Origin of the sequence: Streptomyces sp. NRRL S-378, from assembly GCF_000720645.1 — a bacterium.
Lineage (GTDB): Bacteria > Actinomycetota > Actinomycetes > Streptomycetales > Streptomycetaceae > Streptomyces.
On sequence record NZ_JOBX01000021.1, the window covers coordinates 1 to 99,687 of the forward strand.

At 72.6% G+C, this 99,687-nt stretch carries 77 protein-coding genes, 1 tRNA gene and 1 riboswitch; of the genes, 29 read left to right on the forward strand and 49 right to left on the reverse strand.

Features of this window, described 5'->3' with window-relative positions; all coding sequences use genetic code 11:
- Positions 1–188: 188 nt before the first annotated feature.
- Positions 189–563, reverse strand: coding sequence for a DUF3499 domain-containing protein (locus IH80_RS0117025; RefSeq protein ID WP_030961363.1), 375 nt, complete (start codon positions 561–563; stop codon positions 189–191).
- A gap of 90 nt (positions 564–653) precedes the next feature.
- Here IH80_RS0117025 and IH80_RS0117030 point away from each other — a divergent pair, with 90 nt between their 5' ends.
- Positions 654–1,133, forward strand: a complete 480-nt coding sequence (locus IH80_RS0117030; RefSeq protein ID WP_078906579.1) for a metallopeptidase family protein — start codon at positions 654–656, stop codon at positions 1,131–1,133.
- A gap of 27 nt (positions 1,134–1,160) precedes the next feature.
- Here IH80_RS0117030 and IH80_RS0117035 read toward each other — a convergent pair whose 3' ends face one another.
- The 3 genes from IH80_RS0117035 to IH80_RS0117045 form a co-directional block, all read right to left on the reverse strand.
- Complete coding sequence (locus IH80_RS0117035) at positions 1,161–2,639, reverse strand: DUF5719 family protein (protein ID WP_030961367.1); 1,479 nt, start codon at positions 2,637–2,639, stop codon at positions 1,161–1,163.
- Positions 2,636–6,289 (reverse strand): glycosyltransferase, encoded by a 3,654-nt coding sequence (locus IH80_RS0117040; protein WP_030961368.1) that lies wholly within the window; start codon positions 6,287–6,289, stop codon positions 2,636–2,638. Before IH80_RS0117040 ends, IH80_RS0117035 begins: the two co-directional genes overlap by 4 nt.
- Before the next feature lie 236 nt (positions 6,290–6,525).
- A complete protein-coding gene (locus IH80_RS0117045; RefSeq protein WP_003983763.1) occupies positions 6,526–6,789 on the reverse strand; it encodes a WhiB family transcriptional regulator in 264 nt (87 codons plus the stop codon).
- Positions 6,790–7,416: 627 nt separating this feature from the next.
- On the opposite strand from IH80_RS0117045, the gene IH80_RS0117050 reads away from it, so the two are divergent.
- From IH80_RS0117050 to IH80_RS0117060, 3 genes are read left to right on the forward strand one after another with little or no spacing between them, the layout of a single operon-like run.
- On the forward strand, positions 7,417–7,968 hold the full coding sequence (locus tag IH80_RS0117050; protein ID WP_234432268.1) for a cysteine dioxygenase: 552 nt from the start codon (positions 7,417–7,419) through the stop codon (positions 7,966–7,968).
- Between the two features lie 28 nt (positions 7,969–7,996).
- Entirely contained in the window at positions 7,997–8,956 is a 960-nt protein-coding gene (gene cofD / locus IH80_RS0117055; protein WP_030961374.1) for a 2-phospho-L-lactate transferase, read from the forward strand.
- Positions 8,953–10,251, forward strand: a complete 1,299-nt coding sequence (locus tag IH80_RS0117060; RefSeq protein ID WP_030961376.1) for a coenzyme F420-0:L-glutamate ligase — start codon at positions 8,953–8,955, stop codon at positions 10,249–10,251. The genes cofD and IH80_RS0117060 overlap by 4 nt, the downstream gene beginning before the upstream one ends.
- Positions 10,252–10,302: 51 nt before the next feature.
- On the opposite strand, the gene IH80_RS0117065 is transcribed toward IH80_RS0117060, so the two are convergent.
- Both IH80_RS0117065 and IH80_RS0117070 read right to left on the reverse strand, forming a co-directional pair.
- Positions 10,303–11,301, reverse strand: coding sequence for a DNA-3-methyladenine glycosylase family protein (locus IH80_RS0117065; protein ID WP_030961377.1), 999 nt, complete (start codon positions 11,299–11,301; stop codon positions 10,303–10,305).
- Positions 11,302–11,643: 342 nt separating this feature from the next.
- A complete protein-coding gene (locus IH80_RS0117070; protein WP_030961378.1) occupies positions 11,644–13,029 on the reverse strand; it encodes a peptidoglycan recognition protein in 1,386 nt (461 codons plus the stop codon).
- 139 nt (positions 13,030–13,168) lie between these two features.
- Here IH80_RS0117070 and IH80_RS0117075 point away from each other — a divergent pair, with 139 nt between their 5' ends.
- The 4 genes from IH80_RS0117075 (at position 13,169) to IH80_RS0117090 (ending at position 19,077) form a co-directional block, all read left to right on the forward strand.
- Entirely contained in the window at positions 13,169–13,918 is a 750-nt protein-coding gene (locus tag IH80_RS0117075; RefSeq protein ID WP_030961379.1) for a TIGR03089 family protein, read from the forward strand.
- 174 nt (positions 13,919–14,092) lie between these two features.
- On the forward strand, positions 14,093–15,346 hold the full coding sequence (locus IH80_RS0117080) for an LCP family protein (protein ID WP_030961381.1): 1,254 nt from the start codon (positions 14,093–14,095) through the stop codon (positions 15,344–15,346).
- A gap of 223 nt (positions 15,347–15,569) precedes the next feature.
- Entirely contained in the window at positions 15,570–17,306 is a 1,737-nt protein-coding gene (locus IH80_RS0117085; RefSeq protein WP_030961382.1) for an LCP family protein, read from the forward strand.
- 61 nt (positions 17,307–17,367) lie between these two features.
- The gene (locus tag IH80_RS0117090; protein WP_234432269.1) at positions 17,368–19,077 is read left to right on the forward strand and encodes an LCP family protein; all 1,710 of its coding nucleotides are present in this window, start codon (positions 17,368–17,370) and stop codon (positions 19,075–19,077) included.
- An 85-nt stretch (positions 19,078–19,162) separates the two neighbouring features.
- Here IH80_RS0117090 and IH80_RS0117095 read toward each other — a convergent pair whose 3' ends face one another.
- Positions 19,163–20,188 (reverse strand): glycosyltransferase family 2 protein, encoded by a 1,026-nt coding sequence (locus IH80_RS0117095; protein WP_030961385.1) that lies wholly within the window; start codon positions 20,186–20,188, stop codon positions 19,163–19,165.
- A 303-nt stretch (positions 20,189–20,491) separates the two neighbouring features.
- Between IH80_RS0117095 and IH80_RS0117100 the strand changes: the two genes are divergently transcribed.
- On the forward strand, positions 20,492–21,874 hold the full coding sequence (locus IH80_RS0117100) for an LCP family protein (protein WP_030961387.1): 1,383 nt from the start codon (positions 20,492–20,494) through the stop codon (positions 21,872–21,874).
- Between the two features lie 51 nt (positions 21,875–21,925).
- Here IH80_RS0117100 and IH80_RS0117105 read toward each other — a convergent pair whose 3' ends face one another.
- On the reverse strand, positions 21,926–22,462 hold the full coding sequence (locus tag IH80_RS0117105) for an acyl-CoA thioesterase (RefSeq protein WP_030034027.1): 537 nt from the start codon (positions 22,460–22,462) through the stop codon (positions 21,926–21,928).
- A gap of 106 nt (positions 22,463–22,568) precedes the next feature.
- Between IH80_RS0117105 and IH80_RS0117110 the strand changes: the two genes are divergently transcribed.
- Positions 22,569–23,876, forward strand: a complete 1,308-nt coding sequence (locus IH80_RS0117110; RefSeq protein WP_078906581.1) for an LCP family protein — start codon at positions 22,569–22,571, stop codon at positions 23,874–23,876.
- 37 nt (positions 23,877–23,913) lie between these two features.
- Here the strand turns inward: IH80_RS0117110 and IH80_RS0117115 are convergent, their stop codons facing one another.
- Entirely contained in the window at positions 23,914–24,996 is a 1,083-nt protein-coding gene (locus IH80_RS0117115) for a nucleotidyltransferase family protein (RefSeq protein ID WP_030961391.1), read from the reverse strand.
- 177 nt (positions 24,997–25,173) lie between these two features.
- Positions 25,174–26,331, reverse strand: coding sequence for an acyl-CoA dehydrogenase family protein (locus IH80_RS0117120; protein ID WP_030659849.1), 1,158 nt, complete (start codon positions 26,329–26,331; stop codon positions 25,174–25,176).
- Between the two features lie 201 nt (positions 26,332–26,532).
- Between IH80_RS0117120 and IH80_RS0117125 the strand changes: the two genes are divergently transcribed.
- A complete protein-coding gene (locus IH80_RS0117125) occupies positions 26,533–27,876 on the forward strand; it encodes a UDP-glucose dehydrogenase family protein (protein WP_030961392.1) in 1,344 nt (447 codons plus the stop codon).
- Positions 27,877–27,929: 53 nt separating this feature from the next.
- Here the strand turns inward: IH80_RS0117125 and IH80_RS0117130 are convergent, their stop codons facing one another.
- The 4 genes from IH80_RS0117130 to IH80_RS0117145 form a co-directional block, all read right to left on the reverse strand.
- The gene (locus IH80_RS0117130) at positions 27,930–29,057 is read right to left on the reverse strand and encodes a membrane dipeptidase (RefSeq protein ID WP_030961393.1); all 1,128 of its coding nucleotides are present in this window, start codon (positions 29,055–29,057) and stop codon (positions 27,930–27,932) included.
- Positions 29,058–29,159: 102 nt separating this feature from the next.
- Positions 29,160–30,338, reverse strand: a complete 1,179-nt coding sequence (locus tag IH80_RS0117135; RefSeq protein ID WP_030961395.1) for a dipeptidase — start codon at positions 30,336–30,338, stop codon at positions 29,160–29,162.
- Complete coding sequence (purE, locus tag IH80_RS0117140; protein WP_030961396.1) at positions 30,335–30,871, reverse strand: 5-(carboxyamino)imidazole ribonucleotide mutase; 537 nt, start codon at positions 30,869–30,871, stop codon at positions 30,335–30,337. The genes IH80_RS0117135 and purE overlap by 4 nt, the downstream gene beginning before the upstream one ends.
- Entirely contained in the window at positions 30,868–31,986 is a 1,119-nt protein-coding gene (locus IH80_RS0117145; protein WP_030961398.1) for a 5-(carboxyamino)imidazole ribonucleotide synthase, read from the reverse strand. Before IH80_RS0117145 ends, purE begins: the two co-directional genes overlap by 4 nt.
- 220 nt (positions 31,987–32,206) lie before the next feature.
- Here IH80_RS0117145 and IH80_RS0117150 point away from each other — a divergent pair, with 220 nt between their 5' ends.
- Positions 32,207–32,755 carry a GtrA family protein gene (locus tag IH80_RS0117150; protein ID WP_051809437.1) on the forward strand — a complete coding sequence of 183 codons (549 nt, stop codon included), beginning with the start codon at positions 32,207–32,209 and terminating at the stop codon, positions 32,753–32,755.
- 26 nt (positions 32,756–32,781) lie between these two features.
- Here IH80_RS0117150 and IH80_RS0117155 read toward each other — a convergent pair whose 3' ends face one another.
- Both IH80_RS0117155 and IH80_RS0117160 read right to left on the reverse strand, forming a co-directional pair.
- Entirely contained in the window at positions 32,782–34,047 is a 1,266-nt protein-coding gene (locus IH80_RS0117155) for an ATP-binding protein (protein ID WP_030961401.1), read from the reverse strand.
- Between the two features lie 95 nt (positions 34,048–34,142).
- Positions 34,143–34,820 (reverse strand): response regulator transcription factor, encoded by a 678-nt coding sequence (locus IH80_RS0117160; RefSeq protein ID WP_030961403.1) that lies wholly within the window; start codon positions 34,818–34,820, stop codon positions 34,143–34,145.
- Positions 34,821–35,315: 495 nt separating this feature from the next.
- Here IH80_RS0117160 and IH80_RS0117165 point away from each other — a divergent pair, with 495 nt between their 5' ends.
- On the forward strand, positions 35,316–36,836 hold the full coding sequence (locus IH80_RS0117165) for a peptide MFS transporter (RefSeq protein WP_030961405.1): 1,521 nt from the start codon (positions 35,316–35,318) through the stop codon (positions 36,834–36,836).
- A gap of 63 nt (positions 36,837–36,899) precedes the next feature.
- Here IH80_RS0117165 and IH80_RS44765 read toward each other — a convergent pair whose 3' ends face one another.
- From IH80_RS44765 to hutU, 8 genes are all read right to left on the reverse strand, one after another.
- A complete protein-coding gene (locus IH80_RS44765; RefSeq protein WP_158943502.1) occupies positions 36,900–38,213 on the reverse strand; it encodes a hypothetical protein in 1,314 nt (437 codons plus the stop codon).
- Positions 38,210–39,334, reverse strand: a complete 1,125-nt coding sequence (locus tag IH80_RS0117175) for a hypothetical protein (protein ID WP_030961408.1) — start codon at positions 39,332–39,334, stop codon at positions 38,210–38,212. The genes IH80_RS44765 and IH80_RS0117175 overlap by 4 nt, the downstream gene beginning before the upstream one ends.
- Before the next feature lie 5 nt (positions 39,335–39,339).
- A complete protein-coding gene (locus IH80_RS0117180) occupies positions 39,340–40,377 on the reverse strand; it encodes a hypothetical protein (RefSeq protein ID WP_051809439.1) in 1,038 nt (345 codons plus the stop codon).
- An 18-nt stretch (positions 40,378–40,395) separates the two neighbouring features.
- On the reverse strand, positions 40,396–41,085 hold the full coding sequence (locus tag IH80_RS0117185; RefSeq protein ID WP_030961411.1) for an LPXTG cell wall anchor domain-containing protein: 690 nt from the start codon (positions 41,083–41,085) through the stop codon (positions 40,396–40,398).
- A gap of 113 nt (positions 41,086–41,198) precedes the next feature.
- Positions 41,199–42,377, reverse strand: a complete 1,179-nt coding sequence (hutI, locus tag IH80_RS0117190) for an imidazolonepropionase (protein ID WP_030961413.1) — start codon at positions 42,375–42,377, stop codon at positions 41,199–41,201.
- 180 nt (positions 42,378–42,557) lie between these two features.
- Positions 42,558–43,898 carry a formimidoylglutamate deiminase gene (locus IH80_RS0117195; RefSeq protein ID WP_030961414.1) on the reverse strand — a complete coding sequence of 447 codons (1,341 nt, stop codon included), beginning with the start codon at positions 43,896–43,898 and terminating at the stop codon, positions 42,558–42,560.
- Positions 43,889–45,079 carry an allantoate amidohydrolase gene (locus IH80_RS0117200; RefSeq protein ID WP_030961415.1) on the reverse strand — a complete coding sequence of 397 codons (1,191 nt, stop codon included), beginning with the start codon at positions 45,077–45,079 and terminating at the stop codon, positions 43,889–43,891. Before IH80_RS0117200 ends, IH80_RS0117195 begins: the two co-directional genes overlap by 10 nt.
- A gap of 68 nt (positions 45,080–45,147) precedes the next feature.
- The gene (hutU, locus tag IH80_RS0117205) at positions 45,148–46,812 is read right to left on the reverse strand and encodes a urocanate hydratase (RefSeq protein ID WP_030961416.1); all 1,665 of its coding nucleotides are present in this window, start codon (positions 46,810–46,812) and stop codon (positions 45,148–45,150) included.
- A gap of 95 nt (positions 46,813–46,907) precedes the next feature.
- Between hutU and IH80_RS0117210 the strand changes: the two genes are divergently transcribed.
- Positions 46,908–48,257 carry a hypothetical protein gene (locus tag IH80_RS0117210; protein WP_030961418.1) on the forward strand — a complete coding sequence of 450 codons (1,350 nt, stop codon included), beginning with the start codon at positions 46,908–46,910 and terminating at the stop codon, positions 48,255–48,257.
- A gap of 15 nt (positions 48,258–48,272) precedes the next feature.
- Here IH80_RS0117210 and IH80_RS0117215 read toward each other — a convergent pair whose 3' ends face one another.
- Complete coding sequence (locus IH80_RS0117215) at positions 48,273–48,830, reverse strand: TetR family transcriptional regulator (protein WP_030961420.1); 558 nt, start codon at positions 48,828–48,830, stop codon at positions 48,273–48,275.
- 119 nt (positions 48,831–48,949) lie between these two features.
- Here IH80_RS0117215 and IH80_RS0117220 point away from each other — a divergent pair, with 119 nt between their 5' ends.
- Positions 48,950–50,104, forward strand: coding sequence for an FAD-dependent oxidoreductase (locus IH80_RS0117220; protein WP_030961422.1), 1,155 nt, complete (start codon positions 48,950–48,952; stop codon positions 50,102–50,104).
- A gap of 3 nt (positions 50,105–50,107) precedes the next feature.
- Here IH80_RS0117220 and IH80_RS0117225 read toward each other — a convergent pair whose 3' ends face one another.
- Positions 50,108–50,950, reverse strand: coding sequence for a MurR/RpiR family transcriptional regulator (locus tag IH80_RS0117225; protein WP_030961423.1), 843 nt, complete (start codon positions 50,948–50,950; stop codon positions 50,108–50,110).
- Positions 50,951–51,092: 142 nt separating this feature from the next.
- Here IH80_RS0117225 and IH80_RS0117230 point away from each other — a divergent pair, with 142 nt between their 5' ends.
- Positions 51,093–51,470 (forward strand): hypothetical protein, encoded by a 378-nt coding sequence (locus IH80_RS0117230; RefSeq protein WP_030961424.1) that lies wholly within the window; start codon positions 51,093–51,095, stop codon positions 51,468–51,470.
- 519 nt (positions 51,471–51,989) lie between these two features.
- Here IH80_RS0117230 and IH80_RS0117235 read toward each other — a convergent pair.
- Entirely contained in the window at positions 51,990–53,375 is a 1,386-nt protein-coding gene (locus IH80_RS0117235) for a cystathionine beta-synthase (protein WP_030961425.1), read from the reverse strand.
- 128 nt (positions 53,376–53,503) lie between these two features.
- Here IH80_RS0117235 and IH80_RS0117240 point away from each other — a divergent pair, with 128 nt between their 5' ends.
- The 3 genes from IH80_RS0117240 (at position 53,504) to IH80_RS0117250 (ending at position 57,359) form a co-directional block, all read left to right on the forward strand.
- The gene (locus IH80_RS0117240; protein WP_030961427.1) at positions 53,504–54,520 is read left to right on the forward strand and encodes an SGNH/GDSL hydrolase family protein; all 1,017 of its coding nucleotides are present in this window, start codon (positions 53,504–53,506) and stop codon (positions 54,518–54,520) included.
- 170 nt (positions 54,521–54,690) lie between these two features.
- Positions 54,691–55,911 carry an acetyl-CoA C-acetyltransferase gene (locus IH80_RS0117245; RefSeq protein ID WP_030961428.1) on the forward strand — a complete coding sequence of 407 codons (1,221 nt, stop codon included), beginning with the start codon at positions 54,691–54,693 and terminating at the stop codon, positions 55,909–55,911.
- Positions 55,912–56,543: 632 nt separating this feature from the next.
- On the forward strand, positions 56,544–57,359 hold the full coding sequence (locus tag IH80_RS0117250; protein ID WP_030961430.1) for a hypothetical protein: 816 nt from the start codon (positions 56,544–56,546) through the stop codon (positions 57,357–57,359).
- Here IH80_RS0117250 and IH80_RS0117255 read toward each other — a convergent pair.
- Positions 57,343–57,687, reverse strand: a complete 345-nt coding sequence (locus tag IH80_RS0117255) for a hypothetical protein (RefSeq protein ID WP_051809441.1) — start codon at positions 57,685–57,687, stop codon at positions 57,343–57,345. The two genes, IH80_RS0117250 and IH80_RS0117255, sit on opposite strands and share 17 nt — an antisense overlap.
- A 101-nt stretch (positions 57,688–57,788) precedes the next feature.
- On the opposite strand from IH80_RS0117255, the gene IH80_RS0117260 reads away from it, so the two are divergent.
- The gene (locus IH80_RS0117260) at positions 57,789–58,019 is read left to right on the forward strand and encodes a DUF4287 domain-containing protein (protein ID WP_030716449.1); all 231 of its coding nucleotides are present in this window, start codon (positions 57,789–57,791) and stop codon (positions 58,017–58,019) included.
- Positions 58,020–58,135: 116 nt separating this feature from the next.
- Here IH80_RS0117260 and IH80_RS0117265 read toward each other — a convergent pair whose 3' ends face one another.
- Positions 58,136–58,984 (reverse strand): Bax inhibitor-1/YccA family membrane protein, encoded by an 849-nt coding sequence (locus tag IH80_RS0117265; RefSeq protein WP_030961432.1) that lies wholly within the window; start codon positions 58,982–58,984, stop codon positions 58,136–58,138.
- Between the two features lie 147 nt (positions 58,985–59,131).
- A tRNA-Leu gene (locus IH80_RS0117270) sits at positions 59,132–59,213 on the reverse strand.
- Between the two features lie 401 nt (positions 59,214–59,614).
- On the opposite strand from IH80_RS0117270, the gene IH80_RS0117275 reads away from it, so the two are divergent.
- Both IH80_RS0117275 and IH80_RS0117280 read left to right on the forward strand, forming a co-directional pair.
- Positions 59,615–60,388: an ABC transporter ATP-binding protein gene (locus tag IH80_RS0117275; RefSeq protein WP_030961434.1), complete on the forward strand. Its 774-nt coding sequence runs from the start codon at positions 59,615–59,617 to the stop codon at positions 60,386–60,388.
- Positions 60,389–60,449: 61 nt separating this feature from the next.
- Positions 60,450–63,002, forward strand: a complete 2,553-nt coding sequence (locus tag IH80_RS0117280) for an ABC transporter permease (protein WP_030961438.1) — start codon at positions 60,450–60,452, stop codon at positions 63,000–63,002.
- A gap of 104 nt (positions 63,003–63,106) precedes the next feature.
- Here IH80_RS0117280 and IH80_RS0117285 read toward each other — a convergent pair whose 3' ends face one another.
- From IH80_RS0117285 to IH80_RS0117325, 9 genes are all read right to left on the reverse strand, one after another.
- The gene (locus IH80_RS0117285; RefSeq protein ID WP_030961439.1) at positions 63,107–64,495 is read right to left on the reverse strand and encodes an SAM-dependent methyltransferase; all 1,389 of its coding nucleotides are present in this window, start codon (positions 64,493–64,495) and stop codon (positions 63,107–63,109) included.
- Between the two features lie 146 nt (positions 64,496–64,641).
- Entirely contained in the window at positions 64,642–66,027 is a 1,386-nt protein-coding gene (locus tag IH80_RS0117290; protein ID WP_037880256.1) for an NAD(P)/FAD-dependent oxidoreductase, read from the reverse strand.
- 505 nt (positions 66,028–66,532) lie between these two features.
- Positions 66,533–67,486 (reverse strand): Ppx/GppA phosphatase family protein, encoded by a 954-nt coding sequence (locus IH80_RS0117295; RefSeq protein WP_030961442.1) that lies wholly within the window; start codon positions 67,484–67,486, stop codon positions 66,533–66,535.
- Positions 67,483–68,025, reverse strand: coding sequence for a DUF501 domain-containing protein (locus tag IH80_RS0117300; RefSeq protein WP_030961443.1), 543 nt, complete (start codon positions 68,023–68,025; stop codon positions 67,483–67,485). The genes IH80_RS0117295 and IH80_RS0117300 overlap by 4 nt, the downstream gene beginning before the upstream one ends.
- 44 nt (positions 68,026–68,069) lie before the next feature.
- The gene (locus IH80_RS0117305) at positions 68,070–68,558 is read right to left on the reverse strand and encodes an FtsB family cell division protein (RefSeq protein WP_030961444.1); all 489 of its coding nucleotides are present in this window, start codon (positions 68,556–68,558) and stop codon (positions 68,070–68,072) included.
- A gap of 89 nt (positions 68,559–68,647) precedes the next feature.
- On the reverse strand, positions 68,648–69,934 hold the full coding sequence (gene eno / locus IH80_RS0117310) for a phosphopyruvate hydratase (RefSeq protein ID WP_030028493.1): 1,287 nt from the start codon (positions 69,932–69,934) through the stop codon (positions 68,648–68,650).
- Between the two features lie 285 nt (positions 69,935–70,219).
- Complete coding sequence (locus IH80_RS0117315; protein ID WP_030961446.1) at positions 70,220–70,927, reverse strand: transglycosylase family protein; 708 nt, start codon at positions 70,925–70,927, stop codon at positions 70,220–70,222.
- A 3-nt stretch (positions 70,928–70,930) separates the two neighbouring features.
- Positions 70,931–71,101: riboswitch (cyclic di-AMP (ydaO/yuaA leader) on the reverse strand.
- A gap of 276 nt (positions 71,102–71,377) precedes the next feature.
- Positions 71,378–72,412 carry a transglycosylase family protein gene (locus IH80_RS0117320; protein ID WP_030961447.1) on the reverse strand — a complete coding sequence of 345 codons (1,035 nt, stop codon included), beginning with the start codon at positions 72,410–72,412 and terminating at the stop codon, positions 71,378–71,380.
- Between the two features lie 88 nt (positions 72,413–72,500).
- Positions 72,501–73,778: a cytochrome P450 family protein gene (locus IH80_RS0117325; protein ID WP_037880259.1), complete on the reverse strand. Its 1,278-nt coding sequence runs from the start codon at positions 73,776–73,778 to the stop codon at positions 72,501–72,503.
- Positions 73,779–73,961: 183 nt separating this feature from the next.
- On the opposite strand from IH80_RS0117325, the gene IH80_RS0117330 reads away from it, so the two are divergent.
- Positions 73,962–75,146 (forward strand): globin domain-containing protein, encoded by a 1,185-nt coding sequence (locus tag IH80_RS0117330; RefSeq protein WP_234432270.1) that lies wholly within the window; start codon positions 73,962–73,964, stop codon positions 75,144–75,146.
- Positions 75,147–75,160: 14 nt separating this feature from the next.
- Here the strand turns inward: IH80_RS0117330 and IH80_RS0117335 are convergent, their stop codons facing one another.
- Complete coding sequence (locus tag IH80_RS0117335; protein WP_030961452.1) at positions 75,161–76,198, reverse strand: nucleoside triphosphate pyrophosphohydrolase; 1,038 nt, start codon at positions 76,196–76,198, stop codon at positions 75,161–75,163.
- Positions 76,199–76,226: 28 nt separating this feature from the next.
- Positions 76,227–76,847, reverse strand: coding sequence for a SurA N-terminal domain-containing protein (locus IH80_RS0117340; protein ID WP_030961454.1), 621 nt, complete (start codon positions 76,845–76,847; stop codon positions 76,227–76,229).
- 193 nt (positions 76,848–77,040) lie between these two features.
- Here IH80_RS0117340 and IH80_RS0117345 point away from each other — a divergent pair, with 193 nt between their 5' ends.
- Entirely contained in the window at positions 77,041–79,392 is a 2,352-nt protein-coding gene (locus IH80_RS0117345; protein ID WP_030961455.1) for a YfhO family protein, read from the forward strand.
- A 13-nt stretch (positions 79,393–79,405) separates the two neighbouring features.
- On the opposite strand, the gene IH80_RS0117350 is transcribed toward IH80_RS0117345, so the two are convergent.
- The 3 genes from IH80_RS0117350 to mfd form a co-directional block, all read right to left on the reverse strand.
- Positions 79,406–80,935, reverse strand: coding sequence for a serine/threonine-protein kinase (locus tag IH80_RS0117350; protein ID WP_234432274.1), 1,530 nt, complete (start codon positions 80,933–80,935; stop codon positions 79,406–79,408).
- 56 nt (positions 80,936–80,991) lie between these two features.
- The gene (locus IH80_RS0117355) at positions 80,992–81,621 is read right to left on the reverse strand and encodes a hypothetical protein (protein ID WP_030961458.1); all 630 of its coding nucleotides are present in this window, start codon (positions 81,619–81,621) and stop codon (positions 80,992–80,994) included.
- Positions 81,622–81,791: 170 nt separating this feature from the next.
- Complete coding sequence (gene mfd, locus IH80_RS0117360) at positions 81,792–85,325, reverse strand: transcription-repair coupling factor (protein ID WP_030961460.1); 3,534 nt, start codon at positions 85,323–85,325, stop codon at positions 81,792–81,794.
- Between the two features lie 230 nt (positions 85,326–85,555).
- On the opposite strand from mfd, the gene IH80_RS0117365 reads away from it, so the two are divergent.
- The gene (locus IH80_RS0117365) at positions 85,556–87,007 is read left to right on the forward strand and encodes a DUF2079 domain-containing protein (protein WP_051809444.1); all 1,452 of its coding nucleotides are present in this window, start codon (positions 85,556–85,558) and stop codon (positions 87,005–87,007) included.
- Between the two features lie 92 nt (positions 87,008–87,099).
- On the opposite strand, the gene IH80_RS0117370 is transcribed toward IH80_RS0117365, so the two are convergent.
- The gene (locus IH80_RS0117370; protein WP_030961462.1) at positions 87,100–89,685 is read right to left on the reverse strand and encodes an ABC transporter permease; all 2,586 of its coding nucleotides are present in this window, start codon (positions 89,683–89,685) and stop codon (positions 87,100–87,102) included.
- On the reverse strand, positions 89,682–90,458 hold the full coding sequence (locus IH80_RS0117375) for an ABC transporter ATP-binding protein (RefSeq protein ID WP_386398693.1): 777 nt from the start codon (positions 90,456–90,458) through the stop codon (positions 89,682–89,684). Before IH80_RS0117375 ends, IH80_RS0117370 begins: the two co-directional genes overlap by 4 nt.
- A 337-nt stretch (positions 90,459–90,795) precedes the next feature.
- Between IH80_RS0117375 and IH80_RS0117380 the strand changes: the two genes are divergently transcribed.
- Together IH80_RS0117380 and IH80_RS0117385 are read left to right on the forward strand one after the other, a co-directional pair.
- Positions 90,796–92,403: an MFS transporter gene (locus IH80_RS0117380; RefSeq protein ID WP_234432271.1), complete on the forward strand. Its 1,608-nt coding sequence runs from the start codon at positions 90,796–90,798 to the stop codon at positions 92,401–92,403.
- Between the two features lie 76 nt (positions 92,404–92,479).
- A complete protein-coding gene (locus tag IH80_RS0117385) occupies positions 92,480–93,319 on the forward strand; it encodes a hypothetical protein (RefSeq protein ID WP_234432272.1) in 840 nt (279 codons plus the stop codon).
- A 370-nt stretch (positions 93,320–93,689) separates the two neighbouring features.
- On the opposite strand, the gene IH80_RS0117390 is transcribed toward IH80_RS0117385, so the two are convergent.
- The 3 genes from IH80_RS0117390 to IH80_RS0117400 form a co-directional block, all read right to left on the reverse strand.
- Entirely contained in the window at positions 93,690–94,562 is an 873-nt protein-coding gene (locus tag IH80_RS0117390; RefSeq protein WP_030961468.1) for a hypothetical protein, read from the reverse strand.
- Positions 94,563–94,704: 142 nt separating this feature from the next.
- Positions 94,705–96,987 (reverse strand): SUKH-4 family immunity protein, encoded by a 2,283-nt coding sequence (locus tag IH80_RS0117395; protein ID WP_030961469.1) that lies wholly within the window; start codon positions 96,985–96,987, stop codon positions 94,705–94,707.
- A gap of 7 nt (positions 96,988–96,994) precedes the next feature.
- Positions 96,995–97,990 carry an SMI1/KNR4 family protein gene (locus tag IH80_RS0117400; protein ID WP_078906583.1) on the reverse strand — a complete coding sequence of 332 codons (996 nt, stop codon included), beginning with the start codon at positions 97,988–97,990 and terminating at the stop codon, positions 96,995–96,997.
- 230 nt (positions 97,991–98,220) lie between these two features.
- Between IH80_RS0117400 and IH80_RS0117405 the strand changes: the two genes are divergently transcribed.
- Together IH80_RS0117405 and IH80_RS0117410 are read left to right on the forward strand one after the other, a co-directional pair.
- Positions 98,221–98,781 carry a YwqJ-related putative deaminase gene (locus IH80_RS0117405; protein WP_030961471.1) on the forward strand — a complete coding sequence of 187 codons (561 nt, stop codon included), beginning with the start codon at positions 98,221–98,223 and terminating at the stop codon, positions 98,779–98,781.
- A 2-nt stretch (positions 98,782–98,783) separates the two neighbouring features.
- Entirely contained in the window at positions 98,784–99,302 is a 519-nt protein-coding gene (locus tag IH80_RS0117410) for an SUKH-3 domain-containing protein (protein WP_030961473.1), read from the forward strand.
- Positions 99,303–99,687: the final 385 nt, after the last annotated feature.

A 99,687-nucleotide genomic window follows, 5' to 3' on the forward strand; every position in this document is an offset into this window, starting at 1 on the left:
GACCTCGACGAAAGCAGCACCGAACAGCTCCGCCAGCAACTCGTCCCACTCGTCCGGCACAACGCCACGCACGTCATACGCCTTGACGATGTTCGAAAGATCTGCGGCCACTGCCTGCCCTCCTGAGGTTCTGTGCGGTTCGGCAAAACCTACCCTGAACCCGCAGCGACACCGCAGATGACCCGAGGTCAGGATTCCGGCGATCGGAGGACGCGGAGGTGTCCGCGGCGCGTCTCGCCGGTGGACTGGCCGCCCTTGCCGGATCCGCCGGACCCGGGCGCGCGGCCCGGCGGGCGGGCCGCTTCGCGAACGGCGTTGGCCAGGGCTTCGAGGTCGTCGCCGCTGGGACGCGACGGACCGGACCCGTCCGACAGCCGGACGACCTCCCAGCCCCGCGGGGCTGTCAGGCGTTCCGAGTGCTCGGCGCACAGGTCGTAGCAGTGGGGTTCGGCGTATGTGGCGAGCGGGCCGAGAACTGCGGTCGAATCGGCGTAGACGTACGTCAGTGTCGCGACGGCAGGGCGGCCGCACGCGGTGCGCGAACAGCGACGTACAAGGCTCACGACGTTGGACGGTACCGCACTCTTGACCGGGCCGCGACGACTCCACCGCTGCTCGCTCCCCCGTGTCGTGCTCGGAGCTACCCTGCGGGGGTGACGGACAGCCCTCTGCCCCCTTGCCCCGCCGAGCCCCCCGCGGGGGTCCCCGTCGAACCCAGAACGCGTCGGCGGGACCGGCACGGGCGCGGGATGCGCGGTCCGCTGGCCCCTCCGCAGGTGCCCCTGGCGGCGAGCCGGGCGGAGCTGTTCGGGGATCTCGTACGGGACTCCGTCGAACGGCTGGAGCGGCGCTGGCCGCAGCTGTCGGAGGTGGAGTTCCTGGTCGGTGACGTGCCGGGGCCGCCGGGCGGTGCGGACGGCGGCTGGAACGACGAGGCGGTGCCGCTCGGTGCGGTGTCGGAGTCGCGCCAGGGACGGCCTGCCCGGATCGTGGTCTTCCGGCGGCCTGTGGAGATCCGTACGAAGTCGCGCGACGAGAAGGCGATGCTGGTCCACGAGATCGTGGTGGAGCAGGTGGCGGAGCTGCTCGGCCTCACTCCCGAGACGGTGGACCCCCGCTACGGCCAGGACTGATCCGGACGCGGCGGGGGTTCCGTCCCGTCACCTGGTCAGGACGGAGAGGTCCTGCGCGGCCTTGGGCACCGACACCGTGGAGCGGTCGTCGGAGAGGCCCTGGACGGTGAACATCGCGATCCCGTCTTCCGGGAGGGACAGGGTGCGGGCCGCGTGGACCGGGCCGCCCGAGACGGTCTCGACGGTGAGGGCGTAGGAGCCCTTGCCGCCGGCGGGGGCCAGGGCGAGCGTCTGCGTGGTGCCGGCCTTGACCGTGACCTCCTGGGAGGCCGGCTCGCCGCCGCCGGTGCCCGGCGACGCCGTCACCTTGACCTTGGCGTCGGCGCTCGGGGCGGTCAGCGACAGCAGGGTGGTGTTCTGCTCCGGCCGGTTGTCCGCGACGGTCGCCCGGCTCCCGACCGGCCGGGTGGCCGGGATGAAGCCGAGCTCCTGCTTGACGCCGCTGCCGCGGACCACGCGGACCGCCGCGACCAGCGGGGCGGCCTTCTTGGGGTCCTTCGGGGTCAGCACCAGCGAGCCGGGCTCGCCGCGGGTCAGGTCCTTGAGGTCCATGACCGCCGTCATCCCCGCCTTGACGTGCAGTTGCTCGCTGCCGGCCGGGCTGATGGCGCCGCCCGGTCCGGCGAGGCGCAGCTTGAGGTCCGCGTCCTCCTCGCCGGGCACGAAGGCGACCAGCCGTACGGAGGCGGCGTCCGCCGGGATGCCGGGCAGCACCAGTGAGCCTGCCGGGTCGGTGGAGGCGGGCAGCCAGTCGGCGCCCACGTTCTCCTCACCGACCTGGACGGAGGCGCCCACGCGGCCCGCGCGGGTCGTCACGTGGGCGGTGGCGTCGGCGAGCTGGGTGGCCGGGAGGAGGGAGGAGAGCAGGACCGTCTTGGTGGACTTGGCGTCGACCCGGATGTTCTCGCCGGTGCCCGCGTCGGGCTTGGCCACGCCGTCGGGGCCGAAGAGCGTGATGTCGACGACGGCCGCCGCGTCGTCGGGGTTGGTGAGGTGGACGTAGTCCTCGCGGCCCTTGGCGGTACTGACGCCGGGGAACCAGAAGTCGGTGCCGGGCGCGGTGCAGCCGACGCCGAGTACGCCCCGGGCCCGGCCGACCGTGACCTTGGTGGTCAGCTGTGCCGTCCAGCCGGGGGCCAGGACCCCGTCGGCGCTTCCGGTGAGGGCGGGGGCGTCGGCCCCGTTGGCGGTGGCGCCGACGGGCTTGCCGGGCTCCTTGGGCTCCAGGACGGGTTTGGCGTCCTTGGTGGCGCCGAGCAGCCGGGCCGATCCCTTGGCCTCGCCGGAGGGGGCGCCGGGCGTGAACGACGTGTACGTGGTCTCGGCGATGTCCGAGGAGCTGGGGCCGGGGCACACCAGCAGGGACCGCTCCACCGGCATCCGGGCGGACGTCGCCGCCTTGCCGTCGTGTGCCCCGCCCGCGGGCGCGGTGAGGGCGGCCGCGCCGGTGATGGCGGCCAGTGCCGCGGCCACGGCCGCCAGCGTCAGGGGTGCGCGCTGCTTCACTGCTGGGGGCTCCCGTCGGGACGCGGGTCGTGGGGGTGGGCGTCGTGCGGTGGGTACTGCTCGTGGGGCTCGTACGCGTAGGGGTACTGCTGCGGGTCCTGGCCGTGGACCTGCTGGTGCTGCTGCGGGTACGGGGTCCCGTAGGGGGCGCCGCCCTGCTGCTGGTCGTAGCCGGGGTACTGCTCGTAGGCGTACTGCTCCTGATGCGGCTGCTGGGGCTGCTGGGGCTCGTACGCGTAGCCGTCCTGGTCGCCGTACGCCTGGTACGCGTACGACTCCTCGCCGTAGACCGGCTGCGCGGGGATCTGCGCGTACGGGTCGGCGGCGGTGGCGGTCTCCACGGGGCCGGGGGCGGTGTCCGCTTCCGCCCCGGCGCGGAGCCTGCGGGCGCGGCGGCCCTCGCCGGCCTCGCCGGGACCGGGCCCGGAGGCGGGCGCGGCCTCCTCCTCGGGCAGGTCGTCGTCGAGTTCGGCACGCCGGCCGGGCAGGGCCATGACCAGCAGGACCAGGACGAGCAGGCCCTGGGTCCAGTTCCAGACGGTCCGCAGCAGGGAGCCCTCGTGGACGAGGTCGAGGCGGCCTCCGCCGGCGGGGAGTTCGAATCCCTGTGCCCAGCCGTCGAGGGTCTTGGGCTCGAGCGGTTTGCCGTCGACGGTGGCCTGCCAGCCCGCGTCGGCCCGGTCGGCGATGCGCAGGACGCGGCCCGGCTCGCCGGCGGGGATCTTGGCGTGGACCTCCACGGGACCGGCGGCGACCGGGATCGGGGCCTCGCCCTGCTTGGCGGAGACGATGACGGCGCGCGGCAGCCAGGGTTCGACGCCCCACAGCGCGGTGCCGTCCTGCTGGTGGCGGCGGCTCAGGCCGGGGGTGGCGTCGAGGACGCGGCGGATGTCCTCGGGGCCGCCGGGTCGGAACATCACGAAGCGGATGGCGTAGGCGCTGAGCTGGCTGGACTGGTCGGCGCCGGAGCCGGCGACGAGGTTGGAGACGACCTTGTCGAGGCGGGGGTCGTCGCCGGTCCGGGCGGCGATCTCGGCGTCGCCGATGCGGCCGCCGGGGCCGCGGACGAGGCTGTAGGAGACCGTGGCGGGCCCGTCGACGTCGAGGAGCAGGGTGCGGGTCTGGTTGTCGTCGCCGCCGGCGTCGGCGACGAAGGCCGGTACCTGTACCGGGTCGCGGCGCTGGAGCGGGCCGTCGGCGCCGGCGAGCATCCAGGTGGCCGCGGCGATCAGCGGGCCCGCGGCCGCGGCGAGGGCGATGAGCGCGGCCACCGGCTGGCGCCAGCCGAAGTTGCGGGCGGCGACCCGGTGCTTGGCCCCGTCCGCGCCGACCGTGGCGGCCGCGAGGAGGGCGAGTCCGTACACGAGGGTGGCGGGTCCGGCCCAGGCGGTCCGGTTGGCGAGGACCGCGAGGAGGAGGGCGGCCAGGGCGGTGGCCCAGGCGGCACGGACGGCGAACTGCCGGTCGGCGCGGAGCAGGGCGGCCAGGGCGGCGAGGACGATGCCGACGAGGATCAGGCGGGCGCTGGTGCCGGGACCGCCGGGGCTGATGCCGAGCAGGTCGGGCGCGCCCGCGGAGCCGGCTCCGAAGGGCAGTCCGGCCTCCTGGAGGAAGCGGCCGGGGTGGGTGAGCAGGCCCAGCGACCAGGGGGCGAGGACGAGGAGGGGCACGGCGAGGACGGCGAGCAGCCGCAGCCCGTACGTCTTCCACTGCGCGCGGCGCAGGACGAGCGCGGCGGCGCCGAGGAGGACGGCGAGCGGCCAGAGGACCGGGGTGAAGGCGGTGGCCAGGGTCAGCAGCAGCGTGCACGTCCACACCGCGCGCCAGCCGCCGCGCTGTTCGGTGGTGCTCCCGAGCTCGCCGAGGCCGAAGGCGGCGACGGCGGAGCGGGCGATGAGGGGGAGCACGACGGCGAGGACGGCGGTGCCGAGGCGGCCGCCGGCGAGGGCACCGGTGACCGCGGGGAGGAAGGCGTAGGCGGTGGCGGCCCAGGCGCGCAGCAGCCGGGATTCGACGAGTGGGCGGGAGGCGAAGTAGGCGGTGAGGCCGGCCAGCGGGACGGATCCGACGAGCAGGAGGGTCAGGGCGGCCTGGGTGGAGCCGAACAGCAGGGTGGAGAGGGCGCCGAGGGCGGCCAGGTAGGGCGGTGCGGCGGCGGTGGAGCCGGTGCCGACGGGGTGCCAGCTGTCGGTGTGGACGCTCCAGAGGTCGAGGCCGCCGGCGGGGGCGGGCAGCAGGGCGCCGCCCATGAGGGAGCCGCCGCCGATCAGGGCGCGGCAGGCGGCGAGGGAGACCAGAAGGAGGAGTCCGAAGAGGAAGGGTGCGGGGTTGCGCGCGATCCGCTTGAGGCGTGCGAAGCGCTCGGTCTCCTGGTAGTCGCCGTCCTCGGCGGGTGCGGTCAGGATGCTGCCTCCGCCGTGCCGGCCGGCGGGGGCGGAGTCGGTGTGGCGGTCGCCGCCGAAGTAGCCGGCGAGCTGGTCGGCGTTGGCCCGCAGGGAGGCTCCCGGCGGGGGGAAGAGCCGGCGCAGTTCGGAGGCGGGGACGGCGGGGCGGCGGCGGGCCCTGCGGGCGCCGAGGAGGCGGCCGGGTCGCAGCAGGGTGGCGAGGAGGCCGGTGATCTCGTCGACGGCCTGGCCGGGGGCCTTGCCGATGAGGTAGGCGAGGGTGCGCAGCACGGTGCCGAGGAGGACGCGCAGCAGTACGTAGGGCAGGGCGCGGCCGGAGCTGTTGGCGAGGATCGTGTAGACGGCGCCGGCCTTGTCGACGCGGTGCGGGCTCGCGGTGGTGCGGCCGGCGCAGTCGACGGTGCGGCGTTCGCGGGCGGAGGCCTCGGCGTGGCGCATGACGGCGTCGGGGGCGACGAGGACGGTGTGGCCGGCGCTCTGGGCACGCCAGCACAGGTCGACGTCGTCGCGCATGAGGGGCAGGCGCCGGTCGAAGCCGCCGAGGTCGTCGTAGACGTCGCGGCGCACGAGCATGCCGGCGGTGGAGACGGACAGGACGGGGCGGACCTGGTCGTGCTGGCCCTGGTCCTGTTCGCGGCGGTCGAGGCCGGTCCAGCGGCGGCCGCTGCGGGCGATGGTGACGCCGGCTTCGAGGAGCTGCTTCTTGTCGTACCAGCCGCGGAGCTTGGGACCGATGATCGCGGCGTCGGGGTTCTCGTCGGCGACGCGGAGCAGTTCGGCGAGGGCGTCCGGTTCGGGGGCGCTGTCGTCGTGGAGCAGCCAGAGCCACTGGACGGGTTCGCCGTGGGGGAGGTCGGGGAGGTCGTAGGCGTCGTCGCGCCAGGTGCGGCTGACGGGGTCCCAGCCGCTGGGGCGCTTGAGGTACGGGAGGTCCTCGGGGGTGAGGGTGCCGGCGGTGCGGGCGGCTTCGTCGACGGCGGTGCCGAATCCGGTGCGGCGGGCGAGGTGCAGGACGTGGTCGTCGCCGAGGGCGTCGGTGAGCAGCCGTGCGGACTCGTCGGCGCTGCCGGTGTCGGCGGCGACGTGGTTCTGCGCGGGGCGTTCCTGGCCGAGGAGGCCGGCGAGCGTCCGGGGCAGCCAGCGGGCGCCGTCGTGGGCGACGAGGACCGCGGTGACGACGTGCCGGGGGAACTCGGGTGTGACGGGGGCCTGGTGGGAGGCCGTCGTCTGGCTGTGCAGGGACATCGCGGTACGGGCCCTCCGGCCGGGGGTCCGGGGGTGGTGTGCCCTCGGAGGCTGCTGGACAGCGCCTTACCCTAACGGCTGCCAAAGCAGCGGTCCGCCTCCTGCGGGGAAGGTGCAGGAGGCGGACCGTGTGTGGTGCTCTGTGTTCGGCTGTGCGTCGTGGTCGACGCCTTGCGCGGATATTCGGATATGTCGTGCGGGGTGCTGCGGGTGCCGCGGGTGGTGCTCCGGCGGTGTCAGACGGCTGCCTTTTTCAGGCGGCGGCGTTCGCGCTCGGACAGGCCGCCCCAGATGCCGAATCGCTCGTCGTTGGCGAGGGCGTACTCGAGGCATTCGGAGCGGACCTCACAGGCGAGGCAGACCTTCTTGGCCTCGCGGGTGGAGCCGCCCTTCTCGGGAAAGAAGGATTCGGGGTCGGTCTGGGCGCACAGAGCGCGCTCCTGCCATCCGAGCTCCTCGTCCGCTTCCTCGACCAGCAGTTCCTGAAACAGCTCGGTCATGTGCGCCCCTCGCTCTGTTGGTGCGTCCCCGTGGTCACGTCGTCACTCATAGCTACGTAACGACACGAGTGAAATTACAAGTGCGTGGCTCCGGGGCAGTCAAGCCGAGATCTGCTATTGGGCCCCTTATTCACTCTGCGGAACCAAGCCTATGCAGAAAGTGTTCATATCGCCAAAAATCGTGACACATGCCATCGACGTCACGAGATGTCACCTTCACCCGCTATCCACGCGTGCCCCGGAAACGGGGTTGCGATCACCCCGGAAGAGCGGCGTAGATCACATTCAGGTCACGACATGGCTGAATCGGTTTGAGTCCCGACGCAGCGCCACCTCCCCTGCCACGGACTGCACAAACCTTTCTCCGCACACGGTAACCGGATGAGGTGAAACTTTTACCCCAAACCGGACATTGGGTTGACAGCCGGACCCCGGACCCGTTCTCCTTGTTCGCATGTCAGCGCCTGCAGCCACCACCCGGACCCCCATTCGTGGGTTCCTGTGCGCTGCCCAGGTTCGCTGTTGCTGTTGCTGCTGTTGATGCCCGTGGAGCCTCGGCTCCCCAGAGCTCCGGCCCCACCCCACAGCGACCGCCAGCACGACTGACATCCGTCGAGGTACACCCCGATGAACAGCACCACCAACGCCGCCGCCGCACCCGCCGCCGTCCCCGCGACCGCAGCCGCGACCGTCGAGAGCGACCTCCAGATCGCCGGCGACATCCTCGCCGTCCAGCACCTCCTCCAGCCCGCCCGCGAACACCCGGCCACCGTCGCCGAGTTCGTCGGCCTGGCCCGCTCCATCGCCGAGGACCGCGCCTCCTGGGAGCACCTCGTCCAGTACGACGCCACCACCCGCTGGTACCACCGGCTGCGCACCGGCCCCGGCTACGAGGTCTGGCTGCTCAGCTGGGTACCCGGCCAGGGCAGCGGCCTGCACGACCACGGAGCCTCCTCCGGCGTCCTGACCGTTCTGGAGGGCGAGCTCACCGAGCACACCTCCCGCGGACGCCTCACCCACCGCGCCGGCGGCCAGCGGGTCTTCGCCCCCGGCTACGCCCACGAGGTCGTCAACGACACCCTCGAAGGCGCGGTCAGCCTGCACGTCTACTTCCCCGGACTGACCGAGATGCCGATGCACAGCTGCTCCCCGGCCGAATCCGAGTCCGTCCCCGCCTGACCTCCGCCCGCCTGCGACACTTCGGTGCATGCGCATTGTTGTTCTGGCCGGCGGTATAGGCGGCGCCCGCTTCCTTCGCGGACTCAAGTCGGCGGTGCCCGACGCGGACATCACCGTCATCGGCAACACCGGTGACGACATCCACCTCTTCGGGCTCAAGGTCTGCCCCGACCTGGACACGGTGATGTACACCCTCGGCGGTGGCATCAACGAGGACCAGGGCTGGGGCCGCACCGACGAGTCCTTCACCGTCAAGGAGGAACTCGCCGCCTACGGGGTCGGACCCACCTGGTTCGGCCTCGGCGACCGCGACTTCGCCACCCACATCGTCCGCACGCAGATGCTCGGCGCCGGCTACCCGCTCAGCGCCGTCACCGAGGCCCTCTGCGACCGCTGGCAGCCCGGCGTCCGGCTGCTGCCCATGTCCGACGACCGGGTCGAGACCCACGTCGCGATCACCGAGGCCGGAACCGGCGAGCGCCGGGTCATCCACTTCCAGGAGTACTGGGTCCGGCTGCGCGCCTCGGTGGACGCGGAGGCCGTCGTACCCGTGGGGGCCGAACAGGCCAAGCCCGCGCCCGGCGTGCTGGAGGCCATCGCCGCTGCCGACGTGATCGTCCTCCCGCCGTCCAACCCGGTGGTGTCGGTCGGCACGATCCTCGCCGTGCCCGGCATCCGGGACGCCGTGGCCGCCGCCGACGCCCCCGTCGTGGGCCTGTCCCCCATCGTCGGCGGTGCGCCGGTGCGCGGGATGGCCGACAAGGTGCTCGCCGCGGTGGGCGTCGAGTCCACGGCCGCCGCGGTCGCCCTGCACTACGGGACCGGACTGCTCGACGGCTGGCTGGTCGACACCTCCGACGCGGACGCCGTCGCCGAGGTGGAGGCCGCCGGGATCACCTGCCGTGCGGTGCCGCTGATGATGACCGACCTGGAGGCCACCGCCGAGATGGCCCGGGCCGCGCTGGAGCTGGCGGAGGCCTCTCGGTGACGGCGGCGCCCTCGTACGAGGTGCGGGCCGTCGACGGGATACCGGAGGTCAGGCCGGGCGACGACCTGGCGAAGGTGATCACGGCGGCCGCCCCCGATCTGCGCGACGGTGACGTCCTGCTCGTCACCTCGAAGATCGTCTCCAAGGCCGAGGGCCGGATCGTGCGGGCGGACTCGCGCGAGGCCGCCATCGACGCGGAGACCGTACGGGTGGTCGCGCGCCGGGGACCCCTGCGGATCGTCGAGAACCGGCAGGGCCTGGTGATGGCCGCGGCCGGCGTGGACGCCTCCAACACCGCCCCCGGCACGGTCCTGTTGCTCCCGGAGGACCCGGACGCCTCGGCTGCGGCGATCCGAACCGGGGTGCGCGACGCGCTCTCCGTGGACGTGGGCGTGGTCGTCACGGACACCTTCGGGCGGCCGTGGCGCAACGGGTTGACGGACGTGGCCATCGGCTCCGCCGGGGTGCGGGTCCTGGACGACCTGCGCGGCGGCACCGACGCCCACGGCAATCCGCTGAGCGCGACGGTGGTGGCGACGGCGGACGAGCTCGCCGCCGCCGGCGACCTGGTCAAGGGCAAGGCGGCCGGCCTGCCGGTGGCCGTCGTACGGGGACTGGCGCACGTCCTGGGGGAGGGCGCCTCGGCGCGGGACCTGGTGCGGGCGCCGGCCGACGACATGTTCCGGCTGGGGACCTCGGAGGCGGTCCGGGAGGCCGTCACCCAGCGCCGGACCGTACGGGCCTTCACGGCGGAGCCGGTGGACCCGGGCGCGGTGCGGCGGGCGGTGGCCGCGGCCGTGACGGCCCCGGCCCCGCACCACACGACGCCGTGGCGGTTCGTGCTGCTGGAGTCCGAGGCCTCGCGGGTGCGGCTGCTGGACGCGATGCGGGACGCGTGGATCGCGGACCTGCGGTCGGACGGCAAGTCCGAGGAGTCCATCGCCAAGCGGGTACGGCGCGGGGACGTGCTGCGGGCCGCCCCGTACCTGGTGGTGCCGTGTCTGGTGACGGACGGGGCGCACCACTACGGACACGCCCGGCGGGACGCCGCGGAGCGGGAGATGTTCGTGGTGGCCATGGGTGCGGGGGTGCAGAACCTGCTCGTCGCACTGGCCGGTGAGCGGCTGGGGTCGGCGTGGGTGTCCTCGACCATGTTCTGCCGGGACGTGGTGCGGGAGGTGCTGGACCTGCCGTCGGACTGGGACCCGATGGGGACGGTGGCCGTCGGCCACCCGGCGGCGGCCCCGCCGCAGCGGCCGGGACGTTCGCCGGAGGACTTCATAGAGGTCCGCTGACGGGCTGCCTGCGGCGAGCCCTGCGGGCCGGGGCGCCCGGCCGGGGCGGGCCTAGAAGCGGCCGATGTCGCTGCGGTACATGCGCGGGGCGCGGCGGGGCGGGGTGCGGCCGGCGAGGAGGATCAGGCGGGCCGCGCGGTGGCGCTGGCCCTCGTACGGGGCGAGGAGCTCCAGCATCGCGGCGTCGTCGGCGTCGCGGTCGTCCGCGAGGGCGTAGCCGATGATCCCGGGCAGGTGCAGGTCACCCGTGGTGACGGCGTCGGGATGGCCGTTGCTGCGCTGGAGGGTCTCGGCGGAGGTCCACGGGCCGACGCCGGGGACGGCCTCCAGGCGACGCACGGCCTCGGGCAGGTCCATGGTTGCGGCCTCCTCCAGGCGGTTCGCGACGCGGACGGCCCGGACGATGGTGTCGGAGCGCTTGGCGTCGACCCCGGCCCGGTGCCAGTCCCAGGACGGGATCAGCGCCCAGGTGCGGGGGTCGGGCATGACGTACAGGTCCTGCCCGTGCGGGCCGGGTGCGGGCTCGCCGTACTGCCGCACCAGGCGCCGCCATGCGCGGTAGGCCTCGTCGGCGGTGACCTTCTGCTCCAGGACCGTGGGGATCAGGGACTCCAGCACCAGGCCGGTGCGGGTCAGGCGCAGGCCGGGGCGGCGGCGGTGGCTGGCGTGCACGAGGCGGTGGCGGGGGACGAAGACCGCCGGGTCGTCGCCCGCGCCGAGGAGGACGGGCAGGCGGTCGAGGAGCCATGCGGCGCCGGCGCCCCAGGCCTCGGCGTCGATGTCCGTCCCGGCCCGGGAGACGCGGAGGGTGGCGGGCCCGTCGGGGGTCCGGGTGGCGCGCCAGACGGAGCCGTCGGGCGTGGTGCGGAAGGTGGGGTCGCCGGGGCCGCGGCGGAGCGGGCCGAGGGTGAGGCCGAGGTCGACCGGGCCGTCGGGGGTCCAACGGCGTGCCGCTCCCCCGCCGCCGACGCCGCTCCCCCGCCCCGGCGGCACGGCGGTGCGCCCGCCGCGCACGGCGGTGCGGTTGAGGGGTTCGAAACGGCCGGCCATGGATCGAGCGTAGCCCGCCCCGGAACCCGAGCCCGCGCCTGCGCCTGCGCCTGCACGAAGACCCGGCTCTGGCCGGCGGCCGAACCACGGGGCGAGCATCGGCCCCCGTCGAAGGCCGCAGGCCCGTAGCCGCGCGGTGCGGGGCTGCTGCAGCCCCGCGGAGGCCGGCCCAATGAGGCCGCCGCCCCAGGGCCGCAGGCCGGGGGGAGGCACCGCGAGGCGGAGGGGTGCCCGGGTACGCCGCCCCAGGGCCGCAGGGCCGGGGGGAGGCACCGCGAGGCGGAGGGGCGGCCGGGTACCGGACGTACTCGGGCGCCCCGACAACGAACGCCGCAGGCCCGCCTACGGGCGGCCCTGGAGTCTCGCCGAGGAGGTGCGGGTCGTGGGGAGCTTGCCGTACAGCTTCTTGCCGGGGCATTCCGTCGCGAAGCCGTCCCGGTGACCCGAGATGACGTTCATCGAGACGTTCCTGCCCTTCGGGTAGCGGTTGCCGCCGCCCGACTTCAGGGTGGTCTTGGCGCGCGGGTCCCGGCCGAAGAGGCCGAGCTTCCAGGCCGTGAGGCGGGCGACCGCGTCGACGGCGGCGGCCGGGGGTGCGGACGAGGTGAAGGTGCCGAGCACCGCCACGCCCATGCTGTCCGTGTTGAAGCCCATGGTGTGCGCGCCGAGGACCGGCTTGGAGACGCCGCCCGCGCGGCCCTCGTAGACCGTGCCGCACTTGTCGACGGCGAAGTTGTAGCCGAAGTCGCGCCAGCCGCTGCTGACCACGTGGTAGCGGTACAGGCTGCGCAGGACCGCCGGGGCGTCCTTGCAGGCGTAGTTGTTGCCGGAGGCGCTGTGGTGGACGAACGCCGCCTTCACGGTGTTCGTGTAGGCGAAGGCCTTCTCCCGCAGGGACTCGTCCGCGCCCCACCCCTTGCGGGTGACGATCCGCGGGCGCGGGCCGATGTACGGGGCGGCCGCCGCGGTCAGTTCGCCGTCGCTGGCGAAGACGGCGTCGGCGGTGGAGTCGGCCTTGTTCAGTTCGGTGATCTCGTTCGCGCCGAGCGGGGCGTGCGGCACGTTGACCGCGGAGGCCTCGGCCATCGCCATCGTCAGGCCGGGCGCGACCAGGTCGCCCTTGTCGTCGGCCGGGCCGCTGTTCTTGCCGTCGCCGGCCCCGGGGAGCGTGGCCGCGCCCGGGTCGACGAGTTCGATGCGCATGCCCGACGGCAGCCGGGAGCCCGCGCGGGTGGCCGGGGCGTCCCGTTCCGCCTCGACGCGGACCTCCACGCCGTCGGACTCGCCGACCCACAGCGGGGCGGTGGCGCCGCGGACCCGGCCGGAGTCGCGCTCCGCCGCGTCGGGGTCGGCCGCGTGCTCGCTGTTGTGGACCTCGACGTCCTGCCAGTCGGACCAGGTGGCGGTCCGGACGGAGCGGGTACGGACCTGGACGCGGCCGTTGAGCTGGGTGGTGACGTCGTCCCAGACGACGCCGACCATCGAGAACGTCTTGACCTCACGGGCGGCCAGGCCCTGCGTCTCGGGGCCGCGGGCCGAGGCGCTCATTCCGGGGACGCCGGGCGTGCGGTCCACCGCGGGTCCCATGGGGACGAGCGGCAGCGACTGGGTGGACCCGGCCGGGGTCACGGGGACGGTTTCGGCGAGTGCTGGAGTCGGGAGCGCGAGGGGCAGGGCCAGTACGGCGGCCGTCGCGACGCCGATCGAGGAAGCAAGGAATCCACGCATGAAAAGGATGGTGGGCACGCTCCCCACGGGGCGCCATCCGAGATCTGATGCTCCGTCCGCTCCGCCGCGGATACCCCTCCCCCGTACGGAGGAGCCGCGAACCCCCGTACGGGGGAGGGCCCCGCGTACCCTGTGCCGGGTGAACGCCATTGACCGCACCCCTGCCGACCTGCTGCGATCCGCGCTCGCCGCCGATCCGGGCCGCCCGCTCGTCACCTTCTACGACGACGCCACCGGCGAACGCGTCGAATTGTCCGTCGCGACCTTCGCCAATTGGGTGGCCAAGACCGCGAACCTGCTCCAGGGCGACCTGGGGGCCGAGCCCGGGGACCGGCTCGCGCTGCTGCTCCCCGCGCACTGGCAGAGCGCCGTGTGGCTGCTCGCCTGCGACTCGGTCGGGGTCGTGGCCTGGGTAGGCGGGGACCCGGGTGACGCCGATCTCGTGGTCAGCGGTCCGGACACGCTGGAGGAGGCGCTGGAGTGCGGCGGCGAGCGGGTGGCGCTCGCCCTGCGGCCGCTGGGCGGGCGCTTCCCCCAGCCCCCGGCCGGGTTCGCGGACTACGCGGTGGAGGTGCCGGGGCAGGGCGACCGCTTCGCCCCCTTCGTCCCGGTCGATCCCGCCGGTCCCGCGCTGGTCGTCGGCGGTGCGGAGTTCTCGCACGCGGCTCTGGTCGACCGGGCCCGCGAGGACGCGGCGAAGCTCGGGCTGGGCGAGGGCTCGCGGGTGCTGACCGGGCTGGGCTACGACACCTGGGAGGGCCTGTCCGCGGGGCTGTACGCCGCACTGGCCGCGGGGGCCTCCGTGGTGCTCTGCCGGAACCTGGACCGGCTCTCCGCCGAGGCGCTGGCCCAGCGGACCGAGAGCGAGCGCGTCACCCACACGGTTTGAAACCGGGGCGCGGCCCGTCACCCGGACTGATCAACCTCGGGAACGGCCTATCTGTCACCCGCATGGCCCTAGACACGACCCCGCCCCCGGGCTGCCGCGACGCCCCGGGGGCAGGATCGGCAGTGGCCGTGCTCACCCGTGCGGCTGCTCGCAGCGGCGAGGGGACGCACGCCAGTGACGGACAGCGCAGGCATACCGGGCGGCACCGATGCGGCCGGAGGCGGACCACGGCCTCCGCGGAACCGCAGGCGCCGGCTGCTGCGCTGGATCGGCCTCGGGCTGACCCTGCTGGTGCTGGCGGGGGCGGCCACCGGCTGGTGGCTCTACAACAAGCTCGACGGGAACATCACCGAGGACACCTCGGCCGCGGCCGAGCTGGAGCGCTACGAGCGCGAGCGCCCGGCGTCCCTGGCCACGGGCGCCCAGAACATCCTGCTGATCGGCTCCGACTCGCGCTCGGGCCGGGGCAACTCCCGGTACGGGCGGGACAAGGGCACCCAGCGCTCCGACACGACGATCCTGCTGCACCTGCCGCAGGACCGCGGGAGCGCGACGGCGGTGTCGATACCCCGGGACCTGATGACGGAGATCCCCTCCTGCCTGCAGCCGGACGGGAGCCGCACGCGCGTCTCCTTCGCGCAGTTCAACTGGGCGTTCGAGTGGGGCGGGGCCGCCTGCACGATCCGGACCGTGGAGAAGCTCACGGGCATCCGGATCGACCACCACATGGTCATCGACTTCCGCGGGTTCAAGCGGATGGTCGACGCCGTGGGCGGGGTGGAGGTGTGCCTCAAGGAGCCGGTCGACGACGTACAGGCGAAGCTGAGGCTGCCGGCCGGCCGGCAGACCCTCCGGGGCGAGCAGGCACTGGGGTTCGTCCGCGCCCGGCACAGCCTGGGCAACGGCAGCGACACCGAACGGATGGACCGCCAGCAGCACTTCCTCGGCTCGCTCGTCAAGAAGGTGCAGAGCAACGGCGTTCTGCTGAACCCGGCGCGGCTGTACCCGCTGCTGGACGCGGCGACCTCCTCGGTGACCACCGACCCCGGACTGGCCTCGCTGCGGAACATGTACGAACTCGTACGGGGCGTACGGGGCATACCGACCGATCGCATCACGTTCCTGACCGTGCCGCGCCGGCCGTACGCCCCCAACCCCAACCGGGACGAGCTGGTGGAACCGGACGCGACACGGCTGTTCCGGCAGTTGCGGGAGGACGAACCGGTGACGGTGACTCCGCCGCAGCCGAAGGCGTCGGCACGAGCGTCGGCGCAGGCCACGGCCCCGGCGACCGCCACGCCGACTCCAGCCGCGACCGCCTCCGGCGGGCGTTCGGAAGAGAATTCGACCGGCGAGGGAACCTCGCCCCCCTCCGCACCCATCCCTACCTTCACAGGAACGACCGCAGAGAACACCGGGTGCCGGTAAAGCAATCCCAAAAGCCGGTGACCGAACCGAGTGGGATGGGCAGTTCGCCCCGTTATAAGGGGAGTGGAATTTGTCACCACCATGGTTTGCGGCCGAACAGGACGGATAAGGTGAGCGATCCGGTGCCCGGCCGGACCGGAGACCGGGTACCAGCAGCCGGATCGTTGACCGTGCGCCTTGGGGAGGCGCGTCGCGATGCACCCGACGGAGGATTCGAGCAACCGTGGATGCGCAAAGCCGTGGGCGGGCGGACGAGATCGACCCCGCAGACCAGTGGGTGCTCAATCCCCGCACCGGCCACTACGAGCTGCAATTGAACGACTCCGCAGCGCGAGAGCAGCCCAAGGTGGCGGCCCCGCGCAGATCCTCCTCGACACCTGCCGCCCCCACCACCACCTCCCCCGGCGTGCCGGGACCGCGCCGTGGCGACACCCCGCCGGGGGGCCGCAGGGGCGGCCGCGCGCGCAAGGGCGGCGGTGGCGGTGGCGGACGCCGCAAGAAAGCCCTGCTGATCACCAGCGGGACGCTGGCGCTGCTGCTGGTCGGCGGCGCCACGGCGGCGTACCTCTACTACGACCACCTCAACGGCAACCTCAGCGTCACCGACATCGCGGGCGCGGGCACCGGCGGCTTCAAGAAGGACCAGGCCATCAACATCCTGGTCATCGGCACCGACAAGCGCAGTGGTGCGGGCAACGAGGGGTACGGCGACAAGGACAGCGTCGGCCACGCCGACACCACGATCCTGTTCCACATCGCCAAGGACCGTTCCAACGCCACCGCGCTGTCCATCCCCCGCGACCTGATCACCAACATCCCGGACTGCCCGACGAAGCAGCCGGACGGCACCACGAAGCAGATCCGCGGCACCAAGGGCGTGCGCTTCAACAACAGCCTGGGCCAGGAGGGCCGTGACGCGGGCTGCACGATGCGCACGGTCAAGGAGCTCACCGGCATCGAGGTCGACAACTTCATGATGGTCGACTTCAACGCGGTGAAGACCCTCAGCACCGCGGTCGGCGGCGTGCCCGTCTGCCTGGAGAAGGCCGTCGACGACGAGGACTCCAAGCTCAAACTGCCGCAGGGCGAGCACCGGCTGCAGGGCGAGCAGGCGCTGGCCTTCGTACGGACCCGGCACGCCTTCGGCAACGAGAGCGACCTGGACCGCATCAAGACCCAGCAGCAGTTCCTCGGTTCGATGATGCGCGAGATGAAGTCCAAGGAGACGCTGACCAGTCCGAAGAAGTTCTTCTCGCTCGCGGAGGCGGCCACCAAGTCGCTGACCGTGGACCAGGGACTGGGCTCCATCGACAAACTCACCGACCTGGCGGGCGAGTTGAAGGACATCGACCTCAAGAACATCACCTTCACCACCATGCCGGTGCTCGACAACCCCGCCGAGCCGGCGAACCGCAAGGCGACCGTCATCGTCAACCAGGGTCTCGCCGAACCGCTGTTGCAGATGATCCGGGGGGACGTCTCGCTCACGGAGGTCGAGAAGAAGGAACAGGCGGCGAAGGAAGCCGCCGACGCGGACGCGAAGGCCAAGCAGGACGCGCTGCTCCAGGGCAACCGGGCACCCGCGGGTGACGTCCGGGTGAGCGTCTACAACGGCGGCGGCCCCAAGAACGCCGCCTCCACCACGCTGCAGTGGCTGCAGAACTCCAAGGGGATGTCCAAGGCCAGCAACCAGGGCAACGCGCCCGCGAAGGTCGACGCCACACAGCTGGAGTTCGCGCCCAACCAGGCCGACCAGGCCCGGGCGCTCGCGGACGCCCTCGGGCTGCCGGCCACCGCACTGAAGGTGGGGACGACGGACGCGGCGGCGAAGACCCCGATGAAGCTGACGTTGGGTCCGGACTTCCAGAAGGCGGGCAGCCCGCTGGCGCCGCCGGTTCCGCAGGAGCTGCCCAAGGACGTCCAGCAGGCGCAGGCCGACAAGGCGATCTGCGCCAAGTAGCGGGACGTGGCCGGTCGGACCGGCGCAATGTCGACCAAGAAGGACCTTGAGGGGGATAAGCGTGAGGCACAGCGACGTGCGGGAGGAGGGGGCGAACGCCCAGGCCGACGGGGACATACCCGTCGGCGGGGCGGGCGCGCCCGGCACGGTGCCCCCACCGAGGGGCGGCTCCAGGCCGGCCGGCAGGGCCGGCGCCCGCCCCGCCAGGCGGGGCCGCCGGCGCGTACTGCGCTGGATCTCCTGCGTCCTGTCCCTGCTCATACTCGGGACCGCGGCGGCCGGCTACCTGTACTACCGGCACCTGAACGGCAGCATCCAGACGGACGCGCTGAACCTGGGTGAGAACAAGCTGGGCGGTTCCAAGCCGAACGCCTTCGGGCAGACCCCGCTGAACATCCTGCTGATCGGCTCCGACGCACGCAACGACGCGGAGAACCAAGCCCTCGGCGGGGCCACGGACACCTTCGACGGCCCGCCGCTCGCGGACGTCCAGATGCTGCTGCACCTGTCCGCGGACCGCAGCAACATGTCCGTGGTCTCGATGCCGCGCGACACGATGCTGATGATGCCCAAGTGCACCGAGCCGGGCGGCAAGGTGCACCCGGCCAGCAAGGGCCTCGTCCAGACCAACGAGTCGATCCAGCGCGGCGGACCGGGCTGCACCGTCGCCGCCTGGACCGAGCTGACCAAGATCCCCATCGATCACTTCATGATGATCGACTTCAAGGGCGTGGTCCGGATGGCGGACGCCATCGGCGGCGTCCCGGTCTGCGTCGAGCAGAACGTGCACTCACGCACCCGTGACGGCAAGGGCTCCGGTCTGAAGCTGCCGAAGGGCACGAGCGTCATCCAGGGCGAGACCGCCCTGCAGTGGCTGCGCACCCGCTACGGCTTCGAGGACGGCACCGACATAGGCCGCACCCACGCCCAGCACCAGTACATGAACTCGATGGCCCGGGAGTTCCGCAAGAACGCGAAGCTCAGCAACCCGGTCAAGCTCAACAGCCTGGCCCAGGCGGCGATCGAGGCCATGGTCGTGGACACGGGCCTGAACAAGATCGACAAGCTGTTCGACCTCAGCATGGAGCTGAAGAAGGTCCCGCCGGGCCGGATCACCATGACCACCATGCCGTGGATCTACAGCACCAAGCCCGGCCTGGACGGCCGCGTCGAGCCCAAGCCGGGCGAGGCCGAGGACCTGTTCAGGATGGTCCGCGAGGACATCGCCCTCGACGGCCAGGGCTCGGGCTCCCCGTCGGCCTCCGCGACACCCGCCGCCACGGGCGCACCGGCCTCGCCGTCCGCCCCGGCCCAGCAGCCGAGCACGGCCCCGACGGCCGCCGCCACGGCCGCGCCGCCCGCCAAGATCGCGGTCACCGTCCGCAACTCGACCGGGGGCAAGGACGGCGCCCAGCCCAAGGTGAAGGGCCGCGCCAGCGAGGTCGCCGCCCTGCTGACCGGCAAGGGCTTCACCAAGGTCGTCGCCGACACCCAGACGGGCGCCGAGGACACATCGGTGATCCGCTACGCCAACGACGCCCAGGCGGCCGACGCGGCCGCCGTGGCCACCGCCCTCGGCCTGCCCGCCGGCTCGGTGCAGAAGTCCGACCAGGTCGCCGGGATCGTCGTGTTCGTCGGCAAGGACTGGCGGACCGGCGGTTCGCCGGCCGCCCCGCCGCCGGCCCCGACCAAGGCCCCTGACTCCGCCCACGCCCTCAACGGCGACAACGACCAGGCCTGCATGCCGATCCAGCCCGGCTTCACCTGGTAGCGGACGAGCCAGTCGGACACGCGGAAGGGGCCCGGCGCGGGAACTGCGATCGTACGCAGCTTCCGCGCCGGGCCCTCGTTGCGTCTCAGGCCTGCGGGACGCCGGGCACCACGGCCGGGCGGCGGCTCGCGATGAGCTTGTCCGCCAGGGCCCGCGGGCTGGTCAGGAAGCCGAAGCCCCAGCTCAGGTGCATGGTCGCCAGGGCGACGGGGATCTGCGCCCGGGCCTTGAGCGACAGCCCCCGGCCCGCCGGGACGGAGCCCGCGGCGATCGCCGCGAGGTAGCCCGCCGGAACGGCGAAGCCCAGCGGGGTGACGGTCACGCCCACGACCACGCCCGCGGCGATCGCGCAGACGAGGGTCGGAGGGGCCAGGTAGCGCATGTTGATGGAGCCCGAGTGGTAGCGGGCCACCACGTGCCGCCAGCGGCCGTAGTCCCTGTACTGCTTGGCAAGGGCCTTGACCGAGCGCCGCGGGCGGTACTGGACCTTCAGCTCGGGCGAGAACCAGATCAGTCCGCCGGCCTCGCGGATGCGGAAGTTCAGCTCCCAGTCCTGGGCGCGGATGAACTCCTCGTTGTAGCCGCCCTGCTGCTCCAACGCCTCGCGGCGGAAGACGCCGAGGTAGACGGTCTCGGCCGGGCCGGCCTGGCCGCCGGTGTGGAAGGGGGCGTTGCCGACGCCGATCTTCGAGGTCATCGCGGCGGCGACGGCCTCTTCCCAGGCGTTCTCGCCTTCGGCGTGCATGATCCCGCCGACGTTCTGCGCACCGGTCTCCTCCAGGAGGCGGACGGCGGTGGCGATGTAGTTCGGGGAGAGCATGCCGTGGCCGTCGACGCGTACCACGATCGGGTGACGCGAGGCCTTGACGGCGGCGTTGAGCGCCGCCGGGGTCCGGCCGGTGGGATTCGGGACGGTGTGGACTCGGGGATCCTCGGCGACGAGTTCGGCGGCGATCTCGTCGGTGCGGTCCGTGGAGGGCCCGAGTGCGATCACCACCTCCATTTCGCCCGCGTACTCCTGCTCCAGGATGTGGCGGACGGACTCACGGAGGTAGTGCTCCTCATTGAGCACCGGCATGATCACCGAGACTGCGGGCTGCTGGGCGGGCATGTGGTCCTTCAAGGTCGGGTATCGGTGTCACGTTACCGCGTACGGGGGAACCAGGTGCGCGCCGAGTGATCGGTAGGGACAGCGGCTGATCGTATGGGCCTACTGTTCTGTCGAATCAGCCGGCTGAGCTGCAGGAGGGCCGGCCCGTCCTTCGACCGGTATCCCTGTGCTCCCGCGGAGGTGTCCACCGTGCCCCAGCCGCACCGTCCCACCCGTCCAGCCGGGCCGCCCCGGCCGCAGCGCGTGCGGCGCGGCGGCGGCGGCGGACCGGCCCGGCACCGGGAGGGCCGGCCCCGTTGGGGGGTGCGGCTCGCGGCCGGGCTGTCGGTGGTGGTGCTGGGCTCCGGGGCCATCGGGCACGCGGTGATGACCGGTCTGGACACCGGGATCGAGCGGGTGGACCCGTTCAAGGACATGAAGAACCGCCCGCAGGCCGGACACGGCATCAATTTCCTGCTGGTGGGCACCGACGGCCGGGAGAAGGTCAGCCCCGAGGAGAAGCGCGAGTACCGCCTGGGCGGAGCGCCCTGCCACTGCACCGACACGATCATGCTGGTGCACCTGTCGGCGGACAGGGAGCGGGCGAGCGTCGTCAGCCTGCCCCGCGACAGCTACGCCGAGGTGCCCGCGCACCGCGACCTCGTCACCGGGAAGGCGCACAAACCCCACCCCGTGAGGCTGAACGCGGCGTACGCGGAGGGCGGGCCCAACCTCACCGTGCGGACGGTCGAGAACATGACCCGGGTGAAGATCGACCACTATCTGGAGGTCGACTTCACCAGCTTCATGAAGACGGTCGACGCGATGGGCGGCGTGGAGATCTGCACCGCCAAGACCATGCGCGACCCGAACACCGGCCTCGACCTGCTGCCCGGCACCCACCGGCTGACCGGTGGACAGGCCCTGCAGTACGTGCGCTCGCGCCACGTCGACGGCGCCTCCGACCTCGGCCGGATGCAGCGCCAGCAGCGGTTCGTCGCCGCCCTGATCAAGCAGGCGACCGGCGGCGGTGTGCTGCTGAACCCGGTCAAGTTCAAGGAGCTCAGCTCCACCCTGCTCGGCTCGGTCCGCGCCGACCGGGGCTTCGGCTCGGAGCAGATGCTGGCGCTCGGGCAGGCGATGCGGGACTTCACCCCCTCCTCCTCCGAGTTCGCCTCGGTGCCCATCGGCAGCCCCTCGTTCCGTGTCAAGGGCATCGGCTCCACCGTGAAGTGGGACGAGCCGAAGGCGGCCAAGCTCTTCGAGGCGCTGCGCGAGGACCGGCCGTTGGCCCCGGCCCGGCCCGGGAAGGCCGCCGCCGGCCGGCCCGCCGCCGTGCCGGTGGACGTGCCCCCGGCGCAGGTCCGGGTCCAGGTGGAGAACGGGACGCGGATCGACGGGCTGGGCGGGCGCGTGGACTCCGCGCTGCGCGCCACCGGTTTCGACACCACGCGGGCCCCGGGCAACGGTGCGAGCCGCGACGTCAAGCGCACGGTGATCACGTACGACCCGCGCTGGGACCGCTCGGCGCGCTCGGTGGCGACCGCGCTGCCGGGCAGTGAGCTGCGGGCGGTCGCGGGGCAGGGCCGGACGGTCACGGTGATCGCGGGCGCCGACTACCGCAAGGTGGTGCCGGTGCGCGCGGAGGACCCGTACCAGGGCGCCTTCGGGGTCGTCAGCGGCGATCAGGTGGTCTGCGGGGGCTGAGGGCCCGTACGCCGGCCGGTACGGCGGCCGTACGGGCCCTGCGGGGCCGTCTCAGTCGTCGAAGCCCTGGGCGGCGCGCTCCTCGCGCAGGGCCATGATGGCCTGGCGGCGGGCGAGCCGGTGGGTGCGGCGGATCTGGGCCTCCTGGTAGCGCCGCTCGTCCTGCTCCGTCTCCGGGAGCACCGGCGGGACCTGGCGGGGCTTCCCGTCGGAATCGACCGCGGTGAAGACGAGGTAGGCGCTGCCGACCTGGGTGGCGGGGGTGGACTCGTTCCACCGCTCGGCGAGGACGCGTACGCCGATCTCCATGGAGGAGCGGCCGGTCCAGTTGCACTGGGCCTTCACGTGGACGAGGTCGCCCACGCGCACGGGGGCGAGGAAGGCCATCTCGTCCATGGAGGCGGTGACCGCCGCACCACCGGAGTGACGGCCCGCCACGGCGCCTGCGGCGTCGTCGACCAGCTTCATGATGACGCCACCGTGCACCGTGCCCAGGAGGTTGGTGTCGTTGGCGGTCATGATGTGGCTGAGGGTCGTCCGGGAGGCAGCGGTCGGCTTCCCGGGCAGCTCGCCCGGTATCTGTGTCATACGGACACCTTAGTTGGGACGCGCAGGCATCAGCTCTGCAACAGCACCGGTACGGATCCTGCCCCGGGCTGTCGGAGGCGCCGCCGCGCCAGGCATTCTTGGGCGCATGAATGACTGGCCAGAAGGTCGTGACGACGCCTACGGACGCGGCAGCGCGCGTCCGCAGCCCGAAGGTGTGCAGCGGATGCGGCACATCCAGCGGCAGCCCCAGCCGCAGCCCGTGCAGCCCCCGCGGCCGCAGCGCCCGGCGGGGCCCCTGCCCACGCCCGGCGTCCCTCCGCAGCAGGCGGGCGGCCACGACACGTACGGCGGTTACGACAGCGGCTACAACACCGGCCAGGTGTACGGCTCGCCGTCCGGCGGCGCCCCGGGCCGGCCGGGAGGTCCCGGCGGGCCGTCGGGCCCGAACGGCCCCGGGCGGGCGCCCGGTCCGGCCCCGGACTGGCGCAGGCGGATCAAGATCGGCTCGATCGTGCTGGTCTCGGCGCTCCTTGTGACGTCCGTCTCCACCTACTTCTGGGCCGACTCCAAGGTCCGCCGCGAGGTCGACCTCTCCAAGGTCATCGAACGGCCGAAGGAGGGCGACTGCACGACGTACCTGATCGTGGGCTCGGACAGCCGTGAGGGGATGTCCGACGAGGAGAAGAAGAAGCTCCACACGGGCTCGGCCGAGGGCAAGCGGACCGACTCGATGATGATCCTCGCGAAGTGCTCCAGCGGGAACACGATGATCTCGCTGCCGCGCGACTCGGACGTGGAGATCCCCTCCTTCGTCGGCTCCCAGTCCGGCAAGAAGTTCCCCGCGCAGGGGCGGCGCGTCAAGCTGAACGCGGCGTACGCGGAGGACGGCCCCGAGCTGCTGGTGCGGACGGTCGAGCACAACACGGGCCTGCGCATCGACCACTACGCGGAGATCGGCTTCGCCGGCTTCGCGAACATCGTGGACGCACTGGGCGGTGTGGAGCTCGACATCGAGGAGGGCTTCAAGGACGAGAAGTCCGGCGCCGACTTCAAGGCGGGCAAGCAGACGCTGAACGGCGAGCAGTCGCTGGCCTTCGTCCGTACCCGATACGCCTTCGCCGAGTCCGACCTCCAGCGGACCAAGAACCAGCAGAAGTTTCTGGCGGCCCTCGCCAACCAGGCCGCGACCCCCTCGACGATCCTGAACCCGTTCGCGCTCTACCCGATGCTGGGCGCGGGCCTGGACACCCTCATCGTCGACAAGGACATGGGCCTGTACGACATGGGCCAGATGTTCTTCGCGATGAAGGGCGTCAACGGTGGTGACGGCGTGTCGATGAACATGCCGATCTCCGGTCAGCGCGGCGGCAACCTCGTCTGGGACAAGGCGAAGGTGCAGCAGCTGGTGAAGCAGATCCAGAACGACGAGAAGGTCACCGTCCGCGGCAACTGACCGCGGGGGGTGCCGCCCCGCCTCCCCGGACCGGCAGTCAGGCGTCCGGGGAGAAGCGGACGGCGGCGGCGGGCAGCTCGGCCCCGCACCACACCCGGGCGCCCGCGCGCAGTTCGTTGTCGGCGCCCACGACGGCGCCGTCGCCGACGACGGTGCCGTCGAGCACGGTCCGCGCGCCCACGGCGGCGCGGGCGCCGATCAGGCTGGCGTTCACCTGCGCGTCCGGGCCGATGACCGCGTCGTCGAGCACGATGGAGCCCTGGACGACCGCGCCGGCCTCGATCCGCGCTCCGGCGCCCACGACGGTGCCGCCCGACAGCTTGGCTCCGGCGGCGACCTGCGCGCCGGGCAGGACCAGGGACTCGCCGCGGCGGCCCGGTACGGCCGGGGAGGGAACGACGCCGCGGACGAGGTCGGCGGAGGCCTGGATGATGGACTCGGGCTTGCCGAGGTCCATCCAGTAGGTGTTCTCGGTGACCCCGTGGAGCGTGGCCCCGGAGGCGAGCAGGCCGGGGAAGGTCTCGCGCTCGACGGAGACGGGGCGGCCGGCCGGGATGGAGTCGATCACGCTGCGGCGGAAGACGTAGCAGCCGGCGTTGATCTGGTCGGTGATGATCTCTTCGGGCGTCTGCGGCTTCTCGGTGAAGGCGAGCACCCGTCCGTCGGGGTCGGTGGGGACGAGACCGAAGGCGCGCGGGTCCTCGACCCGGACCAGGTGCAGGGAGACGTCGGCGTCGGCCGCCTCGTGCGCGTCCACCAGGCCGCGGATGTCCAGGCCGGTGAGGATGTCGCCGTTGAAGACCAGGACGGAGGAGTCGGGACCGCCGGTCAGGCGCTGCCCGGCGTTGCGGATGGCGCCGCCGGTCCCCAGGGGCTCGTCCTCCACCACGTACTCGAGGCTGAGGCCGAAGGCGGAACCGTCCCCGAAGTAGGGCTCGAAGACCTCGGCGAGGTAGCAGGTGGCCATGACGATGTGCGTGACACCGGCGGCGGCGGCCCTGGCTATCTGGTGGGCGAGGAACGGGACGCCTGCCGTGGGGACCATGGGCTTGGGCGTGTTCACCGTCACGGGGCGCAACCGTGTCCCCTGTCCGCCGACCAGCAGGATCGCTTCCGTCATTGCGTTCTCCCCAACCGATTCCGGCGTACGAAGGTCCAAATTTAGCCCATCCGGGGGCGCCCGGAAGCCGGTGCCGGATGTCTCGGCGGGCGCGCGCCGCGGGCGGGGGCCCGTACCAGGACGACCCCCGGCCGTGGCCGGGGGTCGTCCTGGTCCGCGCAGGTCGCAGGCTTGCGGCTACGGCAGGTTGCGGGCCATGACGATCCGCTGGACCTGGTTCGTGCCCTCGTAGATCTGCGTGATCTTGGCGTCGCGCATCATGCGCTCCACCGGGTAGTCACGGGTGTAGCCGTAACCGCCGAGGAGCTGGACGGCGTCCGTGGTGACCTCCATGGCCACGTCGGAGGCGAAGCACTTGGCCGCGGCGCCGAAGAACGTCAGGTCGCCGTCGACGCGCTCGGACTTGGCGGCGGCCGAGTACGTGAGCTGGCGGGCGGCCTCGATCTTCATGGCCATGTCCGCGAGCATGAACTGCACGCCCTGGAAGTCGCCGATCGGCTTGCCGAACTGCTTGCGCTCCTGGACGTAGCCCTTGGCGTAGTCCAGGGCGCCCTGCGCGATGCCGAGCGCCTGGGCGGCGATCGTGATACGGGTGTGGTCGAGGGTCTTCATCGCGGTGGCGAAGCCGGTGCCCTCGGCGCCGATCATGCGGTCGGCGGGGATCCGGACGTTGTCGAGGTAGACCTCGCGGGTCGGGGAGCCCTTGATGCCGAGCTTCTTCTCCGGCGCGCCGAAGGACACGCCCTCGTCGCCCTTCTCGACGACGAAGGCGCTGATGCCCTTGGAGCGCTTCTCCGGGTCGGTGACGGCCATGACCGTGTAGTACTCGGAGACGCCCGCGTTGGTGATCCAGCGCTTGACGCCGTTGAGCACCCAGAAGTCCCCGTCGCGCACGGCGCGGGTCTTCATGCCGGCGGCGTCGGAGCCCGCGTCCGGCTCGGAGAGCGCGTAGGAGAACATCGCGTCGCCCTTGGCGAGCGGGCCGAGGTACTTGGCCTTGAGCTCCTCGGAACCGGAGAGGATCACCGGGAGGGAGCCGAGCTTGTTCACGGCCGGGATGAGGGAGGAGGAGGCGCAGACGCGGGCCACTTCCTCGATCACGATGACGGTGGCCAGGGCGTCGGCGCCGGCACCGCCGTAGGTTTCGGGCACGTGGACGGCGTGCAGGTCGTTGGCGACCAGCGCGTCGAGGGCTTCCTGCGGGAAGCGGGACTCCTCGTCGACGGCGGCTGCGAACGGCAGGATCTTCGCCTCGGCGAGCGAGCGGACCGACTCGCGGAGCATGTCGTGCTCCTCGGCCGGGCGGTACAGGTCGAAGTCGGCAGAACCCGCCAAGATCTCTCACTCCCCAGTGACACGCGATAACGTGATGCTAACTACCGTTAAGTAACTCAAGTTTAGTGTCCCGGTCACGGATGGCGATATGGACGGGCCACGTGAGCTGCATGACAGAGACGGTGCTCCTGGGGACCGTCCCCGCCGGTCGGCCCGACTATGCTCAGTGGCCGCAAACGGCCCCGCACCTCTGGAGCACCCATGGCCCCCCTCAGGATCACTGTGATCGGCACCGGCTACCTCGGCGCGACCCACGCCGCGGCGATGGCCGAGCTGGGCTTCGAGGTGCTGGGTCTGGACGTGGTGCCGGAGAAGATCGAGATGCTGGCCGCGGGCCGGGTGCCGATGTACGAGCCCGGGCTGGAGGAACTGCTGGCCAAGCACGTGGCCGGGCTGCCGGGCTCGACCGGGCGGCTGCGGTTCACGACCTCCTACGAGGAGGTCGGCGCCTTCGGCGACGTCCACTTCGTCTGCGTGAACACCCCGCAGAAGCACGGCGAGTACGCGTGCGACATGTCCTACGTCGACTCCGCGATGGACTCGCTGGCCCCGCACCTGACGCGACCGGTCCTGGTCGTCGGCAAGTCCACGGTGCCGGTGGGCTCGGCACAGCGCCTGGCGGAGAAGCTGGTGGAGCTGTCCCCGGCGGGCGACGGCGTGGAACTGGCCTGGAACCCGGAGTTCCTGCGGGAGGGCTTCGCCGTGCAGGACACCCTGCACCCCGACCGGATCGTGATCGGCGTCCAGGGCGAGCGCGGCGAGAAGCTGCTGCGCGAGGTGTACGAGACCCCCGTGTCCGAGGGGTCGCCGCTGGTCGTCACGGACTTCCCGACCTCCGAGCTCGTCAAGACCGCCGCCAACTCCTTCCTCGCCACCAAGATCTCCTTCATCAACGCGATGGCGGAGGTATGCGAGGCCGCCGGCGGTGACGTGGTCAAGCTGGCGGAGGCCATCGGCTACGACGAGCGGATCGGCGCGAAGTTCCTGCGGGCCGGGATCGGCTTCGGCGGCGGCTGCCTGCCGAAGGACATCCGTGCCTTCATGGCGCGCGCGGGCGAGCTCGGCGCGGACCAGGCACTGACCTTCCTGCGCGAGGTCGACTCCATCAACATGCGGCGGCGCGGGCACATGGTCGAGCTCGCCCGCGAGGCCGTGGGCGGGTCCTTCCTCGGCAAGCGGGTCGCCGTGCTCGGCGCCACCTTCAAGCCGGACTCGGACGACGTACGGGACTCGCCCGCGCTGAACGTGGCGGGCCAGATCCACCTGCAGGGCGGTCAGGTCACCGTCTACGACCCCAAGGGCATGGACAACGCCCGGCGGGTCTTCCCGACCCTCGGGTACGCGGACTCCGCACTCGCGGCGGCCCGCGGCGCCGAGGTGGTCCTCCACCTCACCGAGTGGCGCGAGTTCCGCGACCTCGACCCGGCGGAGCTCGCCTCCGTCGTGACCGACCGGCTCGTGCTGGACGGCCGCAACGCGCTGGACCCGGTGCGGTGGCGGGCCGCCGGCTGGACGTACCGGGCGATGGGGCGGCCCCGAGCCTGACCCCTGCGGGGGCCCTGCGGTCCGCCCGGCGCGGCTGGACGGGGAGCGGCGCGCTAGAGGGGGGCGGCGGGGCCGGGTTTGCGACGGGCGGTGAACTCTGCGTCGCGGATCACGCGGAGGGCGTTGCCCCAGGTCAGGAGGGCCAGATCGGACTCCGGCCAGCCGCGGTCCAGGAGTTCCGCGATCAGCCGCGGGTAACCCGAGGGGTCGGTCAGGCCCGTCGGGCGGGGGGCCGGCGGTTCGGTGCCGAAGGACGCGCCGAGTCCGACGCAGTCCGGGCCCGCGACCGCCCGTACGTGGTCGAGGTGGTCCGCCACCGCGTGCAGGGAGTCCCCGGTGCGCGCGGTGTCGAAGGTGACCATCGCCAGGCCCTTCGCCTCGCGCAGCGCGACGAGCACCTCGTCGGTCACGTTCCCCGGATGCGGGTTCAGCGCGGCGGCCCCCGTGTTCGAAATGATCACCGGGGCCTTCGATGCGCTCGCGAGCCGGAGGGCGACCGCCGGTCCGCAGCCCGTGAGGTCCAGCAGGATCGCCAGCCGGTTCGCCTCGAGCACCACCTCGTGGCCGAAGGCCGTCAGCGTCTCCTGCGCCCAGGGCGCTCCCGCGGGCGCGAGGATCCGTACGCCCAGCGCGTGGAAGGCGCGCAGCGCGCCCAGGGAGTCCGTCAGCGTCAGACCCGGCACGGGCCCGAGGAACGAGGCGATCAGGCCACGGTTGCGGGCGTCCGCCATGTCGTCGGCGCTGAGCGCGAGGCAGAGGCTGTCGGGGTAGCGGCGCATCAGGGTCAGCGCCGCGTCGATCTGCGCCAGGGTGTCGGAGACCACCCGGTCGCCGGCCGCGCCCTGGCCCGGCCCGCCCTGCGGCGGCACGAGCAGGGACCAGAACTGGGCCCCCACTCCCCCGGCGCGCAGGCGCGGAATGTCGGTGTCGACGCCCGCGTCGGGGGTTTCGATGTCGTGGTACGGGCTCTGGCGCAGGGTCCAGACCAGCGTGTTGCAACCGTCGGCGACGGGGTGGACGGACAGCAGTGCGGCGGCCCGTTCGAGGGCGCTCGCCTGCGTCCCGGGTGCGGCGGGGGCCGGGAGGTCCTCGGCCCCGATGCCCACGGAGTGGGGTTCGTCCTGCAGGTCGGCCATGGCGTTCGCTCCGGTCTCGGCGGCAGCAGGGAGAGATGCTGCCACCGTGACACGCGGGGCTGCGCGGCCGCCCGGCAGGTGTGGCGTTCGGGTGAACCGCAGGTCACACCCCGTCACCACACCCCCCGGCCGCCGCTGCCGCCGTGCCTAGAGCACCGCGTTCGACGGGCCCCGGGTGGCCGACAGGTCACGCGCGACCGCTTCCGCGTCGCGCAGCGCGCGGACCGCGTTGGACCAGGTCAGCTTGGCCAGGTCGGCCCTGGACCAGCCGCGCGCGAGGAGCTCCGCGACCAGGTTCGGGTAGCCCGCCACGTCGTCCAGGCCGGACGGGGTGAAGGCCGTGCCGTCGTAGTCCCCGCCGATGCCGATGTGGTCGACCCCGGCCACCTCCCGCATGTGGTCCAGGTGGTCGGCCACCGTGGCGGCGGTGGCCACCGGCCGCGGCCGTTCCGCCTCGAACGCCCGGTGCAGGGCCATCGCCTCGGGGGTGGTGTCGAGGTGGTGGAAACCGTGCGTCCGCAGGTTCTCGTCCGCGGCCAGCGTCCACTCGACCGCCGCCGGGAGGATGAACTTCGGGACGAAGGTGGCCATCGCCACCCCGCCGTTGGCCGGCAGCAGCGCCAGCACGTCGTCGGGGATGTTGCGCGGGTGGTCGCAGACCGCGCGCGCCGAGGAGTGCGAGAAGACCACCGGTGCGACCGAGACGGCGAGGGCGTCGCGCATCGTCGTCTCGGCCACGTGCGAGAGGTCCACCAGCATGCCGACGCGGTTCATCTCGCGGACGACCTCGCGGCCGAAGTCGGTCAGACCGCCGTGCCGCGGCTCGTCGGTCGCCGAGTCCGCCCAGTCGATGGTGTCGTTGTGCGTGAGCGTCATGTACCGCACGCCCAGCAGGTGCAGGGCGCGCAGCGTGGCGAGCGAGTTGTTGATGGAGTGGCCGCCCTCGGCGCCCATCAGCGAGGCGATCCGGCCGTCGGCGCGGGCCCGCTCCATGTCGTCCGCGGTCAGCGCCCGCACGAGGTCGCCGGGGTAACGGTCGATCAGCTGGGCGACGGCGTCGATCTGCTCCAGGGTGGCGCTGACCGCCTCGTCGCCCGCGTAGTCGGACCGCACGTACACCGACCAGAACTGCGCCCCGACACCCCCGGCGCGCAGCCGGGGGATGTCGGTGTGCAGGTGTGCGGACTGGTCACCCGCGATGTCCCGCTGCGCGAGGTCGTAGCGCACCTGCTGGCGCAGCGCCCAGGGCAGGTCGTTGTGACCGTCCACGACGGGGTGCTCGGCCAGCAGCTCGCGCGCCTCCGCCAGACGCTGCGCCGCGCTCACTTGCCGAACCCGAAGGACTCCGCGTTCGCGACCTTCGTGCGCAGCCGCTTGCCCTTCTCGGTGGCCTGGTCGTTGAGCTCCTGCTGGAAGTCGCGCATCCGGGCCAGCAGCTCCTCGTCGTGGGCGGCCAGCATCCGTACGGCCAGCAGGCCGGCGTTGCGCGCGCCGGCGACCGAGACGGTGGCGACGGGGACCCCGGCCGGCATCTGGACGATCGACAGCAGGGAGTCCATGCCGTCGAGGTACTTCAGCGGCACCGGCACGCCGATGACCGGCAGCGGGGTGACCGAGGCGAGCATGCCGGGCAGGTGGGCGGCTCCGCCCGCGCCCGCGATGATCGCCTTCAGGCCGCGGCCGGCGGCCTGCTCCCCGTACTCGATCATCTCGCGCGGCATCCGGTGGGCGGAGACGACGTCGACCTCGTAGGGGATCTCGAACTCGTCGAGGGCCTGGGCTGCGGCCTCCATCACGGGCCAGTCCGAGTCGGACCCCATGACGATGCCGATGACAGGACCTGCGGCGGTGGTGCTCATTGCGTGACCGTTCCTCTGAGGTAGTCGGCAGCGTGGCGTGCGCGCTCCAGCACATCGTCCAGGTCGTCGCCGTAGGTGTTGACGTGGCCGACCTTGCGACCGTGTTTCACGTCCTTGCCGTACATGTGGATCTTGAGCTGGGGATCGTGGGCCATGCAGTGCAGGTAGGCCGCGTACATGTCGGGGTAGTCCCCGCCCAGCACGTTCGCCATGACGGTCCACTTGGCGCGGGGGCGCGGGTCGCCCAGCGGGAGGTCCAGGACCGCGCGCACGTGGTTGGCGAACTGGGAGGTCACGGCCCCGTCCTGGGTCCAGTGACCGCTGTTGTGCGGACGCATCGCCAGTTCGTTGACGAGGATGCGGCCGTCGGTGGTCTCGAACAGCTCCACGGCCAGGTGGCCGGTCACGCCGAGTTCCTGCGCGATGCGCAGGGCGAGGGCCTGGGCCTCGCCGGCCAGCTCCTCGGAGAGATCCGGGGCGGGAGCGATCACCGTGTCGCAGACCCCGTCCACCTGGCGGGACTCGACGACGGGGTAGGCGACCGCCTGCCCGTGCGGGGAGCGGACGATGTTCGCCGCGAGTTCGCGGACGAAGTCCACCTTCTCCTCGGCGAGGACCGGGACGCCCGCCTTGAACGGGGCCGCGGCGTCCTGCGGGGTGCGGACGAACCACACCCCCTTGCCGTCGTAGCCGCCGCGCACGGTCTTGAGGATGACGGGGAACCCGCCGACCTCGTCCGCGAAAGCGGTCACGTCGTCCGGATCGCTCACGATCCGGTGGCGGGGGCTGGGCGCGCCGATCTCGTCGAGCTTGGCGCGCATCACCCCCTTGTCCTGGGCGTGTACCAAAGCATCGGGCCCCGGGCGGACGGGGATGCCGTCCGCTTCCAGGGCCCGCAGGTGCTCCGTGGGCACATGCTCGTGGTCGAAGGTGATCACGTCACAGCCGCGTGCGAACGCACGCAGCGTCTCCAGGTCGCGGTAGTCGCCGATGACGACGTCGCTCACGACCTGGGCCGCCGAGTCCTGTGGTGTGTCACTGAGGAGCTTGAATCTGATGCCGAGGGGGATGCCCGCCTCGTGGGTCATGCGGGCGAGCTGACCGCCGCCGACCATGCCGACTACCGGGAACGTCACTCCTCCAGGGTATCCGCCGGTATTCCGCCATCCGGACCTGACCCCGGGGGGTGTCCTGCGCGATCCCCCTGTGTGCCGTGCGTCGCAGGGCGCCGGAAGGCACAGACGGACCACAGGGGGGAGACTTAGCATGGGTGGGTTGACGGAGAACACCGGACGCCCCGTGAGGGGGCGGTGACCGACAGGGACTGGCCTACTGATGAGCACGCAGGGCGGATCGGTCCTCGCACGCGTACGCGGCCTCGTGAGAGAGGTCGCCAAGTTCGGGGCGGTCGGGGGCCTGGGTGTCCTGGTCAACCTGGGTGTCTTCAACCTGATCCGGCACACCACCGATCTCCAGGTGGTCCGTGCGAGCGTGATAGCCACCGTCGTGGCCATCGCCACGAACTACCTCGGCTTCCGCTACTACGCCTACCGGGACCGCGCCCAGAGCGGCCGCACCCGCGAGATGGCCCTCTTCGCCGGCTTCAGTGCGATCGGCCTGGTCATCGAGAACGGCGTGCTCTACACGGCCACCTACGGCTTCGGCTGGGACGGCCCGCTCGCGAGCAACGTCTTCAAGTTCATCGGCATCGGCACGGCCACCGTCTTCCGCTTCTGGTCGTACCGGACCTGGGTGTTCAAGGCCCTGCCGCCGGTCGCCCCGCCCCTCGGCGCCGCCACCGAGCCGATGCCGGACCCGGCGCCCGCGCCCCGGCCGGAACGCAGGCCCGAACCCCGGCCGGAGCCGGAGCCCGCGAACAACTAGGCCGCCCGGCAGCCCGGGGCCCAGCACTAGCGCACCGTCTTCTCCCGCTCGGCCGGTTCCGGGGCCGTCCTGCTGAGGAACAGCGCGAAAACCGGGGGCTGCGTCTGGAGCAGCTCCAGACGGCCGCCGTCCGCCTCCGCGAGGTCCCTGGCGACCGCGAGGCCGATCCCGGTGGAGTTCCGGCCGCTGATGGCCCGCTCGAAGATCCGGTTGCCGAGGTCCGGCGGGACGCCCGGTCCCTCGTCCGTGACCTCCAGCACCGCCTGGTTGCCGATCACCCTGGTGCGCAGGGCGACCGTGCCGCCGCCGTGCATCAGGGCGTTCTCCACGAGGGTGGCCAGCACCTGGGAGACCGCTCCGGGCGTGCCGACGGCCCGTACGCCCTGCTTCCCGGAGCGCACGATGGCCCGGCCCGCGCTGCGGTAGGCCGGCCGCCACTCCTCCACCTGCTGTTTGACGACCTCGTCGAGGTCGAAGGGGACCGCGGAGCCCGTGCGCGGGTCCCGCGAGTTCGTCAGCAGCCGCTGCACCACGTCCGTGAGCCGCTCCACCTGGGTCAGGGCGATCGTCGCCTCTTCCCGTACGGTCTCCAGGTCGTCGGTGACCGTGATCTCCTCCAGCCGCATCGACAGCGCCGTGAGCGGGGTGCGCAGCTGGTGGGAGGCGTCCGCGGCGAGGCGCCGCTCGGCGGTGAGCATCCGGCCGATCCGCTCGGCACTGGAGTCCAGCACGTCCGCGACCCGGTCCAGCTCGGGCACCCCGTACCGCTTGTGCCGGGGCCGCGGGTCGCCCGAGCCGAGCCGTTCGGCGGTCTCGGCGAGGTCGGTGAGCGGGGAGGCCAGCCGGTTCGCCTGCCGTACGGCGAGCAGTACGGCCGCCACGACCGCCAGCAGGGCCACCGCGCCGACCACGGCCAGGGTCCGTACGACCTCCCTGGTCACGGTGGAGCGGGCCTCCTCCACGACGACGATCTCGCCCTGCTCGCCGCGCGCGGTGCCCCGTACGACGCTGTCGGGGATCGACGCGCCGACCTCCACGGCCGGCTGCCCCGGGACCGTGATCCGCGCGTAGTGCCCGGCGTCGAGCTGCTCGGCGAAGTCGGAGGGGTCGTTCGGCCTCTTCTCCAGGACGTTCGCCTCGACGATGCCCACGAGCCGCAGCGCCTCGGACTCGACCCGGTCCTGGGCGCTGCTGGTGATGGTCCGGGTCTCCACGATGACGAGGGAGACCCCGAAGACGGCGATCACCACGAGCACCACGGCGAGCGTGGACTGGATGAGGCGGCGGCGCATGTGCCAGGGCCTTTCTTCCGGATCGGGCCGGATCAGGGAGCGGGGGGCGTGCCGGGGCCGCGAGCCCGGCCCGGTCCGGGGGAAAGGCCCTGAGATCAGCTCTTCTCGAAGCGGAAGCCGACGCCGCGGACGGTGGCGATGTAGCGGGGGTTGGCGGCGTCGTCGCCCAGCTTCTTGCGCAGCCAGGAGATGTGCATGTCGAGGGTCTTGGTGGAGGACCACCAGGTGGTGTCCCAGACCTCGCGCATGAGCTGGTCGCGGGTGACGACCCGGCCGGCGTCGCGCACCAGGACGCGCAGCAGGTCGAACTCCTTGGCCGTGAGCTGGAGCTCCTCCTCGCCCATCCAGGCGCGGTGCGACTCGACGTCGATCCGTACGCCGTGGGTGGCGGGGGGCTGGGCGGCCTCGGTGGCGCCGCGCCGGAGCAGGGCGCGGACCCGGGCCAGGAGTTCGGCCAGGCGGAAGGGCTTGGTCACGTAGTCGTCGGCGCCCGCGTCCAGGCCGACGACGGTGTCGACCTCGTCCGCCCGGGCGGTGAGGACCAGGATCGGGAAGCCGTGTCCCTCGGCGCGCAGCCGTCGGGCGACTTCCAGTCCGTCCATGCCCGGCAGGCCCAGGTCCAGGACGACGAGGTCGACCCCGCCCTGGAGTCCGGCGTCGAGGGCGGTGGGGCCGTCCTCGCGGACCTCGACCTCGTACCCCTCCCGGCGCAGAGCGCGGGCCAGGGGCTCCGAAATGGATGCGTCGTCCTCGGCGAGCAGTACACGCGTCATGTGGGTGATGGTAGTCCGCGGCGACTGAATCGAGAGGCCTGCCTGCAGACCCCTTCCTATCTGGGCTTATGACCGGCTGAGCGCCTTCGAATATGGTCGAACGGTTCCCGACTCGCCTTGTGATCCATCTCTCAAGTCCTTTCATATGCCGCACTGTCGTGTCGTATGGTGGCGAGACGCCTGATGCAATACCTCAGGGACCTTTGTGCCGAAAAACAGCGCATAGGTCTCTATTTCTGTCCGGAACCGGACGGCAGTCTCACCGACGACTGACCGGCCGGCCTTGACGGCAGTGGATGACCTGTGGGCCGGGCCCCTCGCGTGATGGTGCGCGGGCGGGCGTGGATCCCGGTTACGGACTCCCTTCACCCCCGATGCGACGGGGGCGAGACCCCGAGGCGTGGGTGGGAGGTCCGTCCGCCGGTGCCGGCCACCCCCCACCGGGCGCGGATGAGCTCACGAAGCCGAAGCGTCCCGAGCAAGCAAGGATCGACCATGGCTTCCAGCCTGACGACGGCCTCACCGAGCCCCGCTCACGAGAAGACCGTCCTCGGCCACCCGATCGGCCTGGCCACACTGTTCATGACCGAGATGTGGGAGCGCTTCTCCTACTACGGCATGCGTGCGCTTCTCGTCCTGTACCTGGTCTCCGGCGGCGTCGACGCCGCGACCGGCAGCCAGGGCGGCGGCCTCGGCTTCACCGCGGCGACGGCCACGGCGATCTACTCCGTCTACGTGGCCATGGTCTACCTCATGGCCATGCCCGGCGGCTGGTTCGGTGACCGCCTCTGGGGCGCCCGCAAGACGGTCGCCATCGCCAGCTTCGTGATCATGGCGGGGCACGTGGCGCTCGCCGTCCCCGGCCAGCTCGCGTTCTTCGTCGGCCTGCTGCTCGTCGCGGTCGGCTCCGGTCTGCTGAAGGCCAACATCTCCACGATGGTCGGCCACCTGTACAAGGACGCGGACGACCCGCGCCGTGACAGTGGCTTCACGATCTTCTACATCGGCATCAACCTGGGTGCCTTCGCGGCGCCGATCGCCATCGGCACCATCGGCGAGACCGTCAACTGGCACCTGGGCTTCTTCCTCGCCGCTGTCGGCATGGGCGTCGGCCTGGTCATCTTCCTGCTCGCCGGCCGCACCCTGAGCCCGAAGAGCAGCATCGTCCCGAACCCGCTGAGCCCGGCGGAGCGCAAGGCCGTGATCACCAAGGCCCTCGCCGTCCTCGCCGCCGTCGCCGTCTTCTACGGTGCCGTGGTCGCGGCGGACATGTTCACCATCAAGTGGGCGCTGTACCCGATCACCATCGCCGGTCTGATCATCCCGGTCGCCGTGCTCACGCGCATCAAGCGGGACAAGGACCTCACCGCCGGCGAGCAGACCCGGATGAGCGCCTACATCTGGTTCTTCGTGGCCGCGGCCGTGTTCTGGATGATCTACGACCAGGGCGGTTCGACCCTCTCGCTGTTCGGTGACAAGAACTCCGAGCGCAGCCTGTTCGGCTGGGAAGTCCCGACCACCATCTTCCAGTCGCTGAACCCGCTCTTCGTGGTGGCCCTGGCCCCGGTCTTCGCCGCCGCCTGGGTGGCCCTGGCCCGCCGCAACCGCGAGCCCAGCACCATCGTGAAGTTCTCGGTGGCCCTGATCATCGTCGGCGCCTCGTTCTTCGTCTTCGCCATCCCGCTGAGCCAGACCGCCGGCAACGACACCAAGGTCACCATGTGGTGGCTGGTGCTCATCTTCCTGATGCACACGCTCGCCGAGCTGTGCCTCTCGCCGGTCGGCCTGTCGGTCACGACGAAGATGGCGCCGCAGAAGTACGCCTCGCAGATGATGGGCGTCTGGTTCCTCGCGGTCACCGCCGGTGACTGCATCACCGGTCTGCTCGGCCTGGCCGAGGTCCAGCTGAACGGTGTCGGCGTGATCCTCTTCCAGGCGTTCGCCGCCGTGCTCGCCGGTGTCTCGATCTTCATGTACCGCAAGAAGGTCAACGCGCTCATGGGCGGCATGAACTGACCCGTACCGCTCCGGCGGACCGACGGCCCGGCACACCACGAGGTGTGCCGGGCCGTTCCCGTGTCAGCGGGTGCCGCGCAGGCGGCGCCACGGGGTGAAGGTGAACACCGCCCCGCCGAGCAGGATCACCGTGCCGGCGACGAGGGCGAGGGCTTTGATGCCGCCCTCGTCCTCCGCGCCGGTCTCGGCGAGACCGCCCGAGGCGGCGCTGCTGGTGCCGCCGGTCGAGGAGCCGGAGCCGCCCGGCTGGGCGGTGGTGTCCAGTTCCAGCGAGACGCCGCTGCTGGTCGCCTTGCAGGGGACGTTGATCGGCGTGGAACCGGGGGCCATCGTGACGTCGATGGTCAGCTGGTCCGGGCTGAGCGTCACCTTGCCGGACTTGCCGGGCTTGTAGGTGCCGGTCATGTCGCTGAGGCTGACCGGGGCCTTGTCCGGGATGGGCTCGGCGTTGGCCGGGCCGGAGACCTTGACGGTGCCGCTGTCCGCGCCGCCGAGCTTCACGTCCATCGAGGGCTTGAGGGCTCCGGCGGGCAGGGCCATGGGCGCCGCCATCGCGCCCTTGGCGGTCTTGACGGTGAGGTCGTAGCTGCCGCCGTTCTTCTTGGCGTTGATCGTGACCGGGGTCTTGATGCCGCCGGGGACGACCGCCCCGCAGTCGAAGCTCACCTCCACCGCCTTGCCCGGGAAGTCGGTCCGGCCGCCTCCGCCGCCGCTGCCGCCCGAGGCGGTGGAGCCGCCCGTGGTGGAGCCGCCCGTAGTGGTGCCCCCGGTCGTCGTGCCGCCGCCGGTGGTGCCACCCGTCGTCGTACCGCCCGTGGTGGTGCCGCCGCTGGAGCCGCCCGACACGTCGATGACGGCCCCGCCCTTGACCTCGCCGACCGGCGCGCACTTGGTGACGAAGGTGCCGAAGGGGAAGGTGACGGCGACGTCGTACTTGCCGGGGGTCAGGCTGATCCTGCCGGCCTTGGTGAGCTTCAGCTTGCCCTTCATCGTGGACATCTGCATGGGGGCCTTCTTGGGGATCGGCGGGTTCTTCTTCTCCCCGACGACCTTCAGCTCCCCGCCGCCACCGCCGACCGTGATCCAGCCGGTGGGCTGGACGGAGTCCTGCGGGATGTCCATCAGGTCGGTGTTGTTCGAGGCCGGCTTGACGGTCTCCCAGGACACCTCGACCTCGTCGCCCACCTTGGCCGTGGCCGGGGCGGTGACCTTGGCGGTGGTCTCGCCCTCGACCGGGGAGCCGCCACCGGCCGGCGGCACGCACTTGACCTTGAACGTGGCCTCCGCGGCCTGGGCGGGAGGAGCCGTGATGGCGAGGCCCGCGCCGCCGAGCAGCAGCGCGACCAGGGCCGCGCTCACCCTCCGTCGGTTCTTCACGATGGTCCCTTCGTCGTCGAACGGTTCTCAGACGGTGCGGACGTCTGTGGTGCTGTCTCCGGCGCGCTGTCCGGGGTGAACCACGGCAGGGCCGCCGTGGTGGTCGCTGGGGACTCCGCCGGCCGCTCGGCCCGGGCCGGCGCGGCCGGGCGCGCCGCGGGGAACCGGGGCAGCCGGGCCGTCACGGCCGCCGCGGCCTCGGCGGCCCGTACGCCCCGGTGGCGGCCGGCGCCGTGCCCCGTGCGCGGCCGGACCTTGTCGACGACGGCCATGCCGATGCGGAAGACCGCGGCCGGGATCACCACGAGGAGCAGGCCCCGGAAGAGCAGGACCCCGTACGGGCGGGCCACGCCCCAGGGCTGGGTGGCCACGACGGTCTCGCCGTACTTGAGGGAGATCGTGTGGTCGCCGTGGGCGCCCGCCGGGAGGGTGACGTCGAGCGCGACCTCCGCCTTGCCGCCGGGCGGGATGGTCCCCTTCCAGCGGGCCTCCTCCCACAGCGGGGCGAACACGCCGTGGGCGGTGCCGAGCTGGAAGACGGGGTCCTTGACCGGGGCGGTGCCGAGGTTGCCGACGGTGACCTTGAACTTCCGGGCGGCCGGGGCGCCGAACCAGGTCAGCACCCCGTCCTCGCCCTCCAGCCGGACCCCCGTGAGCATCGCGAGGCGGCCCGTGCCGGATTCGGCGGGCAGCTCGGCCGCCGGGTGGTCGGTGATCTTCAGGGGGACGGCGACGGTGGACCGGTCCCCGTTGACGGAGGTGACGTTGACGACGCAGGGGCAGGGCTTCGGCGGTGCCACCACGGGCAGCTGTGCCGCGAAGCGGCCGTCCTCGGCGACGGAGACGGCCGCCCCGTCGGCGTTGGCGCAGCTGTTGGTGCCGCCGATCATGTTCTGCCCGCAGACCAGCAGCATGACCAGGGTCCTGGGCCGCCAGCCGGTGCCCGTCACGGTGAGCTCGGTGCCCTTGGCGGCCTCCTGGAGGGAGAGCGCCACGGTGGGCCGGGCCTCGGCCGCGGCGGAGGGGACCGCGGGGAGGAGGGCGAGGGCGCAGGCCGCCGGCCCCAGCAGGAGGGACCGGACGGTGCGGCCGACCCTGCCACCGACTTTGCCGCCGACCATGGCGCTCACCTGGAAGCTCCCGTCAGTTCGTGTTCCGGTGCAGGGGTCGCCGCTCCGGGCGTCCCGGAGGGTCCGCCGTCGGCCCCGCCGTCCGCCGGTCCCCGCCGCGGGCGCCGGCCGCGTACGAGGAACAGCGCGCCCAGCGCCGTCCCGCCGAGGCCGAGGAGCCCGAGGCCCGTCCATCCGGCGGCCCGCCACGGCACGAACCAGGCGGAGGCGGCCCCGGTGGCCCGGGCGCCGCCGGGGGCGGTCACGGTGACCGTGACGCGGACCCGGTCGAGGACCGGGGCGCCGGGCCAGGGCTCGGTCAGGTCGACCCGCTGCCCGGGGAGCAGTTCGACCGGGACGGGGCGCGGGCCCCGGCCGGGGACCTCGCCGAGGGCGCCCTCGGCGCGGATGTCCAGCTCGGGGGCGAGGGCGACGTTGCCGCGGTTGACGAGGGTGTAGGCGACGACCGAGGCCGCGCCCCGGCCCCGTACGGCGACGTCCTCGACGGTGAGGGCGGCCAGGGTGGGGCCGCTGACCCGCAGGTGGACCCGTACGCCCACCTCCCGGCCCGCTTCTGCGGCGATCACGGCGGCGGGGTGGTCGCCGGGCGTCGATGCCGGCGGCACGGTGACGGTGAAGGGGACCACGGCACGGGTGCGGGGCGGGATCTTCACGGTGGCTCCGGCGCCGAAGCTGAACCAGGAACCGGCGCCGGGAGCGGGCGCGGCGCCTGGCGCGGGGGCCGCCGGGCGCACCGCGAGGGTGCCGTCGGCGGTGTTGTAGGCGTCGGCCCCGCGCAGGGTGACGGTGCGCTCCTGGTCGGTGGTGTTGGTGAGGGCGAGGCGGTCCTCCAGCACGGCCGCTGGGGCGCCCTCCAGATAGAAGGACGGGCGGGCGCCGCCGGGCCGGGCCGCGGCCGTCCCGGCGGCGGGCTCGGCCGTCCAGCCCGGCTCGTCGGCGGCCGCGGGGGCGGCCGGGACCGTGTGCAGCGCGGCCGCGGCGAGCAGGACCAGGACGAGGCGGAGGTCGCGCCTGGGGGTGTGGAGCACGGGCATGGCCGGGGGTGCTCCGTTTCAGGACCGGGCCCGCCGGCCGCGCCGGGTCAGCCAGAGCACACCGGCCGCGCCGGCGAGCATCACGGTGCCGCCGAGGGTGCCGAGGGCGAGGGCGGAGTCGGCGGGTCCGGTCTGCGGGAGGGTGTCGGGCGCGGAGTCGCCGTTGCCGGGCTGAGCGCCCGTCCCACCGGCCCCGCCGGCCGCGGTGACGTCCAGTTCCAGCGAGGGCCCCGGGTTGTTGCCGGGGGTGCAGGTGGTCGTGGTGCCCATCGCCTTGATGGTGAGTACGCCGGCGGTGAAGGTGACCTTACCGCTCTTCCGGGGCGTGTAGGTGCCCGAGAGGTCGGTGATCTTGATGGGGGTGTCGGGCGGCACGGCCTCGGGATTGGACGGGCCGGACACCGGTACGGACACCTTCTCGGCGCCGCCGACGAGGATGACGGCGCCGGGGCTCATCGCGCCCTTGCCCAGCTCGATCGGGCTGGACGAGACGCCCTTCTGGAAGGACATGGTCAGCTTGTAGCCGTCGCCCTCCTTGACGGCCTTGATGTCGATGGGCGACACCGCCGACTTGTCGCCGATCGGGGTCTTGCAGTCGTAGGCCACGTCGACGACCGCGGCACGGGCCGTGGGGGCGGCGAGCAGTACCGCCGATCCGGCCAGCGCGGAGGCCAGCGCGAGCGCGGCGGAGCGTTTGCGGTCGGTCACCTTCGTCTTCCCCTCGGGCCACGGATAACTGACGGAACATCAGATCGGTGGCTCAAGGTACGCCCGGGGCCTTACGGAGGGAAGACAAAGGACAGGCCCGGATCGACCGTTCGTCAGTGCGCGCGGACGCCCTTCTGCCACACCGCGGAAACCAGCGGAACGCCGGGCCGGTAGGCCAGGTGGACATGGCTGGGGGCGTCCAGCAGGGCCAGGTCGGCGCGGGCCCCGGGGGCCAGGACGCCGATGTCGGCGCGGCGCAGCGCGCGGGCGCCGCCGGCGGTGGCCGACCAGAGGGCCTCGTCGGGGGTCATCCGCATGTCGCGGACGGCGAGCGCGATGCAGAACGGCATGGAGCTCGTGTAGGAGGAGCCGGGGTTGCAGTCCGTGGACAGCGCGACGGTCGCGCCCGCGTCGATCAGGCGGCGCGCGTCGGGCCACTGGGCACGGGTGGAGAACTCGGCGCCGGGCAGCAGGGTGGCGACCGTGGTGTCCGCCGCCTGGGCGAGGGCGTCGACGTCGGCGTCGGTGAGGTGGGTGCAGTGGTCGGCGGAGGCGGCCTCCAGCTCGACGGCGAGCTGGACGCCGGGGCCGTGGGAGAGCTGGTTGGCGTGGACGCGCGGGGTCAGTCCGGCGGCGGCGCCGGCGGTGAGGATCGCGCGGGCCTGGTCGCCGTCGAAGGCGCCCTTCTCGCAGAAGACGTCGACCCAGCGGGCGTACGGGGCGCAGGCCGCCAGCATCTCGCCGGTCACGAGGTCGACGTAGCCCGCGGGGTCCTCGGCGTAGTCGGGGGAGACGATGTGCGCACCGAGGTAGGTGACCTCATCGGTGTGTGCGGCGGCGATGCGCAGGGCGCGGGCCTCGTCGCCGACGGTGAGGCCGTAGCCGGACTTGGTCTCGAAGGTGGTGGTGCCCTGGCGGCGGGCCTCGTCGAGGTGGCGGACGAGGTTCGCCTCCAGCTCGGCGTCCGAGGCGGCGCGGGTGGCGGCGACGGTGGTGCGGATGCCGCCGGCGGAGTAGGCGCGCCCGGACATCCGGGCGTTGAACTCCTGGGTGCGGTCGCCGGCGAAGACGAGGTGGCTGTGGCTGTCGACGAAGCCGGGGATGACGGCCCGGCCGGCCGCGTCGAACGCGGTGTCAGCGGCGGGGACGCGTGCCGCGGGGCCGACCCACGCGACCTCGTCGCCGTCGATGACGACGGCGGCGTTCTCGATCAGTCCGAGCGGTGAACCGTCGCCGAGGGCGGGGGCGTTGGTGACGAGGCTGCCGATGTTGGTGATGGCAGTGGTGGTCATGGGGTTCCTCTCAGAGCTTGCTCGTCCCCCACCCCGCCCCTTCCCGGAACCGGGCTCCACCCGGACCCGGGAACTCGGACGCCGGACGGGCCGGAAGATCCGGCCTCGCCGGCGTTCGAGGCGCGGGGTCCGGGCGGAACCCCGGGAGACGGCGAACGGGCGGGGCGGGGGCGGGCCACATCAGGTGCGGAGGGCCGCGATCGCTTCGGACAGGGCGGACGGGACGTCCTCGACCAGCGTGTGGTGGCCGTCGCGGACGACGTGGCGGCCGCCGACGACCGTGTGGCGGACGTCCGCGGCGGTGGCGGCGAAGACCGCCGTCTCGGCACCGAGCCGCGGCAGCGGCCCGGCCGTGCGGACGGAGTCCAGGGCGACCGTGGTGAAGTCCGCGAGCGCGCCCTCCTCCAGGCGGCCCGCGTCGGCCAGCCCCAGCGCCGCGTGCCCGTCGCCGGTGGCGGCGGTGAGCAGCGCGTTCGCCGTCCAGTGGCCCCGCGTGCGGCTGCGCAGGCGCTCGTTGAGCTCCATCGCGCGCGCCTCTTCCAGCAGGTCGATCACGGCGTGGCTGTCGCTGCCCAGGGAGAGGGGGCTGCCGGCCCGCTGGAGCCGGGTGGCGGGGCCGATGCCGTCGGCGAGGTCGCGTTCGGTGGTCGGGCACATGCAGGTGCCGGTGCCGGTGCCGCCGAGCAGCGCGATGTCCGCGTCCGTGAGGTGCGTGTTGTGGACGCCGGTGGTGCGCGGGCCGAGCACGCCGTGATCGGCCAGCAGCTGGGTCGGGGTGCGGCCGTGGGCGGCCTGGCAGGCGTCGTTCTCGGCGGTCTGCTCCGAGAGGTGGACGTGCAGCGGCGCCCGGCGCTCCTCGGCCCAGCGGGCGACGGTGGCCAGCTGGTCCGCGGGCACGGCCCGCACCGAGTGGACGGCCGCGCCGATCAGGGCGTGCCCGCGGGGTTTGAGGGCTGTGACGCGTTCGGCCCAGGCGTCGGCGGTGCCGTCCGAGAAGCGCTGCTGGTGGGTGTTGGGCGCCTCGCCGAAGCCCGAGGACAGGTACGCGGTGTCGAGGAGGGTGATGCGGATGCCGGCCGCGGCGGCGGCCTCGATCAGGGCCTCGCCCATGGCGTTGGGGTCGGCGTACGGGGTGCCGCCGGGCGCGTGGTGGACGTAGTGGAACTCGCCGACGTTCGTGATGCCGGCCAGCGCCATCTCGGCGTAGACGGCGCGGGCGAGCGTGAAGTAGCTGTCGGGGGTGAGGTTCTGGGCGATCTCGTACATGAGCTCGCGCCAGGTCCAGAAGGTTCCGGAGCCGAGCTGGACGGTGCCGCGCAGGGCCCGGTGGAAGGCGTGGCTGTGCGCGTTGGCGAGGCCCGGCAGGGTCAGGCCGCGCAGGACCTCCGCGCCCGGCGGAGGGGCGTCGACGCCGGTGCGCAGGGCGGAGATCCGCCCCTCGGGGGACACCTCCAGGGCGACGCCCGGCTCGACGAAGGTGCCGAGCCAGGCGTGCTCCAGCCAGTACGTCGTCAGCGACATGCCAGGCCTTCCAGTACGTCGGCGAGGGCGAGGACACCGGCCACGCAGTCGTCCTCGGCGGCGAACTCCCGCGGGGAGTGGGAGACGCCGGTCGGGTTCCGCACGAACAGCATCGCGGTCGGGACGGCGGCGGAGAGGATTCCCGCGTCGTGTCCGGCCCCGGTGCCGAGGACGGGGACGGCCCCGCCCAGGATCCGGTTCATCTCGTCGCGCAGGGCGTGCTCGAACTCGACGACCGGGGTGAAGGACTCCCGGACGATCGCGAGGTCGATGCCGTCCTGGTCGGCGCGTTCGCGGGCGGCCTTCTCGATGGCGGTGACGACCGTGTCGAGGGTGGCCTGGTCGGCGGCGCGGGAGTCGAGCCAGCCGCGCACGAGCGACGGGATGGCGTTGACGCCGTTGGGCTCGACGGAGATCTTCCCGAAGGTGGCGACGGCACCGGCGAGGGCCGCCTCGCTGCGGGCGGCCAGCACGGTCGCCGCGTACGTCAGCATCGGGTCGCGCCGGTCCACGAGGCGGGTGGTGCCGGCGTGATTGGCCTCGCCGCGGAAGTCGAACCGCCAGCGGCCGTGCGGCCAGATCGCAGAGGCGATGCCGACCCGGTCCCCGGACAGGTCCAGGGCGCGGCCCTGTTCGACGTGCAGTTCGACGAAGGCGCCGATGCGGGCCAGCCGTTCGGGGTCCGCCCCGATGGCCTCGGGGTCGTATCCGGCGGCCTCCATGGCCTGCGGCAGGCTGATGCCGTCGGCGTCGCGCAGCTCGTGGGCCTTCTCCTTGGACAGCCGGCCGGCGGTGAGCCGGGAGCCGACGCAGGCGAGTCCGAAGCGGGCGCCCTCCTCGTCACCGAAGTTGGTGATGGCCAGCGGCTTGGAGAACTCCGCGCCCCTCCTGCGCAGTTCGTCCAGGGCCGCGAAGGAGGACACCACGCCGAGGGGGCCGTCGAAGGCCCCGCCGTCGGGGACGGAGTCCAGGTGCGAACCGGTGACCACGGCGTCCCCGGCGAGGGGGTCGCCGAGCCAGGCCCACTGGTTGCCGTTGCGGTCGGTCTCGTACGTGAGCCCGCGTGCCTCGGCCTGCTCCTGGAACCAGGTGCGGCAGTCGGCGTCGGCCCCGCTCCAGGCGTAGCGGCGGTAGCCGCCGGTGTCCGCGTTGCGGCCGACGGGCGCGAGCTCGGCCCACATCCGGTGGAACGACGGCGCCCCGCCGGAGCCCGCGGCCGGTCCGGCCGCGGGCGTGAACTCTGCCTCGCTCACGCGTCGTCGCCCTCGCGCATCGGGACGCGCACGCCGCGCTCGTCGGCGACCGTCTCAGCGATGTCGTAGCCGGCGTCGACGTGGCGGATGACGCCCATGCCCGGGTCGTTGGTGAGGACGCGGCGGATCTTCTCGCCGGCCAGCGCGGTGCCGTCGGCGACGGTGACCTGGCCGGCGTGGATGGAGCGGCCCATGCCGACGCCGCCGCCGTGGTGGATGGAGACCCAGGAGGCGCCGGAGGCGACGTTGACCATGGCGTTGAGCAGCGGCCAGTCGGCGATGGCGTCGGAGCCGTCGAGCATGGCCTCGGTCTCCCGGTACGGGGAGGCCACGGAGCCGCAGTCGAGGTGGTCGCGGCCGATCGCCAGGGGCGCGGCGAGGGTGCCGTCGGCGACCATCTCGTTGAAGCGCTCGCCGGCCTTGTCGCGCTCGCCGTAGCCGAGCCAGCAGATGCGCGCGGGCAGGCCCTGGAAGTGGACGCGCTCGCCGGCCATCTTGATCCAGCGGTGCAGGGACTCGTTCTCCGGGAAGAGCTCCAGCATCGCCTTGTCGGTCTTGTGGATGTCCGAGGCCTCGCCGGACAGGGCGGCCCAGCGGAAGGGGCCCTTGCCCTCGCAGAACAGCGGGCGGATGTAGGCGGGGACGAAGCCGGGGAAGGCGAAGGCGCGGTCGTAGCCGGCCAGCTGGGCCTCGCCGCGGATGGAGTTGCCGTAGTCGAAGACCTCGGCACCGGCGTCCATGAAGCCGACCATGGCCTCGACGTGCTGGGCCATGGACTCGCGGGCCCGGGTGGTGAAGCCGGCCGGGTCCTTGGCGGCGTAGGAGGCCATGTCGTCGAAGTCGACGCCGACGGGCAGGTACGACAGCGGGTCGTGGGCGGAGGTCTGGTCCGTCACGATGTCGATCGGGGCGCCTTCGGCGAGCATCTGCGGGAGCAGCTCGGCGGCGTTGCCGAGGAGGCCGATGGAGAGCGGCTTGCGGGCGTCGCGGGCCTCGACCGCCAGCTGGAGGGCGTGGCGCAGGTCGTCGGCCTTGACGTCCAGGTAGCGGTGCTCGATGCGGCGCTCGATGGCGCGCGGGTCGACGTCGATGCAGATCGCGACGCCGTCGTTCATGGTGACGGCCAGCGGCTGGGCGCCGCCCATGCCGCCGAGGCCGGCGGTGAGGGTGATCGTGCCGGCGAGGGTGCCGCCGAACTTCTTGGCCGCGACGGCCGCGAAGGTCTCGTAGGTGCCCTGGAGGATGCCCTGCGTGCCGATGTAGATCCAGGAACCGGCGGTCATCTGGCCGTACATGGTCAGGCCGAGGTGCTCCAGACGGCGGAACTCCTCCCAGTTGGCCCAGTCGCCGACCAGGTTGGAGTTGGCGAGCAGCACGCGCGGCGCCCACTCGTGGGTCTGCATGACGCCGACCGGGCGGCCGGACTGGACGAGCATCGTCTCGTCCTGCTTCAGGGTCTGCAGGGTGCGGACCATGGCGTCGTACGAGCGCCAGTCGCGGGCGGCCTTGCCCGTGCCGCCGTAGACGACGAGCTTGTCGGGGTGCTCGGCGACCTCGGGGTCGAGGTTGTTCTGGAGCATCCGCAGCGCGGCCTCCTGCTGCCATCCCAGGGCGCTGAGCTCGGTGCCGCGCGCGGCGCGTACGGGGCGGGGTCCTGACATGGCGGTGCCTCCTCCGATGTTGTTAATTCCATTCACATCCTCGCGCCCTGAATAGATTCAGTCAACAGCTGCGGTCGGCCCCGTCGGATGATGGGATGGCGGACATGGCCACCGAGGACATCGCCGAGCGCCGGAACCTGGTCGTCCGGGCCGCCGTCGAGCAGGGACTGGTGGGCGGGAGCGACCCCTCCGGGCCCCTGGTCTGCCTGCTGGACACCGACGGGATCCGGGCCTCGGCCGCCGCTCTGACCACGGCCTTCGCGGCCGCCCTGGCACCCGGCACGCCCGTCCTGCACGCCTTCGCCGTCAAGGCAGCCCCGCTCGTCCCGGTGCTGCGGCTGCTGGCGGCCGCCGGGCTCGGCTGCGAGGTCGCGAGCCCCGGCGAGCTGGCGCTGGCGAGGGCGGCGGGGGTCCCCGCGGCCCGGACCGTCCTGGACTCCCCCGCCAAGACGACGGCCGAGCTGCGCGAGGCGCTCGCCCTGGGGATCGCCGTCAACGCCGACAACCGCCAGGAGCTGGAGCGCCTGGACGCCCTGGTCGCCGCGGCCCCCACCGCGTCCCCGATCGGCGTCCGGATCAACCCGCAGACCGGGGCGGGCACCATCGACGCGCTGTCCACGGCGACGTCCACTTCGAAGTTCGGCGTCGCCCTGCGCGACCCCGGGGCGCGCGAGTGGCTCGTACGGGCCTTCCTGGACCGGCCGTGGCTGACCCGCCTGCACATCCACTCGGGCTCGCAGGGCGTCCCCCTGGAGCTGATCGCGCAGGGCGTACGGGAGCTGCACGCCCTGGCCGAGGAGATCAACACGGCGGCCGGCCGCCGCCAGGTCGACACCCTCGACATCGGCGGCGGGCTGCCGGTCGACTTCGCCTCCGACGAGGCGACCCCGACGCACGCCGGGTACGTGGCCGCCCTGCGCGCCGCGGTCCCCGCGCTCTTCGACGGCGCGTACGGCCTGGTCACCGAATTCGGCCGGTCCCTGCTGGCCAAGCACGGCCTCGTGCTGGCCCGGGTCGAGTACACCAAGAGCAGCGGCTCCCGGCCCATCGCCCTCACCCATGCCGGCGTCCAGCTGGCGACCCGTACCGCCTACGCCCCGGCGGCCTGGCCGGTGCGGATCCTGCCGTACGACGCCCAGGGCGCCCCGAAGACCGGCCCCGCGGTGGCCCAGGACGTCGCGGGCCCGGCCTGCTTCGCGGGGGACCTGCTCGCCACCGCCCGCGAGCTGCCGCTGCTCGGGCCCGGCGACCTGATTGGCGTCCCGGACACGGGGGCGTACTTCTTCACGGCGCACTACGGCTACAACAGCCTGCCGCGCCCGGCGGTCCACGGCTTCACGGTGACCCCGGACGGCCGCGTCCGCTTCAGCCTCGCCCGCCCCGCCCAGTCCACCGCGGACATCGTGGCGGAAGCGGGCGCCGCCCACGCCGACGCGCTGCTCTGAACCGCGTGCCCGCGTTCAGTCGGCCAGGGTGGCCGCCAGCGCCGGGGCCAGGCCCGCGACCAGGTCCTCCGGAGTCAGCGCGGTGACCGCGGGCAGGCGCAACAGGTAGCGGGTCAGGGCCAGGCCCAGCAGCTGGGTGGAGACCAGGCCGGCCGTGCGGGCCGCCCGCTCCGGGCCGAGGGCCGCCGCCAGCGCGGGGGCGACCTGCGACGCGAACACCTCCCGCATCCGGCCCGCGGCCCGCTCGTTGGTGACCGCCGAGCGCAGCAGCACGAGCAGGGCGTCGTCGGCCGGGTCGCCCTCCCACCGCTCCACGAAATGGGCTACGAGGGCGGCGGGAAGCTCCCCGGCCGGCACCGCGCCGAGGTCCGGCAGGCGCAGGTCCACCTCCAGTGCGGCGTCGAAGAGCTGCTCCTTGCTGCCGAAGTACCGCATGACCATCGACGGGTCGATCTCCGCGTCCGCCGCGACGGACCGGATGGTCGTGCGCTCGTACCCGTGGGCGGCGAACCGCTCGCGTGCGGCACGCAGGATCACGGCCCGGGTGTGGTCGGAGGAGCGTCGCTCAGTCATGCCAACAAGCGTAGGCCAACACGTGTATGCCAACAAGTGTTGACAGGGCGGCCGAACGGGCGCACCCTGTTGTCAACAGCCGTTGGCCAACAAGCGTTGGCAATCAGGAGGAGGCCGTCATGACCAGCGCCGCCGCTCTCCCGCTCCCCGCCCGCACCGAGGTCGCCGTGGTCGGCGCCGGCCCCACCGGCCTCGCCCTCGCCGTGACCCTGGCGGAGGCCGGCATCGACTTCGTGCTGCTCGACCGGCAGGCCGAGGGCGCCAACACCTCCCGCGCCGCCGTCGTGCACGCCCGCACCCTGGAGGTCCTCGACGAGCTCGACCCGAGCGGCGCGCTGAGCGCCGACCTCGTCGGCCGCGGCGTCCCCGTCTCCCGGTTCGCCCTCCGCGACGGCGCCCGGCTGCTCGCGGCCGTCGACTTCGACGGCTTGCCCACGGCCCACCCGTACGCGCTGATGGTCCCCCAGTACGAGACCGAGGCCGTCCTCCTGCGCCGCCTGCGGGCGCTCGGCGGTGACGTCCACCGCCCGTACGAGGTGACCGCCGTCGCCCAGGACGCGGAAGGAGCCACCCTCACCACCTCCACCGGCGAGACCCTGCGCGCCGCACACGTCGTGGGCGCCGACGGAATGCACAGCGCGGTCCGCGCGGCCGCCGGCATCGCCTTCGAGGGCGGCTCCTACGGGGAGTCCTTCGTCCTCGCCGACGTGGATCTGGACTGGGCCCCGGGCCCGCGCGAGGTGTCGCTCGCCTTCGGCGCCGCCGGGCTCACCGTGATCGCCCCGCTGCCCGGAGGGCACTACCGGATCGTCGCCACCGTCGCCGAGGCCCCCGCCCAGCCGGACCTCGCCTTCGTCCGCGGCCTGCTCGACGAACGCGTCCCCGGCCAGGCGGCCGTCCGCGAACTCGTCTGGTCCTCCCGGTTCCGGATCCACCACCGCGTCGCCGACCGCTACCGCGCCGGCCGGCTGCTGCTCGCCGGGGACGCCGCCCACGTGCACAGCCCGGCCGGCGGGCAGGGCATGAACACCGGCATCCAGGACGGCTACGCCCTCGGCCGCGCCCTGGCCGTCGGCGACCTCGACGGTTACGAGGCCGCCCGCCGCCCCGTCGCCCTGCGCGTGGTGGCCCTGACCCACCGGATGACCCGGGTCGCGACCACCCGGAACCGGATCCTGCGCGCCGTGCGCAACACCCTGCTGCCCGTTCTCGCGCGCGTCCCGGCACTGCGCGTCCGTCTCGCCACCGAGCTGGCGGAGCTCAATTACCGCTGAGGCTCACTCCACGAACAGGCCGCGGGCCGCCGCGCGGGCGTCGAAGGCCTCCAGGCGGGCCTGGGCGTCCGGCAGGGCGTCCGCCATCGCCTCCAGCAGGACCCGGCCCAGCAGCATGGGCGCGCACGCCGTGTCGAAGGCCAGGCCGGTACCGACCGGGGCGGGGATCAGGAGGTCCGAGTGGCGGGCCACCGGGGCGAAGGCCGAGTCCGCGACCGTCACCACGGTCAGGCCTGCCGTGCGCGCGCGTTCCAGGGTGTCCACGACCTCGCGGGGGTACCGCGGCAGGGCGAAGCACAGCAGGGCCGTGGCGCCCTCGTAGAGGGCCGCGTCGATGCGGTCCTCCATCATCGAGCCGCCCTCGTCCAGGAGCCGGACGTCCGGGTGCACCTTGGCGGCGAAGTACGCGAAGCCGCGCGCCTGCGAGGACGCCGCCCGCAGCCCGAGCACCGGCAGCGGGGCCGAGGCGGCGAGCAGCCGCCCCGCCTCCTCGACCGGCGCGGGGTCGGCCAGCATCTCGGCGAGCTGTCGCAGGTTCTCGATCTCGCCCAGGACGGCCTGCTGGTACTCGTTGTACGAGTCCTCCTGGACGGCGGCGGCCCGCTCGGCCGGAGCCACCTCGCGCAGGTGCTTGCGCAGCGCGGGATAGCCGTCGAAACCGAGCGCCACGGCGAACCGGGTCACCGACGGCTGGCTCACCCCGGCCAGCTCGGCGAGCTCGACGCTCGACAGGAAGGGCACCTCCGCCGCCCCGCGCACCATGCAGTGCGCGATCCGCCGCTGGGTCGGTGTCAGCCGGTGCCCCTCGAACAGTGCCTGGAGCCGCGCCGCCGGGCTGTCGTTCATGCCGTCCCCCTCGGTCCCGGTGAGTTATTCAGTCACGGAGCACTCTGCATGCGGTTATGCAGCGGGGCAAGCCGGTGCCCGCGATGCGGATACGGGGGCTAGCCCCAGTGCCGGGGCCTGCGGCGCTTCCTACCGTGGGGGCATGGACGCCCACGCCCAAGAGCTGAAGAAGGAATTCGACGCGACGCTGAAGGCCCGGCGGGAGCTGGGCCCGGAGTACGAGGCCGCGTTGGTGGAATCGTTCGTCGAGAAGGTCGACACCCAGGTCCGGCGCCGGCTCGCCGAGGAACGCCTGGCCGCGGCCCGCGGCGAGGGCCCGTGCGCCGGCCCGGCGGACGGGAACTTCGGCGAACGCTTCGGCTTCGCCATCATCACGCTGGTCCTGGCGGTCCCGCTGTCGGCCATCGCCGCCGCGCAGGCCGGCTTCAAGGGGCTGGTGGTGGCCTGGGCCGGGATCGTGGGAGTGAACTTCATCCACGCGGCTCGCCTGCGGCGCGCTCGGCCGGACGACGTGGGCTGAGCCCCTGTCCCGGCGGTGCGGCACCGCCCCCGGCCCCGCCCGGCGAGTGAGCCGAAGGGGCGCGCCGGGGAGTGAGGGCGAACGCGCGGAGGAAACCGCGAGGCACGAGCGGTTTTCGAGCACGTACGCCGTCACGAGCCGGCACCAGGCGCCCCGGAGGCGGACCGAGCCCTGAAAAGGGGCGGGGGTTGTGCGTGGGGACCGCCGCACCCTCGACAGGCGAGGGGCGGGACGACGGCGGTCCCCACGCGGGACACGGCCGGGTCAGGGCCGTCCGCGTCCGTGGTGTCCGCTGGTCCGGGAGCCGCTCCGGAGGTGCGCGAACACCGTCGGTGGTGTCGGCCGGGTCCGGTTCCCCGGGCTCCCTGCCGACAACCACCACTGTGCCGGGGCCGTGTTAAGGCCGTGCTGCTGTCACGTGTCCGGCCCGTACCGTTTGCGCGACGGCTGGAAAACGCGGGTGCCCGGGGCGGGCGGCGGGGCGTGGACCCGCGCGCCGCGCCCCGGGCGGGCCGTGGGCTACTTCGCGGTCTTCGCCAGGAAGGCGAGGAGGTCCTGGCGGCTCACCACACCGGTGGGCTTGCCCTCGACCAGCACGATCGCCGCGTCGGCCTCGCCGAGCACCGACATCAGCTCGGACACCGGTTCGCCCGAGCCGACCTGCGGCAGCGGCGAGCTCATGTGCTTCTCCAGCGGGTCGGAGAGCGAGGCGCGCTGCGCGAACAGTGCCGCGAGCAGCTCCTTCTCGACGACGGAGCCGATGACCTCGGCGGCCATGACGTCGGGGTGGCCGGCGCCCGGCTTGACGATCGGCATCTGGGAGACGCCGTACTCGCGCAGGACCTCGATGGCCTCGCCGACGGTCTCCTCGGGGTGCATGTGGACGAGGGAGGGGATGCCGCCCTCCTTGTCGTCCAGCACGTCACCGATGCGGGCGGACGGTCCGGCCTCCTCCAGGAAGCCGTGTCCCGCCATCCACTCGTCGCTGAAGATCTTGCTCATGTAGCCGCGGCCGCTGTCCGGCAGCAGGACGACGACCACGTCGTCGGGGCCGAGGCCCTCGGCGGCCTTGAGCGCGGCCACGACGGCCATGCCGCAGGAACCGCCGACGAGGAGGCCCTCCTCCTTCGCCAGCCGGCGCGTCATCTGGAAGGAGTCCTTGTCGGACACCGCGATGATCTCGTCGGTGACGTTCGGGTCGTAGGCGGTCGGCCAGAAGTCCTCGCCGACACCCTCGACGAGGTAGGGGCGGCCGGAGCCGCCGGAGTAGACCGAGCCCTCGGGGTCGGCGCCGATGACCTTGACCTTCCCGCCGCTGACCTCCTTCAGGTAGTTGCCGGTACCGGAGATCGTGCCGCCCGTGCCGACGCCCGCGACGAAGTGGGTGATCTTCCCGTCCGTCTGCTCCCACAGCTCCGGACCGGTGGTCTCGTAGTGCGAACGGGGGTTGTTCGGGTTGCTGTACTGGTCGGGCTTCCAGGCACCCGGGGTCTCGCGCACGAGGCGGTCGGACACGTTGTAGTACGAGTCCGGGTGCTCGGGGTCGACGGCGGTCGGGCAGACGACCACGTCGGCGCCGTACGCGCGCAGCACGTTGATCTTGTCCATGGACACCTTGTCAGGGCAGACGAAGATGCACTTGTAGCCCTTCTGCTGGGCCACGATGGCGAGTCCTACACCCGTGTTGCCGCTGGTCGGCTCCACGATGGTGCCACCGGGCTTGAGGGCTCCGCTCTGCTCGGCGGCCTCGATCATCCGTACGGCGATCCGGTCCTTCACGGATCCACCGGGATTGAAGTACTCGACCTTCGCAAGGACGGTGGCCTGCAGGCCTTCGGTCACACGGTTGAGCTTCACCAGCGGGGTGTTGCCGACGAGGCTGATCATCGAGTCGTGGAATTGCACCATGTTCTCCAAGGAGGGGACTCCACGGGTTCTCCGGGAGGTCCGGCCAGGGTATGCGGAAAGGGATTGACCGACCGCTCGTACGGGGCAGGTAGGGGTCAATGAGACGCGAGGAGGTGGCCTGAAGGATGTCCAGGGCGAGAACAGCCCGCCGGATCGCGGCGGGGGCGGCGTACGGCGGAGGCGGCCTCGGACTCGTCGGGGCCGCCGCGGTCGGGCTGGTACTGGCGGAGGTGCAGTTCGCCAAGCGCACGGTGGGCACCGGGCTGGGCGAGCCGCCGCGCGCGGACGGGCTGTACGGGAGCGAGTTCGGCGGCCCCGGGCAGAGCCCGGGCCCGCTGCGGCTGGGCATGCTGGGCGACTCGACGGCCGCCGGGCTCGGTGTGCGACGGGCCCGGCAGACCCCGGCCGCGCTGCTGGCCTCGGGGCTCGCGGCGGTCGCGGAGCGGCCGGTCGAGCTGCGCAACGTGGCCCTGTCGGGTGCCATGTCGGACGATCTGGACCGGCAGGTCGGGCTGCTGCTGGACCGGGACGCGCCCCCGCCCGACGTGTGCGTGATCATGATCGGCGCGAACGACGTGACGCGCCGGATGCCCCCGACCCAGTCGGTGCGGCTGCTGACCTCGGCGGTACGCCGGCTGCGCCTGGCGGGCTCCGAGGTGGTGGTGGGCACCTGTCCGGACCTGGGCACGATCGAGCCGGTGTACCAGCCGCTGCGCTGGCTCGCCCGCCGGGTGTCGCGGCAGCTGGCCGCCGCGCAGACCATAGGGGTGGTCGCCCTGGGGGCCCGTACGGTCTCGATGGGGGACCTGCTGGGCCCCGAGTTCGCCGCGAACCCGCGCGAGATGTTCGGCCCGGACTCCTACCACCCGTCGGCGGAGGGGTACGCGACGGCCGCCATGGCCATGCTGCCGACGCTGTGCGCGGCGCTCGGGCTGTGGCCCGAGTCGGACCGGCTGGACGTGTCGCGGGACGAGGACATGCTGCCGGTGGCGAAGGCCGCGTCGGCCGCCGCGGGCGAGGCGGGTACGGAGGTCACGGCGGGCCGCGGCCCCTGGGTCCTGCTCAAGCACCGCCGGCGGCGGCGGGTGGCGGGCGAGGACCCGGCTCCCGCGGCCCCGGACGCGGCGGAGCTCACCCCATAGGAGCCTTCCTTCGCGGCCCGCGGCCGGGGAGGCGCACCCTGGGGGGTGCGGCCCCGGCCGGCCGGGCCGGTGGGAGCGACCGGCATCACACCCTCAGGCCGGTGACCTCGACCGTACGGGGCGGTAACTTCGCATCCGGTCCCGCAACGACGCACCCCCTTGGAGTCCCGATGCCCGAAGCAGTCATCGTTTCCACCGCCCGCTCTCCCATCGGGCGCGCCTTCAAGGGATCCCTCAAGGACGTCCGCCCGGACGACCTGACCGCGACGATCATCCAGACCGCCCTGGCCAAGATCCCCGAGCTGGACCCGCGCGAGATCGACGACCTGATGCTGGGCTGCGGTCTGCCGGGCGGTGAGCAGGGCAACAACCTGGCGCGCATCGTGGCCGTGCAGATGGGCATGGACTTCCTGCCGGGCACGACGATCACCCGCTACTGTTCCTCCTCGCTGCAGACGTCCCGGATGGCCCTGCACGCCATCAAGGCGGGCGAGGGCGACGTGTTCATCTCCGCGGGCGTGGAGACGGTGTCGCGGTTCGCGAAGGGCAACTCGGACTCCTGGCCCGACACCCACAACCCGCTCTTCGGGGAGGCGGAGGCCCGTACGGCGGCCGTCGCCGAGAGCGAGGGTTCGACCTGGCACGACCCGCGCGAGGACGGCCTCGTCCCCGACGCGTACATCTCGATGGGGCAGACCGCCGAGAACCTGGCCCGTCTGAAGGGCGTGACCCGCCAGGACATGGACGAGTTCGGCGTCCGCTCCCAGAACCTGGCCGAGGAAGCCATCAAGAACGGCTTCTGGGCCCGCGAGATCACCCCGATCACCACCCCGGACGGCACGGTCGTCTCCACCGACGACGGCCCGCGCGCCGGCGTGACCCTGGAGGGCGTGCAGGGCCTGAAGCCCGTTTTCCGTCCCGACGGCCTGGTGACGGCCGGCAACTGCTGCCCGCTGAACGACGGAGCCGCCGCGCTGGTCATCATGAGCGACACGAAGGCCCGTGAGCTGGGCCTGACCCCGCTGGCCCGGATCGTGTCCACCGGTGTCACCGGCCTCTCCCCCGAGATCATGGGCCTGGGCCCGGTCGAGGCGTCGAAGCAGGCCCTGAAGCGGGCCGGTCTGACGGTCGGCGACATCGACCTGTTCGAGATCAATGAGGCCTTCGCGGCCCAGGTCATCCCGTCGTACCGGGACCTGGAGATCCCCCTCGACAAGCTGAACGTCAACGGCGGGGCCATCGCCGTGGGTCACCCCTTCGGGATGACCGGCGCCCGCCTGACCGGCACGCTGATCAACAGCCTGCAGTTCCACGACAAGCAGTTCGGCCTGGAGACGATGTGCGTGGGCGGCGGCCAGGGCATGGCGATGGTGATCGAGCGGCTGAGCTGAGCCGTAGCGGAGGGTAGGGGCCGGCCGAGGAACGAGCGCCGGCACCTGCCCGCAGCGGTGGCGAAGCTCAGCGCGACCGAGGAACAGAGCGGCTGAGCTGAGCCGTAGCGGAGGGTAGGGGCCGGCCGAGGGACGAGCGCCGGCACCTGCCCGCAGCGGTGGCGAAGCTCAGCGCGACCGAGGGACAGAGCGGCTGAGCTGAGCCGTAGCGAGGGTAGGGGCCGGCCGAGGGACGAGCGCCGGCACCTGCCCGCAGCGGTGGCGAAGCTCAGCGCGACCGAGGAACAGAGCGGCTGAGCCGAGTCGCCCGAGGCCCCGGTCGTTCGTAGCCGAAAGTAGGGTTGCGGCTACTGGATCAAGGGCCGGGCCAGGCGCCCCTTGGTGGCACGGGCCGTACTGACGCCGGTTCTAATCCCGTCGCGGCCTACCTGTGACCGAATCTCCCCCAGGATGTGACCTATGTCCTGGGGGATCGGTGTTTATGCAGGTCAGCACTGACACAGGGGTGCAGGGTGTGACGAAAGCCCTGTCCATTTCGTGACGTAATGCACTGCACGCCATTCCCAGGCCGGGACACTCTGATGTAGGAAGTCGGGGGATCGAATCACCTCAGGAGTTAGTCAGTGAGCGCCATGTCTCTTGCCCTGCTGCTGACCACGGCCGCTGCCACGGCCGTGGGCGCTGCTGCTCTGCACGCCGTCCACGGTCTGCGCAAGCAGGTCACCGCCCTGCGCAGCGAGCTGGCGGTGCCGGTCCACGCCCGCGCCGCGACCGTCCCGCACGCCCGCAACGCCGCCGAGTCCCCCGCCGCGGAGATACGAGCCGCCGTGGCCGAGGCCCTGGCCGAGGAGCGCGAGCGGGAGCTGGCCGAGGCGCGCGCCTTCTGGGCCGCGCAGGAGGCCCGCGACGCCGCCGACGCCCCTTCGCTGCTGGGCGGCCTGCCCGGGCTCGGCGAGGACAGCCCGGTCTTCCTGCCCCGGCAGGCCGACCTGGTGGGCCTGGAGCCGGTCCTGGGCGAGGAGGCGCTCGACGAGCTCCCCGGGTACCCGGAGGACTCGGCCGAGCTGGCTGCGGCCCGCCGGCGCCACCCCTCGCACCCCGACTTCGTTCCGGTCCAGGCCGCGCACCCCGGCGCCGACCACGAGCGCACCGTGAACCGCCTCGAGGAGCTCGCGGAGGCCCGTACGGCCCTCGCGGACGTCCGTCCCGGCCCGCTGGGCACGCTGGACGTGTACGTCTTCACCGACGGCACCACGCTGTGCATGACCCCGGGGCACCGGGAGACCGCGGAGCGGCTCGCCGAGGCGCTGCGCTCGGGCACCGCTCCGGTCCTGCTGGGCGGCTCGGGGATCTCCGGCGCCTACGCGCTGACCTTCTCCTGCGGGGACTCCGAAGACCCCGACAGCAACGTCTACATCCTCGCGGACCGCGTCATCGCGTCGCTCTGATCTCCGCCTGCTCCACCAGTCGAACGGCCTCGTCCAGCACCTCGGACGGGGCCTTCGCCGTGTCCGGGGCGCCCGCGGCGCCGCGCAGGGCCTCGACGAGGTCCAGCCCGGCCACGGCCACCTGGTCCCCGACGGCGAAGATCCCGGCGTCCGGCATCTCCCGGGGCGCCCGCCCGGGCTCCTCCAGCTCCTGCGCCCGTACGGAGAGCTCGCGGGCCAGCTCCAGCGCCACGGCGGCCGTCCCCTGCTGGAGGCGGCTCTGCGGTGCGGCCCGCAGCCGGTCGGCGAAACGGTCCACGGCGGCGCTCAGGGGCGAGGTATCAAGCACCCGGCCGACCTTACGCGGCGCCCGGGCACCATTGCCAACGGGCGAACTCTCCGGCACGGTGGCGTGAAGAGAACAGCACGGCAAAACCTCCGGAGGCGCCCATGTCCGTAGAGTTCTCCGAGCAGACCCACCGCAACATGATCGACAGAATCCCCCAGACCACCGGTCGTGAGGTTTCCGACTGGCTCCGCACCGTCGACGAAGGCCCCTCCCTCGTCCGGTTCGAGGAGAAGGTCAGCTGGCTGCGCGGCGCGCACGAGCTGTCGTACGGCCAGGCCAAGGCGATCATCCACGAGTACGACCTGCGCCGGGCCGCACGCCGGTTCGGCTGACCCCTCTCCCCCGACCCCGTAGTCCCTGCACAGGGGAAGGCCCCGCGAGCATTCGCTCGCGGGGCCTTCCCGTGTCGTGTGCCGGACCGGGCGGGCCTGACGGCCCGCCGGTCCTGCTAGTCGTCGCCCGAGAGGATCTGGAAGATGCGGAGCATCTCGATGTAGATCCACACCAGGGTCATGGTGAGGCCGAAGGCCGCCAGCCAGGCCTCCTCGCGCGGGGCGCCGTACGTCACGCCGTCCTCGACCTGCTTGAAGTCGAGGGCGAGGAAGCAGGCGCCGAGGATGACGCCGATGGCGCCGAACAGCAGGCCGAGGCCGCCGCTGCGGAAGCCGAGGCCGTCACCGCCGCCGAAGACCGCGAACAGGGTGTTCGCGAGCATGAGCATCATGAAGCCCAGGGCCGCGGCCATCACGAAGCCGAAGAAGCGGCGGTTGACGCGGATCCAGCCCATCTTGTAGGCGAGGAGCACGGCGGCGAAGACGCACATCGTGCCCAGCACGGCCTGGATGACCACGCCGGCGCCGAAGTAGGTGCTGGTGGCCGCGCTGATCACGCCGAGGAACACGCCCTCGAAGGCCGCGTAGGCCAGGATCAGGCCCGGGGCGGCCTTCTGCTTGAACGACTGGATCATCGCGAAGACGAAGGCCACCAGGGCGGCGCCGATGCCGATCGCGTACGACTTGGTGAGGTTGGCCGGGTCGACGGGCAGCAGCACCCAGGAAAGGGTCGCCGTCACGATGAGCGTGCCGAGCGTCATGGCCGTACGGCTCACGACGTCGTCCATGGTCATCGCGTTGGTGCGCGCCGGCGCCTGCGGCATACCCGTGGTCGGGTCCATCGCGTAAGGGTTCGTCGCGTACGGGTTGGTCCCGGCCTGCTGGTGCTGCGCGTCAAAGCCCGCGTAGCCACCGTTGTCGCGGCTGAACCCCCGTCGCGAGAAGACCGGGTTACTGCTCCTCATCTCACTCCTCCGTGGCCACCGAGCGCGGCCTTGCAACAAGAGTAATGCGCTCGCAAAGAAAGCACCCTACTGCTGGAGGAGGATCTTAGAAGAAGGCATGGCGGAGCGCAGGGGATAAACGAGGGGAGCCTCGCCAGAGCTGCGGAGTGCCCGGAGCCGGACTTGAACCGGCACGGCCCGAAGGCCAGCGAGGTTTAAGCTCGCCGTGTCTGCATTCCACCATCCGGGCAGGGCGTGGCGGCCCCCGTGGAAAAAGCCTTGAACGCTGTGCCGAGCCTATCCGGAAGACACTCGCCGCCGACCGGCCGTCTATCCGATGTTGTCTGATTTTATTGGCGCTTGAGGGTCCGTCAGGCCCCAGAATGCGCGGTCGGCCCGTTCTGGACGTCGATCACCACCTGTACGGGAATGACGGGATTTCGATGGCCCGCGCCACCCCCCGCGCCACCCTCCGCGCCACCCCGGGCCACCGCCCGCCGGCCGGGCCTCCTGTCATACCAGAGGAGGAGGCGCACCCGCCCGCCGTCAGTCTCGAGTGGGCCCGGGAACAGGCACGGCGGCTGATCCGCGGCGTGTAAGGGCCGGGTGAGGATGGAGGAGTCCCCGCACAACACACCGAGGAGCCGTCCTGTGACCACCATGAACCACGCCCCGCGCACCGCCCAGGCCGTGGCCGCCCGCGCCACCGGCCTCTCCAAGGTGTACGGCCAGGGCGAGACCCAGGTGGTCGCCCTGGACAACGTCTCCGTGGACTTCGGCCAGGGACAGTTCACCGCGATCATGGGCCCCTCGGGCTCCGGCAAGTCCACCCTGATGCACTGCGTCGCCGGCCTGGACACCTTCTCCGCCGGCTCGGTCCGCATCGGCGAGACCGAACTGGGCTCCCTCAAGGACAAGCAGCTCACGCAGCTGCGCCGGGACAAGATCGGCTTCATCTTCCAGGCGTTCAACCTGCTGCCGACCCTGACGGCCCTGGAGAACATCACGCTCCCCATGGACATCGCCGGCCGCAAGCCCGACAAGCAGTGGCTGGACACCGTCGTGAACATGGTCGGCCTCTCCGGCCGCCTGGGCCACCGGCCCACCCAGCTCTCCGGCGGCCAGCAGCAGCGCGTGGCCGTCGCCCGCGCCCTGGCCTCCCGCCCCGAGATCATCTTCGGTGACGAGCCGACCGGAAACCTGGACTCCCGCTCCGGCGCCGAGGTCCTCGGCTTCCTGCGCAACTCCGTCCGCGAGCTCGGCCAGACCGTCGTGATGGTCACCCACGACCCCGTCGCCGCCTCCTACGCGGACCGCGTCATCTTCCTCGCCGACGGCCGGATCGTCGACGAGATGCTCAGCCCCACCGCCGACGGCGTGCTGGACCGCATGAAGGCCTTCGACGCCAAGGGCCGCACCAGCTGATCCCCGGTCCCGCCCCAGGCCGCCCTCTCCACGACTTCCAGCCCCAGGACTGAGATCTCCCATGTTCCGTACCGCCCTGCGCAACGTCCTCGCGCACAAGGCCCGGCTGTTGATGACGGTGCTCGCCGTCACCCTCGGCGTCGCCTTCGTATCCGGCACCCTCGTCTTCACCGACACCCTCAAGAAGTCCCTCTCCGGCCAGTCCGCCAAGAGCTACGAGGGCGTCGCCGTCTCGGTCACCTCGTACGGCCAGGGCCGCAACGAGCAGGGCCAGAAGGAGGGCGACCCCGGCCTCGGCCAGCAGACCCTCGACAGGATCAAGGCGCTCCCGGGCGTCGACACCGTCTCCGGCAGCGTCTCGGGCTTCGCCGGAGTCGGCGACGAGAACGGCAAGCTGATCGGCTCCGGCTGGTCCAACAAGGGCGGCAACTACACCCCCGTCAAGGACGGCAAGGACCCGCGCTACGCCTTCACCCAGGGCGCCGGCCCGGCCAGGGCCGACGAGGTCGCCCTCGACAAGGCCACCGCCGACACGGGCAAGTACAAGGTCGGCGACAAGGTCCGCGTCGCCACCAACGGCCCGGTCAAGGAGTACACCCTCGTCGGCGTCTTCACGACCGAGGACGGCGCCGTCCAGGCGGGCGGCAGCCTGGTCCTCTTCGAGACCAAGGTCGCCCAGGAGCTCTACCTCAAGCCCGGCTACTTCCAGGAGCTGTCGGTCGCCGCGAAGAACGGCACCTCCTCCGACAAGCTGCTCGCCGACATCAAGCCGCTCCTCGACAGCAGGACGACCAAGGCGCAGACCGGCACGGCGCTCGCCGCGGAGCAGGCCAAGCAGATCGAGAAGGGCCTCAGCAACCTCAGCACGATGCTGCTCGTCTTCGCCGGGATCTCGCTCTTCGTCGGCATCTTCCTGATCTACAACACCTTCACCATGCTGGTCACCCAGCGCACCAAGGAGCTGGCCCTGCTGCGCGCCGTCGGCGCCAACCGCGGCCAGGTCATGCGCTCGGTGCTCACCGAGGCCCTCGTCGTCGGCTTCCTCTCGGCCGCCGTCGGCCTGCTCAGCGGCGTCGGCCTGGCCATCGGGATCCGCTCCGTGATCGGCTCCCTCGGTGCCAAGCTGCCGGGCGGCGCCCTCGTGATCGCCCCGGGCACCGTCGTCGCCGCCCTCGTCATCGGCGTCTTCGTCACCACCGTCGCCGCCCTGCTGCCGGCCTGGCGCACCGGCCGGATCGCACCCGTGGCCGCCATGGGCAGCGCCCACCTGCCGGCCTCCTCGAAGTCCCTGCTCCTGCGCAACATCCTCGGCTCGGTCATCAGCCTCGGCGGCATCGGCCTGGTCTTCCTGGGCGTGTCCAAGGGCGGCGACGCCGGCCGCATGATCATGGGCGGCGGCGCCTTCTTCATGCTGATCGGCATGATCGTGCTGCTGCCGCTGCTCTCCAAGCCGGTCATCGGCGCGGTCCGCCCCCTGCTGCAGAAGGTGTTCGGCGTACCCGGCAAGCTCGCCGCCCAGAACGCCGTCCGCAACCCGCGCCGCACCGCCGTCACGGCCGCCTCCCTCGCGATCGGCCTGACCCTCGTCACCACGCTGTCCGTGCTCGGCATCACCGTCGGCAAGGTCGTCGACCGCATGAGCACCGAGAAGCTCAAGGCCGACTACCGGGTCTCCATGTCCTCCGACGCCGGCAGCCTCGACAAGTCCGTGGCGGAGACCCTGTCCAAGGCCCCCGGCATCAAGGCGGTCTCCCCGCAGTCGGCCGGCTACTTCCTGGTCGACGGCGACTTCCGGGCCGCCTCCGGCGTCAACCCGGCCACCATCGGCCAGCTCCTCAACGTCGAGGTCCTCAGCGGCTCGCTCGACGCCCTCGGCAAGGGCGACGTCGCGGTCGCCGAGAAGACCGCCACGAAGCAGAAGTTCACCGTCGGCACCACGATCAAGCTGACGTACGACGACGGCCGGGAAGCGTCGGTGAAGGTCGGCGCGATCTTCAAGGACATGGAGGGCCTGCTCTCCCCCTACGTCATCGACAACAAGATCCTCAGCGAGCACAGCGAGGACATGTACATCCCCGAGGTGTACGTCAACGTCGACGGCGGGGCCTCCAAGGCCGCCCAGCAGAAGGTCGTCGACGCCCTCGGCAAGAACCCGGCCATCAACGTCGCCACCCAGCAGGACATGCGCAACGAGATGGGCGGCATGATCAACACGATGCTGAACATCATGTACGGCCTGCTCGGCATGGCGCTGGTCATCTCGGTGCTCGGCGTGGTCAACACCCTGGCCATGTCCGTCTTCGAGCGGACCCAGGAGATCGGCATGCTGCGCGCCATCGGCCTCGACCGCAGCAGGGTCAAGAACATGATCCGCCTCGAAGCCGTGGTGATCTCCCTCTTCGGTGCCGCCCTCGGCGTCGCCATCGGCATCTTCCTCGCCTGGGCCGTCGGCTCCACGCTGGCGAAGTCCATGCCCAGCTACGAGCTGATCCTCCCGTGGGACCGGATCGGGATCTTCCTCCTGCTGGCCGCCGTGGTCGGCGTCCTGGCCGCCATGTGGCCGGCCCGCAGCGCCGCCCGCCTGAACATGCTGACCGCCATCAAGACCGAGTAGCGGACGGCGTCACGCGGAAGGCGGAACGGGACACGGGAGGGCCCCGGGGCGACACGCCCCGGGGCCCTTCCCGTCGTCCGCGCACCGGCGTCCGCGAGGAACGGTCACGCGGGCTGCGCGCCCCAGGTCCGCAGCCGTAGCGGCAGCCCGGAGTCCCCGCGCGCCGCGGACCGCACCGCGAGCACCTGGTTGACCCCGAGGCGGCCCCGCTCGAAGCCGAGCGCGGAGGCTGCCATGTAGAGCTGCCAGACCCGGGCCCGGCCCGCCGAGGTGAGGGCCACGGCCTCGTCCCAGTGCTCCTCCAGCCGGGCCACCCAGGCCCGCAGGGTCAGGGCGTAGTGCTCGCGCAGCGCCTCCACGTCGCGGACCTCGAAGCCGGCCCGTTCCAGTTCGCCGACCGTGGTGCCGACCGGGGAGAGCTCTCCGTCGGGGAAGACGTACGCGTCGATGAACTCGTCCACCCGGTAGGCCGATTCGTCGGCCTCGGGCGGTCGGGCGATCTGGTGGTTGAGCAGCAGGCCGCCGGGGCGCAGCAGGGCGTGCAGGGTGCGGGCGTAGTCGCGGTACCGGTCGGCTCCGACGTGTTCGGCCATCCCGATGGAGGAAATGGCGTCGTAGGGGCCGTCCTTGACGTCCCGGTAGTCCTGGATCCGGATCTCGACCAGATCGGCCAGGCCCTCGTCCGCGACCTTCTTGCGGGCGTACGCGGCCTGTTCGCGCGAGAGGGTGACACCGGTGACGCGGGCGCCGTACTCACGGGCCGCGTGCAGGGCCATGGAGCCCCAGCCGCAGCCGACGTCGAGGAGCCGGCCCCCGGGATGCAGGGCGAGTTTGCGGCAGACCAGGTCGAGTTTGTCGTGCTGGGCCCGCTCCAGGGTCGAGCCGGGGGTCCAGTAGGCACAGGAGTACACCATGGAGGGGCCGAGGACCCGCTCGTAGAAGTCGTTGCCGACGTCGTAGTGGTGGCTGATGGCCTGCCGGTCGCGGCCCCTGGTGTGCCGGGGGCCGCCGCGCCGGGCCGCCTCCTCGTCGGGCGGCGCGGGCGCCGGCCACGGCCTGGCCAGGGCGACGAGGTCCCGTACGGCGCCCCGCGCGTCCGCGTCGCGCAGCAGCTCGGCGGTGGCAGCGGCGCTGGTCGCTGCGGCCGAGAGCGACCGGGGCAGGCGCGGGCGCAGCGCGCCGAGGCGGGACGTGGGCGGGGCGGGCGGGGGCACCGCCTTCCGGTCCCGGCCCCAGAGCAGGCCCGAGACCCGGTCCAGCAGCTCGTACAGGTCGCCCTCGACGGTCAGGTCACCGGCCACCCAGGCCCGGGCCAGGCCCAGCTCTCCGGGCTTCCACAGCATCCGACGCAGGGCACGGCGGCCCCGGACGACGAGTACGGGGCCGTCGGGCGGCCCGGCCTCGGTCCCGTCCCACGCGCGGATGCGCACGGGCAGGGGGCCGCCCAGCAGGGTTTCGGCAAGAGCGGCCAGCCGCGGAGCGGCGTCGGTCATGGCGCACCTCCACAAAGTTCCGACCCATCCGTCTACCCATCCGCGGCGCCGGGTACGCCGAAGGGGCCGCCCGCACCACGGATGGCGGGCGGCCCCTTCGGGGACGTACCTTCGGCCGGCTCAGCGGCCGTTCTCCCGACGCAGGGTCAGGAGGCCTTGGCCTTCTCGGCCGGGGCAGCGGCGGCGGCCGGGGCCGGCGCCGGCTTGGCGGCCTCGTAGAACTCCTCGCGCGGCGTCTCCAGCGCGCCGAGGGAGACGACCTCGCGCTTGAGGAACATGCCGAGGGTCCAGTCGGCGAAGACGCGGATCTTGCGGTTCCAGGTCGGCATGGCCATGCCGTGGTAGCCACGGTGCATGTACCAGGCGAGCCGGCCCTTGAGCTTGATCTTCATCTTGCCCATGACGATCATCGCGACGCCCTTGTGGACACCGAGACCCGCCACGGCACCCTTGTTGGAGTGCGAGTACTCGGTCTGCGGGAAGCCCCGCATGCCCGAGATGACGTTGTCACCGAGGACCTTGGCCTGGCGCAGCGCGTGCTGGGCGTTCGGCGGGCACCAGGCGTTCTCGACGCCGGCCCGGCGGGCGGCCATGTCCGGAACCTGGGCGTTGTCGCCGGCGGTCCAGATGTAGTCGGTGCCCTTGACCTGGAGGGTCGGCTCGGCGTCGACGTGGCCGCGCGGGCCCAGCGGGAGGCCGAAGCGGGCCAGGGCCGGGTTCGGCTTGACGCCGGCGGTCCAGACGATGGTGTTGGAGTCGACCTCGAGGCCGTTCTTCAGCACCACGTGGCCGTCCACGCAGGAGTCCATGGAGGTGTTGAGGTAGATCTCGATGCCGCGGGACTCGAGGTGCTCCTTGCCCCAGGTGCCGAGCTTGGGCCCGACCTCGGGGAGGATCTTGTCGGCCGCGTCGACCAGGATGAAGCGCATGTCCTCGCGCTTGATCGTGGAGTAGTACTTCGCGGCGTCGCGGGCCATGTCCTCGACCTCGCCGATCGTCTCGGCGCCGGCGAAGCCGCCGCCGACGAAGACGAAGGTGAGCGCCTTGCGGCGGACGTTCTCGTCCGTCGTGGACTCGGCCTTGTCGAGCTGCTCGAGTACGTGGTTGCGCAGGCCGATGCCCTCTTCGACGCCCTTCATGCCGATGCCCTGCTCAGCGAGACCGGGGATCGGGAAGGTGCGGGAGACGGCGCCGAGGGCGATCACCAGGTAGTCGAAGGGCAGCTCGTACGCCTCGCCGACCAGCGGCGTGACGACGGCGACCTTGCGGTCCTGGTCGATGGTCGTGACCCGGCCGGTGAGAACCTCAGCCTTGGGCAGCACGCGTCGCAGCGGGACGACGACGTGCCGCGGCGAGATGCTGCCTGCGGCCACTTCGGGGAGGAAGGGCTGGTAGGTCATGTACGAGCGCGGGTCGACGACCGTGACGGTCGCCTCGCCGTAGCGCATCTTCTTCATGATGCGCTTGGCTGCGTACAGGCCTACGTACCCACCTCCTACAACGAGGATCCTGGGACGCTCCGTGGTGCTCATGAGAACGAGTATCCAGCACCCAATGGGGTGTTGCTCGTGAGCCCCTTCACAAGGAGACGGAGGGCCTCTGCTACACTCCGCCGCCCACGTGACGGACGTCATGACACGCGACGGGAACCAAGAGGTAGGGGGAGTCGTTGTTCACCCGTCCTGAACTGGCCTCCAGGGCGTGAACCGGAGTAGACCACCGGGTTTCGTCCTTACCTCTGACACGGAACCCGTCGCCTCCGCGGATCGCACGAACGCGCGACAAAAGGGGCCCCGGGCCCTCCGCAAGGCCCCGTAGGACCCTTCCCGTGCCCCAACAGGCACCTTTTCCTTGTGAAGAACTTCACGAACTTTTTCTGGATCATGCCCCCGTGGAGCCCCCACACCCTGGTTCGAAGGTCGTTCGGCCGATGGACCAGGTGATTGCACCGGTCATTGCGGGCATGACCCAGAACGACGACGGGGGTTCCGCGGCCGGGCAGCCGCGGAACCCCCGTCGTCCCGACGGACCGGCGGGTCACACGGTGGCGCCCGCCACGCTCCAGGCGATGCCGTCGAGGATGTCGTGCTCGGAGACCACGACCTCCGCGGCGCCGGTGCGCTCCATGACGGCCAGCAGGACCAGCGCACCCGCGCCGATCACGTCGACCCGGCCCGGGTGCATCACGGGGATCGCCGCGCGCTCGTCGTGCGTGGCCGTCAGCATCCGCTCGGTGATCGCGCGGACCTGCTCGTAGGAGATCCGGGAGTGGTGGATCTCCGACGACCGGTACTCGGGCAGCCCCAGGGCGATCCCGGCGATCGTGGTCACCGAACCGGCCAGACCGACCAGGGTGCGCGCCTCGGTCAGCGGAACGGTCCCGGACGCCAGGTCCAGCGCGGCCTCGATGTCGGCCCGGACGGCCGCGATCTGCTCCTCGGTCGGCGGGTCGGTGACCACGCCGTCCACCACCAGGTGGCGCTCGGTCATCCGGACGCAGCCCACGTCCACGGAGCGGGCGGCCCGGACGTGGTCGTCGCCGACCACGAACTCGGTCGAGCCGCCGCCGATGTCGACCACCAGGAACGGCCGCTCCAGGTGTTCGTGCGCGGTCAGTTCCTTGGTGGCGCCGGTGAAGGAGAACTCCGCCTCCTGGTCGCCGGAGATCACCTCGGGCTCGACGCCCAGGATCTCCACGACACCGCGGACGAAGTCGTCCCGGTTCTCGGCGTCACGGGAGGCCGAGGTCGCCACGAAGCGCACCCGCTCCGCGCCGAGCTCCTTGATGACCGCCGCGTACTCGCGGCAGGCGGCGAAGGTGCGCTCCAGTGCCTCCGGGGCCAGCCGCCCGGTCCGGTCCACGCCCTGGCCGAGCCGGACGATGGTCATCCGCCGGTCGAGCTCGACCAGCTCGCCCGTGGCGGGGTCGCAGTCCGCCACGAGCAGCCTGATGGAGTTCGTGCCGCAGTCGATGCCCGCGACCCGGGTCACCGGGACTCCTCGTCCTTCTTCTCGCCGGACGGCGTGACGCAGGCGCCCTTGGCCCACCACTCGGGCAGCATCGCGAGGGCCTCGTCGCCGAACGGGTTCACGCCGGGGCCGGCCGCCAGCGAGTGGCCGACGAGCACGTGCAGGCACTTGACCCGGTCCGGCATGCCGCCGGCGCTCGGGAAGCCCTGGAGCACCTCGATGGCGTCGCGGCGCCGGATGTAGTCCTCGTGCGCGGCCTGGTAGGCGGCGGCGAGTTCCGGGTCCTCGGCGAGCCGGGCCTGCATCTCCTTCATCACGCCGTTGGCCTCCAGCGTGCCGATGGCGGAGGCCGCGCGCGGGCACGTCAGGTAGTACAGCGTCGGGAAGGGGGTGCCGTCGGGGAGCCGCGGCGCGGTCTCCACCACGTCGGGCTGCCCACAGGGGCAGCGGTGCGCGATGGCGCGCAGCCCGCGCGGCGGGCGGCCGAGCTGCTGCTCGAACGCCTCGATGTCCGCGTCGGTCGGCTCGGTCCGGTCGGTCTGGGGCGGGGGCGTCTGCATGCCTGGAGGAAGTCTCTTCGTTCTCGTGGATGGGTGCTGCGGTACTAGTCGTTCGGGCGGTCGGCCTTGTCGACGCCGTCCCAGACGTTCGAGTACCAGGGGCGGTCGGAGCCGGCCTGGCCGGTCCGGTGCGGCTCCGGCGGCCGGGCCCCGGGGTCGCTCATGATGTAGCCGACCTCCCCCGGGCGCAGGAAGTGCAGGTGCTTGCGCGCCTGCTGCTCCGCGTACGCGTCGTCCTGCCAGCGGGCCTTCTCGTCGCGGAGCCGCTCCAGGCGGTCCCGCGCCGCCGCGGCGGCCCGCTGCTGCTCCGCGATCTCCGAGCGCTGGGAGACGTACTGGCGCATCGGATACGCGAGGGCGACGACCAGCGTACAGAGCACGAGCACCAGGAGCGCGGCCCTGCCGGTGAGGCGGCTGCGGCGCACCTGACGGCGCGTCTGCGAGCGGTAGACGTGGGCGGCGGTCCGCTCACCGAGCTGCTTGAGCCGCGTCGCGGTGGAGAAGGTGGAGAACCGATCCCGGTTCCCGGCCATTGGTCCGCCTCCCCTTTGTACGCACTACGCAATACGTCCCCGCACACGGTACGGGACCGAGTGCGGGGACGTACGGAGGCTGAGCGTGATTAGCCCTTGAAGCGCGGGAAGGCGCTGCGGCCCGCGTACACCGCGGCGTCGTCGAGGATCTCCTCGATGCGCAGCAGCTGGTTGTACTTGGCGACGCGGTCCGAGCGGGCCGGGGCGCCGGTCTTGATCTGACCGCAGTTCACGGCGACGGCGAGGTCGGCGATGGTGACGTCCTCGGTCTCACCGGAGCGGTGGGACATCATGCACTTGAAGCCGTTGCGCTGGGCCATCTCGACGGCGTCGAGGGTCTCGGTCAGCGAACCGATCTGGTTCACCTTCACGAGCAGGGCGTTCGCGGAGCCCTCCTCGATGCCGCGGGCCAGGCGCTCGGGGTTGGTGACGAAGAGGTCGTCGCCGACGATCTGGACCTTGGCGCCCAGGCGGTCGGTGATGGTCTTCCAGCCGGCCCAGTCGTCCTCGAACAGCGGGTCCTCGATGGAGACGAGCGGGTACGCCTCGACGAGCTCGGCGTAGTAGTCGGTCATCTCGGCGGCCGAGCGGGACTGGCCCTCGAACTCGTACTTGCCGTCCTTGTAGAACTCGGACGCGGCGACGTCGAGCGCGAGCGCGATGTCCTTGCCCGGGGTGTAGCCGGCCTGCTTGATGGCCTCGATGATGAGGTCGAGCGCGGCGCGGTTGGACTCCAGGTTCGGGGCGAAGCCGCCCTCGTCACCGAGACCGGTGGACAGGCCCTTGGTGTGCAGGACCTTCTTGAGGGTGTGGTAGACCTCGGCACCCCAGCGCAGCGCCTCGGAGAAGGACTCCGCGCCGATCGGGGCGATCATGAACTCCTGGATGTCCACGTTGGAGTCCGCGTGCGACCCACCGTTGAGGATGTTCATCATCGGAACGGGCAGCAGGTGCGCGTTCGGGCCGCCGAGGTAGCGGAAGAGCGGGAGGTCCGAGGCCTCGGACGCGGCGTGCGCGACGGCGAGGGAGACGCCGAGGATGGCGTTGGCGCCGAGCGAGCCCTTGTTGTCGGTGGCGTCGAGGTCGAACATGGCCTGGTCGATCAGGCGCTGCTCGGTGGCGTCGTAGCCGACGAGCTCCGGGCCGATCTGCTCGATGACGGCCAGGACGGCCTTCTCGACGCCCTTGCCCATGTAACGGTTGGGGTCACCGTCACGCAGCTCGATGGCCTCGAATGCACCGGTGGAGGCGCCGGACGGAACGGCAGCACGGCCGGTGCTGCCGTCGTCGAGGCCCACCTCGACCTCGACCGTGGGGTTGCCTCGGGAGTCCAGGATTTCCCGGGCTACGACGACGTCGATGGACGGCACGAGCATCTCCTTCTGGGATGTGACGCTGGGTGTGCGGTGGCGTGTCAGGCCGTGGGATGGCCTTGCCGCCTAGAGCCTAACCGGCTTCGGGGGTTCGACCGGCCGACCGCCCGACCCCTGGGACGAAAAAGGGACCGAATACCCCTCTTCCGGGACATACGACCCTTGATCATCGGCCTCGGAGGGGCCCCCGCGCCCGCACACACCGCCGCCCGGCGCGTGGGGGGAAGGGGCGCCGGGCGGTGGGAATTCTGCGTCTTGCGTACGCTTCTGCGGCTATCGCCGCAGCGTTCAGCTGAGCTTCAGCTTCTGGCCGGGGTAGATGAGGTCGGCGTCCGAGACGATGTCCTTGTTCAGCTCGAAGAGCTGCTGCCAGCCGCCCTTGACGCCGTTGGCCTCGGCGATGGTGCCCAGGGTGTCGCCGGGCTTGACCTCGTAGGAGCCGTTGCCGGTCTTCGGCGCGGCCGGGGCCTCGGTGCGCTCGGAACGGGTGGTCGGGACCTCGGTGCGCTTGGTCTCCTTCTTCGGCGCGGCCTTGGTCTCGGTCTTCTTGGTCTCGGTCTTCTTCGTCTCGGCCTTCGGCTTGGCGGAGGCCGGGGTCTCGGTGGAGCCGCCACCGGTGTACGAGGAGTTGGACAGGCCCTTGCCGCAGTGCGGCCAGGCACCCTTGCCCTGCTTCTTGAGGACCTTCTCGGCCACGGCTATCTGCTGCGCCTTCGAGGCCTGGTTGGCCTGCGGGGCGTACGACTTGCCGCCGAACGCGGCCCAGGTGGAGGACGAGAACTGCAGTCCGCCGTAGTAGCCGTTGCCGGTGTTGATGGACCAGTTGCCACCGGACTCGCACTGCGCGACCTTGTCCCACTCGGATGCGGTGGCGGCGCTGGCGGCGCCCGCGGCCATCAGGGGGGCGGCGACGGCCACACCGGCGACGCCGGCGAGCGTGACGATGCGAACGGCCTTGGAACCGCGACGGTGCTTGCCCTTGCCGGAAAGCAGCATGAGGTTTCTCCTCACCGACGCCTACGAGGTGAGCTGTCGGGTTCGGGCCTGTGAGTGCCCGGCGGTGCGACCTAGCGCGCCACTTAACCCCAAGCCGCTGCCCGGCCGTCTCTCAACGGCCGCTCGCGGCACCTACCTTGGTTCCCCCGCTCCTGCCTTCGGCGCTTGACGCGACGACTGTTCCCCCCGTCCGCCGGCAGGATTCGGCGATGCGGTCGAAGGAGCCCGCGGTGGCGGGCGACTCAGAAGGTAGACAGGTCTCTCCCCGATGTTCAACGAGGAACACCGGGGAGAAACGGCCCCTACTTGCGCTCCCCGCAGGGGCGTTTGCGCAGGTGAGAACGGGGTTTGCGGAAGCCCCCGGACGGGACACGCCAGTTGACCGGAAGAGACGCATGTCTCACTTGCAGAAAACAGACAATCAAGTCTTTCCGGACGAACCAACTGTCCTTATTGCGCGGTTAGATCCAGGTTCTGGCCCGGCTTGATCAGGTTGGCGTCATTGCCGATGACCTGCTCATTGGCCGCGTAGAGGCCGCTCCAGCCGCCCTTCACGCCCTTGGCAACCGCGATGGTCGCCAGGCTGTCGCCCGCCTGCACCGTGTAGACGGGGTCCGACGCGGCATCAGACGGTGCGCCCTCCTCGGGGGACGGCGCACCGCGGTGCTTGCCGTTGCCCCCGGCAGGAGTGGCACCCGGGGTCGACGGGGCGGCCGGGGTGGTCGGCGCCACGGGGGCCGTCGGGTCCGTCGGGGACGGAGTCGGGGTGACCGGCGGGGTCGTGGGCGCCGTCGGGTCCGTCGGGAGGGACGGGACCGTCGGATCGGCGGGGGTGACCGGCGGGGCCGTCGGGTCGGTCGGGGTGACCGGGGCGGTCGGGGGCGTCGTCGGGACGTCGGGCGCCGGCATGACGGGCAGTCCGACCGACGGCGCGTCGGGAATGAGGAAGGGGGAGCCCGTGGGGCTCGGGGTCTCCGCGGTCGAGAGGCCGAAGTCCGTCGCCGGCTTGCCGCCCCGGGTGGAGGGCACCACGTCGTCGGGGCGGGACGGCGCGGGGCCGACCGCGGCGGGGCTGCCCGGCAGACCCGGGTCGACCACGGCGGCCGGACCCTGCTGGTCCAGTCCGGCCGAGGCCGCGCACAGCGGCCAGGCCTGCGGGCCCTGGGAGGCCAGCACGCGCTCGGCCACGGCTATCTGCTGCGAGCGGCTCGCGAGGTCGGCCCGCTCGGCGAAGTCCAGACCGCCGGCGTTCTGCCATTCCTCCTGGGTGAACTGGAGTCCGCCGTAAGCGCCACTGCCGAAGTTCGCGCTCCACGAGCCGCCGCTCTCGCACTCGGCCACCTTGTCCCATGTGGCGGTGTCGGCAGCGGTCGCGCTGGTGGCGGCCAGCAGCGGCATGGCCAGCGCGGAGCCAGTGACTCCGGCTGTGACGACCAGCGCGGGGACCTGGCGGGGGCGTCTGTGACGGCCGTTCCCGGAGAGCATGAGGGATCACCTTTCGCATAACAGCCTGGTAACGGCAGAACCTAGCGGCCTTCGAACGATTGTCACAAGTTCAAGCGGAATCTGACTTTTAATCAGATGTTGAACAAGTGTTTTGAGCCGTGAAGCGAACGGGAAGACTACGTAGCCCTCGCATGATCAACCCCCCACGCCAGCGCAGGTCTTGGGATGGAACGGCAAGTTCCAGATCGGGCAGGCGGGTCAGCAGGGTCGCGAGGGCGGTCTGCCCCTCGAGCCGGGCGAGCGGCGCACCCAGGCAGTAGTGGATGCCATGTCCGTACCCCAGGTGCTGGTTGTCGGTCCTGGAGAGGTCGAGGGTGTCCGGATCGGCGAAGCGCCCGGGGTCCCGGTCGGCGGCTGCGAGGACGACCAGGACCGGGTCGCCGGTCTCGATCCGCTCGCCGCCGAGGGTCAGCGGCTCGGTGGCGAAGCGCCACGTCGCCAGCTCCACCGGACCGTCGTAGCGCAGGAGTTCCTCCACGCCGGTGGTCAGCAGCCCGCTCTCGCCGGCGGCCAGGGAGGCCTGCAGGCGCTCGCGCTGGACGGGGTTCATGAAGAGGGAGTGGACGCCGTTGCCGATGAGGTTCACGGTGGTCTCGAAGCCGGCGAAGAGCAGGATGAAGGCCATCGCGGTGGCCTCGCCCTCCGTCAGGTGGTCGCCGTGGTCGCTCGCCCGGATCAGGTCGGAGATCAGGTCATCGCCCAGATCGTCCCTTTTACGGTGGATGAGTTCGCCGAGGTAGGTCCGCATCTGCTTCACCGACCGGGCGACCCCGCCGCGCGGCCCGCCGCCGTGGCGGATCATCATGCCGGCCCAGTCGCGGAAGTCGTCCTGGTCCTCCCGCGGTACTCCGAGCATCTCGCAGATGGCGTAGATGGGGAGCGGGAAGGCGAACTCGTGGATGAGGTCCGCCTCACCCCGCCCCGCGAACCCGTCGATCAGGTGATCGGTGAGCGCCTGCACCCGCGGGGTGAACTCGGCGACCCTGCGCGGGGTGAACGCCTTCGACACCAGGCGCCGCAGCCGGGTGTGGTCCGGCGGGTCGATGTTCAGCAGATGCGTCATCAGCTCCGCCTTGCGCTCCCCCGGGATCCCGGTCTTGCCCTTGGCGTGCGCGGGCTCCGCGTGGTGCGCAGGATTCTTGCTGAGCCGCTGGTCGGCGAGGGCCTGGCGGGCGTCCGCGTAGCGGGTGACCAACCAGGCCTCGACCCCACTGGGGAGCCTGGTGCGGTGCACCGGCGCGTTCTCCCGCAGCCACGCGTAGGCCGGATAGGGGTCGGTCGCGAACTCCCACGTGAAGAGTTCGGGCGCCGCGCCGACGGAGGGAGTGGACGACTGATCGTGCATGTCCCCGACAGTAACCGCCCCGCACGGCGGACCCGGAGCGTCGGGCCGCGGCCCGACGCTCCGTCATCCGATATGACTGCTTGGTCGCGGCTGTCCGCAGATCGGACAACGCTTGACCTCGCCCCGTCCGGCACTCCTACTTTCGGATGTGTGGACGTGAGGATCTTGAAAAGCAGTTTCGCGGTGGTGGAGAGAAGGGCCGAACACGCGGTCAAGTTCTTCTACTCACACCTCTTCTGGCACAACCCCGGAGTCCGTGACCTCTTCCCGGTCTCCTCCGAGGACATGGAACGCCAGCGGGACCGGCTCTTCGCCGCACTCACCCACGTGATCTCCCGCCTCGACGACGACACCATCGGCCCCTACCTGCACGACCTGGGGCGCGACCACCGCAAGTTCCGGGTCCGCCCCGAGCACTACGCGGTCGTGGGCTCCAGCCTGCTCGCCGCACTCGCCGCGACCTCCGGCGACGCCTGGACCCCGCAGGTGGAGAAGGCCTGGACCGAGGCCTACCAGGTGATCGCCGACGCCATGCTCGCCGGGGCCGGTGCGAGCGAGGACCCGCCGTGGTGGGACGCGGAGGTCGTACGCCACCTCCAGTACGGGCAGGACATCGGCGTGCTGACCCTGCGGCCGCACGCCCCCTTCCCCTATCTCCCCGGCCAGTACGCGAGCGTGAGCAGCGAGCGGGTCCCCCGCACCTGGCGTCCCTACTCCATCGGCAACGCCCCCCGCCCCGACGGCACCGTCGACCTGCACGTCAGCCGGATCGACCGCGGGCGGCTCAGCACCGCCCTGGTCCGCGAGACGCAGCCCGGCGACGTCCTCAAACTCGGCGCCGCGGGCGGGCAGCTGACCTTCCGCCGCTCGGACCGCCCGGTCAGCCTGATCGCCGCCGGCACCGGCTGGGCCCCGATCCGCGCCCTGCTGGAGGAACTCGTGGACCGGCCGCCCGACCAGGACGTACGGCTCTTCGTGGTGGCCCGGGACGGCGCGCACCTCTACGACCGCCCGCTCATCGACGCCTACGGCACCTCCTGCGGCTGGCTCGACGTCACCTACATCACGCCCGCCCCCGGCCGGCACCGCAACGAGGCCACCGACCGGCTCGCGACGGCGCTGAGCAACCGGGGCCTGTGGCCCGACCAGGACGTCTACCTCAGCGGGCCGGCGCAGTTCATCGACGAGACCGCGCACCTCCTGGAGGAACTCGGCGCCCGCCCGGCCCGCCTCTTCCACGACTCCGTACCCTCCGCGGGCCCCGGCCACGAACAGCCGGGCCGCCCGCTGGGCTTCGGCGAATGGTTCCTGAACCGCCCGGCACCGCACTGGCACAACCCCGCCGCCCGCGCCCCGAGGGAGTACTGAGGGGACCGGGGCAGCTACCGCGCGGGGGCGCCGAGGCCCTCGGCCGCCCGGATCGCGTCCCGGTAGACGCGGGCCGCCGCGCGCAGCGCGGTCTCGGGGTCGACGCCCTCCGCCTCGGCGCGCGCCGCCAGCTCCAGCAGCTCGTACCCGATGCCCTCGCCGCGGGGCAGCTCCACGGCCACTGCGCCCGCACGGGCCCGGCCCGCGAGCTTGGCCGCGAGCGCCAGGCCGGGCTGGCCGACCGGGATCCCGTCGGTGACGGACTCCCGTCGCTTCTCCACCGCCTTGGTGCGCTGCCAGTGCGCGTGGACGTCCTCCGGGGTCTCGGCCTCCGCGTCGCCGAAGACGTGCGGGTGCCGGTGAATCAGCTTCTCCACAAGGGCCCCGGCCACGTCGTCGATGGAGAACGCCCCCAGGGCCTCCTCCTCACCGTCCTCCGCGTCGGCGCCGTCCGGGAGGCCCTCCTCCGCGATCCGGGCGTGGAAGACCACCTGGAGCAGGACGTCGCCGAGCTCCTCGCGCAGCTCCTCCCGGTCCCCGTCCTCGATCGCCTCGACGAGCTCGTACGCCTCCTCGATCGCGTACTTGGCCAGGCCCCGGTGGGTCTGCCGGGAGGTCCACGGGCATTCGCGCCGGACCCGGTCCATCACCTGGACCAGGTCGAGCAGGCGCGCACCCGGCAGGTCGTAGGAGCCGGGGAGCAGTTCCAGGTCGGGCATGGAGACCCGGCCGGAGCCGGCCAGCCGCGCCAGCCCGTCGGTGAGCCGCTGGTCGCCCTCCCCGCCCGGGAGCACCACGACCGTGCGGCCGCCCGCGCAGGCCTCCACCAGCGCGTGCGCGTCCGGGGCCGCGAGCTCGACCGCGACGCCCGCCTCCCGCAGGTACGGCAGCTGCGGGTGGCCGGGGTCGGCGCACAGCACCCGGTCCGCGGCGTGCAGGGTCTGCCACGCCGGCCAGGACAGCACCCCGGGGGCGACCCGGTGGCTGGTGGTCAGCAGGACGATACGGCCGGTGGGCTCGGCCGGGGCGGTGGGCTGGGAGTGGTCGGTCACCCTCCGAACCTACCTCCGCCGGGGACCGTCAGGCTCCGGCGGGTTGCTGCTCGGGCCGGGTCCGCTGGGTGATCCAGGCGGTCTCCACCGGGCCGAGGCCGACCTGCTTGGCGTCCCAGGCCCCGTAGCGCGGGTTCACCTCGATGTCGAGGGCCTCCGACGCCTTGGTGAGCGGCTCGATGATCCGGTCCTCGCCGAAGCGCTCGCTCAGCTTGTCGAGCAGCAGCCGGAAGCGCAGGTCCTCGTCGATCTGCCCGGGCGCCAGCGGGACGCGGGCCTGGAGGGCCATCTGCTCCAGCGCCGCCGCGCCCTTGTCGCCCTCCTGCGCCTTGCGGGCGTCCTCGATCTCCTTGGTCGTGACGGAGATGCCCGCGTCGTCGGCCGCCCGCTCCAGCACCCGCAGCTGGATCATCTTGCCGAGCTTGATCCTCTCCAGCTGCGGGGTGTTGGCAATGAGGGTCGCGGCCTGCTCGGACCGGTTCTGTGCGGTGCGGACGTCGTTCACCTGGGCCTGGAGCGCGGAGGTGGTGATCCGTTCACCGCCGACGACGGCCGCGGTGCCGGGCCGGGTCTCGCCCGAGCAGGCGGACAGCAGGGGCGCCGCCACGAGCAGGGCGGCGGAGACGGAGAGCGCAGTGCGACGGTGCAAAGGAGCCTCCAGGGCCGGGAGATTGTGCGTCAATGCACAAGGGCCGTGCGGTGATCGATGGTATGCAGTAAGGGTGGCCCGGGCCACCGGTTCGACCAACGATTCGCGGGGTGTCCGGGGTACGTGTCTGTTCGTGTCGCAGCCATGCCGCGGCCACTCCCGCTTCCCCCGGTGCTGCCAGGGTCGGCCCACCATGTCGACACCGCACCGCTCGCCGCGCCGCCGCAGTCCGTCCGGTTCGGCGCTCGCCGCCCTGCTCACGGCGGTGGCCGTGTGCGCCGGGGACGCCGCCGCCCGCGTCTTCCCGTACGGACCGCGCCACCGCAGCGTCAACGACCTCGGCAATCAGTTCGTACCCTTCCACGCGCACCTGTGGGACCTCCTGCACGGCCGCGCGCAGGGCGGACTGCTGTTCAACTGGCAGTCCGGCTACGGCACGAGCTTCCTGCCCGACCTCGGCACCTACCTGACCGGCCCGTTCTCCGTCCTCGTCGCCCTCTTCCCGCGCGCCGACATCGACCTGGCCGTGTACGTCGTCACCGTGCTCAGGACGGCCGCCGCCGCGGCCGCCATGGCCTGGCTGCTGCGCACCCTCCACCGGGGACCGTGGTGGGCGGCCGGACTGCTCGGGGCCTCCTACGCCCTGTGCGGCTGGTCGGTGATCGAGGCCTCCTACAACCCGATGTGGCTGGACGGCCTGATCGCCTTCCCGCTGCTGTGCCTGACCGGCGAATGGGCACTGCGCGGGCGGCGGGTGCTGCTCGCCCCGCTGGTCGTCGCCGTCTGCTGGACCGCGAACTTCTACACCGCCTACATGGCGACGCTCGGCGCCGCCCTGGTGCTGCTGGTACGGGTGGTGCTGACCCGGCAGGGTCCGCGGACCCGGACCGCGGTGATCGCCCGGGCGGCCGGGAGCACCGTGCTGGGCATCGCGCTGGCGGCGCCGGTCCTGCTCCCGCTGTTCCTCAGCTCGGGGCAGGCCCACCCGGGATGGGTGAAGGAGTTCCGGCCGGTGTCCTGGGCGGACCTCTTCGCCCGGCTGCTGCCGGGAACGTACTCCTTCTCCTCCCCCGCCGTCTTCGTGGGCACCGGCACGCTGCTGCTGGTCGCCGCGCTGCCCTTCCACCGGGCGGTGCCGCTGCGCGACCGGCTGTGGTGGACGGGACTGACGGCCGCCGTGGCGCTCTCCCTGCAGTGGGCGCCGACCCATCTGGCCTGGCACCTGTTCGCCACCCCCAACGGCAGCCCGTACCGGCAGACCTTCGTCCTGGCCGGGATCGCCGTCATCGCCGCCTGGACCGCGCTCGCCGGCGGACCGCCGCGGCCGCCGGCGCTGGCCGCGGGCGCGGGCGTCCTGGCCGCCGCCGCGCTGTGGGCGCGCACCAGCACACTGACCACGGCCTGGGGGTACGCCCTGTTCGCGGGCGGCCTGGTGGCGGCGGGCGCGGCCTGGTGGGCGGTGCGCCACCGACGACCGGCACTGCCCGCGGCCGGACTGCTGGCCCTGGTCCTGCTCGCGCAGGCGGCGGCGACCACCGCCTTCGGCCACAAGGGCAAACTGGCCGGCCTCGACGACTACCCGTCCTGGGGGGCCTCCCACACCGCGCGCGCCGCGGCCCTGGCGGCGGCCGGGGGCTGGCCCGCGTACCGCACGGACCCGAGCCGGCCCGCCCTGTCGGGCAACGACCCGCTGCTGCTGGGCGGGGAGGGCGGCTCGTACTACAGCAGCCACACCCCCGAGGTGTTCACGCGGACGATGGCTGCGCTCGGCGCCGGCTGGACCTCGCGCGGCCGCAACGTCCAGAGCATCGACAACCCCGTCACCGACGCCGTCTTCGCGGTCGGCGCCCGCCTCCGGCCGGACGGCTCGGTGCTGCGCGCCGAGGTGCCCCCGCTGGTGACGACCCGCCCGCCCGGCGCACCGGCCTCCTACGGCGACTCGCCCTTCGCCAACCAGGAACTCCTGCTGGGCGCCCGCGTGTACGAGGACCCGCTCGCACCCGGCGTCTGCCGCGCGGGCACCGAGGCCTACCTGTGGGCGCCGGAGTACGACGCCACGGCCCGCCTCGCCGACGGCCCGGCCTTCCGGCTGAACGGCAACCCGCCCCGCAACCGGGCGGCCCTCCAGCCGATGGGACCCTCCCGCGGCGCCTCCTCGGCGCTGGTCTTCGACGCGGCCCCGCCGCCCCGCTGGACCCTGTCCTGCCTGGACCGCACCCGCCTCGACGCGGCGGTGGCCGCCCTGCGCGCCACGGCCGCGACCTCGGTCCGGGCCGGCTCCTCCGGCATCCGGGCCGACCTGCCCGCGGGCAGCAACGGCACGGCGGTCCTCTCCGTCCCCGCGATCGCCGGCTGGACCTGCAACGGCCGCCCCGCCTCGGCGCACCTGGGGCTGGTCGCGGTCCCCCTCACCCCCGGCACCACGCGGGTCGCCTGCTCCTTCCGGCCGCCCGGGCTGCTCCCCGGTCTGGCGGTCGCCGCGGCGGCCCTGACCCTGCTCGCGGTCACCGTGGTCAGGGCCCGCGGCTCCCGCCGGCGGGCGTGAGCGGCCGGGCCCGTCAGCGGACCTGGCTCAGCCACTGCAGGGTGCGGCGTATCTCCGACGGGAAGGGATGGGCCGGACCGTGCAGGCGCTCCGCGTCGAACAGCAGCCGGGCCAGGGTGTCGTGGGCCGCCGGCCGGTCACCGAGGGACAGCAGCAGGTGCGCGATCCGGCGGCGGATCTCCAGCGGCAGGGCCTGGTCCGGGTTGGCGTAGCGGTTCTCGAAGTACGGCAGCAGCGAGCGGTACTCCGCCAGGGCGGCGGCCGGCTCGCCCAACTGCTCCAGGCACTGCGCCGCGTCGTAGCGGAACCGCAGGGACTGCGGGTCGCCCGCCGGGAACTCCTCGGCGAGGCGCCGCAGTTCGGGCAGGGCCCGGCGGTACTGGCCGTCGTCCATCAGGGTGGCCGCGTACTGCTTGCGCAGGGAGCGGACCACCGGCGAGTGCTCGCCGTGCTCGGCGGCCGCCGCCGGGAGGATCCCGCCGAGGATGTCCACGGCCTGCGTGAGCCGGCCCTGGTCCAGGAGCGTGCGGGCCTGGTCCACCGCGCCCGGGATGTCGGGCTTCTGCGGCACCGGCACCGGCGCGGGGGTCCGCGTCGGCGTCGGCGTGGACGTGGGCGTCGGCGGCACGGGGGTGCCCGTCGGCGTGGACGTCGGCGGGGTGGTCGGCCGCGGCGGGATCACCGCGGCCCGGTCCGGCCAGGGCGCCTGGGGCCGCACGAAGGGCCGCGTCGGGTCGAGCGGTCCGGAGGCACCGCGGCCGTCGCGGGCCGGCAGCAGCGGGGCGAGGGCCTCGTAGACCTCCTGCGCCGAGGACGGCCGGTCCTGCGGGTCCTTCGCGAGGAGGCGCATCAGGAGCGCCTCCAGCTCCTGCGGGACCTCCGGGCGCTGCGGCCGGACCGGGACCGGAGCCTCGTACAGGTGCCGGTGGAGCACCCCGAGGGCGGTGGACCCGGCGAAGGGGACGTTTCCGCTGAGGAGTTCGTACAGGAGCACACCGAGCGCGTACAGGTCGGTGTACGGGCCCACCGCGCCGCTCATCGCCTGCTCGGGCGCCATGTACGCCGGGCTGCCGATGGGCGTTCCGGTGCTGGTGAGGCGGGTGGTGTCGGTGTCCATGACCGAGGCCACGCCGAGGTCGAGGACCAGGACGGTGCCGTCCGGGCGGACCATCACGTTGCGCGGCTTCAGGTCGCGGTGGACGATCGGCACGGCGTGCACGGCCGACAGCACCGAGCACAGCTGCGCGACGACCGCGACCGCCCACTGCCACGGGTAGGGGCCGTGCGCGGCCAGGTGGTCGGCGAGGTCGGAGCCCTCGACGTAACCCATCACGAGGAACAGCTCGTCACCGTCGCTGCCCGCGTCATGGACGGTGACCAGACCCGGGTGGTCCACCTGCGCCGTGACCCGGCACTCGCGCACGAATCGGCGGCGCAGCTCCTCCGCGACCGTGCCGGGACCGGCGACCTTGTCCGGGCGCAGCAGCTTGACGGCGACCCGCCGGTCCAGGCGCCGGTCGTAGGCCGTCCAGACCTGGCCCATGCCGCCCTGTCCCAGAACGCTCGCCAGCTGGTAGCGGTCTCCGATGAGGCGGTCGGTCACTGCTGCGGATCCCGGAAGGGGGTCTGGTTCGGGTCCTGGTGGTGGCCGCCGGGCGGCGGGGTCTGCTTGCGCAGCAGCTCACTGAGCTCGTCGAGTTCGGCCCGGACCTGCCCGATGCGCGGGGGCGGCGTCGGCTGCGGCGGCACCTGCGGGACGGCCGGCGTCTGGCCCGAGATCACGGTCGGGGCCTGGGCGTGCGGGTAGCCGTAGGAGGGCGAGGTCTGCTGCGGGTGTCCGTAGGACGCGGGCTGCCCCGGGTACCACGGCACGGGCGCCGCCGACCGCAGGGCCTCGTGGTGCTTGATGTCGGCGACGAGGAAGTACACGCAGACCGCGAAGCCCGTGAGGATCGAGCCACCGGCGCCGAGGTTGCCCTGCCAGCCGTCGACGTCGGGGGTGGGGTCGAGCTGGATCAGCGTCATCCAGACGACCGCGAGCACACCGCTGAGCACCAGCAGCCCCCAGTCCCGGGACCTGCGGGTGACCAGCGCCAGCCGCAGCATCGAGCCCCAGGCCAGGAAGCCGCAGCTCAGGACGGGCAGCAGCATGAACACCACGCGCAGTGCCACCACACCGCCCGAGGTGGACTGGGGGGCGTGCTGCGGCGGAAGGCCGGGGCCGTGCATCGCTGCTCCTGACGGGCCGTGCGGAAGAGGTTTCGGATCTGAGGGTATACAGCGTTACCGGCCATCAGTGAGGGGATGCGCGCAACCGTTGCAGGGTCGCAGCACGACCCCCGGCGGCGTGGGGGCCGCGGCCCGGGAGCACACGCTCCCGGGCCGCGGCCGGGCACGGCCTACGAGCCGAGGATGGTGGTGAGGAACTCGCCGGTCCAGCCCAGCAGTTCCCGGCCGACCACCGGCTTGCCGCCGATCCTGCCCGCCTTGGGGCGGGGGACCAGCACCTGCGAGGTCGCCGGCTTGAGCACCGACCCCGGGTAGAGGCGCTTGAGGCGCAGCTCCTGCGACTCGCGCAACTCCACCGGCCCGAAGCGGACGTTGTTGCCCTGGAGGGTGATGTCGCCGACCCCGCAGGCCCGCGCCAGCATCCGCAGCCCCGCCACCAGCAGCAGGTTCTCCACCGGCTCCGGCAGCTTGCCGTAGCGGTCGGTGAGTTCCTCGCGCACGGCCTTGACGTCCGCCTCGGAGGCGGCCGAGGCGATGGACCGGTACGCCTGCAGGCGCAGCCGCTCGCCGGGCGCGTAGTCGTGCGGGACGTGCGCGTCGACCGGCAGCTCGATCTTGACCTCCAGCGGCGGCTCCTCCTCCGCCCCTCCCTCGACCGCGGCCCGGTAGTCGGCCACCGCCTCGCCGACCATGCGGATGTAGAGGTCGAAGCCGACGCCCGCAATGTGACCGGACTGCTCCCCGCCGAGCAGGTTGCCCGCGCCGCGGATCTCCAGGTCCTTCATCGCCACGTACATGCCCGCGCCCATCTCGGTGTGCTGGGCGATCGTCGCGAGCCGCTCGTGCGCGGTCTCCGTCAGCGGCTTCTCCGGGGGGTACAGGAAGTACGCGTACCCGCGCTCGCGGCCGCGGCCGACGCGCCCGCGCAGCTGGTGCAGCTGCGAGAGGCCGAAGTTGTCACCGCGCTCCACGATGAGGGTGTTGGCGTTGGAGATGTCGATGCCGGACTCGACGATGGTGGTGGAGACCAGGACGTCGAACTTCTTCTCCCAGAAGTCGACGACGACCTGCTCCAGCGCCTGCTCCGACATCTGGCCGTGCGCCGTCGCGATCCGCGCCTCGGGCACGATCTCGCGCAGCTTGGCCGCCGCCCGATCGATGGACTCGACCCGGTTGTGGATGTAGAAGCACTGGCCCTCGCGGAGCAGTTCACGGCGGATGGCCGCGCCGATCTGCTTCTCCTCGTACGGGCCGACGAAGGTGAGCACCGGGTGGCGCTCCTCCGGCGGGGTCGTGATCGTCGACATCTCGCGGATGCCGGTCACCGCCATCTCCAGGGTGCGCGGGATCGGCGTCGCGGACATCGTCAGCACGTCGACGTTGGCCCGCAGCTTCTTCAGCTGTTCCTTGTGCTCGACGCCGAAGCGCTGCTCCTCGTCGACGATGACCAGGCCCAGGTCCTTGAAGCGGGTCTCCTGCGAGAACAGCCGGTGGGTGCCGATGACCACGTCCACCGAGCCCTCCTTCAGTCCCTCCAGGGTCGCCTTCGACTCGGTCTCGCTCTGGAAGCGGGACAGCGCCTTCACGTTGACCGGGAACTGGCTGTAGCGCTCGGAGAAGGTCCCGAAGTGCTGCTGCACGAGGAGCGTGGTCGGTACGAGGACGGCGACCTGCTTGCCGTCCTGGACCGCCTTGAAGGCCGCCCGGACCGCGATCTCGGTCTTGCCGTAGCCGACGTCGCCGCAGATCAGCCGGTCCATGGGGACCGACTTCTCCATGTCCTCCTTGACCTCGGCGATGGTGGTGAGCTGGTCGGGCGTCTCCGCGTACGGGAAGGCGTCCTCCAGCTCGCGCTGCCACGGGGTGTCGGGACCGAAGGTGTGCCCGGGGGCCGCCATGCGCGCGCTGTAGAGCTTGATGAGGTCGCCGGCGATCTCCTTGACCGCCTTCTTCGCGCGCGCCTTGGTCTTGGTCCAGTCGGCGCCGCCGAGCCGGTGCAGGGTCGGGGCCTCGCCTCCGACGTACTTGGTGACCTGCTCCAGCTGGTCGGTGGGGATGTAGAGGCGGTCGCCGGGCTGGCCGCGCTTGGCCGGCGCGTACTCCACCAGCAGGTACTCGCGGGTGGCGCCCTGCACCGTGCGCTGGACCATTTCGACGTAGCGGCCCACGCCGTGCTGCTCGTGGACGATGTAGTCGCCGGCCTCCAGGGTCAGCGGGTCGATCGTCTTGCGGCGGCGCGTCGGCATCCGGCCGAGGTCCTTGGTGGCGGTCCGCTGCCCGGTCAGGTCGGTCTCGGTGAGCACCGCCAGGCGCAGGACCGGGTCGACGAAGCCGTTGTCGATCGACCCGCAGGCGACGTGGACCAGGCTCGGCTCCAGGGTGCCCAGGTCCGGCTCCAGCCGGGCGGCGATGCCCTCGCCGGCGAGCACCTCGACGGTGCGGGCGGCCGGGCCGTGGCCCTCGGTCAGGTAGACCGTGTGCCAGCCGTCGGCGATCCAGCCCTTGGTGTCGGCCAGGGCGCGGGCGGTGTCGCCGCGGTAGGCCTCCGGGGCGTGCATGCCGAGCTTGAGGGTGTCGGCGGCCAGGTCGGTGTCGTCCGCGGCGAACGGGGAGACCGACCACCACATCATGCCGAGCTCGCGGGCCCGGTCGCGGACGTCCGCGATGCCCCGCAGCGAGGCCGCGCCGACGTCGATGGGGGCCTCGCCGCCGCCCGCGGTGGCCGCCCATGAGGCCATCAGGAACTCCTGGCTGGTCGCGACGAGGTCTGCGGCCCGGCTCCGTACCCGCTCCGGGTCGCAGACGACGGCCATCGCCCCGGCGGGCAGCACGTCGATCAGCAGCTCCATGTCGTCGACCAGGACCGGGGCGAGGGACTCCATGCCCTCCACCGCGATCCCCTCGGCGATCCTGCCGAGCAGTTCGCCCAGCTCCGGGTGCGCCTCGGCGAGGGCCAGGGCCCGCTCCCGCACGGCGTCCGTGAGCAGCAGTTCACGGCAGGGCGGCGCCCACAGGCCGTGCTCGGCGATCTCCAGGGAACGCTGGTCGGCGACCTTGAAGTAGCGGATCTCCTCGACCTCGTCGCCCCAGAACTCCACGCGCAGCGGGTGTTCCTCGGTGGGCGGGAAGACGTCGAGGATGCCGCCGCGCACGGCGAACTCGCCACGCTTCTCGACCAGCTCGACGCGGGCGTACGCGGCCGCGGCCAGCGCCTCGGTGACCTCGCCCAGATCGGCGGTCGCGCCCTGCCGAAGGCTCACCGGTACGAGGTCCCCCAGGCCCTTGACCTGCGGCTGGAGCACGGACCGGATGGGGGCGACGATCACGCTCACGGGACCCGCGGCCGGGTCGTCCTTGCTCGGGTGCACCAGGCGGCGCAGCACGGCGAGCCGCCGGCCCATGGTGTCGCTGCGCGGACTCAGCCGCTCGTGCGGCAGCGTCTCCCAGGACGGGTACTCGGCCACCTCGTCGGGCGGCAGCAGGGAGCGCAGCGCCGCGGCCAGGTCCTCGGCCTCGCGCCCGGTGGCGGTGACCGCCAGCACCGTCCGCTCGGTCCGCCGGGCCAGCGCGGCGATCGCGAAGGGCCGCGCGGCGGCCGGTCCGACGAGGTCCACGTGCATGCGGTTGCCGTCACCGGCCGCGGTGACCGCCTCGGTGAGGGCGGCGTCCCGGGTGACGGCGTCGAGCAGTCCGTGCAGGCTCATGAGGAGGCTTTCCGTCCGGTGATGTCTGGGGCTTGCGGGCGTGAGGGGGCAACGCGAAGGACCCGACACGTCGTACGGGCCGGGGGTTCCCACCCTACGACGGAGCCCACACCGGCGCGCGAGGGATTCGGGCCACGGCGCGTGCCCGGACCCTCCTCGTCCTTGTGACGTTGCTCCCGCTTTACGATGTTCACGTAACCAGCGCCTGAGCTCGCCGCGTCCTTTTCCGCATGAGTTCACGCCGAACGGCCGAGGAGCACGAGTCCGTGACGAGCGATGCCATAGCCCGCCCGGCACCGGCGGCCCAGGCCCCGACGAGGGCGGCCGCACCCCGCTGGGCCGGCCCCTGGGCGGTGGCCGCCGGGCTCTTCCTCGTCTACCTCGTGCTGTCCGTCGGCCGGTTCCGGCGCATGGACTGGGCCTCCTGGGACCTGGGGATCTTCGAGCAGGCGATCCGCGCGTACGCCCACCTCCAGGAGCCCGTCGCCGACCTGAAGGGGCCGGGGGCCAACATCCTCGGGGACCACTTCAGCCCGGTCATCGCGCTCGTCGCACCCGTCTACCGGGTCTTCCCCGGGCCGATCACGCTGCTGGTCGTCCAGGCCGCACTGTTCGCCCTCTCCGCCGTCCCCGTCACCCGGGCGGCCGCACGGCTCCTGGGCCGGGCCCGCGGGATCGCCGTCGGAGTCGCGTACGGCCTGTCCTGGGGCGTCCAGCGTGCGGTGGAGTTCGACTTCCACGAGATCGCCTTCGCCGTGCCACTGCTGGCCTTCGCCCTGGAGGCGGTGTTGGCCCGGCGCTGGCGGGCCGCGCTGCTGTGGGGGCTGCCCCTGGTCCTGGTCAAGGAGGACCTCGGCTTCACACTGGCCGCCCTGGCCGTGGTGGTGGCCTGGCGCAGCCGCACCACCGACCGGCGCACCGCCTGGACCGCGCTCGGCATCGCCGCAGCCGCCTGCGTGTTCGCCGTCCTGGTGTTCACCGTCTTCATACCGGCCTTCGCGACCGACGGCTACGGCTACTGGCACAAGATCGAGAGCGGGGGCCCCTTCGCCGGCACCGGCACCAAGCTGGCCACCCTCGGATGGGTACTGATCCCCACCTCCGGCCTGCTGGCCCTGCGCTCTCCTCTGCTGCTGGTCGCCGCCCCCACCCTCGGCTGGCGGTTCCTGTCCGGGGACGACCACTACTGGTCCACCGACTGGCACTACAGCGCCGTGCTGATGCCCGTCGTCGCCCTCGCCCTGGTCGACGCCATCGACACCGTGCGCCGCGGCGAACGCCCCTGGCTGCGCTCCTACGCCCTCCAGCTGCCCACGGCCGTGCTCGCCGCGGCCCTCGCCCTGGCCATGACCAGCATGCCGACCGCCAAGCTCACGGAGGCGTCCACGTACGAGAAGCCCGACCGTGTCGTCGCGATCGAACGGCTCCTCGACCGGATCCCCGACGGGGCCACCGTGGAGGCGGACACCACCCCGCTGACCCGGCTGACCTCCCGCTGCCGCGTCCTGTGGATCGGCGGCAGCAAAGGCGTCGTACCCGACTGGATCACCATCGACAACGGCAACAAGTGGGCCGGCGAGGACCCGACCGTCTACGCCACCCAGCTCCACCCGGGCGAGCGCTACACCCTGGTGGGCGAGGCCGGCGGGATCGTCCTGCTGCAGCGGGACACCTCCGGCTGAGCCGGGCGGCCCCCGCCGCCGGACGACAAGGGCGCAGGCCCGGGACACCTGGTCCCGGGCCTGCGCCCACCCCCGTACGAACGCGGCGCCGGTTACTCGCTCGCGATCGCGTTCAGAACGTTCATCCGTCCCGCCCGGAAGGCCGGGACCAGTGCGGCGAACAGGCCCACGAAGGCGGATCCGGCGAACACCCCGATGATCGTCGGCCACGGGATCTCCAGGACCTCCAGACCCTCCAGCGCCAGCAACTGCTGCGCGGTGGCCCCCCAGCCCATGCCCAGCCCGAGGCCGAGGAGGGCGCCGAAGAGGGCGATGACCACCGACTCCAGGCGGATCATGCGGCGCAGCTGGCGGCGGGAGAGGCCGATGGCGCGCATCAGGCCGATCTCGCGGGTCCGCTCGACCACCGACAGGGCCAGGGTGTTCACGACGCCCAGGACCGCGACGATGATCGCGAGGCCCAGGAGTCCGTAGACCATGTTCAGCAGCTGGCCGACCTGGTCCTTCAGCGCCTGCTTGTAGTCGGCCTGGTTGCGCACCACGTACTGCGGGTACTCGGCCAGGGCCGCCTTGACGGACTTGTAGGCGGCGGCGTCGGACTGCCCGTCCTTGGCGGTGGCGAGCAGCATGAAGGGCAGCGGCATCCGGTCCGCGGGCACGTTCGCCCGGGCGGTCTCGGTGCTGATGTAGGCCATGCCCTTGTCGAGGTTGCCCTCGTCGCTGGTGATCGCCGCGACCTTCAGCTTGACCGTCCTGCCGCCGGTGAAGGCGACGGTCATCTCGTCACCGAGCTTGATGCCGTGCTGGGTGGCGTAGAGGGAGCCCACCGACATGGAGCCGTCGCCGTAGGCCGCCGCGTGCTCGCCGGCGGTCATCTTGCGCCGGAGGTCCTTGGCGTACGTCGGGTCGGTCGCGCCGAGTCCGGTCTCCTCGGTGGTGCCGTCGGGCGCGGTGAGCTTGGCGGCAACCTGGCGGTAGGCGGTGACGTGGTCGAGTCCGGCGGTGGCGCGCAGGGCCTGCTCGGCCTGCGGCAGTACGGGCTGGCGGGACTCGGAGGCGACGATGTAGTCCGCGCCGACCGACTTGTCGAGCTCGTCGGTCGCGGAGGCCACCATCGAGGAGCCGACCACCGACAGGCAGGCGACCAGCGCGAGGCCGATCATCAGCGCGGCGGCGGTGGCGCCGGTGCGGCGCGGGTTGCGCAGGGCGTTGCGCTTGGCGAGCCGGCCCACGGACCCGAAGGGCCGCAGGACCACGCCGGAGAGCACCCGCACCACGCCCGCGGCGAGCAGCGGGCCGATGACGATGAAGCCGATGAGGGTGAGGACGACGCCCAGGCCCAGCCAGAGGGATCCGGCTCCGGCCTTCTCGGCGGTTGCGGCGAGGTAGAGGGAGGCGCCGCCGATGCCGGTGAGGACCAGGCCGAGGGCGGCGCGGACGCGGCCGGCCTTCTTGTCGCCGGGGGTTCCGGACTCGCGCAGGGCGGCCATCGGGGAGACCTTGCCGGCGCGGCGGGCCGGGACGAAGGCGGAGATCACCGTCACGACGACGCCGAGGACGATGCCGACGACGGGGGTGGTCCAGGCGACGGTCAGGTCGTCGGTGGACAGGTGCATGCCCATCTGGCCCATGAGCGCCATCAGTGCGACGGCCAGGCCCACGCCCGCGCCGACGCCCAGGACCGAACCGACCACGCCGAGCAGGAAGGCCTCGACGACCACGGACTTCAGGACCTGCCCGCTGTCCGCGCCGATGGCACGCATCAGGCCGATCTCGCGGGTGCGCTGGGCGACCAGCATGGAGAAGGTGTTGAAGATCAGGAAGATGCCGACGAGGAAGGCGATGCCGGCGAAGCCCAGCATCACGTACTTCATGACGTCGAGGAAGGCGCCGACGTCCTTGCGGTTGGCGTCCGCGGCCTCCTTGGCGGTCTGGAGCTTGTAGGTGTCCGCACCGACGGCGCCCGCGACGTTCGCCTTGAGCTGCTCGTCGCTCACCCCGTCCTCGGCGGTGACGTTGATGTGCGTGAAGGAGTCGGCGGAGCCGAGCAGCGCCTGCTGCGCGGTGGACGTGTCGAAGTAGACGACGGCCGCGCCCGGGTTGGTCACGGTGAAGGTGGCGATACCGGTGATCCTGGCGCGGGTGTCGCCGGTGACGGCGATGGTGCGCAGCTCGTCACCGAGCTTCAGGCCGTGCTTCTTCGCGGTGTCGGCGTCGACCATCACCTCGGTGGGGCCGCGCGGGGCCTGCCCCGAGGTGATCTTCATGGACTTGAGCTCGTTGTCGCTCCAGTTGCCCGCGATGGTCGGGGCTCCGGTGGTCGAGCCCATGTTCTCGTTCTTGGCGTTGACCACCGTGACGGCCATGGAGACGACGCCGCCCTCGGCGCTCTTGACGCCCTGCGCCTTCCTGACCTGCTCGACGACCGAGCCGGCCAGCATCTCCGGCTTGCCGCGGTCGGGGGTTTCCTCCCCGCTCCCGGCGGCCTTGGGGCTGACGGTCACATCGGAGTTGGTGACGGCGAACAGCTTGTCGAAGGTGGTGTTCATCGTGTCGGTGAACACCAGCGTGCCGCAGACGAAGGCGACGGACAGCAGGACCGCGACGGCCGAGAGGACCATCCGCCCCTTGTGCGCGACGAAGTTGCGCCGCGAGGTCTTCAGGACCGTGTTGCTCATGAGGTCCGCCCGCGCGCGTCGAAGTCCTTCATCCGGTCCAGGACCTGGTCGGCGGTGGGGGCGTGCATCTCGTCGACGATCCGGCCGTCGGCCAGGAAGATGACGCGGTCGGCGTAGGAGGCGGCGACGGGATCGTGGGTGACCATGACGATGGTCTGGCCGAGCTCGTCCACCGAACGGCGCAGGAAGCCGAGGACCTCGGCGCCCGCACGGGAGTCCAGGTTTCCGGTCGGCTCGTCACCGAAGATGATCTCGGGGCGGGCGGCGAGGGCGCGGGCGACGGCCACGCGCTGCTGCTGGCCGCCGGAGAGCTCGGTCGGACGGTGCTTGAGCCGGCCGGCCAGGCCGACGGTCTCCACCACCCGGTTCAGCCACTGCGCGTCGGGCTTGCGGCCCGCGATGTCCATGGGGAGCGTGATGTTCTCCAGGGCGTTGAGCGTGGGCAGCAGGTTGAAGGCCTGGAAGATGAAGCCGATCCGGTCGCGGCGCAGCCGCGTGAGCTTCTTGTCCTTCAGCCCGGTGATCTCGGTGTCGTCCAGGTGGATCTGCCCGCTGGTCACCGTGTCGAGGCCGGCGAGGCAGTGCATCAGCGTGGACTTGCCGGAACCCGACGGACCCATGATCGCGGTGAACTGGCCGCGCATGATGTCCACGTCCACCTCGTCGAGGGCGACGACCCGCGTCTCCCCGGAGCCGTAGGCCTTGACGACCTTCCGCGCCCGGGCCGCGACGGCAGCATGCCCTCCAGTACCCCCGTGCCTGGTTTCGGTCATTGCCGTTGTCACGGTCTGTCTCCTTCTTCGAATGCGTGCGTCTGCGTCACTGCGCCGCCGTGATGAGTCTGCGGCGGTGGGCCCTGCGGCGCGCTGGTGCCCGTCGCCGTATCCGCCCGGGGGTTAACCCCACCCGCACCCCCGGTTCGTATGCTCCAGTCAAGGAGACGCCGGACGCCCCCACCTCCTCCGCCGGGAGGAAAGACCCCTGGCCCGTAGTGCGGAGGGACCCCTAGGGGATGTCCACCCTTCGGACCACCCGGCCTGAGGGATTCCGCCCGCGGGGCGGCGGTGAGACGGTGTCCTCCGCAACTACGTGCAAGGGGAAGGGATCTCGGTGCCCGCTGCGGACAGCACGGACGGAAGCCCGGACGGCGTACCCGCCGGGCGTACGGGCACCGCCCCCGGAGCGGCGGTTTCGGCCAAGGACGCGGCCGGCACCGCCCGGCCGGCCGAACGCCCCCCGACCTCCGTGGTCGTCGCGTTGATGCTCGGCATGGCCCTGGTCGCCCTCGACAGCACCATCGTCGCGACCGCCGTCCCCCAGATCGTCGGCGACCTCGGCGGCTTCTCCGTCTTCTCCTGGCTCTTCTCCGGCTACCTGCTCGCCGTCACCGTCACCCTGCCGGTCTACGGCAAGCTGTCCGACACCTTCGGCCGCAAGCCCGTCCTGCTCTTCGGCATCGCCCTCTTCCTCCTCGGCTCGTTGCTGTGCGCGTCCGCCTGGAACATGGCCGCCCTCATCGCCTTCCGGATCGTCCAGGGCCTGGGCGGCGGCGCCCTCCAGGGCACCGTCCAGACCCTGGCCGCCGACCTGTACCCGCTCAAGGAACGCCCGCGGATCCAGGCCCGCATGTCCAGCGTCTGGGCCACCTCGGCCGTGGCCGGCCCCGCCCTCGGCGGGCTGCTCGCCTCCTCCGCGCACTGGCGGTGGATCTTCCTGATCAACCTGCCGCTGGCCGCCCTCGCCCTGTGGATGGTCACCCGGCACCTGACCGAACCGGCACGCTCGCCCGGCCGCCGCGGTCCGGTCGACTGGGCGGGCGCCCTCGGCGTCTTCTGCTGCGGCGGCCTCCTCCTCTTCGCCCTCGTCCAGGGCGGGGTCGCCTGGCCCTGGCTGTCCGCCCCCTCCCTGGGCCTGCTGGGCGCGAGCGCCGTACTGGCCGCGGTCGTGGTCCGGGTGGAACGGCGGGCCGAGGAGCCGATCCTGCCCGGCTGGGTGTGGCGCCGGCGCACCATCGCCGCCGTCAACCTGGCCATGGGCGCCCTCGGCCTGCTGATGGTCGCCCCGATGGTCTTCATGCCGACCTACGCCCAGTCCGTCCTCGGCCTCGGACCCGTCGGCGCCGGACTCGTCATGTCCGTGATGACCCTCAGCTGGCCCGTCACCGCCGCCCTCAGCCAGCACGTCTACCGGCGCATCGGCTTCCGCAACAGCGCGGCCGTCGGCATCTGCCTCGCCGCGATGATCCTGTACTCCTTCACCCTGCTCCCGTACCCCGCCCGGCCCTGGCAGCCCGCCCTGATCATGCTGCTGCTCGGCGCCGCCCTCGGCCTCTTCCAGCTCCCGCTGATCGTCGGGGTCCAGTCCACCGTGGACTGGGCCGAACGCGGCACGACCACCGCCTCGGTGCTCTTCTGCCGCCAGGTCGGCCAGAGCGTCGGCGCCGCCCTGCTCGCCGCCGTCGCCAACGCCACCATCGCCGCCCGGCTGGCGGACGCCCCCGCACCGGGGCTGCCGCGCCACCTCGACGACGTCGCCAAGGCCCTCGAACACCCGGAGCTGCTCCCCCGCGCCGCCGCCGACCACCTGCGCGAGGCCGTGGCCGCCGCCGTCGAGCACATCTTCCTCGGCGCCACGGCCGCCGCCGTCGCCGCACTGCTCGTCCTGCTGCTGGTGGCCCCGCGCCGATTCCCGGTCCTGCCCGAACTGCGCGACGACTGAGGTCCGCCGTGTCGCCTTGTCATGGCCAGGGCAGTCGGCGAACCTCGTACGCAGCACCGACATCCGGGGGGACACCATGGCATCCGCACTGTGCGCACTGCTCTTACTGGCCGCACTGGCCGGCCCGCTCTGCCTGCGGCTGCGCCGCCACCCGGCCTTCGTCACCGGCCGCGACGGCCGGCTCTCCACCTCGACCGCACTCGCGCTGGCCTGGACGGTGATCCTGGTCTGGCTCCTGCTCACCATCCTCGGCCACGGCCTCACCGCGGGCGGCGGCGTGAGGTACTTCCAGGGCCCCGACGGCCCGCTGTCCCCGCTGACGACGGTGTACCTGCCGCTGCTCGGCGGCCCCTACGTGGCGCTGATCGCCGCCAAGACGGTCGTGGGCCTGCGCGTCGAACGCGGCACCCTGGCCAAACCGCCGGCTCCGCCGACCGCGTCGGGCCGGCGGCCGCTGCGGGAGCTGATCGCGAACGACAGCGGACGCACCGACCTCGTCGACCTCCAGTACGTCACGCTCAGCGCGGTCACGATGCTCTACGTCGTCCTCTTCTTCCTCGCCGACGTGGGTGCGGGACTCCCCCGCCTGCCCGAGGAGATCTGGGCCCTGACCGGAGCCCCGGCCGGCGCCTACCTCGTCAACAAGATGGCCACCCGCGCCAACCCGGTGATCACCGGGGCCTCGCTCTGCGGCGACCGGCTCACCGTCGAGGGCGGCGGCTTCACCGACGCCCGCCTCACCGTCGACGACACCCCGCTGGAGGCACGGCCCGACCCCGTGACCGGCGCCCTGACGGCCACCCTGCCGCCGTCGGCGAAGCCGCCCTTCACGGTGGTGGCGACGTCCCGGGGCCTGCGCAGCGACCCGTACCGCTACGAGGCCCCCGCCCTCCCGGCCCGACAGACCGCGGGCTGAGGATGTCCCCCCTGACCCCGTCCCGGCGCGCACCCCGGCGGGCCTGGACGGCCACCGCGCACACCCGCGACCGACCGCCTCCACCGGCACCTCGTCCGGCGGACGGACGGCACGGACACCGTGCTCTCACGCACCCCCGGCGGCGGCTGGGAAACCCGCGCCCTCGACCGGGCGGGACGGCCCTCCTGTGCCTCGTCACCGTCGCGAGCATCGACCGGCTCCTCGATCCACCCCTCTGGAACTCCTCTGAGCCCAGCCGTCCTCGGGGCGGGCGACGCGGCCGGGTCCCCGGCACCAACCCGCCCCCAGCCGGCCCGCAACCGGCCGGCCCGCAAACCGGCCAGGGCAACGCCCGGCCCGGGCAACGGCCTCAGCCCTCCGCAGGCGCCCGCCCCGTCAGCGCCGACAGGCTCGCCCTGACGTGCGCCATATGAGCCCGCATCTCCTCCTGCGCCTCCCCATGCTCCCGCAGCACCCGCTCCGTCTCACGCGAGACCCGCTCCTGCGCCACCCGCGCCTGCGCCACCAGCTCGGCGGCCCGCGCCTCCGCATCCTCCTGGCCGTGCCGCGCCGCCTCCTCCGCCTCCGCGTACCCCCGCCGCGCCTCCGCCAGCCCGGCCTCCGCGTACCGCTCCGCCTCCGCGTGCCGCGCCTCCAGCTCCGCCTCCCGTGCCGCCAGCTCCCGCCCCACCGCCTCCCAGCGCTCCCCCTGCTCCCGCTCCCGCTCCACCCGCGCCGCCTCGGCCCGACGCCGCACCTGCGCCAGCGCCGCCGCCGCTTCCGCCCGCCACGCCGACGCGTCCTGCCGCGCCCCCGCCCGCAGGTCGTCCGCCTCCCGCTCCGCCCGCAACAGCCCCTGGCGCGCCCGGACCTCGGTCTGCTCCCGCACCGCCTCCGCGTCACCGCGCGCCAGCTCCGCCATCCGCTCGGCCCGCACCCCGGCCGCGTCCAGCGCCGCGGACGCGTCCGCCCGCGCCTCCACCCGTACGGCCTCGGCCTCCTCCTCCGCCAGCTGCAGGATCCGCCGGGCCCGCTCACCCAGCTCGTCGTACGTCTGCGGGGCGAGTCCGGCCACGACCTCACGCAGCCGCGCCGCCTCCGCCTCCATCTGCTTGGCCAGGACCGTCAGCCGCGCCACCCGCTCCCATGCCTCGTCACGGCTCCCGGACAGCCGGGCGAGATACCGGTCGACCTCTTCGATGCGATAGCCGCGACCGCGCACGGTCGCAAAGGGTGCACTCATCCTGGATGCGCCTCTCTCGCGGGGATTCCCGTCAAGGATGCGCCATTTGATCCCTGAAGCCCGAATGGCCGGGCCGAGCCCCCGTCCAAGGGTCCCGACCCGGCCACTCCACGGATCACGCGCCGACGCGATCAGACGGACATCACAACAGCCCGTCCCACATCTGCTCCAGCAGCACCGACCACCAGCTCTCCGGCGACGAAAGTGCCGCACTGTCGAGGCCCGCCAGATTCGCCTGGAAATCGACGGTCCAGCGGCCCGCCTGCTCCGGCGTCAGATGCTGACGCAGCCGCCACATGTGACCCAGCATCGCCATCGAGCGCACGAACTGCGGCAGGCTCGAATTCACGAACTGCGGCGGCACCGGAGCACCCCCCGGACCACCCTCGACCGGCACCGCGACGATGTGCGCGGTCCCGTACTGCACGCACAGCGCCTTGCCGAAGTCGCTGCCGATCACGAGGTACGAGCCCGCGTCCGACGCCGGCTGCACCTGACGCTGCGCCGCCAGCTCGGCCAGGGTCGGCACCGGCTGCCCCGGCACCGCCTGCGCCCAGAAAAACGGCCCGAAATCGACCGGCAGACCCGCCCACATCAGCGTCTGCGCCACGATCTCCGGCACGCCCTGGCGGGAGACCGCCCGCTGGTCGAACCGGAACACGCCCTGCGGACCGAACGCCGCAGCCAGCTCCTGCCCGATGGCGTCCAGCGGGATCGCCGGCTGCAGCGGAACCTGCGGCAGCGGCGCACGCACCGGCGCCGGGCGCGCCGGCCCGTCGGCGACCTGGTGCAGCTCGCCCTGGTGGGTGAGCAGGTGCCGCATGCCCTGCTGCCGGCCCGCGTGGTCCTTCCCGTACGGGGCCACGCTGGTGATCCGCACCTGCGGCCACGTCTCCCGGATCATCCGGGCGCAGTAACCGCCGGGCAGCTCGCAGGACTCCAGCTCGGTGTGCAGCTCCAGCACCTGCTGCGGCGGCACGTTCATGGCGCGCAGCTCGTAGAGGATCTGCCACTCCGGGTGCGGGGTACCGGGCGCCGAACGACGGATCAGCTGCTGCTCGGAGCCGTCGGGAGCGCGGTAGCGCAGCACGGCCTGGTAGCCGGGGCCGACCGTGGGCGCACCCGTCGGGGCCTGCGGCTGCGCCACGGGCCCTCCCGGCGGCGGGCCGGGCGGACCGGGAGGCTGCGGCACACCGGGACCGGCGAGCATCGTCGCGGCATGGTCGAGCCCGCCACCGGGGGCTCCGGGCGCACCGGGCGGACCCGGAGGCTGCGGCACACCGGGGCCCGCGAGCATCGTCGCGGCATGGTGGGCGCCCGCACCGGGAGCCCCCGGCGCACCGGGCGGACCGGGAGGCTGGGGCGCACCGGCACCCGGAGCACCGGGCGGACCGGGAGGCGCGGGCGGCTGCCCCGTCACGGCGGGACCGGCCAGCATCGTCGCGGCGTGGTCGAGCCCACGACCCATCGACCCCGGAGCACCGGGCGGACCAGGAGGCGCCGGCGGCTGCCCCCCACCCGGAGCCGGAGCGCCGGCACCCGCACCGGAAGCCCCGGCCGCGCCCGGCCGCGAGACCTGGGCCTTGCTCGTCGGAGCGTCCGCGATGTCCTGCGGCGACGACCCCAGCGCGGGCACGATCGCGGTCCTCGGCAGCTGGCTGCCGCCCGGCATCAGCGTGGTCTTCGCCTCGGGAGCCACACCGGACGACGGCGCGTCCTCCAGGTCCGATCCGGACAGCGGCGGCGCGAACACGGTCGCCGGCAGCGGCACGGACGCGTCGTCCGCGCCGGAGTTCACATCGGTACCCGCCCACGGCGTGGCGCCCGTCGGCACCACGGCCGCAGGAGTCGCCGGAACCCCGTCGTTGGCCGTCGGCTCGTACGGGATCTCGCCCCCGCGCCGCAGCGGCACCGCGTCCGCGGCACCCGGAACGGGGGCCGGGGCCGGACCGGACTCCGCGGAATCCGCATCCGGAGCCGCAGCGGACACCGCGTCCGAGCCCGGAGCCGCCGACGCGGCAGCCGCGGCCGCGGCCGGCCTGGGCGCGATGCCCGCCCGGTCCGCCGCTTCCTGCAGCCACTCCGGCGGACTCAGCATGAACGACGTCTGTTCCGAGTCGATCCGCGGCGGCGGAACCGAAGCCTCCGCAGCCGCCGACGCGGCCACGGCCCCGTACTCCTCCTCGTACCGGCGGATCACCTCACCCACCGGCAGACCGGGCCACAACGTCACCTCGCCGCTGTCCCGCGCGATGACCAGCCGCTGCCGGCCGCCACCCGACACCGGACCCGCCGCACGGTCCTCCGCCCACACCACGAACCCGAGCCCGAACTCCCGTACCCGCACCTCCCGGTGCTGGTACGCGGGCACGTCCCCGTTGATCCATTCCTCGGCGCGCTCCTGCGCCTGCGCAAACGTCACCACCGTGCCGTCACCCCTCATCCGTACCGGCACGCGTCACCGGAACCGAACGTGCGAATCCGCCGTCCACCATCAGACCGGCCACCGTCTCCAGTTCCGGCGGGTTGCCCGCCAGCCGCTCGAGGAAGGCATCGAAATCACCGCCGCACGGCAGCAAAAGCCGCTCCACGCGCTCCTGCACCGACCATCCGTCCTGGTCACGTGCGTCGTCGTAGGGCGAGAACCACACCGAGCCGATGCCCTCGCCCTTCACCTTCAGCGCGATCAGACCGCCCTGCGCGAAGGCCACGCACAGGTAGTCCTTCGTCAGGTGGTCGCGCAGGCACTTGTTGACGTAGACGAGGTCGTTGACCGCCGCCTCCTCACGCACCGTGAAGAACGGCTGGTCCACCAGCAGACCCAGCTCCACGTCCAGCCCCGCGCCCACCGGGGCACAGCCGCCCGAGGCCTTCAGGAACGAGCGGTACGCCTCCGGCAGCCGGTAGCCGAGGTCCTCCTCGACACCCTGCACCTGGCTCTCCGAGACCGACACCACGGACTTCGGCAGCCCGATGTGCACCGGACGCACCTCCTGCAACGGCCGCGTCCCACGCTTCTCGTGGTCCACCGGAGCCGTCGCCAGACCCGCGTGGTGCCGCAGCAGCGCCTTCACCTCGACCGGGACCAGCTCCATGCGCCGCGAACCCGCCACGTGGTGCCAGGTCCATCCGTGCGGGGTGGCCACCGGACCGACCGTGTCCCACAGCTCGTGCCCCGCGGCCTTCATCGCCGCGTTCGCGGACACGCAGTCCGTCAGCCGCAACTCGTCCACGCCGAAACCCTCGGGCGGTTCGGCGATCTCCACCGCCGCACGCGCGTAGGCGGAGAAGTCCGGATACCCGTCACCGTCCATCCGCACTCCGTGGGGATGCCGAGCGGCCCGGACCGGGTCCGGGAAATGCACGACCTGCCCCGAGTAAGCGGCGTTGGGTGGCGCGGCCTGCTGCCCGAGCCGACCTGTCGTCATGGCGGTAGCCCCCTGCTGGATCTGGCTGGTTCACCACAGCCTATGCGCTGGGGCAAGAGGCTCCCCCGCCCGCGACCCGCACACCAGCCCGACGGCCAGGAACATCCGAATTGATACGAAAATTCGACCCCGCTTCCGTATGACAGATGACATTTGGCAGGCTGTCCCCGCAGCACGGGGGCGTGCGCGAAAGCGGTCACCACCGCCGCCACGGGAGGGAAAGCGCGACCATGCAGAACACGGCAACACGTACGGAACCGGGCGACGGCACCGCCGGCGCGACGGGCACACCCGCCGAAGCGGGCGGCCCCACCGGCGACCCCCGCCTGCGCTGGAGCAGCAGCGACGGCCGGACCACCCCACCCGTCCTGCGGTTCCGCCGGGACGGCATCCTGCCCACCGTCGCCGCCGCCCTCTCCGTACGCGGCGAGACCCTCACCGGCACCGCCGGCAAGGCCGACCAGCCACCCTCACTCCACCCCCTCGTCCAGGACTTCCTGGACACCCTCACCAGCGGACAGCGCGAGCGTTTCACCGGACGATGTCCCGAAGCGATACTGCTCTCCCGCCACTTGGCCGCCGTCGAGGCCGCCCGCTCCCGGCGCGCCTCCCGCAAGCCGCTCTCACCCAGCGAGGCCCGCCGCTCCCTCAAGCACGCGAAGATCACCGCCCGGCGCATCCGCGAGGACGGCGACCCCCTCCACGGCAGCTACGCGCCCCCCTGCCGCTCCTGCGACGCCCTCCTCGCCCACTTCGGCGTACGCCCCGTCGACCTCACCCCAGCCGAGTAGCCATGACCACCACCTCCGCCTCCTACGACCGCTCCTCGACCACCCGCTTCCCGGTCGCGGTGGACTCCGCGCTGCGGACCGCCGGCTGGGAGCCCGGCCGCTGGGACGCCAAGCAGGCCGAGTACTGGGCCGACGCCCTCCGGGACCACACCACCCCCGCCGGGCACCGCCACACGGTCTTCCCCGCCGCCGTCGAGGCCTGGGCCGAATTCGGCGGCCTCACCGTCACCGCCCCCGGGCCCGGCCGCCAGATCGCCCCGACCCCGGTGCGCATCGACCCCCTCACCGGGCTCCACCTCGCGCGCACCTTCGCCGACCTGGGCCGGGCCCTGTCCACCGAGCTCTGCCCCCTCGGGGTCGAGGCCGACGGCGGTTCCCACCTGGCGCTCGACCGCGAGGGGCGGGTCTACGGCATCGACCACACCGGCGACTGGTACCTCGGCTCCACGGTCGACGAGGCCCTCACCCTCCTCCTGACCGGCCTCCAGCCCGCCCGCCTCACCACCCAACCGCCGACCTGACCGCTGCGCGGCTCGGCTCCCGCCGGGGGTGACATCGTCGCGGCGGGGGTGATGGGGTGTGGGGCGGTGCCCCGGCGGAATGTCTCCTCGGCCGGTTCGCTGCGCGGCTCGGCGGTAGTGGGCTGTTCCTGCGGGGCGGTGGTGATGGGGTGTGGGGCGGCGCCCCGGCGGAATGTCTCCTCGGCCGGTCCGCTGCGCGGGCTCGGCGGTAGTGGGCTGTTCCTGCGGGGCGGGGGTGTGCGGTGTGGGGCGGTGCCCCGGCCGCTGTCCCTGCGGGGCGGGGGTAATGGGTGTGGGGCGGTGCCCCGGCGGAGTGTCTCCTCGGCTCGGCGCGTGCGGCTTTGTCGTGATGAGGCGACCCTGGTTGCGCGCTCGTCCTGCGGGG

What these genes read in the sequence shown, in the direction of transcription:
- IH80_RS0117040 (WP_030961368.1), bottom strand. Translation starts at nt 6,289, where the DNA reads ATGTCCCTGCACAGCCAGACGACGGCCTCCCACCAGGCCCCCGTCACA.
- IH80_RS0117045 (WP_003983763.1), bottom strand. Translation starts at nt 6,789, where the DNA reads ATGACCGAGCTGTTTCAGGAACTGCTGGTCGAGGAAGCGGACGAGGAG.
- IH80_RS0117050 (WP_234432268.1), top strand. Translation starts at nt 7,417, where the DNA reads ATGAACAGCACCACCAACGCCGCCGCCGCACCCGCCGCCGTCCCCGCG.
- cofD (WP_030961374.1), top strand. Translation starts at nt 7,997, where the DNA reads ATGCGCATTGTTGTTCTGGCCGGCGGTATAGGCGGCGCCCGCTTCCTT.
- IH80_RS0117065 (WP_030961377.1), bottom strand. Translation starts at nt 11,301, where the DNA reads ATGGCCGGCCGTTTCGAACCCCTCAACCGCACCGCCGTGCGCGGCGGG.
- IH80_RS0117070 (WP_030961378.1), bottom strand. Translation starts at nt 13,029, where the DNA reads ATGCGTGGATTCCTTGCTTCCTCGATCGGCGTCGCGACGGCCGCCGTA.
- IH80_RS0117095 (WP_030961385.1), bottom strand. Translation starts at nt 20,188, where the DNA reads ATGCCCGCCCAGCAGCCCGCAGTCTCGGTGATCATGCCGGTGCTCAAT.
- IH80_RS0117105 (WP_030034027.1), bottom strand. Translation starts at nt 22,462, where the DNA reads ATGACACAGATACCGGGCGAGCTGCCCGGGAAGCCGACCGCTGCCTCC.
- IH80_RS0117110 (WP_078906581.1), top strand. Translation starts at nt 22,569, where the DNA reads ATGAATGACTGGCCAGAAGGTCGTGACGACGCCTACGGACGCGGCAGC.
- IH80_RS0117115 (WP_030961391.1), bottom strand. Translation starts at nt 24,996, where the DNA reads ATGACGGAAGCGATCCTGCTGGTCGGCGGACAGGGGACACGGTTGCGC.
- IH80_RS0117125 (WP_030961392.1), top strand. Translation starts at nt 26,533, where the DNA reads ATGGCCCCCCTCAGGATCACTGTGATCGGCACCGGCTACCTCGGCGCG.
- purE (WP_030961396.1), bottom strand. Translation starts at nt 30,871, where the DNA reads ATGAGCACCACCGCCGCAGGTCCTGTCATCGGCATCGTCATGGGGTCC.
- IH80_RS0117145 (WP_030961398.1), bottom strand. Translation starts at nt 31,986, where the DNA reads ATGGTCGGCGGCGGTCAGCTCGCCCGCATGACCCACGAGGCGGGCATC.
- IH80_RS0117150 (WP_051809437.1), top strand. Translation starts at nt 32,207, where the DNA reads ATGAGCACGCAGGGCGGATCGGTCCTCGCACGCGTACGCGGCCTCGTG.
- IH80_RS0117155 (WP_030961401.1), bottom strand. Translation starts at nt 34,047, where the DNA reads ATGCGCCGCCGCCTCATCCAGTCCACGCTCGCCGTGGTGCTCGTGGTG.
- IH80_RS0117160 (WP_030961403.1), bottom strand. Translation starts at nt 34,820, where the DNA reads ATGACGCGTGTACTGCTCGCCGAGGACGACGCATCCATTTCGGAGCCC.
- IH80_RS0117165 (WP_030961405.1), top strand. Translation starts at nt 35,316, where the DNA reads ATGGCTTCCAGCCTGACGACGGCCTCACCGAGCCCCGCTCACGAGAAG.
- IH80_RS0117175 (WP_030961408.1), bottom strand. Translation starts at nt 39,334, where the DNA reads ATGGTCGGCGGCAAAGTCGGTGGCAGGGTCGGCCGCACCGTCCGGTCC.
- IH80_RS0117180 (WP_051809439.1), bottom strand. Translation starts at nt 40,377, where the DNA reads ATGCCCGTGCTCCACACCCCCAGGCGCGACCTCCGCCTCGTCCTGGTC.
- hutI (WP_030961413.1), bottom strand. Translation starts at nt 42,377, where the DNA reads ATGACCACCACTGCCATCACCAACATCGGCAGCCTCGTCACCAACGCC.
- IH80_RS0117195 (WP_030961414.1), bottom strand. Translation starts at nt 43,898, where the DNA reads ATGTCGCTGACGACGTACTGGCTGGAGCACGCCTGGCTCGGCACCTTC.
- IH80_RS0117200 (WP_030961415.1), bottom strand. Translation starts at nt 45,079, where the DNA reads ATGTGGGCCGAGCTCGCGCCCGTCGGCCGCAACGCGGACACCGGCGGC.
- hutU (WP_030961416.1), bottom strand. Translation starts at nt 46,812, where the DNA reads ATGTCAGGACCCCGCCCCGTACGCGCCGCGCGCGGCACCGAGCTCAGC.
- IH80_RS0117210 (WP_030961418.1), top strand. Translation starts at nt 46,908, where the DNA reads ATGGCGGACATGGCCACCGAGGACATCGCCGAGCGCCGGAACCTGGTC.
- IH80_RS0117215 (WP_030961420.1), bottom strand. Translation starts at nt 48,830, where the DNA reads ATGACTGAGCGACGCTCCTCCGACCACACCCGGGCCGTGATCCTGCGT.
- IH80_RS0117220 (WP_030961422.1), top strand. Translation starts at nt 48,950, where the DNA reads ATGACCAGCGCCGCCGCTCTCCCGCTCCCCGCCCGCACCGAGGTCGCC.
- IH80_RS0117225 (WP_030961423.1), bottom strand. Translation starts at nt 50,950, where the DNA reads ATGAACGACAGCCCGGCGGCGCGGCTCCAGGCACTGTTCGAGGGGCAC.
- IH80_RS0117230 (WP_030961424.1), top strand. Translation starts at nt 51,093, where the DNA reads ATGGACGCCCACGCCCAAGAGCTGAAGAAGGAATTCGACGCGACGCTG.
- IH80_RS0117240 (WP_030961427.1), top strand. Translation starts at nt 53,504, where the DNA reads ATGTCCAGGGCGAGAACAGCCCGCCGGATCGCGGCGGGGGCGGCGTAC.
- IH80_RS0117245 (WP_030961428.1), top strand. Translation starts at nt 54,691, where the DNA reads ATGCCCGAAGCAGTCATCGTTTCCACCGCCCGCTCTCCCATCGGGCGC.
- IH80_RS0117250 (WP_030961430.1), top strand. Translation starts at nt 56,544, where the DNA reads ATGTCTCTTGCCCTGCTGCTGACCACGGCCGCTGCCACGGCCGTGGGC.
- IH80_RS0117260 (WP_030716449.1), top strand. Translation starts at nt 57,789, where the DNA reads ATGTCCGTAGAGTTCTCCGAGCAGACCCACCGCAACATGATCGACAGA.
- IH80_RS0117265 (WP_030961432.1), bottom strand. Translation starts at nt 58,984, where the DNA reads ATGAGGAGCAGTAACCCGGTCTTCTCGCGACGGGGGTTCAGCCGCGAC.
- IH80_RS0117280 (WP_030961438.1), top strand. Translation starts at nt 60,450, where the DNA reads ATGTTCCGTACCGCCCTGCGCAACGTCCTCGCGCACAAGGCCCGGCTG.
- IH80_RS0117285 (WP_030961439.1), bottom strand. Translation starts at nt 64,495, where the DNA reads ATGACCGACGCCGCTCCGCGGCTGGCCGCTCTTGCCGAAACCCTGCTG.
- IH80_RS0117290 (WP_037880256.1), bottom strand. Translation starts at nt 66,027, where the DNA reads ATGAGCACCACGGAGCGTCCCAGGATCCTCGTTGTAGGAGGTGGGTAC.
- IH80_RS0117300 (WP_030961443.1), bottom strand. Translation starts at nt 68,025, where the DNA reads ATGCAGACGCCCCCGCCCCAGACCGACCGGACCGAGCCGACCGACGCG.
- IH80_RS0117305 (WP_030961444.1), bottom strand. Translation starts at nt 68,558, where the DNA reads ATGGCCGGGAACCGGGATCGGTTCTCCACCTTCTCCACCGCGACGCGG.
- eno (WP_030028493.1), bottom strand. Translation starts at nt 69,934, where the DNA reads ATGCTCGTGCCGTCCATCGACGTCGTCGTAGCCCGGGAAATCCTGGAC.
- IH80_RS0117315 (WP_030961446.1), bottom strand. Translation starts at nt 70,927, where the DNA reads ATGCTGCTTTCCGGCAAGGGCAAGCACCGTCGCGGTTCCAAGGCCGTT.
- IH80_RS0117320 (WP_030961447.1), bottom strand. Translation starts at nt 72,412, where the DNA reads ATGCTCTCCGGGAACGGCCGTCACAGACGCCCCCGCCAGGTCCCCGCG.
- IH80_RS0117325 (WP_037880259.1), bottom strand. Translation starts at nt 73,778, where the DNA reads ATGCACGATCAGTCGTCCACTCCCTCCGTCGGCGCGGCGCCCGAACTC.
- IH80_RS0117345 (WP_030961455.1), top strand. Translation starts at nt 77,041, where the DNA reads ATGTCGACACCGCACCGCTCGCCGCGCCGCCGCAGTCCGTCCGGTTCG.
- IH80_RS0117350 (WP_234432274.1), bottom strand. Translation starts at nt 80,935, where the DNA reads ATGGGCCAGGTCTGGACGGCCTACGACCGGCGCCTGGACCGGCGGGTC.
- IH80_RS0117355 (WP_030961458.1), bottom strand. Translation starts at nt 81,621, where the DNA reads ATGCACGGCCCCGGCCTTCCGCCGCAGCACGCCCCCCAGTCCACCTCG.
- mfd (WP_030961460.1), bottom strand. Translation starts at nt 85,325, where the DNA reads ATGAGCCTGCACGGACTGCTCGACGCCGTCACCCGGGACGCCGCCCTC.
- IH80_RS0117365 (WP_051809444.1), top strand. Translation starts at nt 85,556, where the DNA reads ATGAGTTCACGCCGAACGGCCGAGGAGCACGAGTCCGTGACGAGCGAT.
- IH80_RS0117370 (WP_030961462.1), bottom strand. Translation starts at nt 89,685, where the DNA reads ATGAGCAACACGGTCCTGAAGACCTCGCGGCGCAACTTCGTCGCGCAC.
- IH80_RS0117375 (WP_386398693.1), bottom strand. Translation starts at nt 90,458, where the DNA reads ATGACCGAAACCAGGCACGGGGGTACTGGAGGGCATGCTGCCGTCGCG.
- IH80_RS0117385 (WP_234432272.1), top strand. Translation starts at nt 92,480, where the DNA reads ATGGCATCCGCACTGTGCGCACTGCTCTTACTGGCCGCACTGGCCGGC.
- IH80_RS0117390 (WP_030961468.1), bottom strand. Translation starts at nt 94,562, where the DNA reads ATGAGTGCACCCTTTGCGACCGTGCGCGGTCGCGGCTATCGCATCGAA.
- IH80_RS0117400 (WP_078906583.1), bottom strand. Translation starts at nt 97,990, where the DNA reads ATGACGACAGGTCGGCTCGGGCAGCAGGCCGCGCCACCCAACGCCGCT.
- IH80_RS0117405 (WP_030961471.1), top strand. Translation starts at nt 98,221, where the DNA reads ATGCAGAACACGGCAACACGTACGGAACCGGGCGACGGCACCGCCGGC.
- IH80_RS0117410 (WP_030961473.1), top strand. Translation starts at nt 98,784, where the DNA reads ATGACCACCACCTCCGCCTCCTACGACCGCTCCTCGACCACCCGCTTC.